Raw genomic sequence first — 108,494 nt, 5'->3', positions numbered from 1 at the left:
ACTCGACGTCCAGGAACCCGGAGTGCTCACCGGTTGGCGGCTACCTACCCACCAGGAGTTTGCCGGATGGCTCACTCCCAGAACTCATTAGGAACTGTCGTGCCCTCGACCCCGACAACACCCCGGCCGAAGGTGGTGGTGTTCGGCCTCGGCGGCACGATCGCCATGACCAGCCGCGCCGGCGAAGGCGTCACCCCCACCCTGTCCGCAGACGACCTGGTAAACGCCGTACCAGGGCTGGCCTCGACTGGAATCGACATCGAGGTAGTGGACTTCCGCCGCCGCCCCGGGGCGTCCCTCACGTTCGCCGACGTCGCCGCGCTCGCCACCACTGCGGCCCGCGAACTCGCCGCAGGCGCGTCCGGAGTGGTTGTCACCCAGGGCACCGACACGATCGAGGAAACGGCGTACCTGCTCGACCTGCTACACCAGCGGCCCGAACCCGTGGTCGTCACCGGCGCGATGCGTAACCCCACCATGGCCGGCGCCGACGGACCCGCCAACCTCCTCGCCGCCATCCAGACCGCTGCCTCACCCGCCGCCCACGACCAAGGTTGCCTCGTCGTCGTCGCCGACGAGATTCACGCCGCCCGACGGGTCACCAAGACCCACTCCACCAGCGTCGCCACCTTCCGCTCCCCTGACACCGGCCCCATCGGCTACATGACGGAAGGTGCCGTAACACTGCTGACCCGCGTGCCATGCCGGCTCACTATCCCCACCCCGAGCCATGCCGAACACGCCCGCGTCGGCCTCTACACCGTCAGCCTCGACGACGACACCACCCTCCTCAACGCCATCGGCCAGCACTGCGACGGCCTCGTCGTCGCCGGATTCGGAGTCGGCCACGTACCCGAACCCCTCGTCCAGCCCCTCACCACCCTCGCCGCACGGATCCCCGTCGTCCTCACCTCCCGCACCCCGGCCGGCCCGACCCTCACCCGCACCTACGGCTTCCCCGGCTCCGAACGCGACCTCCTCACCCGCGGACTCATCCCCGCAGGCTGGCTCCACCCCTATAAAGCCCGCATCCTGCTCCGCACGCTCCTCGCCGCCCAAGCCAAGCCGCAGGACATCGCCCCAGCATTCGCCGTCGCAGGCAACCTCGATGAACCTTCCTCCTGGCCCTGGCCGAAACCAACCCTGACCGGCGATCGAACGGAAGAAACCGCAGCACATGCGTAGCCACGACCTGACCCCAGGACGGACGATCGGTGTCGTCTTCGACCACGGCGACGACTTCTTCACCGCCCTCACCGACGCCTGCCGCGCCCACGACATCAAACAGGGCTACATCCCCATGTTCATCGCCGGGCTCTCCACCGCCAAGATCGTCGGCACATGCCAACGCCTCGACAACCCCGACGCCCCCGTCTGGACGCACGTCGACCTAACCAACGTCGAAGCCCTCGGCGGCGGCACCATCGCCTGGGACGACACCAACCAGAAGATCCTCCCCCACATCCACCTCACCGCCGGACTCAAGGAACACAGCGCCACCGCACACACCAGTCACCTACTGGACGCCACCGTCCAATTCCTCACCGAAATGCTGATCATCGAGATCAACTCGCCGACCATGCGCCGGCTACCGGACACCGACCTGTACGACGTACCGCAACTACACCTCGGCTAACCAGTACGCCAGGACGTCATGCGCGATCTCCACTGCACCGTTGAGCGTTCGGAGGGTGGCCTCGGGTATTGCGCGGGCTCCTAGGCCGGCTGCGGCCACGATGTGGGCGAGGGCTTGCTTTTGTGGCTCCTTGATCTGCAGGGCGGTGCGGTGGCCGAGGATTTCGCGGGCTGCGTATCCGTCGGGTGTTTTGAGCGCCTCGGTCACCACGTGGTGGAGCAGGTGTTGGGCCGTGGCTTCGTGGTGTCCGCTGGACAGCGTGGCGGCCGTGAGGCCCCATCGGGCTCGGTATACGGCGTATCCGGCGACGGGTTCGTGTGCGAGGAATTGATCGACCATGGCGGACATCTGGTGGCTGACCGTTTCTGGTGCTGCGCACATGGCGGTGAGGCATGAGCCGACCTGTTGTTCCCACGGTTGGGTGATGGTGCTGTCGTCGAGGATGGCGCGGGCGGCTTGGGTGTTTTCGTGCATGAGGTGGGCGATGATCGTGGCTTGTCGTCCTTCCATGAGGTGCAGTCCGATGCCGTTGAGGGTGTTGGCGTGCTCGACGGCGTCGTCCCATCGGCCGGCGAGGGCGAGGATGCGGATGCCTTCGCTGAGGTGTTGTAGCCAGGTCCACTGGCGGAGCTTGCCGAGTTCATCGCGGGTGCCGGTCAGGTTGGTCAGTGGCAGTGTGCGCCCGTCGACGAGCAGGTTGGTTCCTGCGGTGACGGCCTGGTGCATAGCCTTAAGCAGTTGCAGTGCGGGCTGACCGTCGTGGGCGCGGATCTGCAGGCGGGCGAGGTTGAGGACGGGTTCGAGCAGGTAGCTGGCTTGCAAGGCGGTGAGCGAGTCCCGTTGCCGGTAGATGTTGATGTGCTGCCAGCACCATTGGCGGGCCAGGTCCGGCATACCGCAGTCGCTGGCGATCAGCGCGGCTTTGTTCAGGGCGTGTGCCGCTTCGGCCGTGCCGTTGTCGTTCTGTGCGGCTGCGTTGGCGGCGATCTCGGCGACCTCGGTGACGCGGTCAGTCAGGGCGGGGCACGCGGGTCGAGGCCGGCCGAGGAGTGGGAAGCGGCGGACGGCGGCGCGGATGGTGGTGGGGATGACGGCGGTGTGCATGGTCAGCTCCGGGGCAGGAACGCTTCGAGCGCGGCGCGGGCGAGGATGCCTTGGGTGTGGGCGGGCAGCCCGAGCCGGTTCCAGTGGAAGATCACGATGTGGCTGACGACAGCTCGTAGACCTCGGTTGAGGGTGCCGGCCGTCGCGGCGGCTGCGAGTGCGCTGCCGGTGGCCGTGTATGCGGTGTGCCATGGCGCGGCGAAGGAAACCGCACCGCCGGCTGCGAACAGGGAGTTGTCGGTGTCGGGCGCTACAGCGAGCAGCCCGCGCACGCTGGCGGTGAGCGCGTCGAGTCGGCTGTTGGCGATGTCGTCGAGAGGGCGCATTTGGGCGACCCGCGCGAACACGTCGCCGCGTTCGAACCAGTCCAGTCCGGCGGCCTGTAGAAGGCCGCCGAGCAGGAGGAGGGACAGTTCGCGGCGCCCGAGGGCTGGCTGCGGTTGGCGTAGGTAGTTGAGGACGCCGCGGCTGTCGGCGCAGAACAGGTCGTGCACGAGCTGGATGCCGGTTGTGCCGCCGAAGGCGGCGGTCTCCGGCTCGTACAGGCTGGGCCACCACCTGGTGAGTTCACCGGCTGCGGTGAGCTCGTTGAGGACCTGGTTCACGGCGTCGACCTGTGCGTGGGCTAGCCGGATGCGCCAGCAGGGATGTTTGCGCAGGTACCACCAGCCGCCGCATGCGCCCACGTTCGTGAGGTGGTCGAGCCGGGGTCCGAGCGAGGTGACCGCGGTCGTCTCCGCGGTGTTCCAGTCGGGAAATTCGACGCGTACCTGGTACCAGTCGCCGTCGGTATGGTCTTGGACCGCGGCGTGGCCGGCAAGGTGGTAGGCCTCGACGGCGTCGGCGAGGTCGGCTGGGGCGATTGCCGCGGTCGCCGCGGCTGTCTCCAGCGGGGTGCCGGCGAGAACGTTGAGCACGCTGGCGGCCAGTGGTGTGGTGGTCACGTGATCAGGAGGCATGTGTCCCATCCAGTGCGGGTGGTGCCGTGCCGCGCGGTTTCGGCTGCCAGGTGGACGCCGGCGTGTCCGGTCAGCAGCCCGGCATTGCCGTCCTGGTCGTGGTTTTGGGCGGCCGTCTGTATGGCTGTGGCCAAGGGGGGTAGCTGTTGTTTGAGGGCTGGGCTCTGGGCGTCGGCAGCGGCCTGGTGTGCGGTTGCGTAGAGGCCGGCGAGTCCGTGGCAGAGGCCGAGGTCGGTGAGCCGGTTGAGGTGGCGGTCGGTGAGGCAGGCGGCGAGCGCGTGTTCGGCATCGGCGCGGCGGGCCGGGTCGTCGGTGGCGGTCGCGGCGAGTTGGAGTGCGCGGGCGATGCCGGGGGTGCCGTAGCACCAGGACGGCCGGCCGGGTGCGGGCTGGCTTACGCGACCGGTTCGTAGGTCGTCGAGGGTGAGCCACTGCGGCCACCAGGTGCTGCCGTCGGCGTCGTGCTGGCGCCACCGGTCAAACCAGCGGGTGAGCTGGTCGATGGCCTCGGCATGGTGGTCCACAACGTGGCCGTGGCGCATCGTGAGGGCAAGCAGGGCGAGGATGCCCGCCGCTCCGTGCGCCATACCGAGGTTGGCGTGTCCACCCGGGGTGGGCAGGGTCGGGTCCGGGTCGTGGGCGGCCCACCAGCCGGGCAGTCGTAGGCCGTCGTGCTCACGCGGGCGGACCAGCACAGTCAGGTATCGCAGCAGGTCGGCGAAGGTGTCGCTGCTGGGCATGCGGAGCATCAGCAGTGCGCCGATGCCGGTGAGGCCGTAGAACAGGTCGTATTCGTCGAGTGAGGCCGCGCCGCCGTGCTGTATTCGCGCGGTGGCGGCGGTGAGGCGACGACGGGTGAGCCGGGCGAGGTGTTGGTCGAGGGCCGCTGCGGCTGTTTCGTAGCGGTCGTCGGCCTTGGCGGCGCAGTGCAGGAGAAACGCGACGGCTGGGGTGCCGTAGTACAGGCCGGTGTGCTGGCCGCCGTCGAGCGGCCCGGTGGCCGCTGCCCGGGTCTGCGCATGCGCGTCTGGCCAGGATCCGGTCCCAGTGAGGGCGCGTTCGAGGTATAGCAGGGCGATCCCTGCCGTGCCGGTGGCCAGCGACTGGCGAACGGCATCCGGGCCGTCCATCATCGGTGGTTCGGCGCCGGCACTGGTTGTGATGCTGGTCGCTGGCCTGTTCATCGCTGGCCGATCCGGGCTAGGGCGCGCAGCGCGGCGGCGCGAGCCAGGCGGTTGGTGCTCTGTTCGAAGGTGGGATCGACGCCGAGTGCACGGATGTGGTGGTCGCGCAGCAGGGTCGGCAGGACACCGGCCGGGTCGCGTTGAGCGGCGAGGGTGGGAAAGTAGCGGCGTAGGGCGGTGTCGCGAGCCAGCCACCCGTCGATGAGCGCCTCCTCGGCGGTGCGCGGCTGTGGCTGCCGTGCGTCGATGGAGAGGTCGACCAGTCGTAGCGTTTGCTCGCACAGCGCGCGGTCCAACGCCCCGGTCTGCTGCGGTAGGCACCGCAGCAGGGCCTGATATCCCGAGCTCTCGTCGGTGGCGAACGCGGCGGAGATCCGGGCCATGGACGCGGCGGCCAGCGCCTGCGCCGCAATGCCCAGGCCGTCGGCGGCTGCCATCTGGGCGATGACGCAGGTGGTGTCGGTGCCGAACACGTCCTCGGCGGCGGCGAGCGCCTCGTCGTGGCCGTAGCGGCCGGGATGGTCCTGGTACGGCACGAGCGATAACTGGCCAGGCAGGCCACGGGCTGTGAGCTCGGTGGCAAACGCGGCCAGGGCTGCGGTGACGGTGGCGTGGTGCTCGGGTGCGGTCAGCCGGAGCACGAGGATGAGGTGCTGGTCGGCGTCCATCCGGACCAGGTCGCGCTGTCGCCGAATCCACCACCGGTGTACCTCGCCGCGCAGTGCCGCGGTGAGCGGCGGGAGGTGCCGGATGATGTCGTCGAAGCGGGCCGGGTTGCCGGCCAGCCGCGCCTGCACCACGGCCGTGCTGCCGGGCACCTGAAGCCGACCGGGCGGCGCGAGGTGAGGCAGCGGCCGGCGCGGTGGCGCGGTCGTGACCATCGGAATCAGCAGCTCGGCGGCGCGGCCGATCCACCCATGATCCTCAGGCTGGGCATCCTCCTGCAGCTCCACTCGTCCGGCCTGTGCAAGACGACTGCGTAGCAGTGCCCGGTCGAGGCGGTGGTCGAGGTTCAGGGGCTGGCGGAGCTCTCCGTGACAGAGCACGACACGGGCAGGGACACGCCAGTGCCGCTGCCAGGCCTCCAGCGCGGGCTCCCAGCCCGGGCCGTCTTGGGACGGCAGGTGACTGGTGGTGAGCAGCCATCGTGCGGCAGCGAGGATCGTCCGGCGATACCGGACGCGTGGCAGGTACGGCAGTGTGCGGGCGGCACCGACGTCGAGCGGGCCAAACACGGCGGTGCGCGCGTCGGCGACCTCGGCGAGGAAGCGTGCCAGCGGGGGACTTTGCACGATGGTGTCGAGTGCGTGCGGGATATGCGGGATGACCCGGCGGCCGGTGGAGATCTGCACCAGGTACATCTGGTCGGCGTCGGCGGTGACGGCCAGATCGTCGAGGGTGATCGGATTGCCGGTGGGGTGCTCGGCGAGCGCGACGACGTCGGGCAGGAGCTGGGGGACCCGGGTGACGTTCTCGTTGTGCGGGCGGCGCGGCGGGAACGACAGCTGCACCGCCACCGCGTCGCCGCTCGGCGAGCCCGGGGCGCAGGCGGCAGCCAGCTGAGCCTGCTGGTGGTCGTCGAAGAGGTAGATGAAGCGTCCGGCCATGCTCGTCGGCATGCCCGGTGCCGCGGCGAAGCGCAGCCGAAAGTCGCCCTTGTCGAGGGCCTCGAGTGACGCGGCGTGGACCGCCACGCCGAGCTCGATGCGTGCCGGCGGTATCACGTCTGCCGGTTCGCCAACGGTCAGCGCCTCGACATCTGAATCGGTCAGGCTGATCTCGTCGTGTCCGTCGAGCGCGGCCCGTTGCACCAGGGCCAGGAACGCCGCGTCACGGTCGGTGATGGCCCGCCAGCTGGGATGCGCGCGGGGCGCACCGAGGTAGCCGGTGGGATAGCCGAGCCCGGAGTCGGCGATCAGAGCCCGCACCGGCACGAGCGCGCCCTGGCCATAGCGGGCCCGGAACCGGGACCGGTAATCCTGCCAGGCGGTCGACCCGAACGGCTTCGTGCTGACCCGCAGCAGCACGTTCGCGGCCTCGGCCGCTTCGTCCAACACCTGCTCGGGCAGCCGGATCTGGGCGTCGAGCCGGACGTCGACGGCCAACACATCCTGGCTGCCGGGAACGACCTCGCGCATCCGCTCCATGACCGATGCGCGGACCACGGAGGCCTGCACCGGATTGTCGATCGCGTTGTGCTGCTCGATCAGCTCCCGAACCGTCTCAAGGCCACGCAGCAGCGCGGCAACGTCATCGAACTGCTCACCGCCTGCGGCGGTCACCGTATCGATCACGTGGGCGAGGCCGTCAAGGGCCGTCATCGGTGGGCGCAGAGCACTGATGAGTGAGCCCTGCAACAGCAGATTGTCCAGGACGGTGGTGATCTGCTCGGACCGGGCCACCGGGAACCGTTCGGCCAGTTCGACGGCAAGGTCGTCATACCGGACGGGAACGGCAGCGACGGCGAGCGCGGCCCGCACCGGTGCCGTGTAGCGCACGGACGCGTCGCGCAGCGGAACCGCCTTGCCGCTGCCGCGGTCGGCACGGCGGGCAGTGATGAACCGGCCGTCACGAACGACGCCGGTGTTGTCGGCAACAACGCGCAGCTGACGTCGCAGGAGCGGATGCTCCTCCAGCCGGTCGATCACGGCCGTGAGCCACTCGCTGTCGACCCGCGCGATCACCCGGTGCCGTCGTCCCACCGCCACGCTGCCCGCTCCTTCGGCGGCGATCGTGACGCCGGCGAACACACCGAACGGCGTAGCCCGACGCTGCCACCGCAGCAGGTACCCGGCGACGGAGATGACCGCCCGGCGAACGGCCTTGACCGTCGCCGTGTCGGGGCGCTCGCTGATTCGGTCGAGCTGCGCCGCCAGCATGGGGCTCGCCAGGCTGAGCCCATCGCGGGCATCAGGGTGCGCCCACGTCTTCATCAGCCACGCCATGCCGTCATGCAGCACCCCGGCGTCGTCGGCCAGGTCCAGCTCAGAAGGCACATCGAAATCGCCGGGATCCGTCGTGGCGCGCACCATGACCACGCCGGCACGCTGGAAGACAGGCGGGACTGGCACGGCTTGGCCTCCTCAACCGCGTGGCCGCCGTCGGCGCCCGCCCCTGGGGCGCCGACGGCATCGGCAGGATGAAGCCCGGATCAGACCGGGTCGCTGGACTTGGTCGCGCAGGCACTCGTGCTGCAGCTGCTGCCGCAGCCGTCGCTCGTGCTGCACATCATGATCACCAGCGGGGTCGTGGACTCCACGACTCGCATGTCGAGTACGAAGTCGTCGTCGGTGGTTGCGGTGGCGGCGTCCGTGCGCTCGAGCTCCAGCAGCGGGGCCATTTGTCTTCACGCTCCTCGGGTTGAGAGAACAGGGGGTGGTTCACCCGGCCGAGGGCGGCTAGCTCACCGCCGGCCAGGAGATCGTGAGCAGGCCGTACGTCTTCGTCAGCACCGCTACGTGGTCCGGCACCGTGCCGGGGCTGGTACCGGCCGGCCAGTAGGCGAACGTCGGCGCCGGCCCGCGGCGGGCCCGCTGATACCAGGCCTGTATCTGCTCCGACATGGCCGCTGCGGCGTCCTTGCCGTGCGCCCCGAAGGCGCGAGCCCCGAGCTCGGCCTTCGAGCCGTCGTCGGTCGGGCGCCAGGCCAGGTAGGCGAACGAGTCACCGCGCACGACACCGAATGGAAACCAGCGACGTTCGGCAGCCAGTTCGGTACCGTCGTCCGCCGCTAGCAGGCAGAAACCGGGCAGGAACCCGGCCAGCCACAGGTGAAGATCCGCGAAGGACTCGCTGAGGCCGACCGTGGCCCCCGACCAAACCTCGGTGCGTTCGGTGTCCAGCACACCGTCCAGCTGACGGGCGTCGTCCGGGACGCCGACGTCGAAGCGCAAGCTGACGAACCGACCCTGCCGGTCGGGCAGCCGGAAGACTCGCTCGGGCCGCGCGCCGTCGCCCTGCAGGGGCACGAATCCCGCCACCTCACTCGAGGTACTGGCCAGGTGGTCGCCGTTGCGGCGGAACGCGATCGTCCGGGTCACGCCGTTCATCTGCAGCGGCACCACGATCACCCCATCCGGGGCGAGGTGATCCAGCCAGGCCGGAGAGATGTCCCACGCGCCGACCGTGACGAGGATCCGGTCGAACACCCCCTCACCGGGCACGCCGTGCACCGCGTCGGCCTGCAACACCCGCACCCGGTGGCCATAGCCGGTCTCGCGCAGCAAAACCCTGGCCCGGTCCGTGATGTCCGCATCGATGTCCACGCTGACGACGTTGCCGTCCACCCCGACCACCTCGGCCAGCAGCGCCGCGTTGTAACCGCCCGAACCGATCTCCAGGACCCGCATCCCGGGCCCGACGCCGGCCTGCTCGATCATGCGGGCCTGAATGTACGCGGCGCTGACCGAGGACAGGTGTACCCCGTTCTCATCCGTCTTGGTGATCACCGACTGGTCGACGTCGTAGACGACCTCAAGTGGTGTGCCAACGGGCACGAACGCATGCCGCGGTACCGTCCGGAACGCTGTCTCCACGGCCGGGGAGGTGATCATGCCGTCAGCGATGAGCCGGTCCACGAGGGCATCTCGGATCCCCTCGACTCGACCCGAGGAATCCGACCTGTCAGCCGTGTGCGTCACTCGCCGCTCCAATCTCTGGTTTCTCGTGCCATCTGGTCGTGACAGTGCGCCGGGTGCAGGTAACGCGCAACGCAGGGCTGATGTCTGCTCGCTTCCCGCTCCGGAAAAGGTCACGCCTCCGGTCAAATCATCACCTGCTCGTCGAGTGAAACCGGGGAAGCTAAAGCCCGGCGCCATCGCTCTGTGCGCCCAGGATCTCCCAGCTGGTGGAGGCTGGGAATGCCGACTTGTGGTCCGACCTTGCGTACCGACCTGCGGTCCGACCTGGAGCTGAACTGCGCAAACTGAAGACAAGGAGGACCGCTCCGCAGCGGCGCATCACCTCGTGGCGCCGCGCCGCCCCGTGCTCCGACGCGACCGCGGCACGCATACGGCCCGGTAACCGAGGGTGGCAAGATGGCCCACACACCGGCTGTGAGATGCGGTGCCCGCCGCGCGTACCTCAGGAGGTGCTGTGCCTCGTCATCCCGAGACCGAGACCACGCCGAACACGCGCCTTACTGAGGCACGTGAAAGCCTGCCTTCACCTCGGCGGCATGGGCAATGCATGTCCCGCAGCGAGTTGGCCGACGCGGTCAACATCGCCTTGCACCAGCTTTACCCAGGCCGGTACCTCGCCGCGCACTACGTCGACCGCCGTTGGGTGGGAAAGCTGGAACGCGGGGAGCACCGTTGGCCCAGCGACGAACGCCGCGCCGCTCTTCGGCGCGTCCTCGGCGTCGCCACCGACATCGAACTTGGCCTCTACGTCCCCCGACGCACCGGTGCCAAGCAGGTAGACGCCTCTGACTTCCGGGCAGCTTCGGCTTTCCTCGGCAACGGCTCGATGACCGTGATAACTCCGTTGAAGCGAGAGGCCGTCCGTGCCCGGCCAGTCGTAGCGCTGGAGGATGTCGTCGGCGCCCAGCGTCTCGGAGAACTAGCCAAGAAGCTCGCCCTCGAAGCGCGATTCGAAAACGTGCCTATCAATGGCGAGATCAATCTCAACCGGCCAAACCTCGTCGTCATCTGCGGGCCCAGGCTGTCCAAGCGAACTGCCGCCGTTCTCGATCAAGACCCCCACCTACGATTCGAGCTCGCGCCAGATGGGGTTTGGACCGTCCGCGACAACAACACCGGACTTGTATACCGTTCCGGCCTGGACGAAAGGCCAGCGCGCGACTGGGACGTCGCCTACTTCGGGCGCCTTCCCCGCCTTGATGGCAACGGAACACTGATAATATTCACTGGCATACATCCGCAAGGTTCTCTCGGCGTGGTCCAACTCATCACTACCACAATCCACGAACTCCATCAGGAGATTGCGAACCACTGCTTCTCGACGCTCGTCGGCACCCAGTTTCATCCAAACACAGGAGAGCCGGTGCAAGTGGAGCGGCTGACCCCAGTGTACTGGCATAAGGGAGCCTCAGCACCATGCGCGTAACGATCGCAACCGAACCGGCCCCCGGCCACGTCAACGAGGACTTCGCCGCAGCGACGGCAAACGCCGTCGTCTTGCTCGACGGGGCCGGACTGTCCGGGGTCGATGATGGTGGCTGCATCCATGGAGTTGCTTGGTACGTACGTCAGCTTGGCAGCGAACTTCTTGCACGACTGGCACACGAATCCCTGCCCAGCCTCGTGCAGATCCTAGCCGACGCTATAGCAAGGGTCGCCGCATCTCACAACAAGACATGCGATCTTGATCATCCGGGCACGCCTTCATCCACGGTAATCATGGTCGATTTCCGCGGGTCTCACTTGCGGTACCTTGTGCTTGCGGACTCGGTGCTAATCATCAACGAGCTGGGCAAGCAGCATGTCATCAGTGACGGGCGGGAGGCAGACATCGGCCGCCGCCACCGCCGCGACATGGATGCGATTCCCGCCGGCACAACCGCCCACGATGACGCCCGCCGCGCCTACGTTGAGACCCTTCGTGCTTACCGGAACCGCCCAGGCGGATTCTGGGTCGCCGCCACGAATCCTGCAGCCGCATACGAAGCACTCACGGGAAGGGTGGACAAGACACGAGTCGAATCACTCCTACTGCTCAGCGACGGCGCAAGCCGCCCCGTAGACAGATTTGGCCTATCGACCTGGGACGAGATAGCCGAGTTGGTGGCCGCCTCCGGCAGCACAACTTTGCTGCAACGGGTTCGCGATGCGGAAAACAGCGACCCTCATGGCAATCGGTGGCCGCGGGGCAAGATCCACGACGATGCCACGGTTGTCTACTGCGACTTCCCGGAGCAGAGGCGAAAGCCATTTGAGAAGTGATAGCCGGATACCAAACATCGACCTGTACGACGTACCGCAACTACACCTAGGCTAACCTCGGCCCTTCGTTAAGGGCTGTCCAAGGTGTGGGCGGAGAATGAAGAAGTGCCTTCTGATCAGGGAAAATAGGGCTTGTCGAGAGTCCCATGTTCCTGTCACGGAAGGCACTTGCTGGGTGAAGGTTACCGCAACACGTCCGAAGATCATGGTGACCGGCGACGGGCGGGGCGTCGTCGGGCACGCCGGCGTCCGACTGCTGACTGATCTGGCCGATGCGACCGGTCTGACCAGTGCGTTCAGCCAAGCCTTCGCGGGGCTGCGGCAGCGGCGGCGTGGGCACGACCCGGGCCGGATCGCGGTGGATCTCGCCGTGATGCTCGCCGACGGCGGAGAGGCCATCGCTGATCTGGCAGTACTACGGAACCAGCAGGCCCTGTTCGGGTCGGTCGCGTCCGACCCGACCGCGTGGCGGCTGTTGTCGCAGCTCGACGAAACGACGCTGGCCGAACTGCGTCGCGCCCGGGCACACGCCCGTGAGGTTGCCTGGGCCCAGCATGCCGAGGTCCGCGGCGACCTGCCGCAGCCGATGGTGGCCGGCCGGCAGGTTGACGGCCTGGTCCTGGACATCGACGCGACCATCGTGATCTGCCATTCCGAGAAGGAATCAGCGACCCGCACCTGGAAGAAGACGTTCGGGTTCCACCCGCTGCTGTGCTTCCTGGACAACACCGGTGAAGCCCTCGCCGGCCTGCTGCGCGAAGGCCGGGCCGGATCCAACACCACCACCGACCACATCACGGTCCTCGACCAGGCCCTCGCCCAGCTTCCCGACGCCCACCGGCACGGCGCCCCGATCCTGCTGCGCGCCGATTCGGCTGGTTCCAGTCACGGCTTCCTCGCTCACATCCGCGGCCTGCGCGAGCAGCACCTGGACATCCGGTTCTCCGTCGGCGCCGCGATCACCGAACCTGTGCGGGCGGCGATCCGGGCTGCGACCGGCTGGGCTCCCGCCCTCGACACCGATGGTGACCTACGTGAACATGCCGAGGTCTGCGAGATCACGGGCCTGTTCGACGCCACCGGCTGGCCGGAGGGCACCCGGTTCCTGGTCCGCCGGGAACGCCCGCACCCCGGCGCCCAGCTGTCGCTGTTCGACACCATCGAAGGCTGGCGGCATCAGGTCGTCGCCACCGACACCCCAACCGGCGGCGGCAGCGTCCAGTTCCTGGAAGCCCGGCACCGGGCTCACGCCCGCGTTGAAGACCGCATCCGCACCGGCAAGAACACCGGTTTCGGCCGATTCCCGTCCCGACACTTCGCCATCAACCAGGCCTGGCTGCAACTCGCCCTGACCGGTATCGACCTGCTCGCCTGGACTCAGAACCTGCTCCTGGACGGCGAACTGGCCACCGCCGAGCCCAAGAAGCTGCGTTACCAGCTGCTACACGTCGCAGCCCGGATCACCCGCACCGCCCGGCGGACCCGCCTCGCCATCGCCGCCAACTGGCCCTGGACCGACGCCCTGACCAGCGCATTCAACAAGCTCGCCGCACTACCCCGGCCCACCGGCTGACTTCGAGGCTCACGCTCCAACCAGCAACACGGAGGAACCCGGCCCAGCGCCGGGCCCTCAGCATGCCAACAAAGCGGCAAAAAAGCACGAATCAACTCCATCGAACAACAGCTATGGATCCACGCTCAAGTGAAAGACCGAGGTTAGAGGATCGCTATCACCGATGCCATCCTCGCTGTCTGCCGCCGACCCACACACCGTGGAGCGGGCCAGGGCCAGCGTGACAAGGTGGAGCGCCCTACCGGAACGACCTTGGCACCCTGGCCCTGGCCCGCTCGGCTTGCCTGGGTCGGTGGTAGACGGGATGGCAGCTCCCCTGACCCCCTCGATGCGAAATGGCGGCAGCAGGCCGGTGTCATTCGAGGTCGTCCGGCCTGATGGGGTCGCTTCAGGTCGAGTTCGGTGGGTGGCCGCACCGCACCGGCAGCACAGGCTTAGGGCCGACTCGGCACCCCGGGCTACCCTCCCTCTGGGCCGAAGCGGGTCAAGTTCGTCCTAGCGCTGACATCCGTAGACACGCGCCAGGTTGAGGCGGTGCGAGCCGACCACTCTCTGCCGCTCCGCGAGATGGTTGGGCACGCCGTGCTCGGTGACGAGCTCACTGCCTTATGCCGAGCCGATGTCACTCCGGCGGTGCCGAGAACCGACTTCTGGGACGGCCTCATCGACGAGCAGTGGGGTCCGATCCGTCTGTGCGGGCCGTGCAGCTCCGCTGCCTCGCCCGGTTGATCGTTCAGCTCGCCCGCTCCTGCCCTGTAGAGGGACTTGAACCCCTAAGCCGCGACGCGGCGAAAGATCCGCTGAAGGGGACCTATCAGCCCTCTGACCTGGCTCGTGATCCTCGGTGTCGCTCGACGTTTCGCATGCGCTTCCGCTCTCGGCTGTGCCGGATCTGTGCCTGTTGATCTTGGAGTGAATGCCTGTCTCGCACGAAGGGCTTTTGTCGACTTGATTCGGCTGGGACGATCCCAGGGTGGCTTCCTCCTTGAACGACGAGACGGTCCTTCGGCTGTCGCACCGTCAGATCCTGACGCTCGGAGCTGCACTCGATCACTACATGGACTACTGGGAACAGCACACCGCTGCCGACGGCGACGGCGGCCATTCGGCGGAGCAACTGGCGGAACTAAGGCAAGAGGTCGGCGAGCTGATATGGACCCTTGAAGTGGCAGCTGCCCCGCCCGGCACCCGTCTTGAACACAGCCTGCGGGCACGGCGAGCCAGAGCAGCTGACTGACCGCCCTCCGGTTCACCAACTACAGGTAAGGCATTGCCGTCGTGGCCGGTCATCAGGTCGGCCACCCACGGCAACCTGGGCAAACGCGGTCACTACGGGTTGTCGTTGGTCAGAGGCCTTCGTCGCCTGATGGACTGGATACGACTGTTGGAGGAACGGTGCACCTAGTCGAGGTACGCTGCGCCGCCCGCGGCTGCGGCAAGCTACTTGCAACCATCGAGGCCATCGCACCACGTCTTCCGGGCGACCCTGCCGGCCTCTGGGTATCAAGGCGATCAGGCAACAGGATCGAAGCGCTGGTGCCCGCTGACTTCACGGGCGACCTAGAGGTTGAGGTCTGCCCTCGGCACTTCAAACGCGTGGACGGGGACCACATGACTATTGGCAGCCGCCGGTTCCCTAGGAACGGCGCAGCCGGTCCGCCGATCGGGATCAAGCGAGTCACAGGTATCGCGTCGGGAGTTTTGGACGCTGCTCTCCTGCGGGAACCATTCGAGAAGGCCCGCATCACGGGAAAGACCCAGGTGCTACCGGTCCGATGACCCTGTAAGATCGCCTCCAGGTTGCCCCGTCGCGGTTGCGGCAAGATCCCGATCGATCTGGGGCGCGGTCGGATAGCCCCGAAAGGGATCTATCCACATGCCCGCAAACAAGCGATCGGATCTCACCCCGCGCTTCAAGCTGATCTTCATCGCGGTGCTCTCCCTCACGTTGCTCTCCCTTGCCTTGCAGGCCGCCTTGGTGGTGCTGCGAATCGACACGCAGCAGGCGACATCCCTCGCGGAGGCTTGCTCGACAACCTTCAAGCTAGGGTTCGGCGCGATCGTCGGCCTCATCGCCAGCAAGAGCGCGTGACCCATCCGACTCATGGCTCTGGGGGTCAAGCTTCGCCTGGCCCCCAGCAACCAACACAACCGCCCGACCTGCTCCCGTGCGATGAAGCTGGCTAGCGGCGCGCCCGAAGCTCCGTGATCAGATGTGACACGGGCCTTCCTGCTAGCTGCGCATCGAAGAAGCGCAGCGCCCAGTCCGCCTTGTCCGTCGCCCCTACCATCGCGTTCATGTATTTGCAAGAGAGCGGATCTGAAAAGCCAAGTAGAGCACCATTAAACTTGCCCCTCTGGCATTCATCCAGGGCCTCGTGTAGGAACTCCAACTCACTCGCTACTGCGGGGTGTAGGAACGGGCAGTGAATCAGCTGGATCTGATTAGTCTCTTCCCAGAGGGACTTGAGTTCTAAATCGCCTGTGGTCGGATCGGGACACGTCCCGTGCTCATCGGTCGGCGTGTGCTCACCGTGTAAATCCTTGAGGTCCCAGAACATGTTGAGCTGCTTATGAACCAGCGGATAATACGCCCTAGTCGCTTCGTACTCGCGTTCCTCACGGCGAAGTAGCCGCTGATCCTCCAGCGACTGCTCCGTCTGCATCTTCGCCGCACGGATAGCGCCGCGTACCTGTATCCAGGCTGCAAGCCAGCTTGCTACTCCGCCAACAACTGCACCAATCAACGCGCTGACCGCGCCGCTCCAAAAGCCATCCACCGCTCGATGATGACCCGACGCAGCAACAGCAGCCCGTTCTCCCCAACCCTGCCATCACTGTCTGCCGCCGACCCGCCCTCCGGGGAGCGGGCCGCCGCCCGGCCCGCCACGTCAAGCGGACCTTGACGCACGTACGGACGCTGGCGGGCCGGGCGCGGTCTGCTCGGCTTGCCCAGGTCGTCGGTTGGCGGGATGGCCCGCACAACCATCCACGGACCGCAACGCGCGGACGGAGCCCCGGCCCTCCTGGAGTCGTTGCGCCCCCGCCGGAGGCGCACTGACCGCAACCCCGCGACCGCCGCCAGCTCGCCGACGCGGCCGGCGTCCGCTCCCCTACGCCGCGCGGGCTCGTGGCCGCGCGGCCCGGCCGGCTGCCGGCCCACCCCCACCTGGTCAACGATGCTGTCGTTCTGCGGCGGCCCTCCGGGCTTCCCGCTCTCCGCGCCAGCCGCCGGGCATCAGGCGTGACGGCCGCAGAGCGACAGCGGCAGCGGCCGGCGCGCGCCCAGGCTGCGGCGCGTGCGGCCCGTCAAGGGCCGCCTTGAACCCCTAAACCGCGAGCCTGGCTCGCATCGGGTGGAAGCGGACTCATCGGCGTTCCGGCCTCGGGTGCCATCCTCGCCATCTCTCGACTCTTCGCATGCCTTCTCGCTATCAGTCGTGCCAGATCTGTGCCTATTGATCTTGCAGCCGTCGACCTCTACCGGAACCCACCGCACAGACGCTCCCCCAGTGGCTCCCCTCTCGGCGTCGGCTTGTATCTGTATCGTGGCAGTGGGTGTGCGTAGTTCGGGGCATCTCCACTGCTTGAAGAACAGAGGTACGGGTGCATCGTCGACACGTGTTCACTGCTATGGCCGCCGCTGTGACCACGGCAGTTGTCGGCTGCGAAGCCACCGACGGGAATGTGACTCAGGGCGGCGGGGGCAGCGACAAGGGCGGTGTCATTGTTCCCAAGGTTGCGTTTTCGGTTGGAAAGCGTCCCGCCGGCCCGCATCTGGCCGGCAGACTGCTTGACGACACCGCTCTCGACCCGGCAACGCTGAATGGCAAGGTGACCGTGATCAACTTTTGGGCATCATGGTGCTCGCCGTGCCGGGCCGAAACCGATGACCTGGAAGCCGTGTACCAGGCCACCCGAGATGACCAGGTGATGTTCCTCGGAATCAACACCGGGGACAGCAAGGACGCCGCGACATCCTTCGTGCAGGGCCGGGTCACCTATCCCAGCCTGTTCGACCCTCCTGGACGGATGGCCCTGCAATTTCGGGAGGTGCCACCCGCTGTCATCCCCGCCACCGTGATCCTCGATCGCCAAGGCCGCATCGCCGTAGTGTTCCGCAAAGCCATCGTGCAAACGGAACTGGAACCGGTCGTGATGCAACTGGCCACCGAACAGATTTAAGCCAATGGGGGAAACCTTCGCCCACATCGCCGCGTCTGGGCCGCTATTACTCGCCGTCGCTGTCGCCGCCACCGCCGGCCTGGTCAGCTTCCTGTCACCCTGTGTGCTGCCACTGGTGCCAGGCTACCTGTCCTACGTCACGGGCCTCGTCGGCGACGACCTGCGGCACACCAGCTCCGATAACCGCTCGCAACAGCCACCGGCCGGAACGCGCACACTTCTCCCTCTAGGTAGCCGCCGTCGCATCCTGCTCGGCACCGTCGGGTTTATTAGCGGCTTCACCGCCGTGTTCATCGTCATCACGGTTGGGTTCGCCGCCGCCGGCCGCACCTTGCTCGTCAACGCCCGCACCATCGAAATCGTCGCCGGGGCTGTCGTCGTCATCCTCGGCGTCGGTTACGTCGGACTCATCCCTGCTCTGCAACGGCAAGTGCGCACCAGTCGCCTACCCGCCGCTGGTCTGGCTGGCGCTCCCCTGCTCGGCGTCACGTTCGCCCTGTCGTGGACGCCCTGTGTGTCTCCCACCCTCGGCGCTGTACTCGCACTGGCCGCCACCGAGGACACAACCGTCCGCGCCGCCGTACTGGCCACCGCCTACTGCCTCGGTCTCGGGCTGCCCTTTATCGGCGTTGGCCTCGGCGTGGAGCTGCACGATCATCGTGTCCAGGGCAGCGGGAGGGTGCACCACGAACAGCCGGTCATTGGAGTTGGCAGCCAGCAGCACCCGGTCGCCGGCCGTCAGCCCGCACCAGTGCCGCACGGTCGCTGGCAAATGGAGATGCCCTTGGCCGGTGATGGTGAAGACGCCCTGCCGGTCCTCACGGACGACGATGAGACCGGTGCCTTCGTGGATGTGCAGCCGAGTGCCCGGCGCCCATCCGAGAGCGCGGACGATCGCGCGGTCGGCGATCCGACCGCTGGCGTCGAGGGCTGCCAGGCCGTAGACCATCGTGCCTGTGCGCGGCGTCGGAAGATCCGGCAGCGGGAGGGGCGGGCGACGAAGTCCTTCGTCAGCCCGCCGGCCTTTCGGACCCCGGTCCGACAGCATGATCGGAGGGATGACGGGAGCCACAGCGGTATCAGCCATGCCGACCACCCCCGCCCGAAGCGGGGCCGACCGGAGGCGTCACCGAGGTCAGATTGGCGTGGTCAAGCGTGCTTGACCACCAGTACGTCAGATACAGCAGGGATGCTGCAAAATTGTGTCCGAGGGGGGACTTGAACCCCCACGCCCTATACGGGCACTAGCACCTCAAGCTAGCGCGTCTGCCATTCCGCCACCCGGACCTGCTCGTACAGCCTACCCTGTCAGCCGAGGTGATCTTCTCACCGGTCGGCCGCCCCGGTGGGCCGCACGGGGCATTACTGTACACGGCCCGGGTGGATCATGCACATCGCCGCCCGATGGCCACGTTTTCCCAGGTCAAAGCGGTGAGCCGACAGGACGCAACGAGACCGGTTCCCGGATGCGGCGCGCCGGGTAGCGTCCAAACGCCGATTACGGGCAGCATTGCTCACGTGTCCCACCCCACCCCCCTGACCGCCGCGCAACATCAGGCCCTCGCCCTGCGCAGCGCGGGTGATCTGGCCACCGCCCGTCGCCTGCTCGCCGACGCGATCAACGCGGCCCGACGGGCGTACGGGGAGGAGCACCCCGACGTACTGGCCACCGGCCATCTTCTCGCCCGCCTGCATCGGGAGGCCGACGACCCGGCCGCTGCCCGACGGGTTCTGGAGGAGGCGTACGCGGCCGGCGAGCGTCGTCGCGGCGACGCGGACCCGTTGATGCTCGCGCTCAGCTTCGACCTGGCGCAGGTGGCGGAGGTACTCGGCAATCGGCACGAGGCCCGCCGCAACTACACCCGGGTAGCCACCGCCGGGCCCGCGGTGCTCGGTCCGGACCACCCCGCGGTACGCGCAGCCCGCCAGTACCTCGGCGGCTCCGCCGCCGCTCCCGGCGCGCCCGGCACGCACCTCGGTGGCCCGGCCACCGGTCCACAGCCCGACCCGGTGGCGTTGTCCGGGCCGACCATGTCGCTGCCGGCCGTGGCGGCTCCGTCCCCACCGCCGACCGTCCCGCCGATGCCCGGTGTCACCCCGGCACCACCCGCCCCGGCAACGCCGGCCCCGCCGCACGCCGGGCCGCCCGGCGCGCAGTGGGCCCCGCAGTCCGGACCGGTTCCGGGGCCGACGCGGCAGTCACCCTGGGCACCGCCCACCACCGTTCCGGGTACGCCCCTGCCCCCACCGCCGACCATTCCCCGCCCGACGCCGTCCGGTACGGCTACCTCCTCGGCGCCGGTGTCAACGCCTCCGGTCGTCCCGAGGCCCATCCCAGCCCCGCCGGTCTCCGGCCCGCCCAACGGTTCGGGCCCGGTTAGCGCGCCGCCGGCGTCGCCGATGACCCGGACCCCACCTCCGCCTGTCCCCGCGGCCACCCCGGCCCCACCGGTCGTTGCGCCGACCGCACCGGCCTCGGCATCGCCGGTCCCACCGCCGTCCATCTCCGCGCCGCCCGCGGCCGCCCCGGCCCCACCCCCACCCGTCTCCACGCCGCCCGCGACCGCCCCGGCCCCACCGCCGGCCGGCCCACCAACGGCACCGGCTTCGGCCCCGCCGGTCCCGACGCCGGTGTTCGTGCCACCGGCCCCGAGCCCGGTCCCACCGCCGGTTGTCGCCGCGCCGCCTCACCTGCCGCCGGCGCCGGTCATCCCAGCCCCCAACTGGCCGGCCTCGGCGCCGGCGGCACCCGGCACGGCGTCTTCGCCGAACCCAGCGACTTCCGCGCCCGTGCCACCGGCGTTCGCTTCGGCACCCGCCTCCGCTCCGCCGGCATCCGCTGCGCTGCCTCCCCCACCGTCGATCCCGGCGCCCGACACAGCGCCAAACATGGAGCGCGCACCGATCTCCGGACCGCCGGTCACCGCGCCCGCCTCGGCGCCGCCGGCGCCCCCCTCGCCGAATCCGGCCCTTGCGCCGCAGCGGACCGAACGGCCGTCCGTGGCGGGCCAGGACGGACCCGGATCCGGCTCGGGCGGCAGCGCGTCCGTAGCGCCGGCGATGCCCGCGCCGGGCTGGGACAAGCCGACCGTCCAGGTGCAGCAGATTGGACCGCTGCTCGAAGAGGAGGCGGAACGGGCCGCCGCAAGCTCGGCCACCGCCACCCCGACCACCCCGCCGGTCAGCGCACCGCCCGTCAGCGGCCCGCCGATGAGCGCACCGCCGGTCAGCGCGCAGCCCGTCAGCGCACCGCCGGTGAGCAGCCCGGCGTTCAACGCGCCGCCAGCCAGTGGCCCAGCCGCCGGCCCGGCCCCGGTCAGCAGCCCGCCGTTCAGCGCGCCGCCCGTAAGCGCGCCGCCCGTAAGCGCGCCGCCCGTAAGCGCGCCGCCCGTAAGCGCGCCGCCCGTAAGCGCGCCGCCCGTAAGCGCGCCGCCCGTAAGCGTGCCGCCCGTAAGCGTGCCGCCCGTGAGCGGCCCGCCGGTCAACCCGCCGCCGGGGCCCTCCGCGCCGACGCCACCGGTGAGCGGGCCTCCGACGCCCGCGTACCCGGCATACCCGCCGGTCAGCGGCCCACCGGTCGCACCGCCAGTCACAGCGTCGCCCGTAAGCAGCCCGCCGGCTGCGGCGCCGGTCAGTGCATCGCCGTTGCCGCCGTGGGGGATGACCGCCCCGCCGTGGAGCAGCGCCGCCCCGCCGCAGCCGCTGGAACGGCCGGGCGACCCGGTGCCGGATCCGGCGGTAGAGGAGGACGACGAGGTTGGCCCGGAGGCCGCTGATTCGGCTGGGCCGGAACCGGAGGACGGCCGGCCGCAGCCGTTGCCGGTCTACGACGAGCTGCTCGAGTTTCCCGAGCCTGCCCGGCAGGAGACACCGCCCAGCCCTGCCGCGTACCCGCAGCAGGGGGCGTGGCCGGCGGTGCCGGCGCCGTTCCACCAGCCGCCCGCGTACCCGGAGCCGCAGGAGCCGGAGCCGGGCGGCCGCAACCGTACGGTGGTGGCCGTGGTGGCCGGTGCCGTGGTGGTCGTGGTGGCGGCGGTCGTCGGGGTGGGTGCGATGGTGCTCAACCGTGAGCCGGCCCCGCCCGAGCCGACGCCGACCGGGGTGGGTCCGAAGGTGAGTGGTCCTCCCCCGACGGACCTGCGGCTGCAGGACGAGGGCACCACGATCACGGTCACCTGGTCCGACCCGACCGACGGGGTGGCGCCGTTCGTGGTGGCCGGTGGCCGCGCGGGGCAGAAGTTGGGGGTGATGGCCACGGTGGACGCCGGGGAGACCCGTTACACGATCAACGGCCTGAGCCCGAAGCTGAACTACTGTTTCACGGTGCTGGCGGTCTACTCGACGGACACGTACGCGACGTCGGGTCAGGTGTGCACCGACCGGGATCGTGGTACGGCGACCGGCTGACCTGCGGCGGTATTCGCGACACGGTGGGTGTCCACAGGCGGACGGTGCGGGTTTCACCGCCGCCGGTCGATGCCTATGATGGCTCCCGGCTCTGGGGATGGGCGATTTGCGTCGCCTCTCCCCCACCGAAACGGGGAGGACGGTCGGCAGTGACCACCACCGAGGACGTCACGAGCACCGGAGCGCAACCGTCCCAGCCCCGTTCCCGGAAGCTGCGGGGCGGGCTGGTCACCGTTGGCACGGTGGTCGCGCTGCTGGGTGCGATGGGGTTGACCGTGCTCGGGCTGGGTGCCGCTGACAACGCGGTGGCCAGCTTCGACGCCTCGTCGTGGTTGTGGAGCGCCACTCGCAGCGAGGTGGCCCGGGTCAACGGGATCACCGCGCGGGTGGACACCCGGATGGAGGTTCCGGGGGCGCGGCGGCACCAGATGCAGGTCGCTCAGACCGACCGGCTGCTGATCCTGCGCGATTTGAACACCGGTCAGGTCAGCTCGCTGGATCTGGCCACTCTCCACATCACCGCGACGACCCCGGCCACGCCGGGTCTGGGGGTGAACGTGGCGCTGCACGACGACGACGCGTTCGTCGTCGACGCGGTGCAGGGCATCGTCCGTCAGCTCGACCCGCGTGCGCTGACCCCGGTGGGCGAGCCGGTGCACTATCCGCCGGGTATCACCGGTGGGGCGTTCGACGGTGCCGGCCGGCTGTGGATCGCGGTCCCGAGTGAGGGCACCGTTTCGGCGATCACGGCGGCGAAGTTGCCGGCCACGCCGGGGGCGGCGCCGCCGGGGGGCCTGAGCCCGAAGCAGGTGGAGACGTACGAGGTGGCGGAGCCGAGCCACGAGCTGGTGGTGTCCACGCTGGATGACGGGGTGGCGGTGTTGGACCGCACGTCCGCCTCGTTGGTGACGGTGCGGGGCGGCCGGACGCAGCGGGCCAGGTTGAGCATGACGGCGCCGGGCAGTCTGCCGCCGCGCACCAGCGGCCCGCAGGTGCCGGTCACGGTGGCGGGCCAGCGGACGGTGCACGTGGTCGGTGACGGCGGCGAGGTGCGGCAGTTCACCGTTCCCGGCACGGGTGATCGGCTGACCCCGGCGGTGGCGTGGGCGGGCCGGTTCTACGTGGCGGACGAGGGCACCGGCACGGTCTACTCGTTCGACAGCAACGGGCAGTTGGTGGACAGTGTGAAGGGTTCCGGGCGGCCCGGCCCGATGGAGCTGGAGGTCCGCGAGAACCACCTGTTCATCAACCCGCCGAACTCGTCGACCGCTGAGGTGGTGGACGACAAGAACCAGGTCCGCGAGGTCAACAAGTACGCCAACGACGTGCTCGGCGGTGACCCGCCGCCGGCTGCCCCGCCGCCGCCACCGCCGCCGCCGGCGAAGAAGCCGAAGGTGGGTAAGCCCGGGGCGCCGCGCGCGGTGACCGCTGCCGCGGGTGACGCGTCGGCGCGGGTCAGCTGGCAGGCGGCGGCCGCGAACGGCGCCGAGATCACCAAGTACGTGGTGGAGGGTGCCGGGCAGCGCCACGAGGTGGGTGCGAACCAGCGTTCGCTGGAGATCACCGAGCTGACCAACGGTGAGGCGTACACGTTCGAGGTGTACGCGGTCAACGCCAAGGGTGACGGGCCGGCCCGCAAGAGCAACCCGGTCACCCCGACGGCGGAGGTGCCGGATCCGCCGGCCAGCGTGACCGCGGAGGCGCGGCCTGACGGCACCGTGGTGGTGACGTGGCCCGAGGCCAACGGGCAGGGCAACACGATCGCCCGGTACGCGGTGACCGCCGCGTCGGCCGGCGCCACCGCCCCGGTCGGTGAGTCGGCGAAGACGGAGCTGGTGATCCCGGCCGGTCAGCTGGAGTACGGCACCCAGTACGCGTTCACGGTGGTTGCGGTCACCGACAAGGGTGCCGGGTCGAAGGCGTCCCCGGTGAGCGACACCGTGGTGCCGTTCACCGCCCCGGCCGCGCCGACGGAGTTGCGCGCGGCGACGGTGGCCGACCAGCCTGGCACCATTTCGGTGCAGTGGGCGCCGGCGGTGGACAACGGCCGCCCGGTCACCAAGTATCTGGTGGGTGTCGGTGGGAAGACCAGTGAGGTGACCGATGTGCAGACCACGGTCAGTGGGCTGGGCGATGGGCAGAACGTCACGGTGACGGTGAAGGCGGTCAACGAGGCCGGTCCCGGTGGTGAGGCCACCACCACCGCGCGTACGGTCGCCGCGCCGCGGGTCACCGTGACCGGCTCGTCGGCGGACGCGACCTCGGTGACGGTGTCGTTCACGGTGGACGCGGGCGGTGGCAAGGCCACCTGCTCGGCGGCGACCGGCGGGAAGTCCGCCAGCGGGAGCTGTTCCAGCCTGCGGGTGACCGGCCTGACGCCGGGCACGGCGTACACGGTGACGGTGACCGCGACCAACGCCGCCGGTAAGAGCACCGCCACCAGGGCCCAGTCGACCGACTCGCTTTACGGCATCGCGACCTGCAACAACGGCCCGTCCGGCGCGGAGGCCACCTACTGCGACAAGGACGTGGCCGGCCGCAACGGCAACGAGATCTTCTCGGTGCCGCAGCAGAACAACGCCAAGCAGGTCGGCTGGGCCAAGCCCGGCACCCGGCTGCAGGCCTACTGCAAGGTGCAGGGCGAAGAGGTGTACGCCTACATCTACAACAACGACAAGCGCAGCACCTGGTGGGTGCAGGTCAACTACAGCGGCAAGAACTACATTCCGTGGGCCTGGCTGAACCTGGAGGGCGGCGACAACATCAACGTCCTGCCCACCTGCTGACCCGCCGTACCGAGGAGCTTCGCGCACGTGATCGCCCACGAACCGCTCACCCAGCCGGAGGTGCAGGGCTTCGCCGCCCTGGCCGCCCGGCTGGCCGAGAATGTCAACGCGGTGGTGCTGGGCAAGCCGCAGGTGGTCCGGCTGGCGCTGACCGCGCTGTTCGCCCAGGGGCACATTCTGCTTGAGGATGTGCCGGGGGTCGGTAAGACCACCCTCGCCCGGGCGGTCGCGGCGACGGTGAAGGGTCAGTGGCGGCGCATCCAGTTCACCCCGGACCTGCTCCCGTCGGACGTCTCCGGGGTGACCATCTTCAACCAGGCCACCCGCGCGTTCGAGTTCCATCCGGGGCCGGTGTTCGCCAACATCGTCATCGCCGACGAGATCAACCGGGCGTCGCCGAAGACCCAGTCGGCGCTGCTGGAGGTGATGGAGGAGCGGACGGTCACCGTCGACGGCGTACGCCACCCGGTGCCGCAGCCGTTCCTGGTGGTGGCGACGCAGAACCCGGTGGAGATGGACGGCACCTACCGGCTGCCCGAGGCGCAGCTCGACCGGTTCCTGGTGAAACTGTCCGTCGGCTACCCCGACGAGGCGGTCGAGGTTGAGGTGCTGCGCGGGGCGACGGTCCGCTCCCCCGACTCGCTGACCGCGATCACCGACACCGCCACCGTCGGTGAGATGGTGCGCATGGCGCAGCGGGTGCACATCGCCGAACCGCTCTACGGGTACGCGGTGCGGCTGGCCGCGGCCACCCGCAACCACCCGCAGGTGCGGGTCGGGGTCAGCCCCCGCGGTGTGATCGCCCTGACCCGGGCGGCGTGCGCGTACGCGCTGATCGACGGGCGGGGCTGGATCATGCCGGAGGACCTGAAAGCCCTCACCGAGCCGGTCTTCGCGCACCGGCTGCTGCTCACCTCGGACGCGCAGGTGCGCGGGGTGACCGCCGCCGACGTGTTGCGCCAGGCGGTCGCCTCGGTGCCGGTGCCGCTGCCGTCCGGCCAACCCACCCCAGTGCAGGGCTGAGACGCAGATCGTGGGGATCACCGCCCGCGGCGTCGGGCTGCTCGTCGCCGCCGTCGTGCTGCTCGGCGTCGGCTTCCGCTTCGCGTACCCGGAGCTGGCCGTGCTCGGCGCGGCGGCCGCCGTCGCCGTCGGGTACGCCCTGGTCAGCGCCGCGTGGCGGCCCCGGTTGACGGTCGAGCGGGTCGCCGACCCGGACCGGGTGGCCCGTGGGGAACCGGCCGCGATGACGTTGACCGTCCGCAACACCGGGCGGCTGCGGGCGGCGAACCTGCTCGCCGAGGACCGCTGCGGGGCTGCCCTGGTGCCGGTGCCGCTGCTGCGGCTGCGTCCCGGCCGCGACACCGAGGTGCGCTACGACGTGCCGACCCACCGCCGCGGAGTGGTGCCGGTCGGCCCGCTGCGGGTCACCCGACGCGACCCCCTCGGCCTGGTCGCGCTGGCCCGATCCTACGGAGGGACCGTGCCGGTCTGGGTGCACCCGCGCATCCACCCGCTGACGGCGGTGCCGACCGGCGCCGGACGCAGCCTCGACGGGCGCACCGACAGCGTCCCGCACGGCTCGATCACCTTCGACTCGCTGCGCGAATACGTGGTCGGCGACGAGTTGCGCCGGGTGCACTGGCGTACCAGCGCCCGGGTGGGCGAGCTGATGGTGCGGGAGAACGTGGACACCAGCCTCCCCCGGATCGTGGTGGTGCTGGACAACCGGGCGTCCGCCCACCCGCAACGGGTGGCCGGGACCGCCGAGTCATTCGAGTCGGGTTGCGAGGCCGCCGCCTCGGTGGTCGCCGCGGCCGTCCGGGAGGGCCTGCCGGTGAGCCTGCTGCTGGTCGCCCCCGCCGACGAGGACCCCGCCGGCGCCATCGGCCCGCTGGACCGGCTCGCCGCCGTCGAGCTGACCGACGGCGGCGAGGACCCCCTGCGCACCACGATGAGCCGGCTACGGCAGGAACGGCTCGGCGACACCCTGGTCTTCCTCACCGGGCCGGGCGGCCGCACCGACCTCGGGCACGTCGACGCGCTGCACGGCGCGTACCCGTCGGTGGTGGTCGGGATGTTCGGCGCGGCCGAACCGACGCCGCCCGGCGCGGCCGGCCTGCTGGTGATCGACGCCGCTGACGGCGCCGAGTTCGCCGCCGAGTGGGACGGAATCCGCCGATGGTGACCGCGCCCCGGAACCCGGCAGACCCGCACCGGCCGGTCGAGCCGCCCACCGCCGGGCCCGGCGGACCGGTGACCCGCGCGCTGCGGGCCCTGCCGGTGCCGCTGGCGCTGATCACCATGATCGCGCTGGCCGGCGTGGTGCTGGGCCGGGTGTACGCCGACTCGCTGCTGACCCGCCTGGTCCTCGGCGCGGCGATCGGCTCGGTGCTGCTGAGCGTCGCCGCCCGGCGGCTGCCGTCCTGGGCGGTCGCCCCGCTGTCCGTGGCCGGCCTGACCGGATGGGCCCTGCTGTCGCTGCGCCTGGCCGCCGGCCACGCCGCGCTGCCCGGCGGCCTCGCCGACGTGACGGCCGACGCCGCCCGCAACGCCATCCCCCGGCTGCTGACCGCGATGATCCCCGTCGAGCCGGCACCGGACACCGTGCTGCTGCCGGTGGTCGCCGCCTGGCTGGCCGGACTCGCCGCGGCCGAGGTGGCGCTGCGCACCGGCCGGGTGCTGCTCGGCTACCTCCCGCCCGTGCTGCTCTACGCCGGCGCGGTCTACGTGGTCGGTCCCAACGCCGGCCCGGCGATCGCACCGACCGTCGTGTTCGCCGCCGTCGCCGTCGCCGGCCTGGCGATGCCGTCACACCGCGACGGCCTGGCCAGCATCGACCCGACGGCGGGGCTCACCCCGGCGGTACGCGCCGCGGTGCGGTTACGCCTGCTCGCCGCGAGCGCCGCCGGGGTGGCGGTGGTGGTCGCGCTTGCCGCCCTGCTCGCCCCGCTGGTGGCCGCCCGGGTCGACGAGCGCCCCGTCGACCCGCGCCGCTACGTCGAACCGCCGCAGCTGGAGTCACTGGATGAGAACCCGCTGGTCCGCATCTCCGGCTGGGCGCTGAACCCGGAGCAGCAGCTGCTGGAGGTGCGCACCGAGGCGGGCCCGGGCGGGCAGGCCCGCCTGCGGCTCGCGGTGCTCAGCGACTACGACGGCGTGACCTGGCGGGTCGGCGCCACCTACCGCAACGCCGGGCGGATCCTGCCTGCCACCGAACCCGCCTCGGGCACCGCCACCGACACCGTCCGCCAGCAGATCACCGTCGCCGACCTGACCGGCCGGCTGCTGCCCGCCGTGCCCACTCCCCGCGAGGTCACCGGCGCCCGAGTGGCCTACGATCCGGCCACCGCGACACTGATTCGCCCCGAAGGGCTGACCCCGGGCTTGCGCTACACCGTCACCTCCGCCCGGGAACACCTCGATGCTGACCTGCTCGCCACGGCGAACGTGCCGGCCGGCGCCCCGGCCGCCCGGGTGCTGCGGGTACCCGACGGCGCGCCGGAGCAGCTGCGCCGCCTTGCGACCCAACTCGCCGAGAGCAACAGCGCCCCGTACGCCCGTGCCACCGCCATCCAGGACTTCCTCGCCGAGCACTACCGCGTCACCGCGGACGCGCCCAGCGGGCACGCCTACCCCAACCTGGCGTTCTTCCTGTTCGGGCCGCGCGACGGCGGCGGGCAGCGGGGCACCTCCGAGCAGTTTTCGGCGGCGTTCGCGGTGCTGGGCCGGCTCGCCGGCCTACCCACCCGGGTCGTGGTCGGCTTCGCACCCAGCGGCGACGGACCGGTCCGCGCGGCCGACGCGTCCGCCTGGCCGGAGGTGTTGTTCGACGGCGTCGGCTGGGTGCCGTTCGACCCGATGCCCCGCCCCGACCAGGAAGCCCGCCCGGTGGAGGAGGACTTCCGCCCGGCCCCGGACGACACACCCCCGTCCCAGGTGCCGGAGCCGACGGTGGAACCCACCGCCACACCGCCGGCCGAGGCCGCACCCGGCCCGCACGCCGACCGAGGCGGCCTGAACAGGCCGGTGCTGGTCGGCGGCGGCAGCGGCACCCTGGTGCTGCTGGTCGGGCTGGCCCTGCTGACCCTGGCCATGCTGCGCCGCAACCTCACCCGCGCCCGCCTCGGACGCGGCGACCCCGGCCGGCGCATCGCCGGCGCCTGGCGGGAACTGACCGACGCGCTGCGCCTCGCCGGCCGACCGGTCGGCGGCGACCTGGCCGCCGCCGAGGTCGCCGAGCAGGCCCGCCGGACCCTGGCCGAGGCCCGGGCGGCACGCCCCGGACCCCCGCACGTCGACCTGCCCGACGGCGAACCCGACGAGCTGGCCGGGCTGCTCAACCAGGTCGCCTTCGCCCCGCACACCGCCACCCCCGCCCAGGCGGACCGGGCCGCGGAACTGGCCGACCGGTATGCCGCCGCGCTGCGGGCGGCCCGCCCGTGGTGGCGGCGGCTGCTGTGGACCGTCCACCCGGGTCCGCTGCGCTGGCGCCGCTGACCGCTTGCCGGCCGGCCCTACCGTCGTACCAGCTGGACTTGAGCGCACCGCCGCGGCCGAAGGCATGCCCGCAGTTACCTGGGCGGTCATCGCCGCCCTCACCGGCGCGCTGCTGGCCGCCGCCGGCTGGCGGTGGCGCGTACGGGCCCGCCGCGCGCCGACCCGCACGGAGCAGCTCGCCGCGGCCCGCAAGGCGGCCCAGCAACTACGGCGGTCCGGCCCGCGCCGGCACCGGGACACCTTCGAACGCGGCGCCGACCCGGGCGACCGCTACTCGGCGGCGATCCTGGAGAACAGCGTCTACGGTGACGCCGTCGGCTACGACGGTGGCAGCCACGACGGCGCGGCAGCGACGGCGGCTCCTACTGACCGGCGGCCTGCTTCAGCTGTCGCGCCGCAGCCGGCCCGTCTCCTTGCCCTGGGCGTCGAAGAGCACGAGCACCTGGCCGTCCAGCGCGGCCCGGCTGGCCGCGGAGAGCCAGAACCCCACCGGGACGTTGTCACAACCGATCAGCGTGCTGGGTCCGGCGGTGGCGAGGACCGCACCGTCCGGGCCGGCGACCCACCGTCCGCTCTGGCCGTTGCACCCGTCGGAGCCCTGCCATTCGCCGTCGTCGCGCAGCTCGACGTAGGGCGCCTGCGGCCCGTCCCGCCGACCGTCGGCGGGCACCCAACGGCCGAGGAGGGCGTCCCGACGCGCTGGCGTCAACGTCGACGGCAGGGCTGCGGCCGACGCGAGGGCACGCCGAGCCTCGTCGGTGACCGTGGGCGGCTCCGCCAGGGATGGCAGCAGGTTCGGCCCCGGCGTCGGCTTCGCTCCCGGCAGCAGCCGGGCCACCCGCACACCCTGGCCGTCGAGCAGGACCCGGCTGTCGCCGTCCACCCGGAAGGCAGCGGCCCGACGCAGCCAGGCATCGGCGGCCTCGGTGCCGGGGCCGCATCCCCGGGCGTTACCGGAAACGGAACCGTCGGTGGCATCGGCGACGAACAGGCCGTCGGCAGCGGCCCGCCACGTGCCCATCCGCACCCCGCAGCGGCCGAACAGCAGCAGGCCGCCGTCGGTGTCGGAGGCGAGCCGCAGAACGTCACCCGCGCCGCCGTCGACCTCCGTCACCGTCCAGGAACCGATCAGCGCAACGGGATCCCCCGGCGGCGATCCCATCGCGGCCCCGGAGTCGGTGGCCTGGCCACCCGGAGCGTCCCGCTCCGCGCCGACCCGCTCGCCGCAGCCGACCAGCAACGTCCCGACCGCCATCGCAGCCACCAGGTACCTGATCCGACTCATCCGCTGCCCCCATGTCCCATCGGTCGCCCGTGCTGGCGCCGGCACTGATGGGTTGGACGACAGACCACGGTCATCGGTTGCACACACCGGGCGTTTCTTACGCGCATCGCGGCGTTACGGGAGAGAACCCGTACTGTGCTGCGCTGTGGGAGAGCTTCTGGGGACGATTGGGACGGCGGTCGGGGTGTTCGCCGGCACGAACATCGACGACATCATCGTGCTGACCGTGCTGTTCCTGTCCGCCAAAACGTCCGGCAAGCCCCGGCCATGGCAGATCTGGACCGGGCAGTACGCGGGGTTTGCCCTGCTGCTCATCGTGTCCGCCACGGCGGCCCTCGGCCTGGCCGTCGTGCCGGACCGGTGGGTGGGACTGGTAGGCCTGATACCGTTCGCCCTCGGCGTCAGGGGCCTCATCGCGGCGATCCGCGCCCGGGCCGGCGGCGAACTGCCGACCCTGGCCATGGCCACCGGCCTGGCCTCCGTGATCGGGCTGACCGTCGCGAACGGGGCGGACAACATCTCCGTCTACACCCCGGTGTTCCGCACCTTCGCCATGGCCGACAGTCTCGTCACGGTCGCCGTATTCGGGGTCGGAGTCGCGGCCTGGTGCCTGGCCGGATCGTGGCTCGGCTCCCACGAGAGGATCATCGGAACCGTCCAACGGTTCGGGCATTGGATCGTGCCCGGCGTGTTCATGCTCATCGGCACCGTCATCGTCATCCAATCAGGCGTCATCGAGCCGGGCGGGTACTGAAACTAGAATCCGCGAATGACTTTCTCGATCGTCGCTCGCTCCGCCGACGGCCGCCTGCACGGCGTCGCCGTGGCCAGCAAGTTCCTCGCCGCCGGGGCGCTGGTGCCGGCCGCCGAGGCCGACGTGGGCGCCGTCGCCACCCAGGCGCATGTCAACCTGGCCTACCGGTCGCAGGGGCTGGCGCTGCTGCGGACCGGAGTGGCCCCGGCGGACGTGGTCGCCGGGCTGATCGCCGCCGACCCGGGCTGCGACGAGCGGCAGCTCGGCGTGGTCGGGGCCACCGGCGACGGGGCCACCTGGACCGGGCCGCACTGCCATCCGTGGGCCGGCGGCCAGGCCGGGGACGGCTGGGCCGCGCAGGGCAACATCCTCGCCGGCGGGCACGTCATCGACGCGATACGGGACGCCTGGCTGGGCGGGGCGGAGCTGCCCTTCCCGCGTCGACTGCTGGCGGCGCTGCACGCCGGTGACCGGGCCGGCGGCGACCGGCGCGGCCGACAGAGCGCCGGCCTGCTGGTGGTGCAGCGGCGCGGCGGGTACGCCGGCACCGGCGACGAGGTGGTCGACCTGCGGGTCGACGACCACCCCGACCCGGTCACCGAGCTGGGTCGCCTGCTCGACACCCACACCATGCTCTTCGGCAAGCCCGACCCGGCCACCCTGCGCGACCTCATCGGCGCCCTGGCCGACGAGGTGGCCGCGCTGCTGGCCGCCGCCGGGCACCCGGTCGGCGCGGCCGGCCTGGACGACGCGCTCGCTTCCTGGGCTGGTGTGGAGAACCTGGAGGAACGGCTGGTGGACGGCCGGATCGACCCGATCGTTCTGGAGCACCTGCGCCGCACCGCCCCGGCCGGTCCGGTCGGCGGTTGACCCGTGCGCGGCCCGGATCGCGTCCGCCGGCGGGCGGTCCGGGCCAGCTGCGGACGGGCGGCGGTCAGCCGCTGAAGGACAGCCAGCGGAAGCCGGCCCGGTCGATCAGTGTCCGTTCCCGGTCGGTGAGCGGTGCCCGGCCGGTGGCCTTGCGGACCAGGGTCAGCGGGTCCCAGTCGAGCCCGGGCGGCATCGGCCGGCCGCCCGACAGCAGGTCGGCCACCACCTTCGCCGCTGTCGGGGTCAGCCACGCCTGCCGGTCGAGCGCGTCGGCCAGGTCCAGGCCGTGCACGCCGACCTCCACGACGCGGGTGCGCAGGAACTCGGTGAGGGTCATCGCGTCGCCGTGCCGGGTGCGCACCAGCCGCCCCGGCGGCTGGGCGGCCGCCGCCGCGTCGGCCGCCCGCCAGGCCCGCGCGAAGCCGTCGGCCACCTCGGGTACGCCGGGCAGCTCGCGCGCCTCCCGCCGGGCGCTGTCGATCCGGGCGCTGTCCACCTCGGGCGTGAACTTGGCCGTCCCGAAGTAGGCGGCGGCGTCCACCTCGGCCCGTTCGGGCTGCGGCGCGGCGAGCATGTCGACCAGTCGTCCCGCGCCGGTGCGCACGTGTGCGAGCAGGTCCCGCACCGACCAGGGCGGGCAGGGCGTGGGCCGGTCCAGGTCCGCCTCGTCGAGGCCGCGCAGCACCTCCTCCAGCCGTTCGCACTCGTGCCGGAACGCCGCGCGTACCGTGTCCATCCGATCTCCCCGTCCGTTGCCTGCCGGGCCAGCGTGCCACCGGTCGTTTCGCAGCTGTCGCGCCGGGTACGCGCGGCGGGACGAGGAGAGGAGGCACGATGGCCGGCATCATGCTCCGTAGTACCGCGTTCAACGACCATGACATGCTTCCGGGGCGTTTCTCCCGTGAGGGTGGGAACGTCTCGCCGCCGCTGGAGTGGTCCCAGGTGCCCGACTCGGCCGAGGAGTTGATCCTGTTCGTGGAGGACCCGGACGCCGGGAAGACTCCTTTCCTGCACTGGCTGGTGACCGGGATTTCGCCCCACTCGGACGGGGTCTCCGAGGGCGGCGTGCCGCTCGGCGGCCGGGAGTGGGCCAACGGCTTCGGCACCACCGGTTGGGGTGGTCCGCATCCGCCGCAGCACGAGGACCCGCACCGGTATTTCTTCCGCCTCTACGCGTTGGAGCGTCCGTTGCAGTTGCCGGAGTCGCCGGAGGTGCCCGACGTGCGCCGGGCGCTGACCGACAAGGAGATCGCCAGCGGCACGATGGTGGGCACCTTCTACCGCTGAGGTCAGCCCTGGTGGCGGGGCACGAGGCGGTGCACCACCGCGAGGACCAGCCCGGCCACGACGGCTATCGTCCCGACGATGCCGGCTGCGCTGCCGGCGTACGCGATGAGCAGCGGGCGGTGGCTGAGTTCGTCGGCGGGGATGTCGGCGAGCCGGGCCAGCCAGGACAGGGCGAGCCCGGACGCGACGAGCGCGAGCGTGCCGCCGAGGCCGAGCACGGTGGCGGCCAGGCGGTGCGCGTCGGCCGGCGAGATCGCCGCGCGTTCGCGCTGGAAGAGCAGCAGCGTCAGCCCGGCCACCCCTGTCCAGACCCCGACCAGCAGGTACGCGGCGATGGCGTCGCTGGGCCGGTGCCAGCCGGCGGAGAGGGTGGCCACCCCGGCGGCGGCCGCGTAGCCGACGCCGAGGAACGCTCCCACCACCCGCACTTTCGGCGGCAGCACCAGGATCAGCGCGACCGCCACCGAGGCGGCCACTGTGGTGTGCCCGCTGGGCAGGCTGTTGCCGGCCCCCGCGCGTTGCGGGTCGATGCCGAAGTCGGGGCGGGTCAGGTAGTGCTTGAGCAGTTGGGTGCTGATGTTCGCGCCGGCGATCAGCAGGGTGGCGGTGACCGCGAGGGTCATACGGTTGCGGATCAGCGCGATGAAGCCGATCACCGCGGTCGCCGCCAGCAGGGACACCACCGACATCGCGTTGAGGATCCGGTCCACCGGCCCGTCGATGCGGTCCTGGCCGATCTGGTTGCCGGTGAGCGCGACGGTGTCGGTCCACTGGCCGAGCGTGGTGTGCACGGCGAAGCGCCAGACCAGGTAGAACGCGGCCGCCTGAGCCAGGGCCAGAACGACCGTCCAGACCGCCGTCCAACCTCTCGCAGTCTCGTGCACTCGCACAACTTAACTGCCGGCCGTCGCAGGCGCCCGCCCGGCCGGGCAAACGGGCCGGGCAAATAGGAGAGAGGCCGCCACGGGGGGAGCGGCCTCTCTGGTGACGTACGTTACTCCCTCCGGGGCCCCCATGTGATCCCGTGGCGGCCGGTTTTTCGCGGGTGTTTTCGCGGCAAGTTCGACTACGGACGCAAGGGTGGGCCGGTCCGTCCGCTGCGTCGGCCAGACGGACCGGCCCACCCGGCCTGACGGGAATCAGGCCGTTCGCCGACCGGGCCGCAGTGTTCCCCCTTCGGCCCGGTCGGCCTCCGCCACGAGTGGGCCGGCCACCCGTGGCGGAGTGGTCACCTCACCCCGCGGGGAAGTAGGTGCCGTAGTCGGCGTAGGCCATGGCGACGTCCGCCTGGGCCCAGAACCGGTGGTAGTTGAACGTCGGCGCGGCCCCGCCCTTGAGGTACGCGTCGACCTTCGGCCAGTCCGGGTCGTTCTTGTAGAACGACCGGATGTCCAGGAAGCTCTTGCCCGGGGCGATGACGTCGCCGTTGGGCATCTTGCCGGTCCAGCCCGACGGGATGAACAGGCCCTGGCCGGTGCTGGCGTTGTACACGTCGCCGAAGCGCTTGTAGTCCTCGCGCTTCTCCGGCCGCGAGACGCCCTTGCTGTCGGCGGCGGCGGTCAGCGCGTCGAGCAGCCCCTTCGCGGTGTTCTTGGCGGAGGTGTTGCCGGACTTGGCCGCGTACGCGATCAGGGTCCGGGCGTAGGCGGCGGCGACGCCGACGTCCTGGCCGGTGCTGGTCACCGTGACGTGCAGGTTGGTGTTGGGCGGGGGGTTGTCTGTCCAGGTGTTGGGCTGGCCGGTCCACTTCATGTCCGACGGGATCGACCAGTTGGTGCCCAGCGTGGTGTTCGCGATGGCCCACGGCACCCACTTGTCCAGCAGGGCCTTGGCCTTGGCGTTGCCGGTCTGCATGTACAGCTCGGCGATGCGCTGCATCGACCAGGCCTGCATGCCGAACCACTGGTTGGACGGCGGGTCCCGGTAGACCGGGGCCGGGTCGTAGAACATGCCGTAGAAGGTGGCGGTGCCGGCCGGCGGCTGGGAGTAGCTGCCCTCCCAGCTGTTGGTGGCGCCGCCGGCGATGCCGCCCTCGGCCGACTGCAGCCAGGTGTAGAACTCCAGCTGCCGGTCGAAGCTCTTCTGCCAGTCGGAGAGCGCGGTCGGCGACTGGGGCTTGAGCTCGGCCACGTTGGTCAGTGCCCAGGCCGCGAAGGGGTTCTGGTAGCCGAAGTGGTTGTGGCTGGAGCCGATTCGCCACGACCAGTTCTGGCTGGCGTCGTACGCGCCGCCCCAGGCGTAGTACCAGGAGAGCAGGTAGTGCGCCGAGTCACGGCCGTTGCCGGCCGGGCAGCTGTTCGGGTTGACGCAGTTGCCGATCTTCTTGAAGTACTTGTCGAACAGCGAGTACCGCAGGTAGTCGCCCATCTTGGCGGCCTTGGCCACGGTCGCCGCGACGTCGGCCTGCTTGCCCTGCGCCTTGGCCCAGGTCAGCGCCCAGTAGGCGGCCTGCACGGCGCGGGCGTCGGCGTCCGGGGCGTCGGTGTACTTCCACTGCTTGGCCGGGGCGCTGGACTCCTTGACGAACAGGTCGAGGTAGCCGTACTGGCCGCCGTGCTTGAACGTGTCACAGGTCGGCTGCGGCACGGTCTCCCACACCGACTCCTCCGGGCCCCGCTGGAAGGTGTTGATGTACGCCGGGCGGGTGGTGCCGTCGCCGCAGCGGCCATAGCCGTACTTGTTGTCGACGTCCAGCAGCCAGTGCATGCCGTAGATGTCGCCGGTGCCGTAGGTGGACTGCAGCTCGGAGCGCAGCGGGTCCTGGCCGACGGGCACGTTGGGCTGCAGCTGCGACGGGTACTGGTTGGGCTGCGGGTACTCGGCCGCGTACTGCGGGGTGCCCGGGGCGCCGGCGGTGGCCTGGTCGGCGTGCGACGGGATGATGTACTTCTCCATCACCGTCCAGGAGTTGTTGAACGGCGCCCAGTTCTTGGTGACCCGGCCGTACTGCGCCTCGAGCCAGATCCAGAAGCTGAACGCCTCCGAGGTGGTCTCGTGGCCGTAGTCGGGCGCCTCGACGATGAGCGTCTCGATGGAGTGGTACGGCACGCCCTCCGGGCTGAAGTACCCCGAGTTCTTGATCTTGTTGTACTGGTCGAGGAACTTCTGGATGTAGGCGTTGTCGCTGCCACCGGTGTCGATCGCGGTGGCAGTGACCGACACCGGGGTGTAGCCGGTGGCGGAGGCGGTGATCGTGGCGGTGCTGCTGGTGTCGGCGTTCGCCGCCGCCGCGACGGTGACGGTGACGCCGGTGCTCCAGTTGGACGTCGTCAGGGTCGTCGAGGTGGGCGACACAGTGATGCCGGTGTTACCGGTGCGGGTCAGCGTCACCGGCACGTTGCCGCTCGGTGCGGCGCTCAACTTCAGGTTGAACGTGGCGTTGCCGCCCTTGTTCACGCTGAGCGCGAGCGGGGTGGCCACCAGGGCCGGCCCGGCAGCGGGGTTGACCGTGAAGGACTTCTCGGCCACGGCGGTGCCGCCGACGGTGTCGTACGCCTTGGCCTGCACCGTGTAGCTGCCGGCCGGCAGGCTCTGCAGGGTGTAGGCGTACGGGGCGCTGGTGGCGGTGTTGACCAGCAGGCCGTTGCGGTAGAACTCGACCTTGCTGATGCTCCCGCTCTTGGCGGTGGCGGTGGCGGTCAGCGGCACGTTCGCCGGCGCCACGAACGGCCCGGCCGGCACGTCGAGGGTGACCGTCGGCGGCTGGTTGGCGGGGGTGCCGTTGCAGGTGACCCCGTTGAGGGTGAACGAGGTGGGCTTCGGGTTGCTGCCCGAGTAGGCGCCGTTGAACCCGATGCTGGCCGTGGCGCCGGTGGCAAGGCTGCCGTTGTACGACTCGTTGGTTGCGGTCACCTGGTTGCCGGACTGGCTCCACTTGGCCGACCAGCCCTGCGTCACCCGCTGGCTGCTGTTCGGGAAGGTGAACTTCAACGTCCAGCCGTTGACCGGGTCGCCCAGGTTCTTGACGTCGACGTTGGCGGTGAAGCCGTCATTCCAGTCGTTCGTCACGTACGACACGTCGCAGGCCGGGGCGGCCTGCGCGGCGCCGGCCGGCAGGGCCACGCCAGCGATGGCGACGGCGGTGGCGGCGAACATCGCCGTGCGGCGACGTCTTGCCATGAGTCTCATGTGCGCGGTGTCTCCTCGGACCGGGCCGGGACCGTGCGGGCCCCGGCGGGGCGCCTCCACGCGTCGGACGGGCGGACGCGGGGGGTCGGAAGCGCCCGGGAAGGTGGTCGACCCGGTCGTGCCGGGGATCGCAGAACGCCGCACCGGGATGTCCGGGTGCCCTCGGCGGCCCACGCTCGCGCGCGCTGGCTCCGTGTCGCGATTGGAGAGAGTCTGCCATGGAAGCGCTCCCACCACAATGGCCGAGCAACTTAGACACGCGCATGTTTCGATCTCGTTCAGGGGCTTTCACAAACCGGTTACGGGCATTACAGTCGCAAGCATCGCCGATGGGAGCGCTTCCATCGATCGATATGCAAGTCCAAGTTCGCTAGGGAACCCCCGTGTCCCCAGCGCACCAGCCCAAGAGGCTGACGACGGGCCAGCCCGGACGCCGTCGCCAGCCATCACCCACCGGCTTGGAGGGAGGTGGAACCAGAGCCACTCGCGTGGCCCGGCTCCCGCGCGACACGCACGACAGAACCCAATTCCACTCGTGCGTGTGTGCATCACTCGTGGGGACGGGGGTTGCCCTCCCCCGTCCCCACACTAAACCCCCGTTGTCGACGGGAAAAGAGGCCGACGGGACAGGCGCGACACGCCTCCCGGTCGGCCTCCTTGCGCTATCCGCCCCATCTCGCCGTTCATCCGGCGCCCCGAGCGACGCCCCTTCACTCCCCGCCGGCCGCCCGTCCCGACCGGTCCGCGCCCCGCGCCGCGGTCCGCCCACAGGACGCGGCCGGCTACGCCTGGCCTATGCTGGGAGCGCTCCCGGCCCGGGTGGCCAGTCACTTCGAGGAGATCGTCCATGTCGCTACTCACCCGACGGCGCCTGCTCCGCCGCGCCGCTCTCTCCGCGACCGCCGCCGGCGCGGCCCGTGCCGGGCTCGCCGGCGCCGGCATGGCCGGGACCGCCGCGTCCGCCGCCGCCCTCGTCGCCGGCTGCGACACCACCCCCGACACCGACCCCGACGCGCCCCCGCAGGGGTCGCTGCGCTTCCCCACCGGCTTCGCCTGGGGCGCGGCCACCTCCGCGTACCAGATCGAAGGCGCGGCCAAGGAGGACGGCCGCGGCGCATCCGTCTGGGACACCTTCAGCCACACCCCGGGGCGCACCCGCAACGGCGACACCGGCGACGTCGCCGCCGACCACTACCACCGGTACGCCGAGGACCTCGACCTCATGCGCGACCTCGGCCTGCGCAGCTACCGGTTCTCCATCTCCTGGTCCCGCATCCAGGCCGACGGCGCCGGCCGACCCAACCAGCGCGGCCTCGACTTCTACCGCCGCCTCGTCGACGGCCTGCACGAACGCGACATCGCCCCGATGGCCACCCTCTTCCACTGGGACCTCCCCCAGGCCCTGCAGGACGCCGGCGGCTGGGAGAACCGCGACACCGCCGAACGCTTCGCCGAGTACGCCGACATCGTCTTCCGCGCCCTGGGCGACCAGGTGCCCGTCTGGCTGACCATCAACGAGCCGAAGACCGTCGTGCAGAACGGCTACATCTGGGGACACCACGCCCCCGGCCGGCAGGACCCCGACGCGGCGTACCTGGTCGCCCACCACCTCCAGCTCGCCCACGGCCTCGCCGTCCGCGCGCTGCGCGCCACCGGCGCCAAGACCCGCATCGGCCCCGCGCTGAACCTGCACCCCTGCTACCCCGCCGACGACACCGCCGAGGCGGCCACGGCGACCCACCTGTACGACGGCTACGAGAACCGCCTCTACCTTGACTCGATCCTCAAGGGCGCCTACCCGCAGGACGTGCTGGCCGACCTCGGCCCGGACAGCCGGATGGCCCGCGGCATCCGCGACGGCGACCTGAAGATCATCTCCAGCCCCGTCGACCTGGTCGCCGTGCAGTACTACACGCCCATCTACGTCACCGGCCAGGGCGGCACCGAACGCAAGTGGCCCACCTCCGAGGCCGAATGGCAGCAGATCTACCCCGAGGGGATGTACGACATCCTGACCCGGGTCACCCGCGACTACGGCCCGATCCCGCTCACCATCACCGAGAACGGGCTGCCCTGCCCGGACACTCTCGCCGAGGACGGCACCGTCGACGACAGCGGCCGGATCGACTTCCTGCGCGACCACTTCGCCGCCGCCCACCGCGCGATCGGCGACGGCGTGCCCCTGGAGAGCTACCACGTCTGGTCACTGCTGGACAACTTCGAGTGGGCCGAAGGGTTCGACCAGCGCTGGGGCCTGGTCTACGTGGACTACACCACGCAGCGCCGGGTGCTCAAGCGCAGCGCCCACTGGTACCGCACCGTCATCCAGAACAACGGCCTCTAAATTCGTCGCGTCAACGGGTGGCTGGCCGGGACGTCCGGTCAGCCACCCGTCCCGCCGATCCCCCCGAGACGCGCCGCCTCGGCGACCCGATGCGACGCCACCAACGCCGCACCAGTCGCGCCGACCTCCGGATTGTGCTGGTAGCGCACCGTACGTGGCGCCAGCACCTCGGTGAACGCCCCCCGCCACCACGCGGAGGCGGCCATCGCACCACCGCCGAGCACCACCTCCGTCGGCTGGTCCAAGCCGGACTCCAACACGACGAGGTCGTCCGCGACCAGCCGGCACACGCTGGTCATCAGCCCGGCGAGCAGGTCGACGGCGGTGGTGTCGAAGCTGAGCCCACGCAGCTCACCACAGCCGGCGGGCGCACGGCCGGGCGGCCGGTCGCCGCCGAACCGGGGATTCACCCCGATCCGCGGGCCCTCGGTCGCCCGGGCCAGGGCCGCCTCCAGCTCAGCCGCCGCGGGCAGGCGCAACTCCCGGTCGGCCCACGCGAACAGGTTCCCGCCACTGGAGTACGCCGCCCCCGTCACCACGTGCTCATGGTCGACCCGATACCGCCACAGCTGCGCCGGCAGCGGCGGCAACGGCGTGCCGGCGGGCACCGCCTGCAGGAGACGTACCGCGGCGGAGGTGCCGACAGTGACCGCGGCCCGCGAGGTATCGACGCAGCCGGAGCCGACATTGGAGGCGGCACCGTCGCCCACCGGCGCGGCCCAGCGGGCATCGGCCAACTGCGGCCAACGCCGGGCATGCTCGGGGCGCAGCCGGCCGTGCCACCGTCGCGGCGCCAACGCCGGCAACTCCCCGGGGCGTACGCCGGCCAGCTCGCACGCCTCGGCGTCCCAGTCCAGCCGGCGCAGGTCCAGCAGCCCGGCACCCGAGGCCATCGACACCGACATCGGCGCCTCGTCGAGCAGCGCACCCAGCACATACTCGGCCAGCCCGACGAAACGACCGATCCGCCCACCGGCCCGCTCCCGCAGCCAGGGCAGCCGGACGCTCCAGTAGCAGCGGTGCCACCACGTCCCGGTGCGCTCGTGGAAGGCATCCGGATCGGCCGGCCCGGCGGCCTCGGCCAGCGGCTCGGGCCGGGTGTCCAGCCAGGTCAGCACCGGGCCGAGCGGCTCCCCGTCGCCGCCCAACGGCAGCACCGAGTGCCACTGCACCGAGGTGGCGACCAGCTCGACGTCGCGCAGGTGACCGCCGGCGGCCAGCTCGTCCAGACACTCCGTCAGGCAGGCGAGGTAGCCGGGGCCGTCCAGGGTGCCGGCGCCGTCCTCGCCGGTGGCCGGATGGACCTTCCGCCGAGCCAACGCGCCCGGACACGGGGCGACGTCCGCGTCCAGCACGAGCCCCCGCACCGACGAGGTGCCCAGGTCCAGCGCGAGAATGGTCATCGCCGTCAATCTAACCCGCCGAGAGCGGCGCCGAAGTCAAGATGGATCACCCGCGATCCGTTCCCCGCGCCCGTGCCATCGCGTACAGTGATCGCCATGCCCGCGCACCTGTCCTGCTGGTGGCCCGCCAACCCGGCGGCCCACCCCCGCGCGTAGCTTCCCCACGCGGCCGCCCGACGAGGCGGCCGCCGGTCTCTCCCCGGCATCCCGGGTCGCCCCGCCGGCGGCCACCGGCCCACCGAGGAGACCCGATGACCAGCCCGCACGACCCACTGGCCGCCGTCGCCGCCGGCGTCGACCCCGGCCCGTTCGCGCTCATCCGCCGCGACGGCGCCGACCACCTCGACCTGCTCACCGGCCCGGTACGCATCGCCGAGCGGCTCGCCGACATCCCCCTGCCCGAGGACGGTCCCGGGCCGCGCACCCTGGCCCTGGTCCCCTACCGGCAGATAGCCGAACGCGGGTTCGCCTGCGTCGACGACGGCACCCCCCTGGAATGCCTGCTGATCCAGGAGCACCGGCGGGTCCCCCTCGCCGAGGTGGTGGCCGCCCTGCCCGACGCGCCCGTGGTCACCCGCGACGCCGCGTTCGACATCACCGACACCGAGTACGCGGCGACCGTCGACCGGGTCCTCGCCGAGGAGATCGGCCGCGGCGAGGGAGCGAACTTCGTCATCCACCGCACCCTGCGGGCCACCGTCCAGGGCCACCCCCTGACCGCGGCCCTGGCCGCACTGCGCCGACTGCTGCTACGCGAACGCGGCGCCTACTGGACCTTCGTCGTACACACCGGCACCCGGATCCTCGTCGGCGCCAGCCCCGAACGACACGTCAGCGTCGACGACGGGCTGGTCATGATGAACCCGATCAGCGGCACCTTCCGACACACCGGCGCAACACCCGACCGCGACGCCCTGCTGCGCTTCCTCCACGACCTCAAGGAGGTCGAGGAGCTGTACATGGTGCTCGACGAGGAACTCAAGATGATGGCGACGGTCGCCGAACACGGCGGCCAGGTCGTCGGCCCCTACCTCAAGGAAATGGCGCACCTCGCGCACACCGAATACCTGCTCGCCGGCCAGGGCACCCGCGACGTCCGCGAAGTGCTACGGGAAACCATGTTCGCCCCCACCGTCACCGGCAGCCCGATGGAAAACGCCTGCCGGGTGATCGCCCGCCACGAACGCACCGGCCGCCGCTACTACGCCGGAGTCCTCGCCCTACTCGGCCGCGACACACAAGGCCGCCAAACCCTCGACGCGCCGATCCTCATCCGCACCGCCGAACTCTCCCCCACCGGCGAACTACGGGTCCCGGTCGGCGCCACCCTGGTCCGACACTCCACCACCGCCGGCGAGGTCGCCGAAACACACGCCAAGGCCGCCGGGGTACTCGCCGCGCTCGGCCTCGGCCCCGACGCACCCGACCCCGGCCGCGGCCCCGCCGTCCGACTCGCCGACGACCCACACGTACGCGCCGCGCTCGCCGCCCGCAACACGCCGCTGGCCCGGTTCTGGCTGGACCAACGCACCCCGCACACCACCGCACTGCCCGCACTGACCGGCCGGCGGGCGCTGATCGTCGACGGCGAGGACACCTTCACCGGGATGCTCGCCCACCAGCTGCGCGCCCTCGGCCTGGCCGTCACCCGCCGCGACTGGCACCAGCCCGACCCGGTCGACCCGTACGACCTGGTCGTGGTCGGCCCCGGACCGGGCGACCCGAACGACCAGGCCGAACCGAAAATGGCCGCGATGCGGGCCCTGCTGACCGAACTGCTCACCAGCGGCCGGCCCACCCTCGCCGTCTGCCTCGGCCACCAACTGCTCGCCGGGCTGCTCGGCCTGCCGCTGCACCGCCGGGACACGCCCTACCAGGGCCTGCAACGGGACGTACCAGTGTTCGGCGCGACCCGCCGCGTCGGCTTCTACTCCAGCTTCACCGCCCACGCCGACGCCGACCGGATCACCACCACGTACGGGCCGGTGGAAGTGTCCCGAGACCCGGCCGACGGCGCCGTGCACGCGCTGCGCGGCCCCGGCTTCGCCGGCGTCCAGTTCCACCCCGAATCGGTGCTCAGCCCCGACGGCCTGACCGTCCTCGCAGACCTGCTCGGGCACCTACTCACCCACCCGGCGCTGACCGGGCAAGCACCGGCCGATCACGGGTAGAGCCGCCGACGACCGGTGGCCCGGGTGGCTCACCCGGACCACCGGTCGCCAAGCTCAACCGGCCAGACCCCGCTTCAGCGCGGCACCCACCTGCACCGCCCGCTTCGCCGTCAGCGCGGTCGCCGCCAGGGCGATATGGTCCGGAGCGATCTCCCCGTTGTTGCTGGTATGCGACGCACCGTACGGGTTGCCGGCGACGAACTGGCTGGGATCGGTGTAGCCGGGAGTCACCACGAGACCGCCCCAGTGGTAGACGACCGTGAACAACGACAGCAACGTCGCCTCCTGGCCACCGTGCGAGGTGGCCGTCGAGGTGAACGCGCTGTACACCTTGTTCGCCAGCGCGCCCTGAGCCCACAACGGGCCGGTGGTGTCGATGAACTGCTTGAGCTGCGCAGCGATCAGCCCGTACCGGGTGGGAGAACCGAAAATCACCACATCGGCCCAGGTCAGATCGTCCGGCTGCGCCTCCGGCACATTCTGCGTCTCCAGCCGGTGCGCCTCCCAACCCGAGTTGGAGCGAATCGCCTCGTCCGGCGCCAGCTCCCGCACCTTACGCAGGCGCACCTCCGCCCCGGCCTCCCCGGCGGCCTCGCACGCCGCCTGCGCCATCTGGTACGTGATGCCGGTCGCGCTGTAGTAGATCACCGCGACGTTGACCTGGCCAGCCATCAGACGTTTCCCCCTCGGTGTCGGGTCAGCTCCGGCGCCTACCCGTTGCTCACCTGCGCAAACACCCCCGCGCACCCTTCTCAAGAACGGATCCCCCGGGCTCAAAATTTGCGCAAGTTCCCCGCCGAAACGCCGATCCGAATCGGGCACCAGGGGATCCTGGACGCACCGGGTCCAGGCAGACCTCGTCCGACACGGACCTGAACGGGGGATCGCGCTACGTCGGCAGCGCCGCCGGCGCAGCGCGATCAGGCCATCCGCTCCCGCTCCTCCTATTCGTCCGACTTCCCCGGCATGCCCGCCGCCCCGACGGGGATCCTCTCCAAGACCCGTGAGAGGAAGGACGAACCATGCGACTGACCGAACAGCAGATCCGCTCGCTGTACGGGCAGGACGTCCAGGACCGCTCGGGCGCGAAGATCGGCAGCGTGGGCCAGGTCTGGGCCGACGCCGCCGGCGAGCCCACCTGGGTCAGCGTGCGGACCGGCATCCCCGGCCGCCACCAGTCGATGGCCCCGCTGCACACCGCCCGGTTGCAGGAGGGCCGGGTGCGGATGCCGTACGACAGGTCCACCGTCCGCAGCGCCCCCGCCGTGGAGAGCGACACCGACCTACCGCTGGGCGTGGACCAACTCACCCAGCTCTACCGGCACTACCAGCTGCCCGCGCGCAGCGCGGCCCTACGACCCGAGCCGTCACCACAGCAGGCGACGGCCGCACCGGAGATGATCCGCTCCGAGGAACGGCTGCGGGTCGGCACCCAACGCGAGCCGGTCGCCACGGCACGGCTACGCAAACGGGTGGTGACCGAGAACGTCCACACCACCGTGCCGGTCCAGCACGACGAGGTGACCGTCGAACGCGAGCCGATCACCGCCGCGAACCGTGGCGACATACGGCCCCAGCTCGGCGAGGACGAGCGCGAACTGGTGCTGCACGCCGAGCACCCGGTGGCGGTCAAGGAACGGGTCCCGGTCGAACGGGTCCGGCTGACCAGCCACGAGGTCGTCAAGCAGCGGCCGGTCCACGGGCAGGTTCAGCGGGAGGTGATCGACGCGGACGTGCCGGAGCAGCCGCGCCACACCGACTGACGACGACACCCCGGCCGGGCGGGCACCGACCCGCCCGCCCGGCCAGCCGGCTACGTGGTGGCTGCTCCTGGTTCGTTCACGCGCGGCGCGGCCACCTGCCGGCGACTGCGACGCCACCGCCGGACAGCCCACCCTCCGCCTCCGACAAGCAGCGACGCGGCTGCCGCTTCTCGTAGCCACCAGGTCCACCATGCGGTTGACGTGCCCAGTAGCAGCCCGCCGTGGGCCTTGCCGGAGAGGGCGTCCGCGGCCCAGAGGAAACATTTCGCGCCGACTTCGGGCTCAACCGCCACCAGCGTACGAGGCTCCCCGTCACGCAGGACGGCGGTGGTAGCGACATCGTCGTAGATGGGTACGGCCGGTGTGGAGCCCGCCCAGCCGGCGGCGCACGGCATGTTCAGGTCGGGCACCGCAGCAGGGCCGGCCGTTTCGTGGCCGTCGAGAAGTGAGAATCGGCGGACGATGCCAGCGAAGTCGTCTTGTTCGACGATCAGCAGTTCACGGCCGTCCGGGGAGACCGTTGCGGTCCACTGTCCGGCAAATGATTCACCCAGCCAGGGGGACGACCGATTCAGCGTGATGGTGCGACGCGGTTGGCCGTCGAGCCCGGTGACGGTGGCGACAAGGTCGGGGACGGATGGTGTGTCGCCGGAGCGCGACATCTTGACCCAGAGCAGTTCATCGGTGTTGACCCAGCCCGCGAGAAACCCTTTGTACCCGTCGCCCTCGCCGTTTCGAACGAACGTCACCGAGCCATCCACGCCCAACACGACCGCGCCCCACGGCTCATCGCGCTGGACTCCGTGCTGAGCTAGCCAGCGGCCGTCCGGGGACCAGAACGACGGGGACTGCTCTTCGACGACGTACGGCGTGGTGATGGACGGCCCGCCGCGACCGCCGACGGCCGTGATCTCCGTCCGCGTACCGGTGACAAGATCGTGGATCACGTAGGGTCCGTGGTCGCCGCGCAGATACCCGATGCGGCGACCGTCGCGGGAGATCGCCGGGTAGTTGTCGTAACCGGTCGGCGGCGCCGGCAGCCGCCAACGACGGCCGGTCTCGGCCACGGCGTACCAGGCGTCGGGGCCGTGGTCCGGCCCAGCCTTGACGAGGCTAGCCACCGGTCCAGGGCGGTCGGGCAGCGTGCCTGTCCACCACTGATGTGGGATCCGCTCCGGATACCCGCCAACGCCGCGGCCCTCGGCGTCGGCGGTCACATACAGCGACCGTAACTGGCCGGCGAACGGGGTGACCGCGACGGCGAAGATCGCGGCCGCGGCGACCAGCGTGCCGAGGGCGAACCGCCGGCGTGCGCGCCGACGACGGCCCGCGCGCCAGGCGCGCGGGCCGAGATCGGGCGGCGCGACGTGTGCTGCGACATCGGTAACGAGGTCGTCAAGGGCGTCGCGCAGCGGGGCGTTCATGGGGTCTCCACTGGGCTGGGTCGGTCGAACGTCTCGGCCAGGTGAGGTGCCACGGCGCGCAGCCGGCTCAGGGCATGGCGGGTCTGGGACTTCACCGTGTTGACCGAGCAGCCGAGCAGATCAGCGGTTTGCACCTCGGTGTGGTCCTCGTAAAACCGCAGCACGAGCACCGCGCGTTGGCGCGGGGTCAGGCGAGCGAGCGCGTCGCGAAGGACGAGTCGTCGCGCGATGATCTCGGCGTCGTCACTCGGGCTCTGAAGCTCGGGCCGCTCCGCCACGGCAGCGGTAGCCGCCGCATGCCGGCGGCGGTGTCGCCAGCCGTCGATCGCACGCGTGTAGAGCATGCGACGCACGTACGGCTCCGGATCGCCGCCACGCACGACCGCCCACCATCGCTCGGCCACCCGCGCGAGCGTGTCCTGCAACAGGTCCTCCGCGAGGTGACGGTCGCCGGTCAACAGGTACGCGGTACGTGCGAGCGCGGCCGACCGCTGTCTCACGAATACCTCGAAGTCATCCACCAGCACCTCCTTGCACCTACACGCTCGCGGACGCTATCTCGGGTGGAGGTACGGCGACCGCGGTCGCGGCGCCCGGCCGACGCACCGTTTCTCACTCCGCGAAGACGGCGCGGCGCAGGGATGGGACTTTGCCGCACAGCTGGAAGAACATCCGCGCGGTCGCCCGGATCACATGGCTGCGCAAGGTGGCCAGGTGCAGGTACATGGTCGCGGCCCGCACCGCGCCGAAGCCGTGCTTCAGCATCGCGCGCTCGTACTCGGCGATGGCGGGAAGTAGCTCCCACTCACCTCGACTTACTGTGATCAACGCGCGGCGCAGCGCGTTGGCGTCGTATAGCGCGGCGTTGCCGCCGAGCCCGCCGACCGGTGGCATGTAGTGGATCGCGTCGCCGAGGAGGGTCACGTTCGTGGTGGCCCAGGGTTTCACCCGCGCGGCGGCGGCGAAGTCGAACCGCTCGACGGTGTCCGGGGGCGTCTGAGAGATCAGTTCGCGCAGGTCGGGATGCCAGCCCGCCAGGCGGGACACGACGAGGTCGCGCAGCCGTTGGCCGTGCTTGCCGGTCGCCTCGGCGGGCAGTGCACGCCGGTGGGCGACGTAGGCCCACATGACGTAGTCGTCGTCTTTCGTGTCCTGGACGACGAGATCCGGGTCCAGGCCGGCGGCCCGCAACTGGTCGCCGACGCGCGCTTCGATGGCGTCGCCACCTTCCCGACGCCGGAACACCGCGGTGAACAGGAAGTCCCGCTTCGGCAGGATCATGTTCTTGGTGCTGGTCATCTCCTCGGGCAGCCAAGCCGTCCTGTCGTCGAGCCGGAGCTTGCCGCCAATGCCGACGCCGGGTGCGTTGCGCTGCTTGGCATGCGGCAGGAGCTGCCGCCGCACCCGTGAGCGGGCGCCGTCAGCGCCGACCAGTAGGTCGCCGGTTGCGCAGGTGCCGTCGGCGAAGAAGGCGGTGACCGTGCCGTCGGCGTTCTGTCGGTAGCGGGTGAACTCCTTGCCGAAGTGGACTATGCCGTCCAGGCCGGCGAGCAGCAGCCGGCGCAACGTGATCCGGCTGACCGCGTGTGTCCGTTCGGACCGGGAAAGCCCCGCAGGCGGGTCGTCCTCCCGCATCAGCAGCCGCAGGCGCTCAGTGAACACTCCCATGCCGGGCCCGGGATCCCCTGCGGTGGCCACCAGGATCTCCCAAAGGTGCGCGGGAAGGCAGTCATGTAGCGCCCGACTACCCACCGGCTCGATGTTGAGCCGGTACCCCTGCAACCGCGCATCGGGCGCGGCATCACGTTCGTAGACCACGACGCTGATCCCGGCGGCGTGCAGGCCCTGCGCGAGACACAAGCCGCCGATGCCGCCGCCCGCGATGATCACCCGGAGCGGGCTTGTGGACATAACATGTCCCTTCCAGTAGTCAGGCGGGGATCAGGAGTCGGTCAAGAAGCCCGAGGACATCACCGGCGCGGTCGGCGGTCAGGCTCGCGCCCTTGACTGCGGCGATGATCAGCTCGGCCCCCGTGGCCGGATCGACACCTGGTGCCAGCGCGCCGTCCGCGGCGGCACCGGCCAGCAGCGCGCGCAGTGAGTTCCGCCAGCCCTCCTCGCGGCTGGCAATGATCTCCCGCAGCTCGGGGTCGCGCCGCGCACGCAGGTCCAGCTCGCGCAACACCACGTGCAGCTCGGGTTGGTCGACGATCTCTTGGCAGAGGGTGGCGAGGTGGCCGCGAAGGCGGTCGACCGGGCTGCCGACCGGCGGCGTGGTCGACCAGAACTGCCGGGTGGCGTGGTCCACGACCGCCACCACCAGCTCCTGCTTGGTGGGGAAGTGGTGATGGATCGTCGAGTGGTCGATGCCCACCTCACCGGCCACGTCCCGCATCCGCAAGCCCTCGAATCCCCCCGCGGCCAAGCGCTGGTAGGCCGCACGCACCAAGGCGTCCCGGCGCTCCGGACCGGCCGGCGGTCTGCCTCGTCGCGCCGCCGCCATACACGCTCCTTAATCAACCAAGCAGTTGGTGGATTAATAGCAGGCGCGTCAGCACGGAGTCAATCCCGGTGTGGTGGCTGCGTGTCGCGTTGAGAATCGTTGCCGGAGTGATGTAAGGATCACCGTCAACGCGCCGGCTGCCCATCGAACACCGGGCCGCGCACCTGATCAACGCGGCGCGCGCCTACCTCCAGACCGACGACCCCGCCAACGCGGCTCGGATGCTGGTGCAGGCCGACGGCATCGCGCCCGCTGAGGTACGGCACCGGCCATCGGCCCGGGAGGTGGTCGCACGGGTAACCCGCGACCCGGACGCCCCGGCGACGATCACCCAGCTCGCCATCACCCTCGGGGTGGCCTGAGCATGACCGCGCCCGCTCTTGTCCCTGGCCCAGATCCGCGACCGGCTGTCGCTTGCCGCCCGCAACCTGACCAGCCACGCGGGTGGGAGGTCGCGCTGGCGGGAGGTGGCTAGCCTCCAGGTGTGCACCGCTTGGAGATCCGCGCTGTTGTGCCGTGCCCACGCGTCTTCATCGATGGCACCGATCCGGCGACCGGGGAAACGGTACGGACAACCATTTACAGCGGCTACGTCGCCCTCGTCCAGCGTCCCGGGTTTTGGATCGGCACCGTTGACGAGCTTGAGCAGGTGTCGTTCTTCCTGCCGGACAGCGCACCGTACTCGCAACCGCCCGCTGCTCTCGGGGTGGAGCTGGGCCTCCGCCGGTTCAAGAGCACCAGTCATAGCAGCCTCAGTCAGGTTCACTTCGGGGCGTGTGATGAACGGGCGGCGGTGGCGCCTGATCCGCGAGGTGGCGACAACCAGTGGCTACACCTCACCTTCCACACGCCGGTGGCTTTCCACGCACTCGTAGAGATCAACTACCGGGTGACCGTCCAGTCACGGTGAGGGAAGCCGCGTCGAGACGAGCCGGAACCGCTCCAACACGGCTGGCGTATCGTCGTCGACGGTGAAGCCGGGATTGCCCAGCCACCCTCGGTAGTCCGTCCCGTGCCAGAACTCCTCGTGGCCAGCTCGCCAGGCGGCGACCGAGTCATGCCCCTCGCCCTCATCCCGGGCGTGGTCAAGGTCCACGTCGCCGAGCCGGCAGACCCGCACCTCGGTCAGTTCAATCACGGCCACCCGGTGACCGGCAGAATCGACCACCGCCGCTCGGGCACCCGCGACCGGTAGTGGTTCGCCTTCGATCTCGTAGTCTTGGAGCAGGCCTGTCGTGGTGGTCTTGGTCCCATCGAGCACGGCAGCGACCAGCTTGTCGCGCAGCGGACCAGGGAAGGCGAACTCGAACGTGGGCAGATCCGCGGTCACCGGAGAAGGCTAACGAAGGTCCGTGATCCAGCGCACTCCGGTCCTCGTCGATCAGCCGGTGAGGCCGCGGTGGGCGGCCCACAGCGCGCCGGCGCGGATGGCGGCCTCGTTGACCAGCGCCACCAGCTCGGGCCGGTCGGGCACGGGGAAGGAGACGTACGTGCCGCGGCCACCAGCGGTCGGCCGGCCGTACGCCTTCGCCGCGAGGCGCCCGTCCGGGAGCAGCCGGACGTTGAGTGTGGTCAGCGTGAACTCCTCACCGCGTCGGGTGTCGGTCCAGCGGAGCCCGTCCGGGATGGTGACGTTGATGGCCAGGGCGCTCACCTCAAGGGCGATGTCACTACTCATCGACACAGGTTCTCACGAGGCCGACGCCGGAAGGATGTCGTGGGGCCCGCCTATGCTGGCCGTCCACCAACCACGGGAGGCGGGCGTGCCCGTACGGCTCACCGGCGCGGAGGCGCTGGCACTGCGGATGGCCAGCCTGCTGCTGCGGCCCCACCCGCACGCCCGCCCCGACACCGTGGCCGAGGTCGTCGAATGGTTCGGCGCCATGCAGGCCCAGGACGCCGCGAGCGGCCTCTGGTCGCTCGGCGTACGCCTGCCGGGGCGCACCCTGGCCGACGTGCAGGCGGCGCTGGAGCGGCGGGAAGCGCTGCGGACCTGGCCCATGCGCGGCACCGTCCACCTGGTGCCGTCCCGGGACGCCCGCTGGATGCTGGCGGTGACCGGCGTACGCACGCTGACCGCCGCCGCCACCCGCCGCGCCCAGCTCGGCCTCACCGAAGCCGACGCGGACCGGGCCGCCGACGTGCTCGGCGGCCCGCTGGCCGGCGGCGGCCGGCTCACCCGCGCCCAGTGCCTGGCCACGCTCAACGCCGCCGGCATCGACACCGTCGGGCAGCGCGGCTACCACCTGCTCTTGTACGCGGCCCTGCGCGGCGTCGTCTGCATCGCCCCGCACATCGGCACCGAGCAGACGTTCGCCCTGCTCGACGAGTGGGTGCCCGACCCGCACCGCCCCGACCGCGACGAGGCGCTCGGCCTGCTCGCCGCGCGCTACGTGCGCAGCCACGGCCCGGTCACCCGGCACGACTTCGCCCGCTGGACCGGTCTGACCGTCGCCGACGCCAAACGGGGCATCGCGGTGGCCGGCGACGCCCTCGCCGCCGTCGAGGTCGACGGCACCGAGGCTCTGGTCGACGCGGCCCTGCTCGACGCGCCCCGCGAGCCGATCGACGACGTGCACACGCTCCCCGGCTTCGACGAGTATCTGCTCGGCTTCAAGGACCGCACCCTGATGCTCGACCCGGCGCACGCGGCGGCCGTCGTGCCCGGCGGCAACGGCGTCTTCCAGTCGACCGTGGTGCACGGTGGCCGGGTGGTCGGCACCTGGAGGCGGACGATCGGCAAGAACGCCGTCGCGGTGACCGTGCACCCGCTGGCCCCGTTCGACGCCGCGCTCCAGTCCCGCGTGGAAGCGGCCCTGGCCGAGTACGCCCGCTACCTCGGTCTACCTCTGCGTCTCTGAGGATCTTCAGGTGGTGGCGTTGGCCGCGCTCCTGATGAGGTCGGTGACGAGGTCCGGGTGGCTGATCATGGCGAGGGATGCGGCGACCTGCACCGTGCGGGAGCCGGCGCTAGCAACCGTCCATGTAAGACGATCAGCGAGGGGAGGGAGCGGCGTTTCCTCCCGGCCCTAAACGGCCGGGTATCCACGCCGCAATTCTGATGAGGGCGCGGGCCCAGGGCCCCGGCAAGGGGCCCTGGGCGTACCCCATGTCAGATCTCATTTCTTCAGGCACGGATGGGCGGTCGCGGTTTCCCCAACCACACGCTGCGCTTCCTCGTAGGCCACGCAGTGCACCGCACCCAGGTCGTTCAGTTCCCGCTGTTGCGCGGCCGGCAGGGCGTACGCCCTGGCCCGGCGCAGCGCGAGCTCGGCGGACGGCACATGGGCACGTAAGGCACATTCTCCGTCGGCGGTGGCCACTGCGACTTCCCGTCGTCGCAGGGCGGCAGATTCGCCATGCTGCTGGTAGGCGTTCGACAGATCGTCGACCGCGGCCTCTGGTTTGGGGTACGGGTAACCCGCCGCGGCCATGCACGAGACCCAGCGGGAACGGGCCTCCGCCAGTTCCGGGGCATCGGTGGTCTGCGCCCTGAGCTTGTTGCCGACAACCTGAGGGATGGCGTCGACGCGGGCCCAACGCCGGACGTCGGTGTAGAGGGCCGCCCGGCTCTCGGCCACGCACCCACTTGCCGGATAGGAGAGGACGTTGCCGTTGGGCAGCTTCAAGTCCTGGTAGTGCCGGGTATCGCCGAACAGGGCGGTCTGGAACGCCGGCTGAGTGTCGTTCGGCCCGGCCTTCGGCGGCCTCGCTCCACCGGTCAACCCGAAGCCCTCTGCGCGACGCCGGGGGAGGTCAACCGCGCGTTCCTCGTCTGACGTGGTGATCGGCGGTGAGGTGATCGGCCAGTAGACCTGCCCACGCGCAGTCATGCACCGCTCGACCAGTTTCTCCTCAGCCATGTCCAGCACCCGTTTACGCGCCGGGTAGTCGCCGGAGGTGGTGAGCAGGTCCAGCGCGTCGGCGCTGAGTCCTGACTCCTGGACGCCGGTGGTGCCCGCCCGCGGGGCGCAGGCGCTCCCGCAGACGAGCACCAGGAGACCGACGGCCACGGACAGCATCCGGGACATCGACTGTCGAACCGTCAGCACCACTTGTGCGAGCTGATCTTGTCGTTCGGGCTGGTCCCGTCGCTCCACTTGTCCAAGGCCAGGTTCGCGAGGTAGCTGCCGCGCGGCAACTGGTAGTAGAAGGCGCCGGTGTAGTTGGTGCCGTCGTAGAAGGTGACGGCGCAGTTCTGCCCGTTGTTGAAGACCGACGACACGCAGTTGGACCAGGTGCCCGACGGGCAGGTGCCGTGACCGTAGTTGGCGTAGTTGGCCTCGTTGTTCTGCCACTTGCCCGGACCGTCGTTGAAGTCGGAGTTGACCCACACGCAGAAGTAGCTCGCCGGGCATCCCGCATACCGGTCACCGGCGGACGCGGGCGCCGCCAGGCCGACCAGCGCCAACACCACGCCCGCTGCTGCCGCCGCGGATCGTTGCAGCACCTTCTTCATGATCTCCCTCTCTTCTCGCCGGATTGATCGTCGGTGTTCGACCAACCGATGCGTGGCTACAGGGTCGCCAGTGGTGCTGGGTCAACGCCTTGTCGAATTCTTGTGCATCGATGTGATGTAGGGCGTTGGCGATGGCGATGACGCGGGACCGAAGCCGCATCCGCAGGGCTTCGCACTTGTGTCAAGTTTTGGCGCGCCCCACAGCGTCGCTCGCAGCACCGACCCGACCTCATAAGATTCTCGTCGATCGATGCGTTGGTGGAGTGGGTGGCGACGGAGTGCCGCATGAGGGGGCGATGTGGTCGAGTTTCGGGTGCTGGGACCGGTCGAGGTCTGGGCCGACGGACGCAGGCTGCCGGCCGGACAGCCGCAACAGCGGGCAGTGCTGGCGGCACTACTGGTGGACGCCGGGCAGCCGGTGACGCCGCAGACCCTGGTGGACCGGGTGTGGGGAGACACGCCGCCGCAGGGAGCCCGGCAGTCGCTGCACGCGCACATCGCGCGGATACGACGACTGCTGCGGCTCACGGGCGAGGGTTCCGGTGCTCCGTCCCGACTGCTGCTGCGCCCCGGCGGGTACGTGCTGGACATCGACGCCGAGCACGTCGATATGCAACGGTTCCGCGGCCTGCTCCGCCAGTCCCGCGAGCCGGAATGCCCCGACCCGCACCGGGTGCTGTTGCTGCGGGAGGCACTCACGCTGTGGCGAGGCGAGCCGTTGGCCGGACTACCCGGGTCGTGGGCCGCGCGGATCCGGGAGAGCTGGTGGCAGCAGTACCCGGACGCGGCCGTCGCGTGGGCGCACGCAGAGTTGCGGGTGGCCAACCCTGAACCGGTGATCAGTCGCCTCTCCGAACTGGTCGGCGAGTATCCGCTCGTGGAGTCCCTGGCCGCCGTGTTGATGCGCGCGCTGTACGCCGCCGGGCGAGGGCCCGACGCCCTGGGGCAGTACGCAAGGATCCGCAGCCGGCTCGCCGACGAACTCGGCGTCGATCCCGGGCCTGAACTGCAGGCGTTACATCAGGCGATCCTGCGTGGCGACATGGAGGCACCACGCGACCGAGACGCGCGACCGGCAGCCGGACGACAGCCCGTGCCAGCTCAGCTGCCCGCAGACGTATCGGGGTTCACCGGTCGCGCCGCGCACCTGGCGCACCTCGACGCCCTGCTGCCGGGACGATCCGGGCAGGCGTCAACGGCGATGCGGATCGTCGTGGTGTCCGGAACCGCAGGGGTCGGCAAGACGGCGCTGGCAGTGCACTGGGCACACTCTGCCGCCAGCCGATTCCCCGACGGGCATCTGTACGTGAATCTGCGCGGCTTTGACCCCGCCGACCAGGTGATAGGCCCCGCCGAAGCGGTGCACGGCTTTCTGGGCGCCCTCGGCGTGGCACCCGAACGCATCCCGGCCCAACTGGACGCGCAAGCCGCGTTGTATCGCAGCCTGCTCGCCGACAAGAGCATGCTCATATTGCTGGACAACGCCCGAGACGCAGAGCAGGTCCGCCCGCTGCTACCCGGCGCGGCCGGGTGTTTGGTCGTCGTGACCAGCCGCAACGCGTTGGTCGGCCTGATCGCTGCCGAGGGCGCCGTACCGGTAAGGCTGGACCAACTGGCGTATACCGAAGCGCGGGATCTGATGGCGGGCCGCCTGGGTGAGGCTCGGGTTTCGGCCGAACCCCACGCCACCGACGAGATGATCACCTCGTGTTCGCGCCTCCCCTTGGCGCTGTCTGTGGTGACCGCCCGCGCGGCCACCTGCCCTGGGCACACCCTGTCGACACTGGCCAGGGAGCTACGCGAGGCACGGGACAGCCTCGACGCCTTCGCCGGCAGCGATCCGACCACCAACGTACGCGCGGTCTTCTCCTGGTCCTACCATGCGCTCAGCACCCCTGCGGCTCGGTTGTTCCGGCTGGTGGGGTTACACCCCGGCACCGATATCACCGTGCCTGCCGCGGCGAGCATGATGGGCATACCGATACGGCAAGCGCGGGCGTTACTCACCGAACTGGTCAACAACAACCTCCTCACCGAAAACGCCGCCGGCCGGTACGGTGCTCACGACCTGCTACGCACATACGCCGTCGAACTGGTCGCCAGCCTCGACACTCAGGCAGAACGTGAAAGCGCGGAGCAACGGATTCTTGACCACTACCTGTACACCGCCCAATCCGCCGCCCGGATGCTGGAGCCATCCCGGGAGACGCTCACCCTTGCCGCCCCCTGCGCCGGCGTCGCACCGGTGGTCTTCACCAGTCCCGCAGAGGCTATGGCCTGGTTCGTCGCCGAGCACCGCGCCTTGCTGACGGCAATACAGCGGACCGCCGACACCCGATTCGGGGCCTACACCTGGAAACTGGCCTGGACACTCAACACCTACTTCAGCCGGCAAGGGCACTGGCACGACCAAGCGAGCATTCAACACATCGCGCTGGAAACCGCGCAGCGTTTCGGCGACAGAAGCGGGCAAGCGCACGCCCACGCTGGTCTTGCCCGAGCATATTCCCGGCTACACCGACACGACGACGTCCAAACCCACCTCCGGGCAGCCCTTGCCCTCCACCGTGAACTCGGCAATCTGGTAGGGCAGGCACGCGCCCATCACGGCTTGGGGTTCAGTCTCTCCCACCGTAGTCGCCACCAGGAGGCCCTGGGTCACATCCAGGAGGCGATCGACCTGTTTACCGAGGCCGGGCACAAAACCGGGTACGCGGAATCACTCAACGCCCTCGGTTGGAGTCACGCCCTTCTCGGCAACTATCACCAGGCCCTCGGCTACTGCCAGCAGGCCCTGACGCTGATGTGCGAACTCGGCGATCGCCACGGCCAAGCCAACACCTGGGACAGCCTCGGCTACGTTCACCACCGTCTCGGCCACCACAACCAGGCCATCGACTGCTATCACCGGGCCCTGCACCTGTTCCGCCAGACCGGCGAGCGATATCTGCAGGCCGAAACCCTCGCCCGTCTCGGCGACGCCTGTCTCGCCGCTGGCGAGTCTGAATCTGCCGGGTCCGCCTGGACCCACGCCCTACAGATATTGGCGGATCTCGACCACCCCGATGCCTGCCGTCTCCGTGCCAAACTCCACGAGACCGCCTCGTTTTAGTCTCGCTATTCGGCCAGGCCCGGCTGCGGGTCGAGGGTTGCCGGGAGCCGCAGCTTCGGCCAACGCTGGTCAGGACGGAAGTCCGTGTAGGTGCCGTCGAAGGGAAAATCGCCTGCAGTAATCAGCTTGATGAGCCGTTCTGCCTCGGCGCGGACGCTGTCGGCCGCAGCCCTGTCGAAATAGAGCGGGTTGCCGATGCACCCGTCGAACTCGTCGACGTCCTTCCACTCCCACTGCCGGTCCGGGTCCACCACGATGTCGAGGACGAGATCGGTGGTGTCCACGCCGTCGGGCTGCCGGCGGTACGGCGTCTCGAGGTTGACATACCAGCCGTCGAAGGCACCATCGCGGAAGAACCACCACACCGAGTACGCCGCCTGCGGCGGCATGAGGACCAGAATGTCGTAAGTCTGCCAAGGCAGGACCGTCAGCTTCGGGTCACGCATCTGATCGATGGTGACCTCGTGCTGCGTCTTGCCGTCCGCATCGACGAGCGAGGCGAAGTCACTGCCGACAGGATGCCAGAGCAGCAGCCCATCCCCGTTGTCGGCGATGACGCGCATCGGCTGCACCCAAGTACACCACCGTCCGCGCAGATAGCGGCGATTGATGATCTTTCCCGGCTCGAACCGCATCGCAGCAGCGTAGCCCGCCTTGGGTCGATGCCGCCGACCCAAGCGACCGTTCGTTAGGTGGTCAAGGCAGGCGGCACCGTCGATGCTTTGCTGATCAATGCTTGCCTGAGTGAGTCGAGCAGGCCCCGGCTGAAGGGACTTTCGTCGTCCGGCGCCACAACGGTGACAAGTGACAGGCCCGCCGTGACCAGCGTCGCCGAATAGGGCTCGAAGCCGATTCCCAGCCCAAAATCGTACGGATCCTCATGGAGCTGAACCTCGATCGCCGGCTGCGGAGACGGCCGGTAGAGCACCGCGAACGGGCCCTCGCCGCCGTCCATGAGCGAGTAGCCGACATCGTCCCAGCGCTCCTTCATCACCGGGTCGCGGACCACGTACACCTCTCCCCTGCCCGCCGGCACCAGGTCACGCATGCTCGACCATGGAGCGAACGGTCCGAGGGTCGATCCGCCCAGCGCGACCAACATTTCCGGCCAATTGCGAGACAGACCGTCCAGCATCGCGCGGACGCCGGCATCGACCGGCGCCCCGGTGATGAAAACGGTGTCGTATCCGGTGATCACCTTGCGCTCCACGCGGCTGTCGGTGCAGGGCCCGCCCTTCGTGCACGGAGTATAGGCAAAGGTCGCTGCCGGCCACGTCCGATCCATCTTGGACACCGGCCCCCGGAGCGGCAATGATCCGAGGCCAACGGCACGAGCGACGGGAGCGGACGATGACGGCAGCGACGGACGTAGTGGTGGTCGGCGGCGGGGTCATCGGCATGACGGCGGCGGTCACCCTCCAGCAGCGGGGAGCGCGGGTGACTGTGCTGGCCGCCGACGACCCGACGGACACGGTGTCCACGGTGGCGGCCGCGGTCTGGTACCCGAGCCACGCCGACGAGGACCCGCGGGTGCTGCGCTGGGCGGCCCAGACGCACACGGAGTTGAGCCGCCAGGCGGCGGAGGGCGTGCCGGGGGTGGTCGATCGGCCGACCCGGATGCTGCTGCGCCACCCGTACGCCGGCCCGCCGTGGTGGGCGGCGGCGTGTGGGGACCTGGTGGCCGAGCCGGCGGAGTCGCCGTACACGGCGCTGCTACGGTTCACCGCGCCGACGGTGGAGATGACGCCGTACCTGGCCTGGCTGAGGCAGCGGCTGCAGGCGGGCGGCGGGCGGTTGCTGCGCCGCCGGGTGGGGCGGCTCGCGGATGCGTTCGAGACCGCTCCGGTGGTGGTCAACGCGACGGGGCTGGCTGCGGGCCGGCTCGCCGCCGATTCGGCCGTGCACCCGGTGCGTGGGCATCTGGTGCTGGTGGCGAATCCGGGGCTGACCGTCTCGGTGCGCGACGAGGACGATCCGGCCGGGATCACGTACGTGCACCCGCGCCGGCACGACGTGGTGCTCGGCGGCACGTACCAGCCGGGGGTGGGGCACACTGCGCCCGACCCGGACACGGCGGCGGCGATCCGGCGTCGCTGCGTCGCGCTGGTGCCGGAGTTGGCCGACGCGCCGGTGCTCGGCGAGCGGATCGGGTTGCGTCCGGCTCGGCACGGCGGCCCCCGGGTCGAGCTGGATCCGGCCCCGGCGGGCCCGTCGGGCGGTCGGCTGATGCACGCGTACGGCCATGGTGGGGCGGGGGTCACCCTGTCCTGGGGGTGCGCCGCCGAGGTGGCGGACCTCGCTCTGGGCGGCTGACCGCTCAGCCGCAAGGTCCGTCATGCCGGGACGCGTGACGACGTCGGGCGCGGGCGAGGTCGGTTGGGGTGTCCACGTCGGCGGGTGAGCCGTCGCAGGGCACCCGGGTCACCAGGTCGGCCCGGGCGCGGAGGAAGTCGCGGGCGCCTCGGTCCCCCGTCGCGTGCGGCGCGAGCAGCGGCCAGGTGGCGCGGCTGAGCAGCACGGGGTGGCCGGGCCGGCCGGCGTAGGTGGCCACGGCGACGGCGGCGCCTGCCGTGTACGCCGCGCGTACCCGCCGCACTGCCGTCGGGGTCAGCCAGGGCTGGTCGACGAGCACCACGACGACCGCGTCGGCGGTGTCCGGCAGGGAGTCCAGGCCGCGCAGCAGTGAGCTGCCGAGGCCGTCGCGCCAGCGCGGGTTGGGTACCGGGACGGTGTCGGGCAGCGGGGGTAGCCGGCGGGCGCCCGCGCCGATCACGACGTGCAGCGGGTGGCAGCCGCCCGAGCGCAGCAGCCGGACGGCCCGTTGGACGAGTGGCTCGCCGTCCCATTCGAGGAGCGCTTTGGGCTGGCCGAGCCGGCGTCCGGCCCCGGCGGCGAGTAGCAGCCCGGCCACGGTCATCGGGCGGCCACGGCGGGCAGGCTGGTCGGGTGGGGAGCGTGGATCGGGCCGGTCAGCCCGGACAGTGGCCGGCCGGTGCCGCCGTGGCGCCAGGCGATCACCTCCGCGGCGATGGCCAGCGCGGTTTCGGTGGGGCTGCGTCCGCCGAGGTCGAGGCCGGCCGGTGCGCGTAGCCGGGCCAGGTGCGCTTCGGGGATCCCGTCGGCGCGCAGCCGGGCCAGGCGGGCCTGGTGCGCCGGGCGGCTGCCGAGCACCGCGAGGTAGCCGGCCGGGGTGGACAGGGCGGTGCGCAGTAGCGGGATCTCGTAGCGGGGGTCGTGGCCGAGGAGGCAGAGCACCGTGTCGGGGGTGGTCGGGGTGGCGGCCAGCAGGCGGTGTGGCCAGGCGCGGTGTACCTCGTGGGCGTCGGGTAGGCGGGCGATGGTGGCGAATGCGGGTCGGGGGTCGCAGGCGATGACCCGGTAGCCGAGGTCCGCGCCGATCCGGGCGAGTGCTGCGGCGACGGTGGTGGCGCCGAACAGGAGCATTCGTGGTGCGGCCGGTGCCACTTGGAACAGGATCCGCACGCCGGGGCGTTGGCCGTGGCGCAGCACGGTGGCGCCGGCCGGCAGCTTGGCCGCCTGGTCGGCGGCCCATCGGTCGAGGCTGGCAGCGCCGAGGGTGCCTTCGGTGCGGTCGTGCCGGATCAGCAGTTCGGCGGCGAGTGGTGCGCGGCCGCCCACCGTGGTCGCGACGGTGACCGGGTCGGGGCCGGCGAGTGCGGCGAGGGCGCGTGCGGTGGGGTCGTCGGCGGTCACCCGGCGCAGCAGGACCTCGACGGTCCCGGCGCAGCCGGGTCGGGCCGGCCAGGGGCCGTCGTCGCCGACGGGATAGCGGGCCAGCCGGGTCCGGCCGGTGCGCAGGGTCTCCGTCGTCGCGTCGAGCACCGCCGACTCGACGCAGCCGGCCGGGATGCCTCCGCGTACGTCGCCGGTGGGGTCGACGGCGAGCAGGTCGCCGGGGCCGGTGACGCTGCCCGCGCTGCTGGCCACCACGGTCGCCAGTCCGAAGGGGATCCTTCGCCGTTGCCAGTCGTGGGCCGCGGCCAGGACCTCGCGCATGCCGCTCCACCGATCGTTTCGGGCTTCTGCCCGGATTTGCGGGCGTATGTCGCGGTCAACGGTAGTCTGACGCGGTGCGCAGCGGGAGGCAGAGCGGGAAACCAGCGGACGGCGACTGGTCGTCCCGCATCACGCTCACGGTCAACGGAGTCGAGCACGACCTGACGCTGGACAATCGGACCACCCTGCTGGACGCCCTGCGGGAACGGCTCGGCCTGACCGGCAGCAAGAAGGGCTGCGACCACGGCCAGTGCGGCTCGTGCACGGTGCTGCTCGACGGCCGGCGGGTCAAGAGCTGTCTGATCCTGGCCGTGACCCTGGACGGTCGCACGGTGGTCACCGTGGAAGGGCTCGCCGGCGCCGAGGGCCTCGCCCCGATCCAGGCCGCCTTCATCGCCCACGACGCCTTCCAGTGCGGCTACTGCACGCCCGGGCAGCTGTGCTCCGCCCAGGGCATGTTCGACGAGGTGGGCCGCGACTGGCCGAGCGCGGTGACCGAAGACCTGACCGCGCCCGTGCAGCTCACCGACCCGGAGATCCGGGAACGGATGAGCGGCAACCTGTGCCGCTGCGCGGCGTACCCGAACATCGTGGCCGCGGTCCGCGAGGCGGCGGCCCGGTGAGGCCGTTCCGCTACCGCCGGCCCGCCGAGGTGGCCGAGGCCGTCGCCCTGCTCGACGCCGAGCCGGAGGCGGCGTACCTGGCCGGCGGCACCAACCTGGTGGACCTGATGAAACTCGGCGTGCAACGGCCGAACCTGCTGGTCGACGTGACCCGGCTGCCGCTGGACACCGTGGAGCCGCTGCCCGGCGGAGGCGTACGCATCGGCGCGAACGTGCGTAACAGCGACCTCGCCGCCCACCCGGTCATCCGACGGGACTACCCGGTGCTCACCAGGGCGCTGCTGGCCGCCGCCTCCGGTCAACTGCGCAACATGGCCACCACCGGCGGCAACCTGCTGCAACGCACCCGCTGCGGCTACTTCCAGGACACGTCCAAGGCGTGCAACAAGCGCGAGCCCGGCACCGGCTGCGCGGCACGGCACGGCCAGAACCGCGACCTGGCCGTGCTCGGCTGGTCCGAGCACTGCGTGGCCACCCACCCGTCCGACATGGCGGTCGCCCTAGTCGCGCTCGACGCCGTGGTCGAGGCGCACGCGGCGGACGGCCCCCGGGAGATCCCCCTCACCCACCTGCACCGCGAGCCCGGCGACCGGCCCGAGCAGGAGACCACCCTGCCCCGGGGCGCGCTGATCACCGCCGTACGCCTGCCGCCGTCGCCGCTGGCCCGCCGGTCGGCGTACCACAAGGCGCGCGACCGGGCGTCGTTCGCCTTCGCGACCGGCTCGGTGGCCGCCGCCCTGGACCTGTCCGGCGGTGTGGTCCGCGACGTCCGGCTGGCGTACGGGGCGGTGGCGCACCGCCCGTGGCGGGCCTACCGCGCCGAGGAGACCCTGCGCGGCCAGCCGTTCACCCCCGAACTGGCCGCCCGCGCCGCGGACGTCGAACTGGCCGCCGCCCGTCCGCTGGCACACAACGCCTTCAAGGTGCCGCTGATCCGCAACCTCACCGTACGGGCGCTGACCGAATTGGCCGGGCAGCCATGAGCGTGGGCGTGGCGCAAACCCGGTTGGAGGGCCGGGACAAGGTGACCGGAGCCGCCCGGTACGCCGTCGAGTTCCCGGCCGACGACGTGACCTACGGCTGGGCGGTGCCGGCGAGCGTCACCCGGGGCCGGATCACCCGCATCGACGCCGCGCCGGCGCTGGCCGTGCCCGGAGTGCTCGACGTGCTGCACCACGGCCACGCGCCGCGGCTGGCGCCCGGCGTCGACGCCACCCTGTTCCTGCTGCAGGACCCGAGCGTGCACTACCGGGGCGAGCTGATCGCCGTCGTGGTGGCCGAGACCCTCGAGGCGGCCCGGGAGGGCGCCCGGCTGGTCCGCATCGACTACGACGCCGAGGCGCACAGCACCGTCCTGACCGAACACCACCCGGGCCTGTACCGGCCGGACAAGGTCAACCCCGGCTACCCGCCGGACACCGCCGACGGGGACTTCGACGCCGGCTACGCCGCAGCGGAGATCCGCGTCGACGCCACCTACCGCACCCCGGCCTACCACAACAACCCGATGGAGCCGCACGCCACCACCGCCCAGTGGCAGGACGGACGGCTGCTGGTGCACGACTCCAACCAGGGCTCGTCCCCGGTGCAGGCCACCGTCGCGGAGCTGTTCGGCCTGCCCACCGAGGCGGTCCGGGTGATCACCGAACACGTCGGCGGCGGCTTCGGCAGCAAGGGGATCACCAAGGCGCCGGTGGTGCTCGCCGCGCTCGCCGCCCGGCAGGTGGGCCGGCCGGTCCGGCTCGCCCTGACCCGGCAGCAGCTCTTCGGCCCGATCGGCTACCGCACCCCCACCATCCAGCGGGTCCGGCTCGGCGCCGACATCGACGGCCGGATCAGCGCGGTCTGCCACGACGCGATCAGCCAGACCTCCACGATCCACGAGTTCGCCGAACAGACCGCCGTCTACACCCGCAGCATGTACGCCGGCCGGCACCGGCGCACCACCCACCGCCTGGTGCGGCTGGACGTGCCGACCCCGTTCTGGATGCGCGCTCCCGGCGAGTGCCCCGGCGCGTACGCGCTGGAGTCCGCGATGGACGAGCTGGCGACCGCGTGCGGCGTCGACCCGGTCGAGCTGCGGATCCGCAACGACCCCGCGGTCGATCCCGAGCAGGGACAGCCGTTCAGCAGCCGGAACCTGGTCGCCTGCCTACGTGAGGGGGCCCGCCGGTTCGGCTGGGCCGGCCGCGACCCGAGGCCCGGCGTCCGCCGCGACGGGCGGTGGCTGGTGGGCACCGGGGTCGCCGGGTCCAGCTACCCGGCCCGAGCCCGGGCCGCCGCCGCCACGGCCACCGCCGCCCCGGACGGCACCTTCGAGGTACGCATCAACGCCACCGACATCGGCACCGGCGCGCGCACCGCCCTGTGGCAGGTGGCCGCCGACGCCCTGGCGGTGCCGGGCGACCGGGTGACGATCCGGATCGGTGACAGCGCACTGCCCCCGGCCGGCGTGGCCGGCGGCTCGATGGGTACCGCATCCTGGAGCTGGGCGGTCATCCGCGCCTGCGAGGGGCTGCGCGACCGGATCCCGGCCGGCGGCACGGTGCCGGCCGAGGGGCTGACCGTTGAGGTGAGCACCGCCGACGAGATCCGGGCGCAGCCGGCCCGGCCCCGGTACGCCTACGGCGCCCACTTCGTCGAGGTGCGCGTCGACGTCGACACCGGCGAGATCCGCCTCAACCGGATGCTCGGGGTCTTCGCCGCCGGCCGGATCGTGAACCCGACCACCGCCCGCAGCCAGTTCATCGGTGGCATGACCATGGGCGTGTCGATGGCCCTGCACGAGGAGGGCCTGCTCGACGAGCGGTACGGCGACTGGGTCAACCACGACTTCGCCACCTATCACATCAGCGCCTGCGCCGACGTCGAGCGGATCGAGGCGTACTGGCTGCCGGAGGAGGACCGCGAGCTGAACCCGGCCGGGGTGAAGGGGATCGGCGAGATCGGCATCGTGGGCAGCGCCGCGGCCGTCACCAACGCGGTCCACCACGCGACCGGCATCCGGGTCCGCGACCTGCCCGTTCGGCTGGACAAGCTGCTGGACCGACTGCCCCACGCCGATTCCGCCTGACCGGCCACGCCCGTCACCTCGGCCCGCCGCACCCTTGTCAAACTAAGATGATCTTAGTATGTTGCATGCATGGCTGCCAGTGCCGCAATGCGCGAACCGACGTACTTCCTCTTGGTCACATTGCTCGACGGCCCGCTGCACGGGCACGGCATCATCAAGCGGGCGGAGGAGATCTCCGGCGGACGCGTACGCCTGGCCGCCGGAACCCTGTACGCCGCCCTCGACCGACTCGCCCGCGAGGGGCTCGTCGAAGCCGTCCACGAGGAGACGGTCAACGGACGCGTCCGCCGGTACTACGCGCTGACGGTCTCCGGCGGCGCCGCCGTCCGCGCCGAGGCCGACCGCATGGCACAGGCGGCAAGCCTGGTCGTCTCCCGCCCGGCCGCACGTACCGTTCGCCCCGCGACGCGACCGGCGGTGAGGCCCGCATGAACGCGATGCTGGAACACCGGTACCGGCTACTGCTGCGGGCCTACCCTCCGGCCTACCAACGGGAGCGCGGCGAGGAACTGATCAGCACCCTGATGGAACTGAGCCATCCCGGCCAGCAGTGGCCGGCACCACGGGAAGCCAGGGCACTGCTGCTGGCCGGGATACGCGTCCGCGCCGGCGTCGACCAGTTGCACTCGACGGCAAGCGCCTGGCTCGACGGCGCGCGAGCGGCACTGGTGCTCATGCTGGCCTGGCAGATCATTCTGGGGATCTGGCGGGTGACGCTCGCCAGCGCAGACCTACCCACCGACGAGTCGGTCTCCTGGCAGCTGATGTGGGGATCCATAGTGACAGGCGCCCTCGCCGGCGCCGCGGCACTGGCCCTGCTGTCCGCCCGCCACCGGCTGGGCATCGCGCTGGTGCTGCTCACCCCGGTGCCGCCCATGATTCCCCCCATCAATGACACCTGGGACAACGTCTACGCGTTCCAACTCGCCAGCTGGTGGCTGCCGGTGATCGCTCTGTCGGTGCCGCTGCTGCGCCGGCCCGCGGCGACCGGACCATGGCGCTGGGTGCTCGGGATCCCGCTGCTCGTCCTCGCCTCGACGCTCCTACCGTTGTTCAGTCAGAGCCTCGCGACACTGTTCGGGGCGCTGATCATGCTCGCGCTCTGCCTGACCTGGGGTGCCGTGATCGACCCGCGACCGGCCATCGGGCTCGGCTTGCTGCTGCTCACGCTGATTCCGCAGCTGGTGGTCTCCGCGTCGACGCTGATGCTCGCGGCCCCGATCTACTTGATCGTGGGCTCGGCGCTACTCACGGCCGGTGCGCTCCGGGCCCGACGCCTCGTCCCGGCGTAGCGGTCCGCGCCTGCCGGAGGTGGCCGGCATAGTGAGGCACATGATCGCACGCTTCAAGGACCTCTGCGTGGACGCCGCCGACGCCCACCGGCTCGGCGCGTTCTGGGCCGGCATCCTCGACGGGGAACTGGTCGACACCGGCGACGGCGACACCCGGATCGATCCCCGGGGCGGCACCGTGACGGCCGAGTCGATCTGGGTCAACACCGTGCCCGAGCCGCGCACCGGCAAGACCCGCGTCCGCCTGGACCTGCGCCTCGCCGACCCGGCACCGGCCGCGCTGCTGGCGGCCGGCGCGCGGCTGGTCCGCGAGCCGGACGCGGAGATCAGCTGGTGGGTGCTGGCCGACCCGGAGGGCAACCAGTTCTCCGCGTTCGAGCCCCGCGACGGCACCCGGCCCGGCGCCTTCGAGGTGGTCGTCGACAGCGCCGACCCGGTGGCCCAGGCGACCTGGTGGGCCGGGGTGGTCGGCGGCCGGGTGGAGACCACCGACGAGGGTGCCGCCTCGGTGGTCGGCGCGGACGCCTTCCCCTGGGAACGCTGGGTCTTCGACGCCGCGCCGGACCGCAAGCGGGTGAAGAACCGGTGGCACTGGGACGTCACCCTGACCGGCCCGGACGTCACCGCGCTGATCACCGCCGGCGCCATCCTGCTACGCGAACCCACCGACACGACCGGCTGGTGGGTGCTGGCCGACCCGGAGGGCAACGAGTTCTGCGCCTTCCCGCCACGCCGTTGCTGATTCCGTGGCCGGATGTCAGCAATCCCGGCCTTGCGGCTGGGAAGGTCCGTAACGGTGTCACCGAAGCGCGAGCGGTCCGGTGTCCTGATGACGGTCTCGCGTTTCCTCCTGCTGCCGTTGGTGCGGCAGGGTTGCGCCACCTGCCCGCCCACCCGTGGCCTTGCGGCCGCGGGTGGTGGCGCGGGTCTTGCGGTCGGCTCCACGCGGTTTCGGCGCTTGCGCGCCCGGGTCTCCGGCCACTCCGGTACCCGTTGTTTCTGTCGTCGCGAGGGCGGCGAGGTTGCGGGCTGCGTTCTCGTCCCGGTCGATGACCAGGTCGCAGGCGTCGCAGGTGAACACTCGGACGTGCAGCGGCAGCTTGGCTTTCACTACGCGGCAGGCCGAGCAGGTCTTGCTGGAGGGATACCAGCGGTCGGCGAGTATCCGCCGACCGCCGTTCCATGCGGTTTTGTACTCCACCTGCCGGCGGATCTCTGCGAAGCCGGCGTCGGCGATCTTGCGGGCGAGGCGTCGGTTGCGCAGCATGCCGGCGACGTTGAGGTCTTCGACCACCACCGTGCCGTACTCGGCGGTGATGCCGGTGGTCAGCTTGTGCAGCCCGTCGGTACGTAGGTTCGCCACCCGGTGGTGCACGCGGTTACGTTCGGCGTTCGCGACCGCCCACCGCCGGGACGGCGTGCGTCCGGTGCGCCGGTCCGGCCCCTGACGGCGGGCCACCCGCCGGGAGAACCGTTTGAGGTGCTTGAGCGCGGCGTCGTAGTGTCCGGGGTTCGGCACGAACCGCACCTCGCCCTGGCTGTCGGCGATCACCGCGAGGCACTTCACCCCGAGGTCCACACCCGCCACCACGCCTGGACGTGCTGGAGCCCGGCCGGTGGCACGTTGGATCTCGACCTGAAAGGAGACGAACCATCGACCCCGGTCGAACTTGACGGTGGCGGACAGGATGCGGGCGGTGTCGTTGGCGATGCGGCGCTCAAGCTTGCGGGTGGACTCGTGGGTGCGGATGGTCCCGAGCCGGGGCAGCGTTACGTGGCGCCGGTCCGCCTCGACACGGATGGTGCCGGTGGTGAACCGGCACGCCAGCCGAGCCTTGTGCTTGGACTTGCGCCGGGGCATACCCACCCGTTTGCCCTTGCGCTGCCCGCGTTTGGATTGGGCGTAGTTGTCGAAGCCCGCTGCCGCGTTGGCCAGGCCCGTGTTGTACGCCTCCTTCGAGTTCTCCTCCCACCAGCCGGCGAAACGCGGATCAGCATGTTTGACCTCGTTGAACACCTTCCGCAACACAGGCAGCGACCACGGCCGCCACGGCGTCAACTCCTCCTCGGCGATGCCGTACGAGGCCTCCGCCTTCCGCTGCCACCACGACGCCACCACCCAGCCGACGGCCCAGTTGTAGGCGGCGCGAGCCGCACCACAATGCGACCGCAACCGCTGCTCCTGTCCGGCGTTCGGATCCAACGCGAAACGAAACGCCTGAACCACGAAACCCGGCCGCGGCTCGAACTTCCTCACACCGACGGCTCCTGGACGGTCACGGCGGCCAGAGCGCGAGCGGCCGCGGACCGCGCCACCTCCACGATCCACGTACCAGACGGCGCCTGACGGACAGGGACCGGCATCCTGCCGTCCTTCACCCACCGCCAGGCAGTCTGATAGGTCACGCCATGCTCGCGCGCCCAGTCAGAGAGCTTCACACCCCCATAATACATAGAAATGTTCGACTATTACTGCCCATAAAACCCCAATCTGTTGCCAACCCCCACCGGTGAGCGGCCACCTCGGCCCGCCCGTTCGGTTGGTTGTCGCGTGAACCCACCTCCGCCGTCACGCCGGTTCGGCAGGATCGTTACCGCGAGGAGGTTCCGGGTCCGGGTGGCCGCCGTACCGGCGATGGTTTGACCGACGATCGCGGCGGGGTACGGCGGACGCCGAGGAAGGGAGCGCCAGTGTCGGAGCCACATGTCACGCTCGAGCCGAGCGGGCTCGATCCGGTGCAGCGGAAACTGCGCGGCCCGCTGGAGGATCAGCTGACCTCGGCCCTGCAAGCGGCCACCGAACGGGTCCGTGCCAGCTACGCGGGCGAGCCGGTCGAGGACGTCTGCCGCCGACTGCTCGACGAGACCCGCGCCGGCCTGCACCCGGACATCGCCGCCGGTTTCCAGCCCGACATGGAGGAGTTCTGCCGGGTGGCGGTGGCGATCGTCCGGGGCGAGATCGCGTAAGGGGTCAGTAGCGGTGGACGTGCTGGGCGGGGCTCAGCACGACGCGCGGCGACGCGTCCGGGTCCAGCCAGGTCAGCACCGCGACCAGATGGTCGTGGGTCAGGCTCACACAGCCGGCCGTGGGGTTGCCCTCGGGCTTGGTGAACTCGTGCAGGAAGATGCCGCTGCCGGCGCCGGGCACCGGGGCTTCGACGCTCGGCGGCATATTGTAGGTGATCACCGCGAAATGCGTGTAGGCCGGGTCTTCCTGCCAGAGCGCCTCGCTGTGTCCACCCGGGTTCGTGGCCGACCGCTGGAAGCTGTTGTAATGCGGGGAGTCGGCGTTCGCGTTCCACCAGTCGTCGACGGCCACCCGGTGGTAGGGATAGCGCACGCCCGGGTCGGCGGCGATGCCGTACACGGTGGGGCCGATGGCGTAGACGCCGGTCGGCGTGGTCGGCACCCCCTCGACGTGGTGGTCGCTGAACCCGTCGGCGCCGATCCGGGCCGGCAGCGGCGCGAGGGCCGGGCGCCAGCGGTCGTGAACCTTCTCGTACGTCCGCAGGGTGGCGTGGGTGGTGCGGTAGCCGTCCCCGGTGTGACGACGACGGCCTGCCGCGTGTGCGGCGGCAGGGTGGTCAACCGGATGTCGCTGGTCGGGTTCACGCGGCAGATCCTCGCACGGGCCCCGACCGGGTCAGCCGGCCGTGCGCTGTTGCTCCGCGGGGCGATCACCGCCCCCGCGACCCGGACGGGTCGGGGCGAGGCTACCGGCCGCGACGGCCCCGACGATCAGCGCCAGCGCCGCCAGGTGCAGCAGTCGCACCCCGGCCGGCGCCGGAACGTCGGCGGCGGGCAGGCCGGGCAGCACCAGTGCGCCGACCACGGTGACCGGCAACGCCACGCCCCAGAAGGCGGCGGGCCGGGACGCCGGCGCGGGCGGCCGTATCCCGTCGAAGATCTTGTGCCGGCGGGCGGCCCGCAGCGCCAGGGCGACCACGACGGCGGCGCCCACCAGCGAGTTGACCACGTCCGAGAACAGCCACCAGTGCATCCCGGTCGCGGCGTGGAAGTCCGGGATCCCCAGCAGCCTCGGCCAGCGCTCGCTGTGGGCGATCCGGTCCCACCCGACGTGGCTGAACGCCCCGATCAGCGCCGAGCAGACCGTGACCTGCCAGGGGTGGCGGACGCCGGCCAGCGCGGCGTGGTCGCGCCAGGCGAAGAGCCGCTCGCCGGGCAGGTGCACCGCGATCCCGGCGATCACCCGGCGCACGATCCAGGCGTACGCGAGCGCGACGGGCAGGCACCACCAGAGCAGCCCGCCGAGGGTGTGGGTCCGCAGACCGAGATCGAACCGGGTGCCGGTGAACAGGTAGCCCACGTCCGGGGCCACCGCGCCGGTGGCCAGCGCCACGCCGTCGAACCAGGCCGGTCGCCACAGCTTCAGCGGCAGCACCGGGGCCAGGTGCGAGGGAAAGGTCAGCGGCACGAATCGGACGTTACCCGCCCGGTCAGAAGTGCTGGAGCAGGTCGGTGAACGCGGCCAGCCGGATCACCCCGGCGTCGTTCGGGTCGAGTTCGTCGTGTTCCAGGACCCAGGTGTTCTCGTTGGGGATGAAGACCGCGTTCATGCCGGCGGCCCGGGCGGGCAGGATGTCCGAGCGCGGCGAGTTGCCGATCATCCACGCGGTCGCCGGGTCGAAGGCGTGCTCGCCGGCCAGCCAACGGTAGGTGTCGGCGTCCTTCTCCGGCACGATGTGCGCGGCACGGAAGTGGTGCAGCAGCCCGCAAGCGTCGAGCTTGCGCTGCTGCTCCTCCCGCTCCCCCTTGGTGAGCAGCAGCAGCTCGTGCCGGGTCGCGAGGTCGTCCAGGGTCGCCGCGACGCCGGGCATCAGCTCGACCTGGTGACCGATCAACGCCGCCGCCAGGCCCTCGATCTCCGCGCGCTCCCGCTCGGTCGCCGGGCGCTGCCGCAGCTTCTCCAGGCACTCCCCCAGGCTGCGCAGGAAGATCTTGCTGCCGTAGCCGTGGGCGACGGCGTTGGCCCGCTCGATGTCGTCGAGGACGGTCCGGATCTGTACGCGGTCCAGCGTCGGGTGGTTCAGCCAGTCGAGGAAGTCGTCGATCACCCGCTCGAAGAGGACATTGTTCTCCCAGAGCGTGTCGTCGGCGTCGAAGACGAGCACCTCGGCGTCCCGGCGCTGTGGCATCGCGTAACCCTTCCGTGTGGCGGACCGGGACACGGTACTGCCCGCGCCGGAGGCGGGGCACGCCGGTTTCGCCGACGCGCCCCGGGCCGGCCGTCACCTGCCGGGTGGCCCGAGCAGTCCGTCGATCGCGGCCACCAGGGCGTCGCTGGGCCGGACGCCGGTGCGTTTGCCACTGATCAGGGCCGGACAGGGTGCCCGGCGCAGCCAGAACTCGGCGGTCGCGCCCGTGGCGTCCGCCACGAGCAGGGCGTCGAACGCCGTCGGCGGCGGATAGCCGGGATAGCCGCCGCAGGTGGTGGTCCTGGCCCGGTCGAAGGCGGCGTTGACGGTGGGACGCAGCGCCTCGGCGGCGTCCATCCACTCGCTTCGCTGCCCGGTCAGCCGGGCCGCCGAGTCGCCCACCTCGTACCGGCACGCGGTCACCGCGACCAGCCTGGTCGGCAGTTGCGGGGACTGGCCGGGGTTGTCGACGGAGATCCGGTCGTCCAGGCCGCTCCGGTCCGGAGTCAGGCGCAGCCGACTGGTCGGGATGCTCCCGGCGCAGGTCGGGGTGGGCACGCTCTCGGGCGGCGTCCGGGCGACGAGCTGCGTCCGGTACCGGTCGAAGAAGGTGGTGAGCAGGGCGGTGTCGAGCCCGCGGCCGCGCCCGTCGCTGACGGCCACCCGGCAGTTGACGTCGGTGTAGACGGTGACCGGTTGCCGATCCGGGTAACGCAGGACGAAGGCGAGCTCGTGGTCGCGGTACACGGCGGTGCAGCGCAGTTCCCGGGCGTCGCCGGAGGGCTGGGGCGACCGGACGCCCAGGCCGGTCTGGTACGACGGCAGGGAGTTGATGACCCGGACGATGTCGCTGACCCCGAGGGTGAGCACCCGGGGTCCGCTCAGCCCGGCCGGCGACGACCCGGTGCCGGGCACCTCGCATGCCGTGATCTCCACCGCGCCCTCGGGCACCAGCGGCTCGCTGCCGCCGTACGGGACCGACTCCAGGTCCGGGTACTCCCCGAGGTCGCTCGGGCAAGCCGGCTCCTCGACGGCGGGCCGGGTCGGCCTTGCCGCCGGTGAGCCCCTGGGCACCTCCGACGCCCAGCCCGACGGCCAGAACCACGGCGAGCGCGCTGCCACCGACCTGCCGCCGCCGGTGCCGGCGGACCCGCCGCGCCAACGCGCCCAGCCGATCCGCCGGCGGTGCCAGCGGGGGAACCGCCTCGGTCAACAGCGACCTGATGTCCTCGTCCTCGTGCCTCATCTCAAGACCTCCAGGCGGCGAAAAGCTCAAGGTTCGGATCGGTACGCAGGGCCCGTAGGGCGCGGGAGGCCTGTACCTTGACCGTAGTCAAGCGTCGGAAGAAGCCATCTACTTGCGCACGGATGGGATGCTGAAACCCGACACTCGCCAGGTGGGAGCTGCGGCAGGTCTCCATGGCCGCGGGCTCCGCGACGAACGTCCCTCAATGAAGGGCAGCTCCGGTGGGAGCTGCGGCTGAGTTGATCAGGGCCGATTTTAGGCCGCCCCCTACTTCCCCTCAATGAAGGGCAGCTCCGGTGGGAGCTGCGGCCGACGTGCTTCTGCAGCAGCGGCAGCACGACCTCCCTCAATGAAGGGCAGCTCCGGTGGGAGCTGCGGCTCGGCGCGGTGTCGCCGACCTGGAGCACCCGCCACCAGCCCCCTCAATGAAGGGCAGCTCCGGTGGGAGCTGCGGCCTCGGTCACGAGCACGAAGCCGCCGTGCCCGTCGTCCCCTCAATGAAGGGCAGCTCCGGTGGGAGCTGCGGCTCGATGAGCGCGCTGTCCTCGTCGTACCCGGCCGCCTCCCCTCAATGAAGGGCAGCTCCGGTGGGAGCTGCGGCCGGGTCCTGGGCGTGCTCAGCGACAGCCCCCGGCAGCCCTCAATGAAGGGCAGCTCCGGTGGGAGCTGCGGCCGGCTAACGGTGCTGGCGGAAGACATCTCCGAATTCCTCCCTCAATGAAGGGCAGCTCCGGTGGGAGCTGCGGCTCATGAACGTGCTGCTGTCGGGCGTGGTTGGAAGCACCGCCCCTCAATGAAGGGCAGCTCCGGTGGGAGCTGCGGCTGAGGCGAAGGTGCTGCGGCGCGACATCGCCCTGGACCCTCAATGAAGGGCAGCTCCGGTGGGAGCTGCGGCGGCGGGGACAGGCACCCCGTGGCGGGTGCGGTTCTCGACCCTCAATGAAGGGCAGCTCCGGTGGGAGCTGCGGCTCATGAACGTGCTGCTGTCGGGCGTGGTTGGAAGCACCGCCCCTCAATGAAGGGCAGCTCCGGTGGGAGCTGCGGCGTTCGGCTTGGTTGGCGAGGCCGCCGGCACCCCGACGATCCCTCAATGAAGGGCAGCTCCGGTGGGAGCTGCGGCCTCAGGCTGTTCAGGTTGACGGCGTTGCTGAACGACCCTCAATGAAGGGCAGCTCCGGTGGGAGCTGCGGCGGGAAGTGGTGGCGGCGACCGCGCAGCTGGTGGCCCCTCAATGAAGGGCAGCTCCGGTGGGAGCTGCGGCGCCGTCCTTCCGCACGAGGCCGGCATGTACTTGCACGCCCTCAATGAAGGGCAGCTCCGGTGGGAGCTGCGGCAGGAGAAGCGCAGAGCCGCCGTCTCCTACGACACGGTCCCTCAATGAAGGACAGCTCCGGTGGGAGCTGCGGCTTCGTGGTTGAGCCGAGGCAGCCTCTAGAGCTATTCCCTCAATGAAGGGCAGCTCCGGTGGGAGCTGCGGCCTTTGCGTTCTTCAATGCCTTTGGTGTGTAGCAGGAGCCCTCAATGAAGGGCAGCTCCGGTGGGAGCTGCGGCCGCCTACTTCCGGCTCGGCCGCGCCGCCTGGGCGGACCCTCAATGAAGGGCAGCTCCGGTGGGAGCTGCGGCACGAGGCAACCTATCGGGGGATCACCGGTGGACGGTCGCCCCCTCAATGAAGGGCAGCTCCGGTGGGAGCTGCGGCTCAGGCTTCAGACCCATCGGGCCCTCACTTCCTCACCCCTCAATGAAGGGCAGCTCCGGTGGGAGCTGCGGCGGCGGAGCCGTCTTCGTGGGCGGGACAGCGGGCCATCCCTCAATGAAGGGCAGCTCCGGTGGGAGCTGCGGCCCGGACCTGCCTGAGAAGTGGACGCCCCCGCTCGCCGGACCCTCAATGAAGGGCAGCTCCGGTGGGAGCTGCGGCGACCGCCGGCGGGAACATGGGCTTCCTCGTCGTGCCCTACCCTCAATGAAGGGCAGCTCCGGTGGGAGCTGCGGCCGGTGAACAGGCCGTCGAGGGTGGGTTCGGCGTGCCCCCCTCAATGAAGGGCAGCTCCGGTGGGAGCTGCGGCAGATCAGCCGGCCAGCGGACGGCGTAGTCGTCGACCCTCAATGAAGGGCAGCTCCGGTGGGAGCTGCGGCCCGTGACGGTGTCGGTGAGACCCGGCTCGGCGTCGACGTCCCCTCAATGAAGGGCAGCTCCGGTGGGAGCTGCGGCGTGAGTTGCCGCCCGACGCGATATTGCCGTCCGACAACCCTCAATGAAGGGCAGCTCCGGTGGGAGCTGCGACCCCTCCACTGGTCGGAGATCAACACCGTGGCGGGCACCCCTCAATGAAGGGCAGCTCCGGTGGGAGCTGCGGCCTGGTCATGACACCGGGTACGTGACCCCATGGACCCTCAATGAAGGGCAGCTCCGGTGGGAGCTGCGGCCCGGGATGGGCCGCCAGTTGCCGTCCGCCTGCGGCGGCCCTCAATGAAGGGCAGCTCCGGTGGGAGCTGCGGCTGTCGTCCCAGTCCGGGTGAAGCATCTCCACCTTGGTCCCTCAATGAAGGGCAGCTCCGGTGGGAGCTGCGGCTTGGGGAACGGATCCAGGAAGTCGACGTCGAGCCCCCCTCAATGAAGGGCAGCTCCGGTGGGAGCTGCGGCCCCTGCCCTGTTCCAACGCTCCCGACCCCCTGACATGACCCCTCAATGAAGGGCAGCTCCGGTGGGAGCTGCGGCAAGAACGGCTGGGTGTGGCTGGCGATGAACCCGCAGCCCCTCAATGACGGGCAGCTCCGGTGGGAGCTGCGGCCCGGACTGGACGTGCCGCTCCCGGTCCTCGGCGGTCCCTCAATGAAGGGCAGCTCCGGTGGGAGCTGCGGCGCCGTTGGCCTGGTGGTCGAGTGATCGACCGCCTCGGTCCCTCAATGAAGGGCAGCTCCGGTGGGAGCTGCGGCCCCGTTCGTCTGGGTCCGAGACCTGGACACCGGACACCACCCTCAATGAAGGGCAGCTCCGGTGGGAGCTGCGGCCGTGAACCGGGTTGCCGCAGTACGGGCAGAACACCCCTCAATGAAGGGCAGCTCCGGTGGGAGCTGCGGCAAAGTCACGCCGCCACCTCCGCGCCGTCAGCCAGCACCCCTCAATGAAGGGCAGCTCCGGTGGGAGCTGCGGCTTCCCGGGCATTCGCCAGCCCCACCACGACGACCGGGACCCTCAATGAAGGGCAGCTCCGGTGGGAGCTGCGGCTCCAGGACCAGGCGCACGGCCAAGCGCTCCCGGGCCCCCTCAATGAAGGGCAGCTCCGGTGGGAGCTGCGGCTAGTCGCGGTGCACCAGGTTGGCCATCACGCAGGTTTCCCCTCAATGAAGGGCAGCTCCGGTGGGAGCTGCGGCCGGGGACCAGGCCAGCCGGGCGGCCGAGGCGGCGGCCAGCCCTCAATGAAGGGCAGCTCCGGTGGGAGCTGCGGCGAGCTTGTGGCCGAAGCGCGGCGGCATCTGGGCGCACGCCCTCAATGAAGGGCAGCTCCGGTGGGAGCTGCGGCCCGAGTCGGGCGCGGCGGACGATCTGCTCCCATTCCCCTCAATGAAGGGCAGCTCCGGTGGGAGCTGCGGCCGGCTCTGACTCCTCGCGTGTGTAGCCAGCAGCACTCCCTCAATGAAGGGCAGCTCCGGTGGGAGCTGCGGCCGCGTCGTGACGCGCAACGGGCCGCCGCCGACCTCCCTCAATGAAGGGCAGCTCCGGTGGGAGCTGCGGCTGAGCTGCATCGCGTTCCACACGGTCGAGCAGACCGGCCCTCAATGAAGGGCAGCTCCGGTGGGAGCTGCGGCTTCCGGCCGAGGGTCTGTGGGCCGCGTGCGGTACCGGCGTCCCTCAATGAAGGGCAGCTCCGGTGGGAGCTGCGGCCACTCGCCGCCGGACTCGTCACCGCCGCGGCCCTCGTCCCCTCAATGAAGGGCAGCTCCGGTGGGAGCTGCGGCCTACACGGTGACGCAGGACCCGGCCGACCCGTCCCGCCCTCAATGAAGGGCAGCTCCGGTGGGAGCTGCGGCGTGGGCGAGGTAGTCCCCGATGAACGCTGCCACGTCGCGCCCTCAATGAAGGGCAGCTCCGGTGGGAGCTGCGGCTCGGTGTGCTGGCCGTCTTGGCAGTGGCCGCAGGTGCCCCCTCAATGAAGGGCAGCTCCGGTGGGAGCTGCGGCTCCCCGTTGCCGTCATCCCGCCGTCGTCGCTCAAGAACCCTCAATGAAGGGCAGCTCCGGTGGGAGCTGCGGCGACCTTGCCCGGCTTCACCTGGGTCACGGCGACGCGCCCTCAATGAAGGGCAGCTCCGGTGGGAGCTGCGGCGACGAGCAGCGCGATGCCGCCCGCCACGATGAGGCCCTCCCTCAATGAAGGGCAGCTCCGGTGGGAGCTGCGGCCGACGCGGTCCGGAGCAGCCGGTCCGCGCCGTCGGCCCTCAATGAATGGCAGCTCCGGTGGGAGCTGCGGCCTCCTTCAGCCCGACGGCGACGAAGCGGGCGAGCCCCCTCAATGAAGGGCAGCTCCGGTGGGAGCTGCGGCTCGTCGGCGATCTCCTCGCCGCCCGAGGCGTCGGCGAAGCCCCCTCAATGAAGGGCAGCTCCGGTGGGAGCTGCGGCACAGCATCACGCTGCCGACCGGGCTGATGCCCGCCGCCCCTCAATGAAGGGCAGCTCCGGTGGGAGCTGCGGCGCAACACCGGCGACATCTGCTGGGACAGCAACTACGTCCCTCAATGAAGGGCAGCTCCGGTGGGAGCTGCGGCTGCTCCGCATGCATGCCCGCAGTTTGGACGGCAGGCCCTCAATGAAGGGCAGCTCCGGTGGGAGCTGCGGCTCGTGCGCAGCAAGCGGGCCGAGAAGTGGGCGACGGCCCCTCAATGAAGGGCAGCTCCGGTGGGAGCTGCGGCCCGCGGGCGCGGCCGGTGCCGGTCGATCCGGGCGACCCTCAATGAAGGGCAGCTCCGGTGGGAGCTGCGGCTCACGCGTCCGGTAGCCGTAGGTCGGGGCCAGGTCCTCCCCTCAATGAAGGGCAGCTCCGGTGGGAGCTGCGGCTCACGTTCATCGTTCAGGCGCTCCCGTCCAAGGACCCTCAATGAAGGGCAGCTCCGGTGGGAGCTGCGGCCCTTCCTTTCGGTTCCGGCCCGTCATGATCTCCCGGCCCTCAATGAAGGGCAGCTCCGGTGGGAGCTGCGGCACTACTTCCGGCTCGGCCGCGCCGCCTGGGGCGACCCTCAATGAAGGGCAGCTCCGGTGGGAGCTGCGGCCCTCGCCAACGGTGCCGGCGTCAGTAGCCGATGTGCGCCCCTCAATGAAGGGCAGCTCCGGTGGGAGCTGCGGCCTGGGGGCGGAATCGGCCTTCCGGGGGTTCCCGGGGTGGCCCTCAATGAAGGGCAGCTCCGGTGGGAGCTGCGGCCCGAACCGCTCCACCCCGGCCCGCTCCGCCGACTCCCCTCAATGAAGGGCAGCTCCGGTGGGAGCTGCGGCCGGTGAGAGCCGGACCGCCCACGCCTTCGGTGACCCCTCAATGAAGGGCAGCTCCGGTGGGAGCTGCGGCGACGGTCTCCTTCTTCGTCTCCACCAGCGTCGCCTTCCCTCAATGAAGGGCAGCTCCGGTGGGAGCTGCGGCTCGGGATGCCGCAGCCGCCGACGAGGATCAGCAGGACCCCTCAATGAAGGGCAGCTCCGGTGGGAGCTGCGGCGAGTAGCCGGGTTCAGACCGTTCTTGACCGGCCATTCCCCCTCAATGAAGGGCAGCTCCGGTGGGAGCTGCGGCTGGGTCGAGATTTTATCCGTCTTGAACTGCGGTTAGGTCGGTCTGCTGCGAAGGGTGCGCCTTTTGTGGTCGGAGTGGTGCCCCGGAGGCCACATCGTCCTGCGGTTAAGGCGCGTGAGCTGGGCAAACACCTTCGCGACGGGTGCATGCTCGCGGGCGGGACGACGGGGGCTTCGCCGGTGGTCTAGAGGATTGCTGGTCCGTGACCGGTGATGGTGCGGCTGCGGCCGATCACGTCGAGCGATCGACGGTGGTTGTCGCGCAGAGTGCCCAGGCTGCAGAACAGGACGGAATCCGTGCCTTGGTCGATCAGGTCGATGAGCTCGGTACGAAGCCGCAGGATCTTTGCCGGACGGGCGTCCACGATGAACACGCTGTACTGTACGCGGTCACCGTATGACTCAAGCTTCTTGGCCACCTTCGTTCGGCGGACGTCGTCCGAGACATCGTACGCAATGAGGTAGCGCCGTACGTCGTCCAGGCTCATCGGACTTTGATGCCCTGGTATCGGGGCTGCGTTCCGTCGATCACTCCCAGAACGAGTCGTGCCTGAATCTCCATTGCGCGCCGCCACGTCACGTCGTACCCGAATATTGGGTGACGGAAAGTGCCGGTGACGCGGCGCTCGTAGCCGGAGATGAGGGCCTTGCGCCCGCGCTCGCCAATGCGCGTGGTCCCGAGCGCAGTCGTGAAATCTCGCGCGTGGATCTCGCCGTTGTTGAATGCGTTAATGACGACCGAATCGGCTACCGGGGCCCGGAATTCCTCGACCAGGTCGAGCGCCAGCGCCGGCTTGTTGCGTCCGCTGCTGTGCAGGAATCCGGCGTGCGGGTCGAGTCCGCAGGCGACGACAGCCCGCAGGGTATCCGCGGTCAGCAAGCCATAGCAGAAGTTCAACGCGGCGTTGATCGGGTCACGGGCGGGGCGTCGTGTCCGCACGGAAAAGGTCAGCCCTTCGGTTGCTACGACTCTCGACCGAAGCATGGTGAGGAAATGCTCGAAGTAGCGCGCTGCGGCATCGCCCTCGATACCGAAGAGGTCGGTCAATGATGGCGCGTCGAGAGCCTCCCGCTGCAGCTCTCGCAACCGTGCCACTGCAGCCGGGGCGTCGCCGTGCCGGCGCAGCAGTGTCGCCTGGTTGGCGACCTTCGCGGCCACGAACTGTCGGGCCAGGTCGATGCGCCCATTGTGGGATGCAACGTGTTGGAGCAGTCGCGGACCGCCGTTTGGTCCTTGGGCTGCCCTGGCCCATCCGGTGACCCGACCCGAGCTGGTGCACCAGACCACGGACAGGCTGCGCCACAACACCTCCCGAATGAGTCCGCTGGAGAGGTCGACGTTGCCGTGCACCACCACGCCCTGCACGCGTTCGATCGGGAACGTGCCGAGCTTCTCGCCGCTCTTGCTGACCTCGATCCGCCCACGGTCGACGTACACCCGCGAGCCCGGTGTGGTCAGGTGCAGGATCTGCGTGTCCGGATCGGCCACGACGATCCTGCGGGTCACCGGCGCGAGCGGGCGTTCGTCGGGAAGGCAGACGGTGATGTGCGAACAGCGGGAGCAGCGCCGATCGTCTTCGAGCGGAGGTGGAGCTTGCTCGGCGGCGAGGGTGCGCGCGGTGGCCGCTACCATGTCCCGTGCGCGGGTTTTGTCCTCCGGGGAGAGAGGTACGTCCACCCGGGTGCGGTGGTTGATGAAGTAGATCGCCTGCCCGGACACCGGGTAACCCATGTCGGCCAGTGCGCCGGCCAGGAGGGCGACCTGGATTCGCATCGGTTCGGTGACTTCGGGCCGGCGGCGGACCGGAGTGGCTTTGTGCTCGACAACTGTCATCGCGGCGTTCTCGTCGAGTTCGACGGTGTCGCAGCGCCCGATAACGCCGAGGTCGTGGCTGATCACGTCGACCGCCCGGTAGCGCCGGGACCGCGACCCGGTCGGGTCGTCGGCCGGGGCGTGTGCTTGCGTGCCGATCGCCATCTGGTGCGTGTCGGTCGTCTCCCCCACCGCCTCCAGCCAGGCCCGGCGCGGACAGAATGCCTGGTGCGCCACCAGGCTGATCGGAATCAGCTCGGGCATCAGCGGCGACCGGTTTTGAGCAGCGCACCGAGCATTGCCCGGCGTTCGGGTGCGCTGTCGCTGCCGAACCGGTGCACCGGGAACCGCACGACCGCGGTGACCCCCCGCTTCACCAGCCACTGGCGGGCTGCCTCACCGCTGGATACGTCGTCGTCCGAAACGCGCCCGGTGCTGTCCGAAGAGAGTCCGGTCGACGCGAACTGGGACAGCTGTTCGCTCGCGACGATGCTACGGTGACGGGCCGTTCGCCACCGGCCGTCCCAGACGGGTACGTAGAAGTAGCCGGATGTTCCCCGGCCGAGGTGGCCGCTTGTGATGGCGAATCCGTTCGTGCGCTGCGCGATGGGAAACTGCGAGATGCCCCACAGCGCACACCAGGCCACTGCGTTGTCGGTCGGCCCCGGTGCGGCGAATCCGGTAGGCGTACGGCTGTCCGGTCGGTCTTTGCCGATCTCATCGCGGGCGCTGCGGCCAAGCAGTCCGTCGCTGACCGCGACGGCGGTCCGGGCAGCGATCGCCGCGGCGAGCGGGCGGATGCGGTTGCCGACGAACTCGGATCCCTGGTTGCGGGGCTGCATCTCCAGCCGGCTGGCGCCGTCGTCCTGGAGCCGATCGCCCTTGCGGTTCTTGCTCCAGTAGCTCGGCTCCCCTAGCGCGGCGATCAGTCGGAGGTCGAGCAGTGCCCGCGCGTCGGTGAGCCGGTTGAGGACGTGGTGCCGCCGGTCCTGGAGTGAGCGCCAGCCCTCGCTGCTGGAGATGCCGCTGATCCGGGGACTCATCAGCGCTCGCTGCTCGCCTTCGCTGATCTGCCGGCTCGGCCAGCTCTCCGGAGTGTCGTGCCGGGCCGCGTGCCGGCGCACGATCTCGCCGACCGTCTCCGGTGTGGCATCCGGCGCGCTCAGCACCGGCCGGGGTGTCATGCCTGCGGTCCACGACAGCCTGACGCCGTTCAGCCCGCTGTCCTCGACGATCGCGGCGAGCCCGTACAGCGCCAGGTGCGACAGCATCGTCGTCGGCTCGGCGGTCGCCAGTACGAAGTCGGTCATGATCCCTCCGCGGAGACCTGCCCGTCGGCCGCGCGGAGCAGCGCTTCCAGGTAGGCGCAGCCCCACACCCCCAGACGGATGTGTGTACGTTCGATCAACTCGTCCCACAAACCCTCGTCGAACAGCGTGGCGGCGATTTCGTCGGCGTTGTCGACCAGTTGCTTGCTGGTGTGCGGGAAGCCGTGCCGGCCGTGGCCGTGGCTGGTGCCGATCAGTCGAGCAGCCAGATCCCGGCACACGTCGTCCATGGCGGACAGCGCGGGCCAGGCAAGGACCACGGAGAGCTGCTCGTGCCGCCAGCGGGTCGGCAGGCCCGAACCGTCGCGGAGCCGCTTGATCCTCCACGCGTCCCGCACCCCGCTCTTGGCCAGCGGCTCCTCAGGGGCAGGGCCGGCCCGCAACGAACGCTGGAACCGGTCATCCGCCTTCCCGTCGTCGTGGTGAGCGCCTGCGAGGCGGAGTGCCTCCACCAGTTCGGCGGCGAGGCCGAGCCGGGTGGCAACGCTCTCGGCCCGTTCCGCCACGGCGTCGGCGTGCCGGCGGAGTGTGACGGGTTTGCGGCGCGGGGTCCATGTCTGCCGCAGTTCCGCGTCAACGGTCGCCTCGCGGAGGTCGACGACGATCAGCCGGACGAGCTCCGGTTCGCCGTCGTCCGAATCCTGCCAGTGCGGCGTCACCTCAGCCCCGGCCGGCTCGTCCTCCGGCCGGTCGAGCAGGCCGGCCGCCGCCACGACCATCGGTCGCGGTGCCAACTCCTCACGGTGTACGCGGAGCAGCCGGGCGACCTCCTGCGGTTCGGGCTCGGCCGGGTAGTCGGTAGCGGCGGTCACCGCATCAAGGAACCGGCGGTGAGCGGCGGTGTCGCGCTCGATCCGGAGCACGACCTCACCCGGCTTCGGTTCGTCGAGCGCGTCGAGCGCGTCGCCGACCCGCCCGCTGCCTTCCGGGTCGACGGCCCCGGCGGTGAACAGCTCGGTGGTGTCGTCGATGACGAGCTGGTCGCCGGGCCGGAGCCGGTCGCCGTCGGACAGTGGGCGCGGCGCGTCGTCGCCGGGCCGGACCAACACCGAGCCCGGCTTCAGCCGCTCCCGGACCTTTGCCGCCTGCCGGATCGAGACCGGAAACACCTCGTGCTCCCGAGGCGGTAGTTTCTCGATCAGCCGCACGGCGTCGGACTCGTCGGCCGGCAGCGCGCGCCGGACGACGATGCCGATCTCGTGATCGGGCTCGTCGAGGTTGTCGGAGAGCCACAGGTCGAGGTCGTCTTGGGGGGCGGCGAGCTTGTCGTTGGTCCGGGCGAGGTGCCAGGTCTGGGCCAGTTCCAGGCGCTGCAGGAGATCCCGTCTCAGCGCCGGGACCGGCGGCCGAGGCTCACGCAGTGCCCACGGTGCCAGGCCGGCCGGATCGGCGGATTGCCGCTGCAGCCAGGTGTAGGCCGCCGCCAGCTCTGCGCGCTGGTACGGCCCGGATTGGGCCCCGGCGGGCAGGTCGGCCGCCGGCACCACCACGGTGACCGCCGTCGTCGTGCGCAGCCCGAGCCGGTTGACCCGGCCGGCCCGCTGGGCGATGGCCCCGCCGGGCGCCAGCTCCGTCACCGCGGCGGCCAGGTCAAGGTCGACCCCGACCTCCAGGCTCTGGGTGCTCACGAGGACGTCGACTTTCGGGTCGCCGGCGATGGTGAGCAGCGTCGACTTCGGCGGTCTCAGGCGGTCGATGTCGTACGGCCGCAGCCGCCCGCAGATCAGCGCCGTTTCCATGCCACGCGCTCGCATTTCTTCGGCGACGGCGGCGGCGACCGCGACGCTGTTGACGAAGCATCCGACCGTTGGGCCGTACGCCTCGCGGAGCCGTACCGCCTCGTTCGCCAACGCCGTGACGCCCGCCTTGCGCGCCGAGCCGCTGTGCGGGATTGGCCAGGACGCAAGTGGCAGCAGGGTGACGGGCTTCGGCGCGGTCAGCCGTTGCCGCAACGCCTCGTCCACTTCCAGGTCGTCCTGTTCGACGCCGACCGCCACTCCGGCGTCGGCGGTGGGCGTGGCGGTGGTCTCGACGACCTGGAGGACCGGCACGTCGAGCGGTTCCTCGGCGACCACGGCCAGCTCGGTGACCCGGCGGGCGGTGGTCACCAGTTGCTGGGACAGGTGCGCCTCGTCGACGACCGCGACGGTGTCGTACGCGAGCAGACCGGCCTCGCGGGGCCACGCCTGCGCCCGTGACCCGTAGCCGGACAGCAGCAGCCGGGAGCCCCACATGTCAGGTGTGGCGCAGAGCACGGCGCAGCCGACCGGGTCGTCCAGCCATTCCCGCGACGGGGGCGCGCCTCCCCGCAGCAGTGCCGTCGACAGCGGGCCGGCCCGATCCTTGAACCCCACGCGCAGCGAGTCGAGCGCGTCGGCTGTCCGGGCCAGGACGCTCCTGCCTCCCCGGGCCTCCGCCAACTGGTGGGCGACTGTCGTCGCGTGCTCGTGCTGGTCGTCGACGAGGGCCCGGCGGTCCACCACGAGGGCCAGCCGGCGCGGCACCCGGACCGGGTGGCCGGAGGCCATCAGCGCCACCGCGAACACGTGTACGTCGATGACGCTCGTCTTGCCCGCCCCGGTCGGGGCGACGAGCTGGTCCGGCCACCGGCCGGTGCGCAGGATGTGGTCGAGCAACCGTTCCTGCCATCGGAACGGCCGGTGTCCACCACGAACCGCAGCGAAGAAGGCGCCGAAGTCGGCGCGGTCGAGGCTCACCGGGCCAGCCTCCGCACGATGTCGGACGGCAGGTCTCTCGGCACGAGCAGGCCACCGCCCAAGTGCCGGCTCTGCCCGATGGCGGCGATCGTCCGAGGGCCGGTCAGGCCACCGAGGCTCAGCACCGCCCGGTACGGCTGGATCACCGTGTCCGGGTGCACCTTGTGCACGTAGCGGCCGACGTCACCGTCCATCACCCGTACCGCCGATGCGACCCGGACCCCGCGCCCGGCGGCCGCCTCGGCCAGTGCCCGGTAACGCGCGTCGCCTCGCCCCGGCGCGGAGATCTCGTGCCGCCAGACCAGCGCGACCGACAGCGCGGCGGCGTCGGCGAGTGACCAGCGTCCGCCGCGCGGCGGCCGGCTGTCGGGCACGGCGACCGGCTCGGTCTGCCACCACCGTTCGGTGCCGGCGGCCGGCTCCGGCCAGAACGTGTCGGCCGGGATCTCCACCGGCGGATCGACCGCGAACGGACCATCAGCGACCTTGACGTGCCTCAGCCGCTGCACCGCCATCCGGATCAGGGTGAGGTCGACGTCGCTCGCCTCCGCCGGCAGCAGCAACGCCAACGCGGTACCGCCGACGTGTGGCGCGTCGGGATCGAGGAACTGGATCGCGCACCGGTTGCTGGGCCGCGGCACGCCCGGTTCATAGGCGCCGGTCAGGACCGCGGGCGCGCCGTCGCCGACCAGCGCGACGAGCGCGCGGTGCACGGCGATCGCGTACCGCACCCGCCGCTCCGCAGGGATCGGCCGGTCAACCCGGAACAGCAGCACCGACGTCCACGGCGTGGGCGGGGGCGGCGGCTCCGGCCGGGCGTACCGGCCGAGCGCGAGGCCGGTCGTCATCACCGGTGGCGCCGCGGTCTTCTCGCTCGATCGGTGTGCATCGGCTTTCAACGGCGGCGCGACCGACGTGTCGCGGTGCGACGCCTCCAGAACGTCCACCCGGCCGGGGGTGGCCACCGCGAGGTCCAGGCCCTCCCCGGTGAACAGGTCGGCCTCCCGGTCGAGGCGGTGGGTCGGCTCGGCGGCGGCCACCGCGAGCCGCACCGGCGACTCGCTGGTCCCCAGGTACGGCACCTCGGGGCAGAGCTCGGTCAGCGCGGCGGCCACCGGCTCGGGGGGATCCTGCTCCCACGTCCAGGCGAAACGTCCGGCCACCGCGACGCCGGTCACCGCCGGCTTGCCGACCAGCTTCTCCGACAACGGGTTGCGGCCCTCCCTGACGACCAGCCCCTCCTTTCGGTACGCCGTCGCCGCACCGCCGTTACGCAGCGTCTCCGGCACGGCGAGGCCGTCCGGCGGGTTCGCCTCCAGCCAGCGCAACGCTTCGCGGTCCGCGTCACAGGGTCGCAGCCCGTCCTCATCGGCGACCGCCCGGACGCCCTGTGCCGCCGCGCAGAGCAGGGCGGCGTGCAGGCGGGCCGGCGACGGCAGCGGGTCGAGTTGACCGCTGCCCACGTGCCCCTTGTAGACACCGAGCAGGGGCTCGGCGACGATGGCGAAGCTCACGAGTTGTCGTCCGTCTCGACCGCACCGGAGACGATGTCCGGGTTGCCGGTAACCCGCATCGCCAGACCCGACCACGCGACGTCGGCGACCTTCTCGGCATGCGCGAGTGCCTCGCTCAGCAGCAGGTCGGCGGCGTCGATGCTGAGTGGCTCGACATCCAGGAACGCGCCGCCCCGCTGGTCGAGCCGGACCTTCGGCAGCTCCGCCTCGACAAGGTCACAGTTGGCCCGCAGGTACAGCTCGGCATCGGAGCGGGCGAGCGCGTTGAGCGCCAGCGCGGCCAACAGCGCCCGGCAGGCAGCGTCGCCCTCGACACCGGCCCCGAACCGCATCTGCCGCAGCGTGGCGAAGGACAGCACATGCGTACGGATGATGGTGTCGCAGGCGACGCCAGCCAACTGGTCGAGCGTCGGCGGGATACCACCCAGGCCGAGCGCGGACGCCGACTTCGCGTCGCCGGGCTTGATCGCACTGGCAGCTTTGACAATCTCGCCGTAGGTGGCCGGGCTCAACTCCGCCTGCTGCCGGTCGGCCATCTCGGTCATCGCCTTCTTGCCGAGGTTTACCTGCATGCCGACCGGGTCGACCCGCGCGCCGCCCCGCAGCCCAGGATCGGGCTTCCTCAGCACACCGGTCTGGTCGCGGCTAGCCGAGACGAAGCCGACGATCTCCCCGACCAGTGCGCTCCGCCAGCGGCCCTGCCGGCTGCGCCGGCTCGAATCCCAGCCGCCGAAGACAAGGGTCACCGGGCTCGTCTCCAGCAGGGCCCGCGCGTTGGCCGGGCTGGCGTCTCGGACCGCCCGGTACGCCGCCGTCTGCGTGGTCGGTTGCCCATCGATCGTGCCGGCGCGGATGTGCCCGTCGAACACGCGGTGCGGCAGCGTGAGATCGTAGTAGTGCTCGACCGCACCATCACGCTCGTAGGTGACCCGCACATGCGGCGCCCGGGACAGCAGCGGATGTCCGTCCTCGACGGCCTGGGCCAGCGCCTGCTCGGCCCGGTTGAGCTGCGACTGCTTCGAGTCGATCACCACCGCGTAGCGGCTTTCGTTACCGAGGTAACGCTGCTCGTACGCGTACACGCCCCCCTTCCGGCCCCGCTCGGCGAACTTGGCCGGAGCAACCGATGTGTGCCGCCCACCGGCCGGCTCCAGCGTTGTGGCCGACGTGAGGCAACTGGACCCGCCGGGCGACCCGGCGGCGAGCAAGGTAGCAAGATCCAACGAACGCATTCAGACTTCCTTCCAGCACTACCGCTTGCGGATCCGGATAAGAGAGACCTCATCCAGCGTCACTCGTCAACTTCGACAGCTTTCGGCCGCATTACGCCACCTTTCTTCGCTATGCGGCTTTGCTGACGGACTTCCAGTCCGCCAACACCGACGACCACTGTCTTTTAGCCATGCACGGATTGCCTGATCTTGATTTGGTGGCTCAAACTGGCAAGTGGGTGGGGCGTCCTTCATTGAGGGTGGCTCGCGCCGTCTCTCGCACGGTAAGAAGCTGCACCCCACCCCCGCACCTTCGACGGCCCCGCTCATCTGGCCGGCGTCGCATCATCCGGTGGGGACGATGCCGGCCGAGCGAGAGCGACGACGTCCTCGGTGGGCAGTGGGCTGGCGGGGTGGTGGGTAAGGCAGAGCGGCGTACAGGCCTTGCGGAACGGCTGCCCCTCGACTGCCACGTAGAACTGACCGCTGCTCAACCGCGAGATGTCCGGCACGTCGCCGCCCTTGAATCGGGCCATCTCGCGGGCCGCCTCGATGTGCACCGGCGCGTTGAGCAGCCCGAAGAACTGCGTCGCCGCGTTGCCCGGTATCTGGCTGTGCAAGCCCTTGGGCGCCTGGGTGGCGAAGACCAGGCCGAGGCCGTACTTGCGGGCCTGAGAGGCGAGCATCAGCGTACTGCGCGTACAGGCCGTGACCGGGCCGGACGGCGCCAGCGTCTGCGCCTCGTCCATCACCAGCAGTCCGCCCAGCGGCCGGTCGCCGGCCGGGTTACGCTTGATCCAGGAGAAAAGGGCCATCTGGAGCTGGTTGACGAAGCCCTGCCGCTTCTCCTCGCCTGGCAGCCCGACGAAACTGATGATGGAGACGCGGGCGCGCTTGCCCGGTGCCGGCGTCAGCAGCGTGCCCGGGTCGGCCGACTCCCCCGTACCACCGAAGAGCGGGTCGTTGATCCGGGCGGCCTCCAGGTTCTCCGCCAGGTCGGCGGCGATCGCCGGCGCACCGGCCAGCTCGCTCACCCCCTCGGGGAGTTCCCGCAGCAAGCCGATCAGGCCGCCCAGGCTCGCCGGCCCGCCGTGTCGGCCGTAGTACCGCAGCGCCTGCCGCAGCACCGCCTGGCCCCGCATTGCCTTGGCGGTGTTGGCGGCTACCTGCGCGCGCGGTGCCAGCGCGTCGACCGCACTGTCGACCGCCTGGGTGAACTCGTCGGGGTCGTCGCGCACACCGCTAAAGTCGGGCAGGGGCTGGAACGTCAGCGGCCGGCCACTCTCCCGCCCCGGCGTCCAGACCACGACGTCCGTCGACTCAAGGTAGTCGGCCGCCGCCTGAGCGTCGGCGTCGCCCCACGCCGGTGGCTCATCCGGCCAGGCATCACCGAGGCGCGCGAGGTCGTTGTTCGGGTCCAGGACGATCGCGGAGACGCCGAGCAGCGCGCACTCCTCGACCAGCCGCCGGATCAGGACGGTCTTGCCAGATCCCGAGCCGGCGAAAATGGCGATGTGCTTGCGTAGCGCGGCCAACTCCACGTGGATGGGGTCGCCCTGGTCGAAGTCGACACCCACCCGGAGGTATACCCCGGCCGGTGCCGCCACCGCGACGTGTTCGGTAGCGGTGTCATGTTCCACGAGCGCTTCGATCCGCTCGGGCGGGTCAGCGTCCGCCGGACTGGTCGGTGCGACGTCCGCCCCGGCGGTCACGGTGTCGATCCCGTCGACCGAGGACGAAGCGGACGGCACATCCGCGCCGGGTGGCTCGTATCCGGCGGGTGGCTCGCGGCCGGCGTCGGCGAGCGCGGTCGCCAGCAGGGCGGTGCGCGAGGCCGGGCGGCGGTCTACCAGCCAGGCCTGAAGGCCGTCCGGCTCCTCGGCGAGCAAGGTCCGTAGCGCGACCAGGCTGCGCAGGTCGTCCTCGCCAAGCGGCAGCGTCCGCCCGCCGGCCGCGGCGAACTCCTCGACTGCCCGGCGCCGCCTGGGACTGTCCGACCACTCGTCGTTGCGCAGGACGAACAGCCGCCGCTGGGCGACTCCGTGGGCCAGGCCGGCGGTCACGCACGCGTTGCGCAGCCGTGCCAGCTCGGCGTTGTAGTGCTGCTCCGCGATGGCCCGAAAGGCCCAGTGGGCCTCGTCCCCGGTTCCCTCGTCCAGCGTCCGCCGGAGCCGTGCGTGCAGCGGAGGCTTTCGCAGCGGGATCGTGTCCTGGTCGAAGTCCGCGTCTGCGCCCTCCCTGATCCACGCGTCCAAGGCGGCGGCCAGTAGGGACGGCACCTCCGTATCCTCGTTGGCCGGGTCGAGCAACCCGGTTACCTGCGCCTGTGCCCGCAGCGCCGTGTACCGCTCGTCCAGAAGCCGGAGTGACGAGCGGTCGGCCGGCGTTGGCATCGGCGCCGGTGTCTCGGCTGCGGCCGTGAGCGTGGTCATCTCGGTGACCTCGCCGTTGAGCACGCACGAGCGGATGTGCCGCTCGACGTTGATGAGCAGCTGTCGCGGCGTGAAGTCGGCGGCGTCGGCGAACGCCTCGGGGTGCACCGGCCAGGTGGGGTACGGTGGCACGAAGCCGACCTCTTCGTAGTGCGCCGCGAGCCGGCGCTCGATCAGGGCCCGGCCGACGTCGGCGTCCGGGATCGACTCGAGCGTGGCCGTCTCACGAAACCGATCCTGTACGGTGTCGACCGCGTTGCTCTTGATCAACGCCCACGAAACGGGCAGCAACGCGAGAACGGTTACCGTGCGCCGGGTCATCTCGCGCAGCTCCATCAGGCCGCTGGCGACCTGGTCGAGTAACACCGCCGCGTGCCAACCGTCCGCGTCGGCCTCGGTGGGCTTGGTGGAGACGTGACTCCGGTTCGCCACCTGTGCGATGAGGCCATCGACCTGATCCACCGCGATGACCGAGGGCCCGGTGAGCGCGAGAAGGCGAGACACGTCCGAGACGAGCTCCTGCGGCAGGCGCCGGGCCGGCCGGATGCCCCACGCGGCCCGTTCACCGGCTTCCGCCTCATCGCCGGCGAGCAGGTACGACATCGCGATGTCCTGCACCCGTTGGTCTGTGCCGGCGAGCAGGGCCAGCGCGCGGGCGGTGTCCCGGCACCCGATCGCGATCTGGCGACTCAGGCTGCCCAGGGCGGTCACGAACGCGTCCAACCTGTCCAGGGTCATCGGTGCTCGACCCGTTACCGCCATCCGGGTCACCACGGGAAGGTCGAGCGCGTCGCTGAGACGTTGCAGGAACGCGTGCAGCTGCGTCGAACCTTCGTCGTCGACGGGCTGGTTCAGGCCGTCGACCATCGACGCTGCGGCACTTCGCCAGAACGTGTTGGCGTCGAGCAGGTTGACCAGGAAGAAGTAGCCTCCCCTGAGCTGGGTCAGCTCGCGGACCCGACTGAGCAGATGGGTCTTCCCGGCACCACGTTGACCCCGCACCGCGACGCCGATCGGGCTGGCGTCCGGGCTCCGCTCCGCCGCGGACAAGCCGTCAAGGATGGTCGCGAGAACGCCCGGGTGAAGGCCGTCGACGTGGAACCGCTGCGGGTGCCAGACGTCGTTCCTGGTTGGCGTGTAGTTGAACTGCAGATGCGCGAGCGCTTTCAGCATTGCCTCGGTCACGACGCCCCCATCGAAATCGAATGCTTGGGCTGATCGCCGATCACCACCGCCGCGGCCCGGGTACGCGCATCGAGAATCTTCTGGTTCGCTTCGGGCACGAAGGTGACGCCCCGCTGGCGGTTGAGCCGACGCAGCGCCGCGTCAACGTCGGCCGGGACAAGGTCGCCGACCAGGTCACGCAGGTCGGCGAGGCTCACCAGATCGCCAGCGCAAGGAGCGACCATCCGGTACGCCGCACGCACGCGCTCCTCCACGTCCTGCTCGACCAGCGCCTGTTCCCGGGCCGGCGCACCGGTAGCGGCGGGGGCGTTCGACATGACGACGAACTCATCGAGGCTGGATCGTTGCGCAGCCAGGAAGTGACCCCACCGCCGGAGCACGGCGTAGAGGGCGCCACCGACAGCACCTGAACCAGGTGGTGCCGAGCCACCGTCAAGCTGAGTACGGCAGTGCGCCCAGCCCTTGTCGCCCAGCGTCAGCACGAGCCGGCCCGAGGGACGCTCGACCTCGATCAGCTTCAACCGCTCCAGCTTTTCCCGCGACCCCTTCTTCAGCTGACAGCGGTGGTCCTGCGTCAGGCTCACATTAGAAACCTGGCCTGCCTCGGCCATGAGAATTAGGAGCGCAGCCGTCTCGACCGTCGTCAAGTGTTCGTCCGGCATGTCAGTTTCCTTTCCCGGCCCGCCTACGGTTGGCGAGGAACTGTTGAAGAAGTGCGAGCACGTTCTCGATGTCGTCGAGCACCTGCGTGTTGGTGAAGCGGAGTACGGCGTACCCGTTGAGTTGGAGCATCACGTCGCGGTGTCGATCATCGGCGTACTTGCCCGCCGCCCTGTGATCGTCGCCGTCGATCTCGACAATGCACCGCTCCCGTTTCCACAGGAGGTCGACTCGAACAGGGTTGACCAGCGGGCCCGGCCTGACGGTGGAATTCCACGCCCGGCCGGCCGCCCAAGGGCGGCTGACGAGGGCGTTTTCAAGCACCACTTCGGTGCGGCTCGTGGGATGCGGCCTGCCAACGACACTGAGATGCCGTGGTTTACCGACTCGCGCCTCCCGGCGCGGCAGCCCTTCAACCGGCTGGCCGAGGCGGGCGTTGGAGACTTCCGGCACGGGGCGTACGACCGAGGAATCCGGGACGGCTCGCGCCATCACGACTTCCGGCAGGAAGTCAACGGCCGGCAGCGATCCACCGCAGATCCACACGCCGAACCGACCGTGGTCGACCAGCCACCGTGCCGCTCCCACCAGGGCCAACGCTCCACGCTCATCAAGGTCGTCGGGCGGTCGCAGGAGCAACGCACATGCGGGCCGCCCGAAGCCGGCCGCGAGCACCCGGCCCAGCCCCAGCGCCCGCACCTCGGCCTGATGTCGCCGCGTATGCGGTCCTGGCCCGGCCAAGGCGCCGGTCGCCAAGTCAACGAGAAAGGGGCCGTACTGGGCGGTGTCGGCGGCATGCGCAACCGCGAGCGCACTGACGGCGGTCCGCGCGGCGCCGGCCGACGTCGTGATGCCTTCGGCTCCCGGGAGCCAAGCAGGAAATAGTTGACCGGCAACGGCCTCCATCTCGTCCAGGCTGGAAGTCACTGTCGCGCTCTGACTCCAAGACCCTGCCGTCCTTTGGAAGATGACCGCCGGCGCATCGGGCGGTGCAGCCGCTACCACAGGTTCCAAGTCGTTCGGGTGGAAGCACTTGATCCACACCACCCGATCAGTCGGAAACTCCGAAAGAGAAAAGACCAACGACTCGCCTAACATGAGATGGCGGAAGCACCCATCTTGGCGAGCCGCCGATTGAAGCAGCAATCGCCCGGACGTGGGCGTATCGCCACTGTCCAGCATCAGTCGCTAGCCGATCAAGCGGCACTCACTCAGCCCACCGAAGGGGATGTTGGCCAATCTCCCACGCCCATCCCCACGAGCGGCCAACACACCAGCGCCAATCGGACGATGACAGTGGCCGCATGTGCCTTGAATATGAACCGGTCGATGGACTCCTTCGGGTTGGGCCGACTTCGCCGACCGTCCCCGGACAAAGTGACCGCCACGATCGACGATCACAAGGAGCGCTTCACGGCCGAACCAGGTCCCCCTGGGTCGCGAGCATGAGCGGGTGATGCTGGAGATCGGTCGAGCTCACGGCGCTAAACGCAACGGTGCTGAAATCGGGCTACCAGGTGAGCCGACTACGCACTGGCGCTCGCCCGGGCTATCGCCCAGCCTTATCCGGGTGCGGTCATGGCGGCAAGCTGCGTGTTGGCTTGGCTGTGGATCAGTGGGTCGGTGTTGAGGGCGGCGTCGGCGAGTTGGTGGACGCGCCAGTACAGGACGAGGCGGTGGGCGTCGGTGGGGTGCGGCCGGTAGGTGAGGGAGAGCAGGTCGGTGGGATCGGGTAGTTGAAGGCGGACAGCGAGGCGGGCCAGGTCGGATAGTGGGTCGCCGTAGGCGGCGAGTTCCCAGTCGAGCAGCAGTCCTCCGGGTATGTGGAGGAGATGGCCGACCTGCAGGTCGTGGTGGAGCAGTCTCGGCTCGATGTCCAGGTCGGTGGTGTCGAGTTCGCGCTGGATGGCGGCTGCGACGGGGACGAGGTGCGGCGCTGCGTCGGTGTAGGTATGCAGCCGGTTGTGGAGGTAGGCGCGCCAGGCCCGATAGCGGCGTGCGCCGGCGAGGCGGCCGGCGTGCGGGCCAGGGATGCGGTGGATGACGGCGAGGGGCTCGGCGATCCGGTCGAGGAACTGGTCAGGCGTTACGGGTGGGCCATGGACGGCGGTTTGTGCGGCCCACGGCGGTGCTGCGCGTGGGTCGGCGGCCAGGAGTCGGGGTGCGGGTGCGCGGTGGGCGGCCAGGAGGGTGAGGGCGGCGGCTTCGTTGGCGGCGCGGGCGGCGATGCCGTAATGCTTGAGTACGTATGGCGTTGACCCGTTGACGTACCAGACTCGGTTGGCCTGGCCGGTGGTGAGTTCGCGGGCAACGTCGGAGACTCTGCCGTCGATTGCCACCACGGTGGTCAGGCGACGTCGCCGAGGTAGCCGGTGCGCGGTTCGCCGTAGGCGAGGGCAGCGATTGGCTGTCGCAGGGCGTGGGGCAGCAAGTTAAGGCCTGGCACCTTTTCCAGTTCGACCCACTCCAGTCCGGTTTGCAGGTCGTCTTCGGCGTGGCCGCTGAGCTGGCCCGGCGTCCCCTCCGGCGTGCAGTGGAAGATCGCTTCGATGCGGTGGGTGTCGGCTTCAGTGTCGGCGTGTTCGTGGTTCGCGCCGATGTACTCGCGCAGCCAGAGCAGGCTTACCACTCGCACGGTCAGTCCGGTCTCTTCATGGACTTCGCGGCGTGCGGCGGCGTCGAGGGGTTCACCGGGGTGTTGACCGCCGCCGGGCAGGAAGTAGCAGTCCATGCCTTCCCAGGCGGCTCGTTGGAGAAGGACGCGTCCGTTGTGGATGACGACGGACTTGGCGGAGGTGCGGATGGTCGGGGTCACATGCTCGGCCACGAGGTGGTCTCCTTGCTCGACGTAGGCAGGTGAGGGGTGTCAGCGTTCAGTCTTGCCGAAGCCGCGGTGTCGTCTGGTGACCTTTCGGAAGATCAGTTTCCAGGGGCCGGCCATCCGGACGAACGGCTGGAGCGGGCTGGCCGCGATCACGGCGACCGGATGACGGGGCGACGCCAGCGGCAACCGGTCGGCGGAGCGGGGCGGGCGGACGGCAGCGTGCAGTACGGGGGCGAGGGCCAGCAGCCGCGCGGTGAGCAGGGGGCCGTGGAGCAGGATTCCGAGGACCGCGATGGCGACCCATTGAGGCCCGGCCCACCAGGCGCAGGCGACGGCTGCGGCGGCCAGAGGAGCACCGATCAGCCAGGCGGCTTCGTCTGCCCACTCTCGCGTGATGAGGAGGGCCTTGGCCGGGCGGGAGATCGTGGCGGGTAGGTGGGCGACCGCTTGGGCGTGGCGGTCGGGGCGGGCGGAGGCGGTGAACGCGAGCGCGTGGAGGTTGGCCAGCCCGGTCGGCTCGGTGTAGGGCTCGTCCAGGACTGCGACGGTGGTGGCGGTCAGCTGGGCACCAAGTAGGGAGAGTCGGTGTCCGGTGCCGAGGTCTTCCATGGGTTCGGGGAAGCCGCCGAGTGCGCGGATGGTCGGGAGATGGACGGCCATGCCGCAGCCGACGGCGTAGACCATGGGACGTAGCCATGTACGTAGCCACGGCGGTAGCGGGGAGCTGAACAGGTATGCGTGGAGGCGGATGCGGGCGAGTTCGATGCCGAGGGAGCGCCGCAGCTGGTACGCCCACTCGCCGGTGAGTAGCAGGCCGATCGGACCGTTAGGGAAGGGTCGGCGGCCCAGCAGCGGCAGTCGCTGCTGCTGGATGAGGGCCGGGGTTGTGCCGGTGTGGGCGATGCGGGTGGCGACAGCGTTGGCGAAGGCGTGGAGTGTGCGGGCGTCGGGGATCGCGTCGGCGTCGTAGACGACGGCGAAGGTGGAGTTCGTGTCGTCGGTGTCGTGCCAGCCGAGCGGGCCGAGCACCTGGTCAAGGTGGTCGAGGGCGAAGTTCAGCTGGCCGGCCTTGCGCCCGCCGACGTCGGGCTGGTGCAGGTGTACCAACGGCAGCCGGTTGGCCGGTTGGTCGGCGGTGAGGGCCGCGACGACCTCGGCGGTGGTGGGTTCGGCGTCGAACCGTTCGGCCAGGATCGCCAAGTGGTCATTGGGCGGGGCGGCGCTGACGTCCTCGGCGACAGCGCGGCATCGGGTGGCGGGAAAGATGCCCCGCAGATGCTCGGCCCGCAGTGGCTGGTGGGCGGCCAGCGCCGGGAGTTGGCTGCGGTGCCGGGCGCGGGCGGTGGTTTCGCGTTCGGTGGTGATGACCACGACGGCGGCCCGTCCGTGCGGGTACTCCAGTGCGGTGAACGCGGCGATCGTCTCCGGGGCGACGCTCTGCTCGCGCAGCATCGGCAGCAGGATCACCAGCCACGGTGCCTGGCTACGGTCGGTGCCGGTGGGGGCCGGAGCGGTCAGCAGCCACCGGGCGCATACCTCGACCGCCACGATCACCCACAGAGCGCGGGCCAGCAGGGCGACCAGCAAGATGGGGACAACGACGTGCAGCCAGACTCCTATGGCGGTCACTGTTGCTCCAGCAGCCGGTAGATGGCCCGCACCTGGTCGGCGACGACAGGCCAGGCGAAGGTTTGCGCGAGTTCACGGGCAGCGGTTCGCCGGAGGGCGTGGTCGGGGGTTCCGACCTCGGCGAGGATCGTCTCGACCGCTTCCGTGGCGGCGGGCGGTTCGCCCGGCGGGGTAAGCAGGGCTGCGAGCGTGTTGCCCGCGTAGTGGCGGATGCCGCCGACGTCGGTGGCGACCACCGGGGTACCGCAGGCGAGCGCCTCCAGCAGCGCGTTGTTGGCTGTGGCGTCTTTCAACGGCAGCAGCAGGACCGCGGCCTGACGGTAGAGGGTGGTCAGCGCGGGCTCGCTGATGCCCTGCAGGACACGGGCGGCCGGGTGCCACGGGTGGCGATGGGCCTGCCGGGTGACGACGGTCAAGTCGATGCCGGCGCCGTGCCGACGGTTCAGGCGTTCGTGCACCGCGTCGAGAACCTTCCAGTCTCGCAACCACCAGCCGACAGTCAGCACCAGCGGCCGGTCGGTGACGGTCCGGTCGGCGGGGGTGAACGCGGCGGTGTCGATGCCGTGCGGCACCACGTGCACTCGCTCGGCGGGGACGAGGTCGGCGAAGAACGCCTGCTGGTGTGGGTCGAGGGTGATGATCTGGTCGGCGCGTGCGGCGAGGTCGCGCCATGCGGCGGGCGGCATCAGTGCTGCCAGGTGGGCGGGTGGCCGGTGGTAGGTGACGGCGGTGGGTCCGTGGCGGTGGCGGGAGAAGTAGAACTGTTCGTCCCCGTATAGGACGTGGGCGGGGCCGCGTGCGGCCAGCAGCGCGAGGTCGGTGGCGCAGTGCTCGACGGGGTAGAACGGCAGCGGGCACCGGCGTCGGAGCAGCCGATGTGCGCGCTGGGCGGCGTGTTGGGCGAGGCGTCTGGTGGGCGGGGTGATCCGGCGGACTTCGGGGAGGTGGTCCAGGAGGCGGTCGTAGCCGCTGTGGGTGGTGTGCCAGGGTACGCGGACGACTGAGGCGATCACGGGTCATGCCTCCTCTGGGGCGAGTAGGCCATGGGCTCGCAGTTGCGGTGCGACGGCTGCCGGCTGGTCGAGGCGAAGGACGGGCAGGCCGCCGGCCTTGAGCGGGTGGAGGCGTTGGGCCCAGCGGCGGCGATGCCGGTGATGGTGGGCCGGGCCCCACCACAGGATCGAGTCACGGGAGGCAAGATGCCGGAAGGTCTCCCGGTTCCCCGCGAACAGCTCCTGCCCGGTGGCGGCCCGCCGTAGCGAGCGACGGATCAAACGCGGCAGGCAGGTCCGCAACGGCAGGTCGAGCCAGACGGCGAGGTCGGCGCGCTCTAACAGGCTTTCGGCGACGTCTCCGCCGTAGTTGCCGTCCGCTACCCACGCCTGGGCGGCGAGCGCGTGTCGCACGGCGGTGTGGAAGTCAGGGGTGTCGACGGGAGTCCAGTTCGGCGCCCAGAACAGGGCGTCGAGGTCGACATGGCGCAGGCCAGTGTGTGCGGCGATCGCGGCGGCGAGGGTGGACTTGCCCGAGGCAACCGGCCCGACCAGCGCGATCCGCTGGGGCCTCACGGAAGACTCCCGCCCACGGCGTCGGCGATCCGTTCCAGCAGGTCCACGGCGCGGACGCCGGCTGTCACCGCCATCACCGGCACCGTGGCGACCAGTTCTTCCAGGCAACCGGTGGCTTGACAGGCCAGCTCATCCACAGAGCGGTTACGGTCGGCGAACCACGGGTGGAGCCAGTCCTCGTCGTGGGGAGTGCAGCAGACAGCGGCAAGCGCGGCGCGGGCCACCGCCGGACCGGGGAAAGCGACGCTCAGGTTCCGGTCGTCGTCGTGGAGCTGAGGAAGGACGACGAGCCGAAGCGGGGCGTTGTCCTGCACGCGGGCGGCGAAGGCGTGGGCGAAGTCGTGCGGCGTGTACGCGGCTTTGCGGGCATCACCGAAGTCGGCCGGCAGCGATTGATGCGGTGGCAGACTCTGGCGTGGGCCGAGCGCGGACAGGGTGCCGCCCGCGATCCGTAGCGAGATCGGCACGCCGACCACGTGCGAGGCGCCCTTGGTGAGCATCGCGCGGTCGGACGCGACCACGTCGGCCTGCCGGTGCGCGGCCAGCGCGGCGAGCATGGTGGTCTTGCCCGCCCCCGACGGACCGGCGATCAGCACTCCATGGCCATCGACCGCTGCTGCGGCAGCATGGAAGGTGGTCCAGGCGCGATCTTCCGCGCAGCGGAGAACGACTTCGCGGATGACGCGCATGGCATACCGCTCGCCGCGCTCCGCCCCCGGGTGTAATACGACGTGCACCTGGCGCGTCGCGTCGCGGGCGTACAGGTGGTCCTGCGGCAGGTGCGATTCGGGGTCGGGCCGCCACCAGGAGACCCTTCCCATCCGGGAGAACCGGTACGGCTCGCCGCGGAACGGCACCACCGCCAGCGACCGAACCGCCTTCAGGCGGGCCATCCGGTCCCGGAAGAGATCCTCATCGTGATGAACCCGGATCGGCGTCAGGTGTCCGCACGGCGGGGTCAGGTCTGTCTCTGGGGCGAAGTTCCGCAGGTGGCTGCCCTGCGCGAGCCGGAAGGTCTCGTCGGCGTGGATGAGGAAGCGGTGCCCGGCGAAGCAGACCGACCAGCCGTCCGTGGTCGCGTTCACGAGCGGCTCCCAGCCGCCGTGACGGTGGACGCGGTGAGCAACTCCTCCGGCGTGCCGGTCACCAGGCGGCGGGCGACGTCGATGCCCATCTTCACCGCGTGGTCCATGTTGCCGATCTCGTACCGCCAAGCGCCGAACCGGCCACGCGGGTAGATCCCGACCGCTTCCATCCACGGCATCACCTCGGCCAGGGCCGCATCGCGGCTCAAGGTGGGCACCGGGTAGGCGTACGGGATCACCTCCACGTGGGCGCTGGCCAACGGCGCATGGGCGGGAACGAGGCCGTGCCGACGCAGCGCCCGATCGCAGGAGTCGATCAACACGTTGTGGTCGACCCGGGTGCCTTCGAGCAGGGATGTCTCAGTCATCCAGGAACTGAAGGTGCGGGTGTCCGAGCCGGGGACGTTCGCGGGCGCGTACTTGCTGAAATTGGTGGCCCGATAGAACGGCACGTCCGGCTGCGGGAAATACATCCACGACCGGACGTCGGTGGTGGAGGCGCGGTAGCCGAGACCGACCATGGCCACGGTGGTGTGCCGTAGCCGCCCGGCCGCCGCCCGGACCCCAGCCGGAGCGCCCGCCGTCATCGCCGTCAACTGGTCCAGCGGCCCCGTGGCCACCAGATGGTCGTACGCGACGCGTTCACCTCCGGCCAGAACCACCTCCCGAGCGGCAGCGTCGACGGCGGCCACACGGGCATGGGTACGCACACGAGAACCGAGACGAGCGGCCAATCGGCGCGAGATCTCCCCCGTGGCGCCGGAGATCGGAAAGGCGAAGGTGGCGTTCGGTCCCCACCGAGAAGCGCGCCTCGCCGTAGAGGCAGCCTGCAGCTGGTCGAGATCGACCGGCGCGACGCGCTCGGCCACCCAGGACGAGGACATCAGCTCAGGCGCCGTGGCCCACACCTTGGCGTTGTACGGGCCAAAGAACCGCTCCACCAACGCCGACCCGTAAGTCGCCCGCAACCAGGTCCCGAAGTCAGCCTCCCCGACCACGCGGCCCTGCCGACGGGCGAGGGCCAAGCCATCCAGGCAAGCTGCCGCGTCCTCAACGGGCAGGCAATGCACGTGCTGTTGAAACGGGTACGGAACCCATCGGCCGCGGTAACGGATAAACGAGGACCGGTCGTGGCGCAGCAGCTCGTCATCCCTGAACAGCTCGGACAGCAGCCGGTCGAACTCCCCGAAATGGGAGAAGACCACGTGCCCGCCCAGGTCCCAGGTGAACCCGGCTGAGTCGGTCACGGAGGAAGCGAGCCCGCCCGGCCCGACGGATGCCTCCAAAATCAGCCAGTCCGGGTGATTCAGCCGCACCAGCTCGTCCGCGCAGGCCAGGCCGCAGAGCCCAGCCCCGATGACGACGATCCGGCCGGGCTCTCGTGCTGACGAAGCCTGCTGGGCGGGGCGGACCACCACAGCGGTGGGCGTCGCCGGTCGGGCAGTGGTGGTCGGGTTAGACATGGAAGTTCTGCCAGCTGTTGCCGACCAGGCGGGGCGGGTTGATCAGCACGGTGTTGTCGGGTGGGGGGTTGCGGCGCATGGGGTGCAGGGTCGGGCCATTGGGCAGGGTGATCGCGGGTCGGGGTTTGTAGCCGTGGCGGGTGAGAAGGTGTTCTCGGCAGGTGGGGATGGTGGTCCAGGAGGGCAGGCCGATGTGGTCGAGGCGACGGCGGTGGTGGGTGAGCATGGCTGCTGCGCATCCCGTGTGCTGGGTGTCGGGGTGGACGGCGAGGAAAGCCAGGTGGTAATGCGGTTCGGTAGGCTGTCTCGTGGACAGGAGGCTGTCCAGCAAGTCGAACCGGTCCGCATGCGCTCCGGCGGCGTCCGCGAGGCGGATCCGGTACTGGGCTGGTGGCGGGATGGGCCGGTAGCGGTGAAAGCCGACGGCGGTGGCGGTGTCGTCGTCGGTGAGGTGGATGTCGCCGAAGAACATCGCGTGTTCGACCCAGATAGCGGCGACGTCGGTCAGCACCTGGCGGCGCTGTTCCGGGTCGCGCACCAGCCAGGCGGCGAGTGGGGTGGGGTTTAGGGCGTCGGCGATCAGCGCGGCGACCTGGTTCTTGTCTGCCCAACCGGCAGCGCGGATACGCAACGGAGCCTCCATCGGATGGGTACGTAGGTGGGTTAGCGGTAGGTGGCGGTGGCGAGGTCACCGACCGTGGCGTCGACGGTGGCGGTGATGTCCCGCACCGACCGGTGGTGCTGGCCGGCGATCTCGTTCAGGCGTGTGGTCAGGGTGGTGGTGTCGTCGCCGAGGTAGAGGTGCTCGGCCAGACCCAGGGTGGCCACCAGGCCAGCGAGCGCGGCGGTGTGGTTGTCGGGCTGTTCCCGGCCGGCAGCCAGATACCGCAGCCGGGCGCGGGCGACGACCACCCATTTGCTGTCCGTGGCGAGGTAGGTGTCCGTGCGTGCGAGGCCACCGAGGCGGCGGCGGGTGGTGTGGCGGAGGATGCCGGCGGCGACGAGTCCGGCGCGGGTGCGCTCGTACAGGTCCTCGGCGAACCAGCGCAGGAACGTCTTCACCGGTGGCGCCGCCTGGCCGTGGCGGATCGCGGCGAGGGCGGTATCAGCGATCAGGTCACCCACGGGCTGGCCGCTGTGCGGGCGCAGCCACCGGTCGCCGACCGGCTGGGTATCGCCGGTGGGGTCGAGAACGATCCGTCCGGCGAGGTACAGGTCGATCAGGACCGCGCCGGCCAGCCCGAGCGCCAGGGCTTGCCGGTGGATGTGCGGGTGGCCGGTGTCGTCGTCGTGGCCGAGCAGGAACAACTCATCGCGTAGCGGCAGCTGAGGAAGACTCATCGACCTGTCCCTTCCGGGACGCAGATTGCCGGAGGCTGGCGCGCGCCCTGGGCGAACTCGGATTCGCCGGGGCCTGCCGGTCCCACGAGTCCGATGAACATCAGCACCCGCCTGGCAATGGACAGGGAGGGTCCCCTGCGGGTACTGAGCTGGAGAGAACCAGTCATGAGCCGCTGCCCCTTTTCATCCCGACCCCGGCGAGGAAGCCGGCAAGGAAGGGGCTGGCTACATGTCCCCTCTCGGTCTGGTCCTCGGGATCGGGGCGCCACTGGGCGACAGGGAGGAGCGCTGTGTCGCTCGCTGGCATCGTTTCTGGCGCGTTGGCAGGGACCATGGCGAAGTCGCCGAACAACGCCTCGACTTCTGCGGGGGTGCGCAGTTGAAGTGGGGTGGGGGTGCGCTGATACAGCCGCTGCACCTCGTCGGTCTGGCTTGTGGCCGTGCCGGTGGCCGCATGGGAGATGACGAGTGCGCTGCCGGGACTCATCGCGGCGCGGAACGGTTCCACGATGGCGTTGACGCCGCCAGGGATGAAGTGCAGGACTGAGACGAAGAGGACGGCGACGGGGCGGGTGAGATCGATCAGCCGCTGCGCGGTGGGGTTCTGGAGAATGAAGTCCGGGAAGCAGATGTCGGCCTGGATGACCTCGACTCGCGGGTCGTTACCCAGCAGGGCCCTGGCGTGCGCGACAGCTACCGGCTCGACATCGACGTAGAGCACGCGAGCGTCAGCGTGGGTGCGGTGGACGATGCCATGAACGTTGCCGACGGTCGGTATGCCCGAGCCGAGGTCCAGGAATTGGCGTATGCCCTGCTGGAGTGCATAGCGGACGGCACGGCGCAGGAACGCGCGGTTGGCGCGGGCCGCGTCGGCGACCTGAGGTGCGACGGCGAGTACGGCATCGGCGGCGTGCCGGTCCGCTGCGAAGTTGCGGCTGCCGCCGAGGAAGTAGTCATACATCCGCGCGGCATTCGGACGAGTCAGGTCCAGCTCGGCAGGTGCCCAGCTCATCGCCTCAGTTCCCATGATCTTCCCCCAGTTGCTCGCTCGGGGCCTTGGCGATGCGGCGTAGCCGCTGGTGCGCTCCGTCATAGGGATGCACGCCTGTCAAGATCACCTTGTTGAGGGCGGCGTGCATCGTGTAGAGCGGATCGCAGACGTTGCCAGGGGCGGATCGGCCGGCTTGCGAGACGACCTGGTAGGCGTCGAGTAGCTCCAGACCGGTCAGTTGTGCGGTCCAGGTGACCAGGTCGTGCTGGCTGATGCGGTAGGCGTCCTCAAGCGGACGGGCAGCGCCGATCGAGATGATCCGGTGGTCGGTTTCGATGCGGGGCCATGGTGTAGCCACGCCCTTGATGAGGTCGACGGCGACGGTGACGTTCATGGCTGTCTCCACCGCGACGCCGCACACCTCGCCCTGCCCCTGGCGGGCGTGGCCATCACCGATGGCGAAGAGCGCGCCGGGGACGTTGACGCCCAGGTACACGGTGGCGCCGGGGCGGATCTCCGGGGTGTCGAGGTTCCCGCCGTGTGTGTCGGGCACGATCGTGGAGCGAGCTTCCCCGCCGGCCGGGGCCACTCCCACGGTGCCGAGCATCGGCTCCAGGGGCATGACGATCGTGTGGTCGGAGCGGCGGGCGTGGAAGGTGACGGTGTCTGCGGCAGTGTCGATGGTGTAGCGCCACACCCGCTCTTCGAGCGGCGGGTGCAGCATCGCCGTGGTGTGGGTGGCGGTCAACGCACCGAAATGCGGGAAGGTGGCTGACATGCCCCAGCCTCGGGCCGGGGTGATGGCCGCGAAGTGCAGCGCGATGGTGTCGCCAGGTTCTGCGCCGAGCACGTGGAAGGGGCCGGTGACGGGGTTGAACGCCTGGCACACTTTTGACGGCAGGTCGTTCACCGTGCGTACGGAACCGCCGAAGCAGTCCTCGGTGCTGGTGACAAGCAGGCTGCCCGGCTTGATCTCGGCGACGGCCGGGTGTGCGCCGAAGGTGTAGTGCAGCTGGCCGTCGGTGCGCTGGTAGGTGACGGTGCTGGTCATGCCGCCTCCCGTTCGTTCACGAGGCCGGACAGCTCAGGACGGCGGCCGGCGACGTATAGACCCGTCAGGGTCAGCAGGCCGAGGGTGAGCCAGACGAAGCCGAGGCGTTGGGCGGCCACGTTGGCGTTGATCACGACGTAGGCGAGGATGGCGAATCCGATTCCCGGAAGGATCAGGTGCGCGATCAGGTTGCGGCTGCGTCGGCGGACCAGGTAGTGCCAGACGACGGCAACGTGCAGCATGAGGAACGCGGTCATCGCGCCGAAGTTGATCAGGCTGGACAGCAGCGCGATGCCGTCGGCGCGCCAGTTCATGTAGAGGCCGATCGACAGCGACACCAGGGCGGTGAGGGTGATGGCGTGGGTGGGCACGCTGTGTCGCACCGACACCTTGGCCAGGAACTTCGGCAGCTGCCGGTCGCGGGCCATGGCGTACAGCAAGCGCGAGGTGGCCACCTGCGCGACGAGGGAGTTCGCTACGCCCCAGGCGACGGCCGTGGCCGCCGCGCACAGGGTGGCCAGCCAGGGACCACCGGCGAGCCGGGCGGCGTAGTAGAACGCGGTGCCTTCCGGATCGCCCTGAGCGAGGAGGCCATCCGGGTTGGGCACCAGCAGCGCGGCCATCCAGGTCTGGGCGATGAACAGCAAGCCGGCCACGCCCAACGCCGCGGCCATTGCCCGCCCGATCTGCCCCGCGCCGCCCTTGTTCTCCTCGGCCAGCATCGAGATGCCGTCGAAGCCAAGGAAGCTGAGCACGGCGATCGAGACCGCGCCGAACACCAGCGCCCAGGTGAACGTGTCGGGGTTGTAGAGCGGCGTCCAGGAGAAGCCGTGTCCCTTGCCTTGCGCGAGGGCACCGGCCGCAGCGGCGAGGAAGATCACCAGGACGATGACTTCGCCGACAAGCATCACTCTGGTGATCAAGGCGGTCATCCGGATTCCCCGATAGTTGACGAGGGTGTTGACCAGGACGAAGCCGACCAGCCAGACCCACACTGGAACCGCCGGCACGGTGGAGTGCATCGCCACCGCTGCGATCAGGTACAGCAGGCTGGGCACCAGCACGTAGTCCAGCAGGATCGCCCAGCCGGCGAGGAAGCCGACTGGTGCGCCGATCCCTCGCCCGGCGTAGTTGTACACACTCCCGGCAAGGGGAAACGCCCTGACCATCTGGGCGTACGAGGCGGCGGTGAACACCAGCGCCGCCATGCCGATGACGTACGCCAGCGCGACCATCCCGCCGGCGCCGGAGTAGACGGATCCGAAGATGCCCATGGGCGCAATCGGCACCATGAACACCAACCCGTAGAAGAGCAGGTCGGCGAAGCCGAGTGAGCGGCGCAGCTCCGGCCGGTACCCGAACCGCGAGGAGCCCGGCGACACCTGCGCCGAGCCGATCTCCGGCGGAGGCGCTGTCTGCCTGGTGTGCATCCTGTTCCGTTCCTTCCTGTCGGTCATCGACGCCGGCTCATTCCGGCAGTGATAGAGCTGGTCCAAACGGAGGCGGCTCCGTAGGCAGCCGCGCGTCGCCGGGAGCTGCCAGATCGGCCGTTAGAGGCGCCAGACGATGGACAAGTCCTGAGCGCAGCCGCCGACCCGTACGGCGACCAACAAGCGGCGGAAAATGTGGCCGAGTTCCTCGGGGGCGGCGTCCGCCACCAGACTCGGTGCCGGTGCCGCCACCGCTTCCAGGACGAGCTGTTCAAGGTCCTCGGCATCCACAGCGGTCAACCGGCAGCCGCAGGGCCCTCGGTAGGCCCGATGACCGAGCATCCGGACGGGCTGCAGCGACATGCCACAACCCCGGCAGCGCAGCAGACCCTCGAGGGTAAAAGTCCCCGGAATGGGCGATCCGGGCTGCGCCGGCCGCTCACCGCCGCAGCCGGATGCGGCACGTCGCGCGCGATCGCGCACGTTCTTGCTTCGCACGTCGACGGCCACGAGGCACCTCCACCATCACCACTGCTCGCAAAACGCGAGGGCTGGCCACAGCAGTGGAGGTGACGCAAAACCGCATCGCCCATCCATCGCCGTGTCTGTCTGTGCGACCAGCCTGCGGGTCCGGTCCGTCCCCTGACGATGTGTGGACGTTCTAGTGTTGTCCTAGTTTCGGCTCGTCTGCGCCCGCCGTCGTCTACTACGCTGCCGACTGCGACAATGACGCTGGGTGCATAGCCTGGGGGATATCCCATGGAGACGGTACGGCGGTGGACCGGCCGCGAGGCAAGAGCACTACGCCTAGCCCAGCGGATGAGCGTGCGGGGCTTCGCCGAGCACCTGGGCGTCAATCCGGCGGCCGTCTCCAACTGGGAGAAGCGCGGTTCCGCGACCCGCATGCGCTATGAAACCCAGCAGATGCTCGATGTCGATTTTGCACGGTCGCCGACCGAGGTCAAGCAGCGATTCGCCCAGACCCTCAAAGCCTCAGTGGCCGCAAGTCCGAGCGACTCGCCCCCACCTGCCGACGGCCCCAGTCTCGCAGTGCAAGATCTCGGCACCCGCTCCAGGGAACGGACGGCCGCCATCCTCACCGCGCTCGGCAGCCAGCAGCCCGACGATCTCGCATACACGCCCCCGGCCGACGTCCAGCACCTGGTTGCGGATTTCCTCGCCTCGACCGCGCGCGTCTACCTGGTCACCGGCCCGCCGGGCTGCGGCAAGACCAGCTTCACCCGCCACCTGGCGTCTCATGCTCCTGAAGTGGATGTTCAACTGCTAACCGCGGACTCATGGACCGAGGACGTCGACCTGGCGCGGGAGATACTCCGCTACGGCTCCCAGCCGGCCGGCGTGGATCCGCTGCTGACCCTCGAGGGTGAGAGCCAGAGTCTGTCCAGGCCACTGCTCGTCGTCATCGACAGCCCGCAGTCCCGCACGGTAGTGGACAAGGTCTGCCGCCAGCTCGACGGCACGCTACGGCAGGTCCTCTCGGACAGCCTGAGGTTCCTCCTCGTGCTACGCACACCGCCGGACGTCGAACTCGCGCCCTACCCCGTACTGTCGGCAGCGGTCATGCCCGGCCAGGATCACGGTGCCGGCCCGTCGCTGCCGCTGGCCCGCTGGGATGCCGGCATGGCCCGGGACGTGTGGAATACGCAGCGGGGTGCAGGCGAGCCCCCGTTCGACGCCCTGCCCGCGAAGATTCGTAACTTGGCCCGCCTGCCGCTGTACATGAGCCTCATCCGGGCCGCCAAGCCGACCGAGCCGCTCGGGCAAATCAACGCCTACCGGCTTGTGGAATTCTGCGTCGCCTCGATCCTGAAGGCGGCGAGCCTGGACGTCGAACGTACGACGGCGGAGCTGACGGCACTCGCGCGACGACAGCTCGCCTCCGCATGGCCGCACCACCTCCTTCCTACGACCCAAGCAGACCCACCAGGGAATGCCGGTGAAATCACCACGTCCTCGATCGCGAGACTCGTGCGGTCCGGCTCGTTCGGCAGCTTGACGTTCCATCACGACGTCATCCGTGAGTACCTCTTCGCACGGTGGCTCGTCCAGCTCATCGAGTCCCATGGACGCTCGACCGTCACCATCGAGCTGCTCAACGATCTGGCCGCTCGCACGAGCACGTCAGGCGACTTACGAGGCGTCCTGGAATTCCTTCTACAGGGCTTGGACGCGACCTCACCGGAGCTGCTGGCCGCCGTCGCGCAGTCACCGTCGGTCAACATCACCGAAACGCTGCCGTTGATGCTCGACCTCGCCGGCGATGCCCCAGCCTTCACCACCGCCGAGGTATTGCGCGTGTGCGCCTCCCGGTGCTTGAACGACAATGGCCTGCCCCTCGCCAGAGCCCTCCTGCACGCCAGCGCAGCCGCCACGGCGCTCGGTGCGGAGTACCCCCGATGGATGCTGCGGGTGCTGCGCCGCTTCGGCCCGGCAGTCTGGTCCGACATCGTGGCGTGCGTCGAGACGCAGCTGCCCATCGCGACCATCCACGACTTCGTCCGTCTCGCGCAACTCGACACCGTAGAAGACGCGGTGTTCATCGCCCGACACTTCTACGTCTTCCTCGCCACCGACGGCGGCAGTTCCCATGAGCTGAAGGCACTGCTGGCCCACCCCGACTGGCGAGCCCGGGCCGCCCTCGCAGAGGGGATCCGAGCGGGTCACGCGATCCCACACCACACGATGACCTCGATCATGGAGTCGCTGGCTACAGACCGCGACTACAAGGTCCGCGCCGCCGTCGCCGAAGCCATCGGCCGCTCGACCGCACCCGGCGTGGAACACCTCCTCGCCACTCTCCTCGGCGACCGGAACTGGCACGTCCGCGAGCGCCTCCTCCAAGGGCTTGCCGCCAGAGTTGGAGACGACGACTCGGCCGCCGACCTGGTTATCAACGGCCAGGAAGCATGGCGAAACGGTCCTCGAAACGTCCGGGTCGCCGCGCAGCGGCTCCTGCTCAAGTCCGGAAGACAACCGATCCAAGACGAGGACTCATCCCGCAGTGCCCTGTTCGGCCTGCTCCGAGAGATCCGCACCGGCGCCCTGCGGCTGCCCACGAACGTCCAGTCCGCCTTGGTCAGCCAGGGCATCTCCTCGGCCGACTGGCTCGTTCGCACCGAAACCAACCTGCTCGACGCCGGCAGCACAGCAACAGGCATCAGCAAAGAAGCCTTCCGCCGTCTCCGAGACGGACGCACACTTCAAGTCGCGCTCGATGTCCGCGACGTCGACCACGCCATCGCCGTCGCGCAGGCCGCCGCCACCGCTGGCGTGCAATTCATCGAGATCGGCGACCCGCTCATCAAGAGCGTCGGCATCCAAGCCATCAGCGCCATCAAGCAGCGAACGCCTGGTGCCTGGATCGTCGCCGAGATGATGTCCGCAGACTGGGGACGCGACCAAGTGGTTCTCGCGACCGAGGCCGGAGCCGATGTCGTGCTGCTCATCGGACCCGCCAGCATCGCCAGCGTGTCCGCAGCCGTCGAAGCGAGCAAACGTCTCGCCGTCCCCATCATCATCGACGTGCCCGAGGGCCGGCTGGCCCAGGGCTGGGTCCAGGACATGGAACGCACGGGAGTCGACGGCTTCGCCATCACCACGAACATCGACCTGGGCGTAGCCGGTTTCCACCCCCTCGACCAAGCACAACTCATCAGGTCGTGGACCAGGCTGCCGGTCGCAGTCTCTGGCGGCTTCGAACCCACCGACGTCGAAGCCAGCCGACAGCGCTCATGGGACATCCTCGTCGTCGGTCGCGGAGTCACCGACTCCCTGGACCCCGCCGTCGCCGCGCGGGACCTCATCGCATCGATCGAGCTCACCGAAGGAAACCATTAATGATCGTCACCCCGCTCACGGTCGACCTGATCCCCGACATGGAGAAGCTGCTGGCGCTGGGTGAGCCGTACATCAGGCTTCGGGGTTCATCGGATTACTGGCTGTACGCCACTCTGTTCGCCAATACATGCCCAGTCGCCATCATTGACGGACAGCTCGTCGGCAGCGTGATCGCCTTTCGAAGCCAGGTCGCCCCGTCCGAGATCTACCTGCAGGACGTGATGACACACCCCAGCCACCGCCGGACAGGAATCACGCGGGCACTCGTAGAAGAAGTTCACCGCCAAGGCTCTCTCTGGGGATGCCGGCGCCTCTTCCTCACATCGGAACCCGGCAACCACGCCGCGCACCGGGCGTGGCTTGCCTTGGGCTTTAGCAACGAGCAATGCTCGAAACCTGTGGATGAGCGCCGTGGGGGCGTACCCTCCCGGCGAGTCCGAATCCGAGGAATCGAGTAGAGCCCGCGCGCCAACG

86 protein-coding genes, 1 tRNA gene, 2 pseudogenes and 1 CRISPR repeat array are annotated in these 108,494 nt (G+C 70.5%); of the genes and pseudogenes, 35 read left to right on the top strand and 54 right to left on the bottom strand.

What is annotated here, in order from left to right:
- Positions 1–66 precede the first annotated feature (66 nt).
- Both AB0C02_RS21320 and AB0C02_RS21315 read left to right on the top strand, forming a co-directional pair.
- A complete protein-coding gene (locus AB0C02_RS21320) occupies positions 67–1,185 on the top strand; it encodes an asparaginase (RefSeq protein WP_357550423.1) in 1,119 nt (372 codons plus the stop codon).
- On the top strand, positions 1,178–1,636 hold the full coding sequence (locus tag AB0C02_RS21315; RefSeq protein ID WP_357550422.1) for a DUF296 domain-containing protein: 459 nt from the start codon (positions 1,178–1,180) through the stop codon (positions 1,634–1,636). The genes AB0C02_RS21320 and AB0C02_RS21315 overlap by 8 nt, the downstream gene beginning before the upstream one ends.
- Here AB0C02_RS21315 and AB0C02_RS21310 read toward each other — a convergent pair.
- The 6 genes from AB0C02_RS21310 to fxlM form a co-directional block, all read right to left on the bottom strand.
- Complete coding sequence (locus AB0C02_RS21310) at positions 1,622–2,740, bottom strand: hypothetical protein (RefSeq protein WP_357550421.1); 1,119 nt, start codon at positions 2,738–2,740, stop codon at positions 1,622–1,624. The two genes, AB0C02_RS21315 and AB0C02_RS21310, sit on opposite strands and share 15 nt — an antisense overlap.
- Positions 2,741–2,742: 2 nt before the next feature.
- The gene (locus AB0C02_RS21305) at positions 2,743–3,684 is read right to left on the bottom strand and encodes a thiopeptide-type bacteriocin biosynthesis protein (protein WP_357550420.1); all 942 of its coding nucleotides are present in this window, start codon (positions 3,682–3,684) and stop codon (positions 2,743–2,745) included.
- Positions 3,681–4,883: a lanthionine synthetase C family protein gene (locus AB0C02_RS21300; protein WP_357550419.1), complete on the bottom strand. Its 1,203-nt coding sequence runs from the start codon at positions 4,881–4,883 to the stop codon at positions 3,681–3,683. The genes AB0C02_RS21305 and AB0C02_RS21300 overlap by 4 nt, the downstream gene beginning before the upstream one ends.
- The gene (locus tag AB0C02_RS21295) at positions 4,880–7,954 is read right to left on the bottom strand and encodes a lantibiotic dehydratase (RefSeq protein WP_357550418.1); all 3,075 of its coding nucleotides are present in this window, start codon (positions 7,952–7,954) and stop codon (positions 4,880–4,882) included. The genes AB0C02_RS21300 and AB0C02_RS21295 overlap by 4 nt, the downstream gene beginning before the upstream one ends.
- An 80-nt stretch (positions 7,955–8,034) precedes the next feature.
- Positions 8,035–8,223, bottom strand: coding sequence for an FxLD family lanthipeptide (locus AB0C02_RS21290; RefSeq protein WP_357550417.1), 189 nt, complete (start codon positions 8,221–8,223; stop codon positions 8,035–8,037).
- A 58-nt stretch (positions 8,224–8,281) separates the two neighbouring features.
- Positions 8,282–9,523, bottom strand: a complete 1,242-nt coding sequence (gene fxlM, locus AB0C02_RS21285) for a methyltransferase, FxLD system (protein WP_357550416.1) — start codon at positions 9,521–9,523, stop codon at positions 8,282–8,284.
- Positions 9,524–10,070: 547 nt separating this feature from the next.
- Here fxlM and AB0C02_RS21280 point away from each other — a divergent pair.
- The 5 genes from AB0C02_RS21280 to AB0C02_RS21260 all read left to right on the top strand — a co-directional run bounded on the left by AB0C02_RS21280 (position 10,071) and on the right by AB0C02_RS21260 (position 15,450).
- The gene (locus AB0C02_RS21280; protein ID WP_357550415.1) at positions 10,071–10,949 is read left to right on the top strand and encodes a hypothetical protein; all 879 of its coding nucleotides are present in this window, start codon (positions 10,071–10,073) and stop codon (positions 10,947–10,949) included.
- Positions 10,940–11,785, top strand: a complete 846-nt coding sequence (locus tag AB0C02_RS21275) for a hypothetical protein (protein WP_357550414.1) — start codon at positions 10,940–10,942, stop codon at positions 11,783–11,785. The genes AB0C02_RS21280 and AB0C02_RS21275 overlap by 10 nt, the downstream gene beginning before the upstream one ends.
- Before the next feature lie 97 nt (positions 11,786–11,882).
- Positions 11,883–13,358: an IS1380 family transposase gene (locus AB0C02_RS21270; RefSeq protein ID WP_357550413.1), complete on the top strand. Its 1,476-nt coding sequence runs from the start codon at positions 11,883–11,885 to the stop codon at positions 13,356–13,358.
- A gap of 985 nt (positions 13,359–14,343) precedes the next feature.
- Positions 14,344–14,595, top strand: coding sequence for a hypothetical protein (locus tag AB0C02_RS21265; RefSeq protein WP_357550412.1), 252 nt, complete (start codon positions 14,344–14,346; stop codon positions 14,593–14,595).
- A gap of 639 nt (positions 14,596–15,234) precedes the next feature.
- The gene (locus AB0C02_RS21260) at positions 15,235–15,450 is read left to right on the top strand and encodes a hypothetical protein (protein ID WP_357550411.1); all 216 of its coding nucleotides are present in this window, start codon (positions 15,235–15,237) and stop codon (positions 15,448–15,450) included.
- A 91-nt stretch (positions 15,451–15,541) separates the two neighbouring features.
- On the opposite strand, the gene AB0C02_RS21255 is transcribed toward AB0C02_RS21260, so the two are convergent.
- Positions 15,542–16,138, bottom strand: a complete 597-nt coding sequence (locus AB0C02_RS21255; protein ID WP_357550410.1) for a hypothetical protein — start codon at positions 16,136–16,138, stop codon at positions 15,542–15,544.
- An 841-nt stretch (positions 16,139–16,979) separates the two neighbouring features.
- On the opposite strand from AB0C02_RS21255, the gene AB0C02_RS21250 reads away from it, so the two are divergent.
- Positions 16,980–17,543 carry a TlpA disulfide reductase family protein gene (locus AB0C02_RS21250; RefSeq protein WP_357550409.1) on the top strand — a complete coding sequence of 188 codons (564 nt, stop codon included), beginning with the start codon at positions 16,980–16,982 and terminating at the stop codon, positions 17,541–17,543.
- 4 nt (positions 17,544–17,547) lie between these two features.
- Entirely contained in the window at positions 17,548–18,765 is a 1,218-nt protein-coding gene (locus tag AB0C02_RS21245; protein ID WP_357550408.1) for a cytochrome c biogenesis CcdA family protein, read from the top strand.
- On the opposite strand, the gene AB0C02_RS21240 is transcribed toward AB0C02_RS21245, so the two are convergent.
- Positions 18,747–18,830 (bottom strand) — tRNA-Leu (locus tag AB0C02_RS21240). The genes AB0C02_RS21245 and AB0C02_RS21240 overlap by 19 nt on opposite strands.
- A gap of 117 nt (positions 18,831–18,947) precedes the next feature.
- Between AB0C02_RS21240 and AB0C02_RS21235 the strand changes: the two are divergent.
- A pseudogene (locus AB0C02_RS21235) lies at positions 18,948–19,235 on the top strand (tetratricopeptide repeat protein); the annotation flags it as partial.
- Between the two features lie 1,639 nt (positions 19,236–20,874).
- Here the strand turns inward: AB0C02_RS21235 and AB0C02_RS21230 are convergent.
- Positions 20,875–20,949: pseudogene (locus tag AB0C02_RS21230) on the bottom strand (hypothetical protein); the annotation flags it as partial.
- A 254-nt stretch (positions 20,950–21,203) separates the two neighbouring features.
- On the opposite strand from AB0C02_RS21230, the gene AB0C02_RS21225 reads away from it, so the two are divergent.
- From AB0C02_RS21225 to AB0C02_RS21205, 5 genes are all read left to right on the top strand, one after another.
- A complete protein-coding gene (locus AB0C02_RS21225) occupies positions 21,204–21,950 on the top strand; it encodes a fibronectin type III domain-containing protein (protein WP_357550427.1) in 747 nt (248 codons plus the stop codon).
- Positions 21,951–22,099: 149 nt separating this feature from the next.
- A complete protein-coding gene (locus AB0C02_RS21220; protein WP_357550407.1) occupies positions 22,100–24,736 on the top strand; it encodes a fibronectin type III domain-containing protein in 2,637 nt (878 codons plus the stop codon).
- A 27-nt stretch (positions 24,737–24,763) separates the two neighbouring features.
- On the top strand, positions 24,764–25,759 hold the full coding sequence (locus tag AB0C02_RS21215) for a MoxR family ATPase (protein ID WP_357550406.1): 996 nt from the start codon (positions 24,764–24,766) through the stop codon (positions 25,757–25,759).
- 10 nt (positions 25,760–25,769) lie between these two features.
- The gene (locus AB0C02_RS21210; RefSeq protein ID WP_357550405.1) at positions 25,770–26,924 is read left to right on the top strand and encodes a DUF58 domain-containing protein; all 1,155 of its coding nucleotides are present in this window, start codon (positions 25,770–25,772) and stop codon (positions 26,922–26,924) included.
- On the top strand, positions 26,918–29,236 hold the full coding sequence (locus AB0C02_RS21205; protein WP_357550404.1) for a transglutaminaseTgpA domain-containing protein: 2,319 nt from the start codon (positions 26,918–26,920) through the stop codon (positions 29,234–29,236). Before AB0C02_RS21210 ends, AB0C02_RS21205 begins: the two co-directional genes overlap by 7 nt.
- Positions 29,237–29,618: 382 nt before the next feature.
- Here AB0C02_RS21205 and AB0C02_RS21200 read toward each other — a convergent pair whose 3' ends face one another.
- Entirely contained in the window at positions 29,619–30,521 is a 903-nt protein-coding gene (locus tag AB0C02_RS21200) for a hypothetical protein (RefSeq protein ID WP_357550403.1), read from the bottom strand.
- A gap of 145 nt (positions 30,522–30,666) precedes the next feature.
- Between AB0C02_RS21200 and AB0C02_RS21195 the strand changes: the two genes are divergently transcribed.
- Positions 30,667–31,275 (top strand): cadmium resistance transporter, encoded by a 609-nt coding sequence (locus AB0C02_RS21195; RefSeq protein ID WP_357550402.1) that lies wholly within the window; start codon positions 30,667–30,669, stop codon positions 31,273–31,275.
- 15 nt (positions 31,276–31,290) lie between these two features.
- The gene (locus tag AB0C02_RS21190) at positions 31,291–32,145 is read left to right on the top strand and encodes a DUF1028 domain-containing protein (RefSeq protein ID WP_357550401.1); all 855 of its coding nucleotides are present in this window, start codon (positions 31,291–31,293) and stop codon (positions 32,143–32,145) included.
- Between the two features lie 64 nt (positions 32,146–32,209).
- Here the strand turns inward: AB0C02_RS21190 and AB0C02_RS21185 are convergent, their stop codons facing one another.
- Positions 32,210–32,881 carry a maleylpyruvate isomerase N-terminal domain-containing protein gene (locus AB0C02_RS21185; protein ID WP_357550400.1) on the bottom strand — a complete coding sequence of 224 codons (672 nt, stop codon included), beginning with the start codon at positions 32,879–32,881 and terminating at the stop codon, positions 32,210–32,212.
- A gap of 98 nt (positions 32,882–32,979) precedes the next feature.
- Here AB0C02_RS21185 and AB0C02_RS21180 point away from each other — a divergent pair, with 98 nt between their 5' ends.
- Positions 32,980–33,432, top strand: a complete 453-nt coding sequence (locus tag AB0C02_RS21180) for a YbhB/YbcL family Raf kinase inhibitor-like protein (RefSeq protein ID WP_357550399.1) — start codon at positions 32,980–32,982, stop codon at positions 33,430–33,432.
- Between the two features lie 2 nt (positions 33,433–33,434).
- Here AB0C02_RS21180 and AB0C02_RS21175 read toward each other — a convergent pair whose 3' ends face one another.
- Positions 33,435–34,322 (bottom strand): phosphatase PAP2 family protein, encoded by an 888-nt coding sequence (locus tag AB0C02_RS21175; RefSeq protein ID WP_357550398.1) that lies wholly within the window; start codon positions 34,320–34,322, stop codon positions 33,435–33,437.
- Between the two features lie 343 nt (positions 34,323–34,665).
- A complete protein-coding gene (locus tag AB0C02_RS21170) occupies positions 34,666–37,551 on the bottom strand; it encodes a glycoside hydrolase family 48 protein (RefSeq protein ID WP_357550426.1) in 2,886 nt (961 codons plus the stop codon).
- Positions 37,552–38,407: 856 nt separating this feature from the next.
- Between AB0C02_RS21170 and AB0C02_RS21165 the strand changes: the two genes are divergently transcribed.
- Positions 38,408–39,904, top strand: coding sequence for a GH1 family beta-glucosidase (locus AB0C02_RS21165; RefSeq protein WP_357550397.1), 1,497 nt, complete (start codon positions 38,408–38,410; stop codon positions 39,902–39,904).
- Between the two features lie 38 nt (positions 39,905–39,942).
- Here the strand turns inward: AB0C02_RS21165 and AB0C02_RS21160 are convergent, their stop codons facing one another.
- Positions 39,943–41,307 (bottom strand): FGGY family carbohydrate kinase, encoded by a 1,365-nt coding sequence (locus AB0C02_RS21160; protein WP_357550396.1) that lies wholly within the window; start codon positions 41,305–41,307, stop codon positions 39,943–39,945.
- A gap of 251 nt (positions 41,308–41,558) precedes the next feature.
- Here AB0C02_RS21160 and AB0C02_RS21155 point away from each other — a divergent pair, with 251 nt between their 5' ends.
- A complete protein-coding gene (locus tag AB0C02_RS21155) occupies positions 41,559–43,478 on the top strand; it encodes a chorismate-binding protein (protein ID WP_357550395.1) in 1,920 nt (639 codons plus the stop codon).
- Positions 43,479–43,532: 54 nt separating this feature from the next.
- Here AB0C02_RS21155 and wrbA read toward each other — a convergent pair whose 3' ends face one another.
- The gene (wrbA, locus tag AB0C02_RS21150; RefSeq protein ID WP_357550394.1) at positions 43,533–44,150 is read right to left on the bottom strand and encodes an NAD(P)H:quinone oxidoreductase; all 618 of its coding nucleotides are present in this window, start codon (positions 44,148–44,150) and stop codon (positions 43,533–43,535) included.
- A 350-nt stretch (positions 44,151–44,500) separates the two neighbouring features.
- Here wrbA and AB0C02_RS21145 point away from each other — a divergent pair, with 350 nt between their 5' ends.
- Positions 44,501–45,241, top strand: coding sequence for a PRC and DUF2382 domain-containing protein (locus AB0C02_RS21145; protein WP_357550393.1), 741 nt, complete (start codon positions 44,501–44,503; stop codon positions 45,239–45,241).
- A gap of 50 nt (positions 45,242–45,291) precedes the next feature.
- On the opposite strand, the gene AB0C02_RS21140 is transcribed toward AB0C02_RS21145, so the two are convergent.
- The 4 genes from AB0C02_RS21140 to AB0C02_RS21125 form a co-directional block, all read right to left on the bottom strand.
- Positions 45,292–46,308 carry a hypothetical protein gene (locus AB0C02_RS21140; protein ID WP_357550392.1) on the bottom strand — a complete coding sequence of 339 codons (1,017 nt, stop codon included), beginning with the start codon at positions 46,306–46,308 and terminating at the stop codon, positions 45,292–45,294.
- A 353-nt stretch (positions 46,309–46,661) separates the two neighbouring features.
- Complete coding sequence (locus AB0C02_RS21135; protein WP_357550389.1) at positions 46,662–47,186, bottom strand: SigE family RNA polymerase sigma factor; 525 nt, start codon at positions 47,184–47,186, stop codon at positions 46,662–46,664.
- Positions 47,187–47,277: 91 nt separating this feature from the next.
- A complete protein-coding gene (locus AB0C02_RS21130; RefSeq protein ID WP_357550385.1) occupies positions 47,278–48,576 on the bottom strand; it encodes an NAD(P)/FAD-dependent oxidoreductase in 1,299 nt (432 codons plus the stop codon).
- A 19-nt stretch (positions 48,577–48,595) separates the two neighbouring features.
- Complete coding sequence (locus AB0C02_RS21125) at positions 48,596–49,168, bottom strand: TetR/AcrR family transcriptional regulator (RefSeq protein WP_357550382.1); 573 nt, start codon at positions 49,166–49,168, stop codon at positions 48,596–48,598.
- 221 nt (positions 49,169–49,389) lie between these two features.
- On the opposite strand from AB0C02_RS21125, the gene AB0C02_RS21120 reads away from it, so the two are divergent.
- Together AB0C02_RS21120 and AB0C02_RS21115 are read left to right on the top strand one after the other, a co-directional pair.
- On the top strand, positions 49,390–49,530 hold the full coding sequence (locus AB0C02_RS21120) for a hypothetical protein (protein WP_357550378.1): 141 nt from the start codon (positions 49,390–49,392) through the stop codon (positions 49,528–49,530).
- A 122-nt stretch (positions 49,531–49,652) separates the two neighbouring features.
- Positions 49,653–50,078, top strand: a complete 426-nt coding sequence (locus tag AB0C02_RS21115; RefSeq protein WP_357550376.1) for a hypothetical protein — start codon at positions 49,653–49,655, stop codon at positions 50,076–50,078.
- Here AB0C02_RS21115 and AB0C02_RS21110 read toward each other — a convergent pair.
- Together AB0C02_RS21110 and AB0C02_RS21105 are read right to left on the bottom strand one after the other, a co-directional pair.
- Positions 50,070–50,498: an ASCH domain-containing protein gene (locus AB0C02_RS21110; RefSeq protein ID WP_357550374.1), complete on the bottom strand. Its 429-nt coding sequence runs from the start codon at positions 50,496–50,498 to the stop codon at positions 50,070–50,072. The genes AB0C02_RS21115 and AB0C02_RS21110 overlap by 9 nt on opposite strands.
- A 51-nt stretch (positions 50,499–50,549) precedes the next feature.
- Positions 50,550–50,846, bottom strand: coding sequence for a hypothetical protein (locus AB0C02_RS21105; protein WP_357550372.1), 297 nt, complete (start codon positions 50,844–50,846; stop codon positions 50,550–50,552).
- An 85-nt stretch (positions 50,847–50,931) separates the two neighbouring features.
- Between AB0C02_RS21105 and AB0C02_RS21100 the strand changes: the two genes are divergently transcribed.
- Positions 50,932–52,029: a winged helix DNA-binding domain-containing protein gene (locus AB0C02_RS21100; RefSeq protein ID WP_357550370.1), complete on the top strand. Its 1,098-nt coding sequence runs from the start codon at positions 50,932–50,934 to the stop codon at positions 52,027–52,029.
- 258 nt (positions 52,030–52,287) lie between these two features.
- Here AB0C02_RS21100 and AB0C02_RS21095 read toward each other — a convergent pair whose 3' ends face one another.
- Both AB0C02_RS21095 and AB0C02_RS21090 read right to left on the bottom strand, forming a co-directional pair.
- Positions 52,288–53,199 carry a hypothetical protein gene (locus tag AB0C02_RS21095; RefSeq protein WP_357550369.1) on the bottom strand — a complete coding sequence of 304 codons (912 nt, stop codon included), beginning with the start codon at positions 53,197–53,199 and terminating at the stop codon, positions 52,288–52,290.
- A 14-nt stretch (positions 53,200–53,213) separates the two neighbouring features.
- Positions 53,214–53,627 (bottom strand): peptidase inhibitor family I36 protein, encoded by a 414-nt coding sequence (locus AB0C02_RS21090; protein ID WP_357550367.1) that lies wholly within the window; start codon positions 53,625–53,627, stop codon positions 53,214–53,216.
- 298 nt (positions 53,628–53,925) lie between these two features.
- Between AB0C02_RS21090 and AB0C02_RS21085 the strand changes: the two genes are divergently transcribed.
- Positions 53,926–56,739 carry a BTAD domain-containing putative transcriptional regulator gene (locus AB0C02_RS21085; protein ID WP_357550365.1) on the top strand — a complete coding sequence of 938 codons (2,814 nt, stop codon included), beginning with the start codon at positions 53,926–53,928 and terminating at the stop codon, positions 56,737–56,739.
- A 5-nt stretch (positions 56,740–56,744) separates the two neighbouring features.
- Here the strand turns inward: AB0C02_RS21085 and AB0C02_RS21080 are convergent, their stop codons facing one another.
- Both AB0C02_RS21080 and AB0C02_RS21075 read right to left on the bottom strand, forming a co-directional pair.
- Positions 56,745–57,374, bottom strand: a complete 630-nt coding sequence (locus AB0C02_RS21080) for a DUF402 domain-containing protein (RefSeq protein ID WP_357550362.1) — start codon at positions 57,372–57,374, stop codon at positions 56,745–56,747.
- A 53-nt stretch (positions 57,375–57,427) separates the two neighbouring features.
- Positions 57,428–57,949, bottom strand: a complete 522-nt coding sequence (locus AB0C02_RS21075) for a hypothetical protein (RefSeq protein ID WP_357550361.1) — start codon at positions 57,947–57,949, stop codon at positions 57,428–57,430.
- 140 nt (positions 57,950–58,089) lie between these two features.
- On the opposite strand from AB0C02_RS21075, the gene AB0C02_RS21070 reads away from it, so the two are divergent.
- Positions 58,090–59,052 carry an FAD-dependent oxidoreductase gene (locus AB0C02_RS21070; protein WP_357550360.1) on the top strand — a complete coding sequence of 321 codons (963 nt, stop codon included), beginning with the start codon at positions 58,090–58,092 and terminating at the stop codon, positions 59,050–59,052.
- 4 nt (positions 59,053–59,056) lie between these two features.
- On the opposite strand, the gene AB0C02_RS21065 is transcribed toward AB0C02_RS21070, so the two are convergent.
- Together AB0C02_RS21065 and AB0C02_RS21060 are read right to left on the bottom strand one after the other, a co-directional pair.
- Positions 59,057–59,656 (bottom strand): NTP transferase domain-containing protein, encoded by a 600-nt coding sequence (locus tag AB0C02_RS21065; protein WP_357550359.1) that lies wholly within the window; start codon positions 59,654–59,656, stop codon positions 59,057–59,059.
- Complete coding sequence (locus AB0C02_RS21060; RefSeq protein WP_357550358.1) at positions 59,653–60,756, bottom strand: XdhC family protein; 1,104 nt, start codon at positions 60,754–60,756, stop codon at positions 59,653–59,655. The genes AB0C02_RS21065 and AB0C02_RS21060 overlap by 4 nt, the downstream gene beginning before the upstream one ends.
- Positions 60,757–60,884: 128 nt before the next feature.
- Between AB0C02_RS21060 and AB0C02_RS21055 the strand changes: the two genes are divergently transcribed.
- The 6 genes from AB0C02_RS21055 (at position 60,885) to AB0C02_RS21030 (ending at position 66,486) form a co-directional block, all read left to right on the top strand.
- Positions 60,885–61,379, top strand: coding sequence for a 2Fe-2S iron-sulfur cluster-binding protein (locus AB0C02_RS21055; protein WP_357550425.1), 495 nt, complete (start codon positions 60,885–60,887; stop codon positions 61,377–61,379).
- Positions 61,376–62,362 carry a xanthine dehydrogenase family protein subunit M gene (locus AB0C02_RS21050; RefSeq protein ID WP_357550356.1) on the top strand — a complete coding sequence of 329 codons (987 nt, stop codon included), beginning with the start codon at positions 61,376–61,378 and terminating at the stop codon, positions 62,360–62,362. Before AB0C02_RS21055 ends, AB0C02_RS21050 begins: the two co-directional genes overlap by 4 nt.
- Positions 62,363–62,370: 8 nt before the next feature.
- Complete coding sequence (locus AB0C02_RS21045) at positions 62,371–64,452, top strand: xanthine dehydrogenase family protein molybdopterin-binding subunit (RefSeq protein WP_357550354.1); 2,082 nt, start codon at positions 62,371–62,373, stop codon at positions 64,450–64,452.
- Positions 64,453–64,521: 69 nt separating this feature from the next.
- The gene (locus AB0C02_RS21040; RefSeq protein ID WP_357550353.1) at positions 64,522–64,884 is read left to right on the top strand and encodes a PadR family transcriptional regulator; all 363 of its coding nucleotides are present in this window, start codon (positions 64,522–64,524) and stop codon (positions 64,882–64,884) included.
- Positions 64,881–65,744 (top strand): hypothetical protein, encoded by an 864-nt coding sequence (locus tag AB0C02_RS21035; protein ID WP_357550351.1) that lies wholly within the window; start codon positions 64,881–64,883, stop codon positions 65,742–65,744. Before AB0C02_RS21040 ends, AB0C02_RS21035 begins: the two co-directional genes overlap by 4 nt.
- 40 nt (positions 65,745–65,784) lie before the next feature.
- The gene (locus tag AB0C02_RS21030) at positions 65,785–66,486 is read left to right on the top strand and encodes a VOC family protein (protein ID WP_357550349.1); all 702 of its coding nucleotides are present in this window, start codon (positions 65,785–65,787) and stop codon (positions 66,484–66,486) included.
- A gap of 57 nt (positions 66,487–66,543) precedes the next feature.
- Here AB0C02_RS21030 and tnpB read toward each other — a convergent pair whose 3' ends face one another.
- The gene (tnpB, locus tag AB0C02_RS21025; protein WP_357550346.1) at positions 66,544–68,001 is read right to left on the bottom strand and encodes an IS607 family element RNA-guided endonuclease TnpB; all 1,458 of its coding nucleotides are present in this window, start codon (positions 67,999–68,001) and stop codon (positions 66,544–66,546) included.
- Between the two features lie 434 nt (positions 68,002–68,435).
- Here tnpB and AB0C02_RS21020 point away from each other — a divergent pair, with 434 nt between their 5' ends.
- A complete protein-coding gene (locus AB0C02_RS21020; RefSeq protein WP_357550343.1) occupies positions 68,436–68,711 on the top strand; it encodes a hypothetical protein in 276 nt (91 codons plus the stop codon).
- A gap of 4 nt (positions 68,712–68,715) precedes the next feature.
- Here the strand turns inward: AB0C02_RS21020 and AB0C02_RS21015 are convergent, their stop codons facing one another.
- The 26 genes from AB0C02_RS21015 to AB0C02_RS20890 form a co-directional block, all read right to left on the bottom strand.
- A complete protein-coding gene (locus AB0C02_RS21015; protein ID WP_357550424.1) occupies positions 68,716–69,192 on the bottom strand; it encodes a L,D-transpeptidase family protein in 477 nt (158 codons plus the stop codon).
- A gap of 195 nt (positions 69,193–69,387) precedes the next feature.
- On the bottom strand, positions 69,388–70,179 hold the full coding sequence (locus AB0C02_RS21010; RefSeq protein ID WP_357550340.1) for a DUF4184 family protein: 792 nt from the start codon (positions 70,177–70,179) through the stop codon (positions 69,388–69,390).
- A 22-nt stretch (positions 70,180–70,201) separates the two neighbouring features.
- A complete protein-coding gene (locus AB0C02_RS21005; protein WP_357550337.1) occupies positions 70,202–70,900 on the bottom strand; it encodes an HAD family hydrolase in 699 nt (232 codons plus the stop codon).
- A gap of 93 nt (positions 70,901–70,993) precedes the next feature.
- Positions 70,994–71,974 carry a hypothetical protein gene (locus AB0C02_RS21000; protein ID WP_357550335.1) on the bottom strand — a complete coding sequence of 327 codons (981 nt, stop codon included), beginning with the start codon at positions 71,972–71,974 and terminating at the stop codon, positions 70,994–70,996.
- Positions 71,975–72,275: 301 nt separating this feature from the next.
- A CRISPR array of direct repeats spans positions 72,276–77,921; the repeat unit is 36 nt; unit sequence CCCTCAATGAAGGGCAGCTCCGGTGGGAGCTGCGGC.
- Positions 77,922–78,105: 184 nt separating this feature from the next.
- A complete protein-coding gene (cas2, locus tag AB0C02_RS20995) occupies positions 78,106–78,408 on the bottom strand; it encodes a CRISPR-associated endonuclease Cas2 (protein ID WP_357550333.1) in 303 nt (100 codons plus the stop codon).
- Entirely contained in the window at positions 78,405–79,997 is a 1,593-nt protein-coding gene (cas1, locus tag AB0C02_RS20990) for a CRISPR-associated endonuclease Cas1 (RefSeq protein ID WP_357550328.1), read from the bottom strand. Before cas1 ends, cas2 begins: the two co-directional genes overlap by 4 nt.
- On the bottom strand, positions 79,997–81,043 hold the full coding sequence (locus AB0C02_RS20985; protein WP_357550323.1) for a hypothetical protein: 1,047 nt from the start codon (positions 81,041–81,043) through the stop codon (positions 79,997–79,999). The genes cas1 and AB0C02_RS20985 overlap by 1 nt, the downstream gene beginning before the upstream one ends.
- On the bottom strand, positions 81,040–83,778 hold the full coding sequence (gene cas3u, locus AB0C02_RS20980; protein ID WP_357550320.1) for a type I-U CRISPR-associated helicase/endonuclease Cas3: 2,739 nt from the start codon (positions 83,776–83,778) through the stop codon (positions 81,040–81,042). Before cas3u ends, AB0C02_RS20985 begins: the two co-directional genes overlap by 4 nt.
- Positions 83,775–85,292: a type I-U CRISPR-associated protein Csb2 gene (gene csb2 / locus AB0C02_RS20975; protein WP_357550317.1), complete on the bottom strand. Its 1,518-nt coding sequence runs from the start codon at positions 85,290–85,292 to the stop codon at positions 83,775–83,777. The genes cas3u and csb2 overlap by 4 nt, the downstream gene beginning before the upstream one ends.
- Positions 85,289–86,524, bottom strand: coding sequence for a type I-U CRISPR-associated RAMP protein Csb1/Cas7u (cas7u, locus tag AB0C02_RS20970; RefSeq protein ID WP_357550315.1), 1,236 nt, complete (start codon positions 86,522–86,524; stop codon positions 85,289–85,291). Before cas7u ends, csb2 begins: the two co-directional genes overlap by 4 nt.
- A 305-nt stretch (positions 86,525–86,829) precedes the next feature.
- Positions 86,830–90,120 (bottom strand): DUF87 domain-containing protein, encoded by a 3,291-nt coding sequence (locus tag AB0C02_RS20965; RefSeq protein ID WP_357550313.1) that lies wholly within the window; start codon positions 90,118–90,120, stop codon positions 86,830–86,832.
- Positions 90,117–90,782, bottom strand: coding sequence for a hypothetical protein (locus AB0C02_RS20960; RefSeq protein ID WP_357550311.1), 666 nt, complete (start codon positions 90,780–90,782; stop codon positions 90,117–90,119). Before AB0C02_RS20960 ends, AB0C02_RS20965 begins: the two co-directional genes overlap by 4 nt.
- A 1-nt stretch (position 90,783) precedes the next feature.
- Complete coding sequence (locus tag AB0C02_RS20955) at positions 90,784–91,686, bottom strand: DUF559 domain-containing protein (RefSeq protein ID WP_357550309.1); 903 nt, start codon at positions 91,684–91,686, stop codon at positions 90,784–90,786.
- Positions 91,687–92,342: 656 nt separating this feature from the next.
- Entirely contained in the window at positions 92,343–93,122 is a 780-nt protein-coding gene (locus AB0C02_RS20950; RefSeq protein WP_357550308.1) for an aminoglycoside phosphotransferase family protein, read from the bottom strand.
- A gap of 5 nt (positions 93,123–93,127) precedes the next feature.
- Positions 93,128–93,607, bottom strand: coding sequence for an NUDIX domain-containing protein (locus AB0C02_RS20945; RefSeq protein ID WP_357550306.1), 480 nt, complete (start codon positions 93,605–93,607; stop codon positions 93,128–93,130).
- A 39-nt stretch (positions 93,608–93,646) separates the two neighbouring features.
- The gene (locus tag AB0C02_RS20940) at positions 93,647–95,233 is read right to left on the bottom strand and encodes a hypothetical protein (protein WP_357550304.1); all 1,587 of its coding nucleotides are present in this window, start codon (positions 95,231–95,233) and stop codon (positions 93,647–93,649) included.
- On the bottom strand, positions 95,230–96,246 hold the full coding sequence (locus AB0C02_RS20935) for a glycosyltransferase (protein WP_357550303.1): 1,017 nt from the start codon (positions 96,244–96,246) through the stop codon (positions 95,230–95,232). Before AB0C02_RS20935 ends, AB0C02_RS20940 begins: the two co-directional genes overlap by 4 nt.
- Positions 96,247–96,249: 3 nt before the next feature.
- A complete protein-coding gene (locus AB0C02_RS20930) occupies positions 96,250–96,801 on the bottom strand; it encodes an adenylate kinase (protein WP_357550301.1) in 552 nt (183 codons plus the stop codon).
- Positions 96,798–97,886 (bottom strand): hypothetical protein, encoded by a 1,089-nt coding sequence (locus AB0C02_RS20925; protein ID WP_357550299.1) that lies wholly within the window; start codon positions 97,884–97,886, stop codon positions 96,798–96,800. The genes AB0C02_RS20930 and AB0C02_RS20925 overlap by 4 nt, the downstream gene beginning before the upstream one ends.
- Complete coding sequence (locus tag AB0C02_RS20920) at positions 97,883–99,349, bottom strand: NAD(P)-binding protein (protein WP_357550298.1); 1,467 nt, start codon at positions 99,347–99,349, stop codon at positions 97,883–97,885. The genes AB0C02_RS20925 and AB0C02_RS20920 overlap by 4 nt, the downstream gene beginning before the upstream one ends.
- Complete coding sequence (locus AB0C02_RS20915; protein WP_357550296.1) at positions 99,342–99,980, bottom strand: N-acetyltransferase; 639 nt, start codon at positions 99,978–99,980, stop codon at positions 99,342–99,344. Before AB0C02_RS20915 ends, AB0C02_RS20920 begins: the two co-directional genes overlap by 8 nt.
- 32 nt (positions 99,981–100,012) lie before the next feature.
- Entirely contained in the window at positions 100,013–100,690 is a 678-nt protein-coding gene (locus tag AB0C02_RS20910; RefSeq protein ID WP_357550294.1) for a GPP34 family phosphoprotein, read from the bottom strand.
- A 163-nt stretch (positions 100,691–100,853) separates the two neighbouring features.
- Complete coding sequence (locus tag AB0C02_RS20905; RefSeq protein ID WP_357550291.1) at positions 100,854–101,702, bottom strand: SAM-dependent methyltransferase; 849 nt, start codon at positions 101,700–101,702, stop codon at positions 100,854–100,856.
- 4 nt (positions 101,703–101,706) lie between these two features.
- Entirely contained in the window at positions 101,707–102,732 is a 1,026-nt protein-coding gene (locus AB0C02_RS20900; RefSeq protein WP_357550289.1) for an acetamidase/formamidase family protein, read from the bottom strand.
- Positions 102,729–104,162, bottom strand: coding sequence for an APC family permease (locus AB0C02_RS20895; RefSeq protein WP_357550286.1), 1,434 nt, complete (start codon positions 104,160–104,162; stop codon positions 102,729–102,731). Before AB0C02_RS20895 ends, AB0C02_RS20900 begins: the two co-directional genes overlap by 4 nt.
- 120 nt (positions 104,163–104,282) lie before the next feature.
- Complete coding sequence (locus tag AB0C02_RS20890) at positions 104,283–104,672, bottom strand: zinc ribbon domain-containing protein (protein WP_357550283.1); 390 nt, start codon at positions 104,670–104,672, stop codon at positions 104,283–104,285.
- Positions 104,673–104,921: 249 nt separating this feature from the next.
- On the opposite strand from AB0C02_RS20890, the gene AB0C02_RS20885 reads away from it, so the two are divergent.
- Both AB0C02_RS20885 and AB0C02_RS20880 read left to right on the top strand, forming a co-directional pair.
- Positions 104,922–108,020 carry an orotidine 5'-phosphate decarboxylase / HUMPS family protein gene (locus tag AB0C02_RS20885; protein WP_357550281.1) on the top strand — a complete coding sequence of 1,033 codons (3,099 nt, stop codon included), beginning with the start codon at positions 104,922–104,924 and terminating at the stop codon, positions 108,018–108,020.
- A complete protein-coding gene (locus tag AB0C02_RS20880) occupies positions 108,020–108,478 on the top strand; it encodes a GNAT family N-acetyltransferase (protein WP_357550278.1) in 459 nt (152 codons plus the stop codon). Before AB0C02_RS20885 ends, AB0C02_RS20880 begins: the two co-directional genes overlap by 1 nt.
- Positions 108,479–108,494 lie beyond the last annotated feature (16 nt).

The sequence above is a fragment of the Micromonospora sp. NPDC048999 genome (assembly GCF_040649295.1).
Lineage (GTDB): Bacteria > Actinomycetota > Actinomycetes > Mycobacteriales > Micromonosporaceae > Micromonospora.
Note: the sequence above shows the minus strand (reverse complement) of the source record. Positions and strands in the feature narration are given on the sequence as shown.

Bases quoted from the DNA above. Each gene is read 5' to 3' on its own strand.
- AB0C02_RS21300 (WP_357550419.1), bottom strand. From the start codon at position 4,883: ATGAACAGGCCAGCGACCAGCATCACAACCAGTGCCGGCGCCGAACCA.
- AB0C02_RS21200 (WP_357550403.1), bottom strand. From the start codon at position 30,521: ATGAGTCGGATCAGGTACCTGGTGGCTGCGATGGCGGTCGGGACGTTG.
- AB0C02_RS21170 (WP_357550426.1), bottom strand. From the start codon at position 37,551: ATGGCAAGACGTCGCCGCACGGCGATGTTCGCCGCCACCGCCGTCGCC.
- AB0C02_RS21040 (WP_357550353.1), top strand. From the start codon at position 64,522: ATGGCTGCCAGTGCCGCAATGCGCGAACCGACGTACTTCCTCTTGGTC.
- AB0C02_RS21120 (WP_357550378.1), top strand. From the start codon at position 49,390: ATGCTGGTGCAGGCCGACGGCATCGCGCCCGCTGAGGTACGGCACCGG.
- AB0C02_RS21125 (WP_357550382.1), bottom strand. From the start codon at position 49,168: ATGGCGGCGGCGCGACGAGGCAGACCGCCGGCCGGTCCGGAGCGCCGG.
- AB0C02_RS21105 (WP_357550372.1), bottom strand. From the start codon at position 50,846: ATGAGTAGTGACATCGCCCTTGAGGTGAGCGCCCTGGCCATCAACGTC.
- AB0C02_RS21080 (WP_357550362.1), bottom strand. From the start codon at position 57,374: ATGCGGTTCGAGCCGGGAAAGATCATCAATCGCCGCTATCTGCGCGGA.
- AB0C02_RS21145 (WP_357550393.1), top strand. From the start codon at position 44,501: ATGCGACTGACCGAACAGCAGATCCGCTCGCTGTACGGGCAGGACGTC.
- AB0C02_RS21160 (WP_357550396.1), bottom strand. From the start codon at position 41,307: ATGACCATTCTCGCGCTGGACCTGGGCACCTCGTCGGTGCGGGGGCTC.
- cas2 (WP_357550333.1), bottom strand. From the start codon at position 78,408: ATGAGCCTGGACGACGTACGGCGCTACCTCATTGCGTACGATGTCTCG.
- AB0C02_RS21065 (WP_357550359.1), bottom strand. From the start codon at position 59,656: ATGACCGTGGCCGGGCTGCTACTCGCCGCCGGGGCCGGACGCCGGCTC.
- AB0C02_RS21225 (WP_357550427.1), top strand. From the start codon at position 21,204: ATGACCGCCCCGCCGTGGAGCAGCGCCGCCCCGCCGCAGCCGCTGGAA.
- AB0C02_RS20885 (WP_357550281.1), top strand. From the start codon at position 104,922: ATGGAGACGGTACGGCGGTGGACCGGCCGCGAGGCAAGAGCACTACGC.
- AB0C02_RS21090 (WP_357550367.1), bottom strand. From the start codon at position 53,627: ATGAAGAAGGTGCTGCAACGATCCGCGGCGGCAGCAGCGGGCGTGGTG.
- AB0C02_RS21155 (WP_357550395.1), top strand. From the start codon at position 41,559: ATGACCAGCCCGCACGACCCACTGGCCGCCGTCGCCGCCGGCGTCGAC.
- AB0C02_RS21005 (WP_357550337.1), bottom strand. From the start codon at position 70,900: ATGCCACAGCGCCGGGACGCCGAGGTGCTCGTCTTCGACGCCGACGAC.
- AB0C02_RS21095 (WP_357550369.1), bottom strand. From the start codon at position 53,199: ATGTCCCGGATGCTGTCCGTGGCCGTCGGTCTCCTGGTGCTCGTCTGC.
- AB0C02_RS20920 (WP_357550298.1), bottom strand. From the start codon at position 99,349: ATGTCTAACCCGACCACCACTGCCCGACCGGCGACGCCCACCGCTGTG.
- AB0C02_RS21180 (WP_357550399.1), top strand. From the start codon at position 32,980: ATGGCCGGCATCATGCTCCGTAGTACCGCGTTCAACGACCATGACATG.
- AB0C02_RS21315 (WP_357550422.1), top strand. From the start codon at position 1,178: ATGCGTAGCCACGACCTGACCCCAGGACGGACGATCGGTGTCGTCTTC.
- cas7u (WP_357550315.1), bottom strand. From the start codon at position 86,524: ATGCGTTCGTTGGATCTTGCTACCTTGCTCGCCGCCGGGTCGCCCGGC.
- AB0C02_RS21060 (WP_357550358.1), bottom strand. From the start codon at position 60,756: ATGCGCGAGGTCCTGGCCGCGGCCCACGACTGGCAACGGCGAAGGATC.
- wrbA (WP_357550394.1), bottom strand. From the start codon at position 44,150: ATGGCTGGCCAGGTCAACGTCGCGGTGATCTACTACAGCGCGACCGGC.
- cas1 (WP_357550328.1), bottom strand. From the start codon at position 79,997: ATGCCCGAGCTGATTCCGATCAGCCTGGTGGCGCACCAGGCATTCTGT.
- AB0C02_RS21205 (WP_357550404.1), top strand. From the start codon at position 26,918: ATGGTGACCGCGCCCCGGAACCCGGCAGACCCGCACCGGCCGGTCGAG.
- AB0C02_RS20895 (WP_357550286.1), bottom strand. From the start codon at position 104,162: ATGCACACCAGGCAGACAGCGCCTCCGCCGGAGATCGGCTCGGCGCAG.
- AB0C02_RS21290 (WP_357550417.1), bottom strand. From the start codon at position 8,223: ATGGCCCCGCTGCTGGAGCTCGAGCGCACGGACGCCGCCACCGCAACC.
- AB0C02_RS20905 (WP_357550291.1), bottom strand. From the start codon at position 101,702: ATGAGCTGGGCACCTGCCGAGCTGGACCTGACTCGTCCGAATGCCGCG.
- AB0C02_RS21245 (WP_357550408.1), top strand. From the start codon at position 17,548: ATGGGGGAAACCTTCGCCCACATCGCCGCGTCTGGGCCGCTATTACTC.
- AB0C02_RS20955 (WP_357550309.1), bottom strand. From the start codon at position 91,686: ATGGAGGCCGTTGCCGGTCAACTATTTCCTGCTTGGCTCCCGGGAGCC.
- AB0C02_RS21275 (WP_357550414.1), top strand. From the start codon at position 10,940: ATGCGCGTAACGATCGCAACCGAACCGGCCCCCGGCCACGTCAACGAG.
- AB0C02_RS21165 (WP_357550397.1), top strand. From the start codon at position 38,408: ATGTCGCTACTCACCCGACGGCGCCTGCTCCGCCGCGCCGCTCTCTCC.
- AB0C02_RS21190 (WP_357550401.1), top strand. From the start codon at position 31,291: ATGACTTTCTCGATCGTCGCTCGCTCCGCCGACGGCCGCCTGCACGGC.
- AB0C02_RS20985 (WP_357550323.1), bottom strand. From the start codon at position 81,043: ATGACCGACTTCGTACTGGCGACCGCCGAGCCGACGACGATGCTGTCG.
- AB0C02_RS21260 (WP_357550411.1), top strand. From the start codon at position 15,235: ATGCCCGCAAACAAGCGATCGGATCTCACCCCGCGCTTCAAGCTGATC.
- AB0C02_RS21030 (WP_357550349.1), top strand. From the start codon at position 65,785: ATGATCGCACGCTTCAAGGACCTCTGCGTGGACGCCGCCGACGCCCAC.
- AB0C02_RS21270 (WP_357550413.1), top strand. From the start codon at position 11,883: ATGAAGAAGTGCCTTCTGATCAGGGAAAATAGGGCTTGTCGAGAGTCC.
- AB0C02_RS20880 (WP_357550278.1), top strand. From the start codon at position 108,020: ATGATCGTCACCCCGCTCACGGTCGACCTGATCCCCGACATGGAGAAG.
- AB0C02_RS21185 (WP_357550400.1), bottom strand. From the start codon at position 32,881: ATGGACACGGTACGCGCGGCGTTCCGGCACGAGTGCGAACGGCTGGAG.
- AB0C02_RS21070 (WP_357550360.1), top strand. From the start codon at position 58,090: ATGACGGCAGCGACGGACGTAGTGGTGGTCGGCGGCGGGGTCATCGGC.
- AB0C02_RS20900 (WP_357550289.1), bottom strand. From the start codon at position 102,732: ATGACCAGCACCGTCACCTACCAGCGCACCGACGGCCAGCTGCACTAC.
- AB0C02_RS21280 (WP_357550415.1), top strand. From the start codon at position 10,071: ATGTCCCGCAGCGAGTTGGCCGACGCGGTCAACATCGCCTTGCACCAG.
- AB0C02_RS20910 (WP_357550294.1), bottom strand. From the start codon at position 100,690: ATGAGTCTTCCTCAGCTGCCGCTACGCGATGAGTTGTTCCTGCTCGGC.
- AB0C02_RS21035 (WP_357550351.1), top strand. From the start codon at position 64,881: ATGAACGCGATGCTGGAACACCGGTACCGGCTACTGCTGCGGGCCTAC.
- AB0C02_RS21320 (WP_357550423.1), top strand. From the start codon at position 67: ATGGCTCACTCCCAGAACTCATTAGGAACTGTCGTGCCCTCGACCCCG.
- AB0C02_RS20960 (WP_357550311.1), bottom strand. From the start codon at position 90,782: ATGCCGGACGAACACTTGACGACGGTCGAGACGGCTGCGCTCCTAATT.
- AB0C02_RS21130 (WP_357550385.1), bottom strand. From the start codon at position 48,576: ATGTCCACAAGCCCGCTCCGGGTGATCATCGCGGGCGGCGGCATCGGC.
- AB0C02_RS21310 (WP_357550421.1), bottom strand. From the start codon at position 2,740: ATGCACACCGCCGTCATCCCCACCACCATCCGCGCCGCCGTCCGCCGC.